Origin of the sequence: Gordonia aichiensis (assembly GCF_039946255.1) — a bacterium.
Taxonomy (GTDB): Bacteria; Actinomycetota; Actinomycetes; order Mycobacteriales; family Mycobacteriaceae; genus Gordonia; species Gordonia aichiensis_A.
In genome coordinates, this window is record NZ_JBCDWL010000002.1 from 227,379 (window position 1) to 314,060 (window position 86,682).

An 86,682-nucleotide genomic window follows, 5' to 3' on the forward strand; every position below is an offset into this window, starting at 1 on the left:
ACTGATAGTCGTCGCCGGACACGGGATCGTGCCCTTCGCCCTGACCTTCCCACACCCCGACCATCGGCAGGAGTGCGAGAAGCCCGGAATGAAGATCGGCGCCTTCCCGCAGGTTGGCGGTGTCGGCGGGCACAGGGATGTCACCGACCGGCGAGAGGTTCTTGCCGGCGGTCTGCTCCGCACGCTTCTCGGCGTCGGAGATCGCCTCGTTGCCGGAGCGGGTCACGACTCGTCGTTGACCAGACGGTAAACGGTGTAGAGCGCGAACCAGATGATCAGCAGCGAAGCCAATCCCAACAGGATTTCAAAGAAAAGGACCACGAGCAGATAGTACCGCGCGGGGGTGCGGTGACCGAACCGAGTCCATCGACTGCCGGGTAGATCACAGTTGCGTCGCGGAAGTCGTCGAATCGGCAGCCCGCGCGCCTCGTTGAGAGTCTGAACATATCAAATAGCGATAAATGAGTAATTGTCAGTACTAATCGCGCGACTTAGCGTGGAGACAGAGACATTCGGCCCGATCTCGGGCCGCTCGACGAAGTCGAACTCCGACCGAAAGGGGCGACCAGTGTCCTCGCCATCAGCACATCACCTCCGGCAGAGAGAGAAACGATGAGCGCCGCGGTCTTCTGCGCCGACACCGACGAGGCCGTCGCGGGCATCGCCGACGGTTCCACCGTCCTGATCGGCGGCTTCGGCCTCGCCGGCATGCCGTTCGACCTGATCGACGCCCTCATCCGCCAGGGCGCCACCGACCTCACCGTGGTCAGCAACAACGCGGGCAACGGCGACCACGGTCTGGCCGCGCTGCTCGCCGCGGGCCGCGTCCGCAAGATCCTGTGCTCCTTCCCGCGGCAGTCCGACTCGTGGGTCTTCGACGGCCTCTACCGCGAGGGCAAGATCGATCTCGAGGTGGTCCCGCAGGGCAACCTCGCCGAACGGATGCGGGCCGCGGGCGCGGGGATCGGTGCGTTCTACTGCCCGACGGCGGTCGGGACGCCGATCGCCGAGGGCCGGGAGACCCGCGTCATCGACGGCCGCACCCACCTGCTCGAGTATCCGATCAAGGGCGACGTCGCGCTGATCGGCGCGCATCGTGCCGACCGCGTCGGGAATCTGGTGTACCGCAAGACCGCCCGCAACTTCGGTCCGGTGATGGCGACCGCCGCCGACACCACGATCGTGCAGGTCGACGAGGTGGTCCCGGTCGGTGCCATCGACCCCGAGGTGGTGGTGACGCCGGGCATCTACGTCGACCGCGTGGTCGCCACCCCGACCCGCCGATTCGCCGTGGAGGGCGCACGATGAACATCGCACTGACTCTGTCCCCCGACGTCGCACGGACGTCCGACGAGCAGCTGACCAGCGATCAGTTGGCTGCACGCATCGCCTCCGACATCCCGGCCGGGTCGTTCGTCAACCTCGGCATCGGCCAGCCGACCCGCATCGCCGATCACCTGGATCCGGCGAGCGCGATCACCCTGCACACCGAGAACGGCATGCTCGGGATGGGTCGTGCTGCGGTGGGCGACGAGATCGACCTCGATCTCACCAATGCGGGCAAGGTGCCCGTCACCGAGGCGCCGGGCGCGTCGTACTTCCACCACGCCGACTCCTTCGCGATGATGCGCGGCGGCCACCTCGACGTCTGCGTGATGGGTGCCTTCCAGGTGTCCTTCGGCGGCGACCTCGCCAACTGGAGCACCGGGGCCCCGGATGCGATTCCCGCCGTCGGCGGCGCGATGGATCTGGCCACCGGCGCCAAGTCGGTCTTCGTGATGATGACCCTGTTCGCACGCAACGGTGCGGCCAAGCTGGTCCCGTCGTGCACCTACCCGCTCACCGGTCTGTCGTGCGTGGACCGCGTCTACACCCCGCAGGCGTTGATCTCCACCGGTCCCGACGGCGCGCAGATCGTCGAGACCTTCGGTGCCGAACCGGCGGAGCTGCTGGCGCTGCTGACGCCCTGACGGCCCACAGCCGCGCCGACGACCGCCGCCCGGCCGGGTGGCGGTCGTCGGCGTCTGCGGCCCTCGCGGCGGTCGCGCTGACTACAGTGCAGGCGTGGAGCTCAGGCACCTGCGGTATTACGTCGCCGTCGCGGAGGAATGTCACTTCGGACGGGCGGCGCAGCGTCTGCACATCGCGCAGCCCCCGCTGTCGCAGCAGATCAAGCAGCTCGAGGACGACCTGGGCGTCACCCTGCTGAATCGGTCGACTCGCAAGGTCGAGCTCACCGAGGCCGGCCGACGCTATCTGGACCGGGCGCGGGAGATCCTGTCGGCGGTCGACGCCGCCGCCGATGAGGCGACCCGAGTGGCCGGCGGCGAGGTCGGCCGGGTGGCGATCGGGTTCACCGGATCGGCGACCTATCACCTGCTGCCGGCCATCGCGCACCGGCTGCGCTCGGAGCTGCCGGACATCGAGTTGGAGTTGCACGGCGAGATGCTCACTCCCCGGCAGGCGACGGCGCTGACCGACGGCACCATCGATCTGGGCTTCCTGCGCCCGCCCGTGCACGATCGCCTGCTGCGGTACGAGGTGGTGAGCACCGAGCCGATGACGGCGGTGCTGCCGCGGTCGCATCCGCTCGCCGGACAGTCGTCGATCGAAGTCGCCGATCTGGCCGACGAGGTGTTCGTCACCTACTCGGGCTTCAGCCGGTCGGTGGTTTTCGAGGTGGTCGTCGATGCGTGCCAGCGCGCGGGCTTCACGCCGACCATCCGTCACGAGGTCGGCGAGACGGCGACGCTGGTCTCGTTCGTGGCCGCCGGAATGGGGGTCGCGCTGGTGCCGAGCTCGGTGCGTCACATGCAGATCACCGGCGCCGTCTACGTCCCGTTGCACGGCGAGGTGCCGACCGTCGAGTTGGCGATCGCGATGCGTGCGGAGCCGCCGTCGCCCCATCTGGCCCGGGTGGTCGAGTGTCTGCGGGCCGCGTTTCCGGAGACCAGCGCCACCGAACTCAGTTAAGACTTCCTGCATATGAATAAGGGTATTTCTAATACTTCTCAGTTGCTCAATGGTGTGTGAAGCTCATCTCAACGCATAGGTGGCTATGCGATAGGCCACAGACGTGGAGGAGATGGCATGACCCCATTCATGCATCAGGTCCAGGACCTGCTCGACGGTGGAGAGTCGTCTTCGCCGCGAACGCTGCCCAGTGAGGAGGTGACGGTGGCCGAGGCCGCCGACACCCAGGTGATCATCCGCTCGCTCGCCGAGCAGCTGGTCAGCGAAGCCAACGCGGTGCTCACCGACGCCCCGGACGCCCGAGTGATCTCCCTGGTCGACGAGACCGGACCGGGGGCGCTGGCCTTCACCCTCGGCTACGCCGACCGCAGTGCACGGGTGGAGACCGTCGTCTCCGGCCACACCGCTACCGCGCAGCTGGTGGTCGGCGGACAGCGGCAGTCCCGTCGGCTGGCCGGCGAGGACGAGATGGCCGCGCTGGTCCTCGACCTGATCGCCGGCTGACCGCCGACTCCGAACACCCCGAAGCAGGAGACCATCGATGCAATTCGAACTGCGCTACCAGACCATCGAGCCCAAGCGGCAGACCTACCAGAACATCATCGAGCGATTCGGCGACGAGCCGGCCACCCGCTACCAGGAGGCCACCCTCGACATCGAGCCGCGGGAGAACTTCCACTACCGACCGACCTGGACGGCCGACCACGAGCTGTACGACGCGAACTTCACCGCCCTGAAGCTGACCGACCCGTACGAGTTCGCCGATCCGCGCGGCTTCTACTACACGCCCTACGTGACCAACCGGGCCGCACTGCACGACGAGTTCGGCAAGACCCTCGCCTACCTCGAGAACCGCGGGCTGCTCGCCAAGCTGCCCGCCGGATGGGCGACGGTCCTGACCGACGTCGTCGTCCCGCTGCGGCACTACGAGGCCGGCGCTCAGCTGGTCAGCGTCGCCGGGTCGCGGTTCGCGTACGGCACCTCGCTGTCGCAGTGCGCCAGCTTCGCCGCGTTCGACCGCATCGGCAACGCCCAGATGCTCTCGCGGGCCGGCATCGCCGCGGGCGGCGGGACCGCCGACGTGCTCAAGAGCGCCAAGCAGGCCTGGATGAGCGCCGAGCACCTGCAGCCGCTGCGTCGCCTCGTGGAGGAGATCATGATCGTCGACGACTGGGCCGAGGGCCTGCTGGCCGTCGACCTCGTCGACCGGCTGCTCTACCCGGCGCTCTACAGCGGGCTCGACGACCGCGCGCTGCTCGGCGGCGCCGGCGCCTACAGCCTGTTCGCGCAGTACCTGACCACCTGGTTCGCCGATCAGCGCAAGTGGCTCGACGTGCTGATCAAGACTTGGCGCGCCGACCCCGAGCACGGACCGGACAACATCGCGGTCCTCGACCGCATCGAGGCGACGTGGTCCCCGCGTGCCCAGGAGGCGGTGGACGCACTCGTCGGCGTCGTCGACACCAACATCGGAGCGGAGGTTCCCGAATGACCGCAGCAGCAGCGCGACCCGTGGGCATCGACCTGCAGGAGTCGGAGGAGAACCGGGCGCTGGTCGCGGCGATCCGCAGCGACAACCCCGAGGTCAGCGTCCGTCGGCTGCCCGGGCTGGTGAAGCTGTCGGCGCCCGGACAGATCGTCATCAACCGCGAGTCGGTGGAGGCCCAGTTGGGCCGGGAGTGGGAGACCGGCGAGTTCCAGCTCGCGATCGTCACCTACACGGGCAACTTCGCCGAATGGGACGACGACCAGATCGTCGTCGCCTGGGAGCACTAGAACCGACCCGCGCCGACCATCGCAGACTTCCCGAGGAGAGCACTTCACATGACCACCGCCAAAGCCCCCAACCGTCCCAAGAAGCTGCCGCTCAAGCAGCGGTACTCGCTGCTCACCCGCGACCTGGACTGGGAGCCGTCGTACGTCGACCGTGACGATCTGTACCCGTACACCCGCTACGAGGGCATCAAGATCCACGACTGGGACGGCTGGGAGGACCCGTTCCGGCTGACCGTCGACGCCTACTACAAGTACCAGGCCGAGAAGGACAAGCGCCTGTACGCCGTGCTCGACGGCTTCGCGCAGAGCCAGGGGCACCTGACCGTCTCCGACGCGTCCTACCTCAACGCCATCAAGCTCTTCATCCAGGGCGTCACCCCGCTGGAGTACCAGGCGCACCGCCATTTCGCGTACCTCGCGCGGTATCTGGAGGGGCCGGCGCCGCGGTTCGCGGCACTGTGTCAGAGCGTCGACGAACTGCGGCACTGCCAGACGCAGATCCACACCATCAGCAACTACAACAAGTACTACTCGGGCTTCCACTCCTGGTCGCAGATGCACGACCGCGTCTGGTACCTGTCGGTCCCGAAGTCGCTGTTCGACGACGCCATGAGCGCCGGACCGTTCGAGTTCCTCATCTCGATCTCGTTCAGCTTCGAGTATCTGCTGACCAACCTGCTGTTCGTGCCCTTCATGTCGGGCGCCAGCTTCAACGGCGACATGCCGACCATGAGCTTCGGCTTCTCGGCCCAGTCGGACGAGAGCCGCCACATGACGTTGGGGCTCGAGGCCATCAAGTTCCTGCTGGAGCAGGACGAGGACAACGTGCCGATCATCCAGGAGTGGATCGACAAGTGGTTCTGGCGCGCGTACCGGATGTCGGCGCTGGTCGCCGGGATGATGGACTACATGCTTCCCAAGCCGGTGATGAGCTGGAAGGAGGCCTTCGAGCTGTACTTCGAGGAGCAGATGCTCGGCGGGCTGTTCCCGGATCTGGAGTTCTACGGCATCAAGCCGCCGCGGCACGTGCAGGACGCGATCGCCGAGAAGGACAAGCTCTCGCACGAGGTCTACAAGATCCTGCACAACTTCTCCTTCGCCGCGTCGTTCACCACGCAGGTCCCGACTCCCGAGCACATGAGCTGGTTGTCGGAGCAGTACGGCGAGACCTTCGACACCCACTACGGGCCGAACTGGGAGAAGCATCGCCGGGTCGAGGAGGCCGGTGGGCGGATCTTCTTCCAGGGGCTGCCGCAGCTGTGTCAGGTGTGTCAGGTGCCGATGGCGTTCACCGAGCCCGGCGATCCGACCGCGATCTCGTTCCGGCGCAGCGAGTACGAGGGCGAGACCTACCACACGTGCAGCAACGGCTGCCAGTGGATCTTCGAGCGCGAACCGGAGAAGTACGTGCAGGCGTGGCTGCCGGTGCACCAGATCTACCAGGGCAACTGCGGTGGACCGTCGGTCCCGGAGGTCCTGGACTGGTACGGGATCCAGGAGGGCGACAACGGCGAGTACAAGGGCTCGGTCGACCACCGATCGTGGCAGCAGTGGCATGGCCGGGAATCGGGGCACGACCAGGACCCGGGGCATGACGAGAACTCGGACCGACAGAACCAGGAGGCGTGAGCGATGGCTGTGAAGGCGCTCTACGACTACAAGTATCCCGCTGCGGACCGGGCCGAGGTGTTCGGCGCGGACCAGCTGCTGTACGTGCACTGGCTGGGGAACCCGCTGTTCTGCTCGGCCGGCTGTTTCCGGGCGCCGCAGGCGATGAGCTTCAACGACTTCGTCGCCGAGATGGTGCTGCCCTTCGCGGCCACCGATCCGGACTTCGACCCGGAGTCCATCTCGGGCTGGATGCTGTTCGACGACCCCTTCGACCCGGGCGACGGCTCGGCGTCGTTGCGCGAGCTCGGCATCGGGCACAAGGCGCTGCTGAAGTTCACCACCGACTGATCGGAGACTTTCGATGACCACGACGCACACGATCACCGTCGAGCCCCTCGGCACCGAGCTGACCTGCCGCGAGGATCAGTCGATCCTCGACGCCTGCCTGCGCAACGGCGTCTGGCTGCCGCACGCGTGCACCCACGGCACGTGCGGGACCTGCAAGGCCGAGGTGCTCGACGGCGCCGTCGACTACGGCGACGCGTCGCCGTACGCGCTGCTGGAGAGCGAACGCGACGAGGGCGCCGCGCTGATGTGCGTGGCCACCCCGCGGGCGGACGTGGTCATCGAAGGCGATGTGGAGATCGAGGAGGGGATCACCATGCATCCCGTCCGCGACTTCACCGGCACCGTCGCCGTGCTCGACGAGATCGCCCCGGACGTGCGACGTCTGGTGATCGACCTCGACGAGCCCCTGAACTTCAACGCCGGACAGTACGTGCAGCTCAACCTCCCCGGCGGGGACAATCGGCCGTACTCCATCGCGAGCGCGCCGCATGAGCCGGACCGGATCGAACTGCACATCAAACGCGCCGAGAACGGTGCCGCCACCGACGGCTGGGTGTTCGACGGGCTCGTCGCCGGCGAGTCGGTCACCCTGTCGGGGCCGTACGGCAAGTTCTACTTCCGGCCCGGTCGGGGCAAGCCGCTGCTGCTGTTGGGCAGCGGCACCGGGCTCGCCCCGCTGGTCTCGATCCTCAAGACGATCATGGCGATCGAGGACGAGGAGGGCGAATGGGAGCACGAGGTGGCGATGTATCACGGCGTCGCGATGTGCAGCGGCCTCTACGATCGCGAGTGGTTCCAGGAACTGGCCGACGAGCGCGACTGGTTCACCTACCGGCCGGCCGTCTCTCGGGAGGAGTTCGACGGTCGCCGCGGACGGGTCCCGGCCCTGCTGGCCGAGGACTTCCCCCGCGCCGGCGGCAACGTCGCCTACATCTGCGGCAATCCGGCGATGGTCGAGGACACGATGCGCGCGCTGATGAGGGCCCGACTCTTCCCGCGCGACATCTACCGCGAGGACTTCTTCGACGCCGCCGACCGCGCCAACGGCGCCCACGTCGTGCGCAGTCCGCTGATCAAGCGGTAGCCGATAACGGGCAGCGGTCGCATCCGCGTGGCTCATGGGTTTCCGCGGATGCGGTGCACCCGCGGAAGCCCACAAGCCACGCGGATCTCAGACGCTGACGCCGAAGCGGCGGAGATTCTGGGTCAGATGGGCGATGAACCGCCCCTTGCGCAGATGCTCCCAGTGCCAGCGGACCACGTGCAGTCCCAGATCCCACAGCGCATCCTGGCGGATCTTCTCCCGGATGACGACGTCGGCGACGTCCTCGCCGGGCCGGAGTCCGTCGCGCAGGTACTTGCCGAAGCCGTCGAACTCCCCGACGACGACGCCGTCCCAGTCGTAGTCGCAGATCGCCAGGCTTCCGTCGCCGAGACGATACTGCGACTGAAGGAGGGGGACGGGCAGGCCGGCCTCGAGGATCTGCGCGCGGCTCCACGACTCGCCCGGGTTCGCTGACAGACCGTTCGCGAACCCGAGGACGTGCCGTGCGCGGGCGACCCCTCGTCGAGGCGCCGTCAGACGTCGTTCCAGCTCCGATCGCCGAACCCCGCACCGGAGCGCGCTGTCGAAGGCGGCGAGGATTCGGGCGAAGTCGGTGAGCTCGAGAGCGACGTCGACGGCCGTCCGGCCCGGGCTGGTGACCGGCAGTCCGTCGATCATGACGACGTCGTCGTCGTGGAGGAGCCCCGGGTGCATCGATCGCGTCGCCGTCACATTGCCTCCGGAGCAGCGACCGTTGGTCACGTGGACCCTGGTCGTGTTCGGCAGGAGCAGCTCGAGGCCCAGGACCGCGGCTGCCGACTCGTGACTGATCGCACGACGATCGCCGTCGGTGGATCGTGTGATTGCCGCTGCCGCAGCGAGCGACCGAAGTCGATAGTGTTCGCGCCGGGCGTCGCCGGCGCCGGGCGGGTACAACGTGGCGGGGGCGAAGACCCCGCGACCGACCGGATGGATCAGCCCTTCGCGCTGCGCCTGCCTCAGCGCGTTCTCGGTGACCCCCGCCGCCAACGCGTCGGCGCGCCAGATCAGACCGTGTGCGTCCGTTCCCCACATACTGCTTTAGACGCAGGATGCCGAGGAACGGTTCCGCACGACATCCACACCCAGATCCGCGGGGCTCGACGGTGTCCGCGGTGGCAGCGCACCCGCGGACACCGTCGAGCCCCGCGGATGCGACTGGAAGATTTACGCGGCGTCGGCGCGGGCGCACTCCCAGCCGTCGGGGGTCCTGCCGCCGTCGAGGAACTCGCGCAGCACCGACTGTGAGTACTCGTCCATGTCGGCGTCCAGATGTGGGTAGATCACCGGCTCCTCCTTGGAGTTGTGATCGGCCAGCAGCTCCAGCATCGAGCGGCAGGCGGCGACGAGCGCGTCGGGGTCGGCGTCGCCTGACGCCAACCGCTCGTCGAGGGCGGCCATCTGCCGCCACATCTGACCGTGCTCGTTGAGCATCACCATGATCGGCATCATCAACGGGCCGTTGCGCAGCTGCGGGAAGACGAGCATCTCCTCGAGGTAGATGTGCCTGCGCAGGGCCTCCATCGCATCGACGAGCGGTGCGGCCCACTCGCGGACCGGACCGCCGGCCGACGCGGCGACGAACTTCTCGATGCCTTCGTCGATCGCATGATGCTCGACGGTGAGGACTTCGGCGAGAGTGGCCTGAGTGGTCATGTGTGACATCCCTTCCCGCGTCCGGTTCGGGCGCTGACTCCACGCTACTACCGCGCGTCGTTGACGTGCCGTGGGTCGAACAGACGACAAGGCCCCGGCCCGCCGAAGAGGCGGACCGGGGCCTTGCTCACGCTCAGATCACTTCGCGACGACTACATCTCGTCACTTCGCGACGGTGACATCGCGTCACTTCGCGACGGTGACATCGCGTCACTTCGCGACGGTGACATCCTGGTTGTGGATGCCGGGGCCCTCGGGCGCGATGACGACGTCGCCGTTGCCCTGCGAGCTCAGCGCACGCAGGGTCCAGGTGCCGGGAGCGGCGAAGAACCGGAAGTCGCCGGTGGCCGACGCGACGACCTCGGCGGTGAACTCGCCGGTGCCGTCGAGCAGACGCACGAAGGCGCCCGCCACGGGGTTGCCCGAACCGTCGACGACCTGACCGGTCAGGACGGTCTCCTTCTCGGTGTCAACGCCGGCCGGGATGGTCTGACCCTGCTTGGGTGCTGCGCACATGTGGTTAGTCCTCTCAGAGACTGTCAGTGTGGGGGACTGGACTCGGGAGCGCTCAGCGCTCGATCGGGGCGCCGACGAGCGAGCCGTACTCGACCCAGCTGCCGTCGTAGTTCTTCACGTTCTTCTTGCCGAGCAGTTCCTGCAGCACGAACCAGGTGTGGCTCGACCGCTCGCCGATGCGGCAGTACGCGATGGTCTCCTTGGCGTCGTCGAAGCCCTTGTCCGCGTACAGGGCGGTCAGCGCGTCGTCGGACTTGAAGGTGCCGTCCTCGTTCGCGGTGCTCGACCACGGGATGTTGATGGCGCCCGGGACGTGGCCGCGCTGCTGCGCCTGCTCCTGCGGCAGGTGCGCCGGCGCGGAGATCTTGCCCGAGAACTCGTCGGGGCTGCGGACGTCGACCAGGTTCTTGGTGCCGATCGAGTCGATGACCTCGTCGCGGAAGGCGCGGATCGAGGTGTCGGCGGCCTGCGCGATGTAGGTGGTCGCCGGGCGGGTGACGGCGTCGGTGCTCAGCGGACGGCCGTCGAGCTCCCACTTCTTGCGGCCGCCGTCGAGCAGGCGCACGTCCTTGTGTCCGTAGATCTTGAAGTACCAGTAGGCGTAGGCGGCGAACCAGTTGTTGTTGCCGCCGTACAGCACCACGGTGTCGTCATTGCCGACGCCGCGCTCGCTGAGCAGCGCGCCGAACTGCTCGGCGTTCAGGAAGTCGCGACGCAGGCCGTCCTGCAGGTCCTTGCGCCAGTCGAGGCGGATGGCGCCCGGGATGTGGTTGGTGTCGTAGATCGAGGTGTCCTCGTCGACCTCGACGAACACGACCTTGTCTGCATTGAGGTTCTCTTCAGCCCAGTCAGCGCTGACGAGCACATCGGTGCGTGCCATTTCGGTTCCTTTCAGAAGTCACTGCGCGAGCAGCGAAGTCACAATTGACGGCAGATCTCCTCGCGCAGCGGTTGCGACGGGGGACGTTCCGGGGTCGACGACGCCGATGTCGAGACATGGATTCGCCGGATGCTGCCGTAGTCGTCGACCGTGAATCAGCGGCGTCGCGTCACCGGCTAGCGACAGCAGCAGGCGGTGACGCGACAGAGGTCGATCGCCAATCGGCGGGTGAGCCGCAGGTCACGTCGGTGCTGCATGGAAGCGACACTACAACCAGAATTCGCGGCCGGGCTCAGAGTGCTTTCGCGTAGTCGATTCCCCGGACGGCCACCGGTCCGGTCTCGCCGACCGCGACCAGGTCGCTTCCCCTGCTCAGGGCATGTTTCGCGGTGGTTCCCCAGGCCATCTGGAACCGGGGGAGAAGGGTGGAGAACCTTTTTAATACCGCTGAGCGTAATTCCACGGGGACGTCCGCCGAGTAGTGCTCCTCGGGGCCGGTGTAGAAGTCGGTGGCCTCGATCCGGATGCGGCCGTCGACCACGGAGACCCGCGCCGAGACGCTGACCTTCACCTTGGGCGCGGTGTACTCGGCCGCCGACGGCGGGAAGCCGTTCTGCTGATCGGGGGAGCCGGGGAGCGGGACGGTGCCGCTGATCATGATGCCGTCGGTGCGTTCGAGCAGGCCGTCGCCGGGACCGCCGCCGCCGACCTTGTCGGTCGGCGCGGGCGTGTTGATGTAGAGGTCGACGATCCCCATCAGCCGACCGAGCGTCGGCGAGTCGATACGTGTCTCGGCCCGCATCGACTCGGCGTGCAGCACGGTCTCGGGCGTCAGGTCGCCGGTGTCGCCGAGCGTCGCGTTCTGCAGCCGCGCATCGACCGCCGACGTGCACCGCGGGGTGCCCGCACATCCGGAGATCGGAATCCCGGACGCGCTGATCAGCACCGAACGGAACTCGCCGGAACCGCGATGCGCCAGGAACGGGAACCCGCTCATGATGACTTCGGGCTCGAACGGCACGCCCGCCGAGGCCTGCACCGACCGCGCCAGGCGGTGTTCGGCGCGCGAGGCCGCGAAGTCGTCGACGATCAGCGCCGAGACCGCGGCGACGACCGCGATGACGAGGATCCAGGCGCCGACCCGCAGGTAGCGGCGCGGCATCGGCTTCGGGGGGGCGGTGGCGGTGCGTGGCATCGGCGCTATTGTGTCATTACATAACCGGGTGCTGCGACCAGCGTCGATCGACAGCCCAACACTTCAGCCACGACGAGATCGGAGTGGTGCGTGGACCTGTTGCTGTTGACCGACGAGCAATCCGCCGAAGCCGTCCTGGGGTCACTGTCCCTGCTGTCACATCGCGTGGCGCTGCTGCCCGCCCAGACCTCGTCGCTGGTGCAGCTCGGCGAGCCGCAGGCGATCCTGGTCGACGCGCGCACCGACCTCGCCGCCGCCCGCACCCTGTGCAGACTCGTCTCCGACACCGGTACGGCACCGGTCGTGGCGGTGGTCGTCGAAGGCGGCCTGGTGGCGGTGAACGCCGACTGGGGCATCGACGACTTCCTGCTCCCCGGCACCGGCCCGGCCGAACTCGATGCCCGGCTCAGGTTGGTGACCACGCGGGCGTCCGGCTCGATCGACGAACCCATGGACAAGGTGACCCTCGGGGAACTGGTGATCGACGAGGCCACCTACACCGCCCGGCTGCGCGGGCGGCCGATCGACCTGACGTACAAGGAGTTCGAGCTGCTGAAGTTCCTCGCGCAGAACGCCGGCCGCGTCTTCACGCGCGCTCAGCTGCTGCACGAGGTGTGGGGCTACGACTACTTCGGCGGCACTCGCACCGTCGACGTCCACGTGCGACGACTGCGCGCCAAACTCGGCTCCGACCACGAGTCGCTGATCGGGACCGTCCGCAACGTCGGATACAAGGCGGTGAAGCCGCCCCGCCGACCGGATCGCGACGGCGGCGCGAGCGGCGGCCCGGAATCGGATCGGGCCGATAGATTGGTCGGTGATGACTGAACAGAATCGGCCGCGGGTGGTTTCCGGCCCCTTGACCCAGGACCAGATCGACTTCGCGCAGCAGCTGTGCCGACGCGCCGAGCAGGCGGACCGCATCGCGCCGCTCGCCGAGCAGGCGCGCCGGGCGATCGTCGCCGGCGCCGATCTCCACGTGCTCACCGACCACGGCTACGCCAACGTGATCGCCGCTCGCGACGGCGGCGCGGCGATGGTCGAGGCCGTCGTCGACCCCGAGCACCGCGGCCGCGGGGAGGGGCGGGCGCTGGTCGACGCCGCGCTCACCGCCGCCGCGGGCGTGCCCGGATCTCAGGCCCCGCAGGCGTGGGCGCACGGCGACCTGCCGTCCGCCGCGGCCGTCGCCGCCGTCCTGGATCTGGAACGGGCGCGCGAACTGCTGCAGCTGCGTCGGCCGGTCGCCGAGCCGCTGCCCGAACTGCCGCAGCGCGACGACCTCGTCGTCCGGACCTATGCCGGGCCCGGCGACGACGCCGAGATCCTGCGTGTCAACAACGACGCCTTCTCCTGGCACCCCGAGCAGGGCGGCTGGACGCTCGCGGACATCGCCGAGCGCACCGGCTCGAACTGGTTCGATCCGGCCGGGGTCTTTCTGGCCTTCGACGCCGCCGATCCCACCCGGCTGCTGGGCTTCCACTGGACCAAGATCCACCCGGCCGACGGCGGCCGGCCGCCGCTGGGCGAGGTGTACATCGTCGGCGTCGACTCGACCGCGCAGGGCCGCGGCCTCGGGCGCCTGTTGACCTTGGCGGGTCTGCACCACATGGGGGCGCTGACTCCGGGCGGCCGCGCGCTCGACGAGGTGGAGCTGTACGTCGAGGGCGACAACACTGCGGCGCTCAACACCTACACGCGGCTGGGCTTCGACCGCTACACCGCCGACATCGCCTACCGCCGCAGGCACGCCGAATAGGTCGGCGACCGGTGGGTGCGGAAGGCTTTCGGTTTCCGGTCACCAATCGTTCATGTCTTCGTCCGCACTGTTACCCGGTGCGTAACTCGCTCGTCGCCGGCTCATAACCGGGCGTCGATAGTTTCGGCTCGTCACCTGAACAGATTTGAAAGGCGAGCCCCCTCCCATGAGCGTGTCCCCGAAGTTCGTCCGCACCGCGGGCGTCGCTGCAGCCGGCGTGGCTGCAGCCTCCCTCGTCCTCACCGCGTGTGGCGGCGGCAACTCGTCGTCGGCCGGTTCGATCACCGGCGAAGGGTCGACGGCACAGCAGAAGGCCATGGAGCACTTCGCGCAGGTCCTCACCGACAACGGCGGCGTCAGCCTCGACTACACCGGTTCGGGGTCGGGCGACGGCGTCAAGAAGTTCATCGCCGGTGACGCCGACTTCGCCGGCTCGGACTCGCCGCTGAAGGACGCGGAGGTGGCCTCGGCCAACGCGCGCTGCGGCGGTAACGAGGCCTGGCACCTGCCGCTGGTCGCCGGCCCCGTCGCGGTGGCGTTCAACGTCCCGGGCGTGGAGAAGCTGAACCTCAACGCGTCGGTGATGGCCAAGATCTTCGACTCCAAGATCACCAAGTGGGACGACGCCGCGATCAAGGCGCTCAACCCCGCGGCCAAGCTCCCGTCGACCGCCATCGTGCCGGTGCACCGCAGCGACAGCTCGGGCACCACCGACAACTTCACCCGCTACCTGAACACCGCGGCGCCGGCCGAATGGCCGTACGCGCACAGCAAGGAATGGACCGGGCACGGCGGCTCGGGCGCGGCCAAGTCGACCGGTGTCGGCGACACCGTGAAGAAGACCCCCGGTTCGATCACCTACGTCGAGTGGGGCTTCGCCACGGAGAACGGCCTCAGCGTCGCCGCGATCGATTTCGGTGCCGGTGCCACCGAGCTGACCAAGGAGTCGGCGGGCAAGGCGCTCGACGCGGCGAAGTTCGTCAAGCCCGAGAGCAAGGACCTCGTCGTCGACACGAAGGCGCTGTACGGCCTGAAGGAGGCCGGCGCCTACCCGCTGGTGCTGACCACCTACGAGATCGTCTGCTCGACCGGATACTCGGACTCGGCGGTCTCGAAGAATCTCAAGTCGGCGTTCAGCACCATCCTCGACAAGGGCCAGGACGGCCTCGACAAGCTCGGCTACGTGCCGCTGCCTGAGACCTTCAAGACCAAGCTGCGCGGAACGATCGACGCGCTGTGACCAGATCGGACACCCCCGTGAACCCGCTCGCTGAAAGCGACGGGGACCCGGCAGTGTCCGAATCGCTCGAGGAAGCCGCTTTTCCGGCGCCTCGAGCGGCCAGTGCGCGACGGAGAGCAGCCGAGTCCGGTATTCGTACCGGCTCGGCTGTCTCCCGTGTCGGGGACCGCGTCATGCGATCCCTCGCCACCGGTTCGGGTCTGCTGGTCTCGGTCGTCATCGGACTCATCGCGCTGTTCCTGTTGATTCAGGCGATTCCGGCGCTGGCCAAGAACTCCGCCAACTTCTTCACCTACACCGGCTCGTGGGTCGTCTCGGGATCGACGCTCGAGTTCGGCATCCCGCAGCAGTTCTATGCGACGGTCCTCGTCTCGGTGATCGCGCTGCTCATCGCGATGCCGATCGCCCTGGGCATCGCCCTGTTCGTGACCGAGTACTCGCCGAAGCGGCTCGCCGCGCCGATCGCCTACGTCGTCGATCTGCTGGCGGCGGTCCCCTCCATCGTCTACGGCCTGTGGGGCATCCTCGTGCTGGGGCCGGCGATGGTCGGCCCGAACCGGTGGCTGGTCGACAATCTCGGCTTCCTGCCCTTCTTCACCGAGCCGGAGAACGCCGCGAACATGTCGACCGGCGGCACCCTGCTGACGGCGGGCATCGTGCTCGCGGTGATGATCCTGCCCGTCATCACCGCCGTCACCCGCGAGGTCTTCGCACAGACCCCGCGCAGCCACCGGGAGGCCGCGCTCGCGCTCGGCGCCACCCAGTGGGAAGTGGTCCGGTACGCGGTGATGCCCTTCGGCTTCTCCGGATACATCAGCGGCGCGATGCTCGGTCTGGGCCGCGCACTCGGCGAGACGATGGCACTGCTGCTGATCATCTCCACCGCCGGCCCGATCAACTTCAACCTGTTGGAGAGCGGTCAGACCTTCGCCACGATCATCGCGAACAACGCCGCCGAATTCGACTCGCCGCTCAAGACCGGCGCCTACATCTCGGCCGGCCTGGTCCTGTTCGCGCTCACGTTCATCGTCAATGCCGCCGCGCGCGGCATCATCGCACGACGAGCCGCTCGGGCCTGAGCAGGAGGAAGAACATGGAACTGACCCAACTGTCCTCGCGCCGCCGCTACGCCGACGCCTCGGTGCGCGCAGCGGTCACCGCGGCCGTCGTGCTGGCGATCCTGCCCCTGGGCTGGCTGGTCTTCACGCTCGTCGCACGAGGCATCGGACCGATCCTCGACCCGGCGTGGTGGCTGCAGTCCGAACGCTACGGCGGTGCAGCGAATGCGATCGTCGGCACCCTGATCCAGACGGCGATCGCCGCGGTGGTCGCCGTCCCCCTGGGCGTGCTGGTGGCGATCTACCTGGTCGAATACGCCGACACCGGGCGCCGCCTCGTGCGTGTGGCGACCTTCATGGTCGACGTGCTGTCGGGGGTGCCGTCGATCGTCGCGGCGCTGTTCGTCTACGCCGTCTGGCGGACCACGCTCGACATGCCGCGGTCGGGCTTCGCCGTCGCGCTGGCGTTGGTGCTGCTGATGGTGCCGCTGGTGGTGCGGGCCACCGAGGAGATGCTGAAGATCGTTCCGCAGGATCTGCGCGAGGCGGCGTATGCGCTCGGCGTGCCGAAGTGGAAGACGATCCTGCGGGTCGTCCTGCCGACGGCGATGTCGGGCATCATCACCGGAATCATGCTGGCCATCGCTCGCGTGATGGGCGAGTCGGCGCCGGTGCTGATCCTGGTCGGCGCCACCCGCGCCATGAACGTGAACCCGTTCGTCGGCAATCAGCAGTCGCTGCCGCTGATGATGCTGCAGGAATACAACAAGGGCCCGAGTGGATACGAGACGGTCTGGGGTGCCGCGCTGACGCTGGTGATCGCGGTGGCGATCGTCTACGTCCTGGCGCGGGTGCTCTCGCGATTCACCGGACCCCGAATGGAGAGAAGCTAGCGATGGCCAAGAGCCTGACCATTGAAGATCTGAACGTCTATTACGGCGAGTTCCACGCGGTGAAGGACGTCTCGCTGAAGATCGCGCCCAAGTCGGTCACCGCCTTCATCGGCCCGTCCGGATGCGGCAAGTCGACGGTGCTGCGCACCCTCAACCGCATGCACGAGGTGACGCCCGGTGCGTACGCGACCGGCTCGGTCCGCCTCGACGGCCTGGATCTGTACGACAAGGGCGTCGACCCGGTCAGCGTCCGCACCACCGTCGGCATGGTCTTCCAGCGCGCCAACCCGTTTCCGACGATGTCGATCCGCGACAACGTGGTCGCCGGCCTCAAGCTCGCCGGGGTGCGGGACAAGGCCCGCCTCGACGAGGTCGCCGAGGCCAGCCTGCGCGGCGCCAACCTGTGGAACGAGGTCAAGGACCGGCTCGACAAGCCCGGCGGCGGACTCTCCGGCGGCCAGCAGCAGCGGCTGTGCATCGCCCGGGCCATCGCGGTCTCCCCGCAGGTCCTGCTGATGGATGAGCCGTGTTCGGCGCTCGATCCGATCTCGACGCTGGCGATCGAGGACTTGATCGCCGAGCTGAAGAGCGAATACACGATCGTGATCGTCACCCACAACATGCAGCAGGCCGCTCGGGTGAGCGATCAGACCGCCTTCTTCAACCTCGCCGGGGCCGGTCGGCCCGGTGAGCTCGTCGAGGTCGGCGCGACGCTCGACGTCTTCTCCAACCCGGAACGCAAGGAGACCGAGGACTACATCTCCGGCCGTTTCGGCTAGGCCGCGTCGCGCCTCGCCGAACGCCCCCCGACGCGGAGCGTCAACTGAACAGACGAAACAACCCGGACCATGCCCCCTGCATGGTCCGGGTTGCTTTTTCACATCCCCGGTGACTACCGTCACGTACTGTCATCATATCGATCGATCGATCAACTTTGAAGGTGAAATGGCGAGACTCACAGTTCAGCAGCGGCGCGAGTCTGCGATCGAGGCGACCATGCGGGTCATCGCGCGCGACGGTGTCGAGGCTGCGACCACGCGTCGGATCGCCGAAGAGGCGAACGTCGGGCAGTCGAGTCTGTTCTATGCCTTCGCCTCCCGTGACGAACTGCTCGCCGCGGTCGTCGAGCACGGCATCGCGCAGGAGCTGGCCGCCATGAGCGGCTGGCTCGGCGAGGCGTCGGCGTTCTTCGCCTCGGCGACGATGGACATCGTCGACATCCTGGCGGCGGCCTTCGCGGCCTTCAAGCACGATCTCATCGAGAACCGAGAGCGCGAATACGCACTGGTGGAGTTGGCGCTGTACGCGCAGCGCACCGAGGGTCTGGAGCATCTGGCCGACCGCCTCTACCGCGGGTACTACGAGCTGGTCTCGGGTCTGCTCGAGGTCGCCGCCGAATCGACCGGGATCACGTGGGCGCTGCCGCCTCGGGAGTTGGCGACGATCGTCGTGGCGATGACGGACGGAATGACGCTGAGCTACCTGGGCACCGGTGACCACGACGTCGTGCAGCGCATCGCTGACGGCGGCGCGGCACTGCTGCTCGGATACGTCCGGCGATAGCGAGACGGGGCCCCGACCGCCTCGGGGCGACAGCACAGGATCGGGGATCACGTTGTTCAAGAATCGATACGCGGTGCGCGCGGCGGTCGCCGTGGCCGCCGTCGTCGCCACGGCGGCCGGCGGGCTGGCCGCGCCACCCGCGGACGCCGCGCAGTCGGTGCACGTCGGTGGCGGCGTCACGCAGGCCTATCTGACCGATGCGCGGCCGGGCACCGGGCTCACCCTGGTCGACGCGGCCGGCGAGAAGGTCGGCTCGGGCGTCGCGGATCGATTGGGATCGTTGATCGTGCGCGACCTGGCGCCCGGCGCATACCGCTTCGTCGGAGCAGGCATCAAGAGCGCCCAAGTATCGGTGACCGGTCGCACCGCACCGCCGCCCGACCCTGCGCTGTATGGGCAGAAGCTGCACCAGGGGCTCAACTACGTGAAGGTCCGCGACGGCATCTCGCTGGCCGCGACGGTCCGGCTGCCCTACGGAAAGACCCTGGCCGACGGTCCGTTCCCGACCGTCATCGAGTACTCCGGATATCCCAACGCCGCGCCCGGCGACTTGATCGTCGGTGCGGTGGGCACGGCGGTCACCGGCCGGGACGGGGTTCCGCCGGACTCGCCGGAATCATCGGTCATCGTCGGCGCGACCCTGGCGACCCAGATGCTCGGGTTCGCCACCGTCAGCCTGCAGATGCGTGGAAGCGGATGCAGCGGCGGTGATTTCGGACTCTTCGACGACGCCGCCGCGTTCGACGCGTACGACGTCATCGAGACCGTCGGTCGGCAGAAGTGGGTGTCGGGCAACAAGGTGGGCATGGTCGGCATCTCGTTCTCGGGGATCTCGCAGATGTACGCCGCGGGAACGCGTCCGCCGCACCTGGCCGCGATCGCGCCGATGAGCACCACCGACGACCTGTACTCGACCGGATTGCCCGGCGGCATCTACAACAAGGGTTTCGCCAACTCGTGGCTCCGCGAACGCGTCCAGCAGGCGCGGCCGGCCCCGCGCGGCGGCCAGGAGTGGGCGCAGGCCCGGGTCCGCGGCGGCGACAGGATCTGCACGGACAATCAGAAGCTCCGACTGCAGACGCAGGACGTCTTCAAGCTCATCCGCGAGAATCCGACGCGCGCGTCGAAGGTCTACCGCGACCGGTCGATCCCGGACTGGACCGATCGGATCGACGTCCCGGTGTTCCTGGTGGGTGCCGCCCAGGACGAGCAGACCGGCCCGAACTGGGTGAATCTCATCAAGCATCTCGACCACAACCCCGACGTGTGGGTCAACATCATCAACGGTCACCACTTCGACTCGCTGGGCCCGCAGATCCTCTCGCGGTGGGCGGAGTTCCTGCAGATCTTCGTCGCCGACCAGGTCCCGCACACGCCGCCGACCATGCAGCCGCTGGGCACCGTCGTGTTCCCGGCCGCGACTTCGGCTCCGGGACAGACGATTCCGGCGGTCCGCTTCAGCGACGCCCCGTCGGTGACCGCGGCCAAGGCGCGGTTCAAGGCGAATACGCCCCGCGTCTGGGCGCTGTTCGACAACGGCGGCGGGGCCGCAGGCCCGGGCGGACTGTCGTCCCCGTGGCAACGATCGCTCACCGGCTGGCCCACGAGCACCGAGAGGCTCTACCTGAACGCCAAGGGGCGGCTGGGCACGTCCGCGGGGACGGGCACGGTCTCGTTCCGGCCGAACCCGGCCAACCGTCCGTCGAACACCGTGGCGACCGCCGCGACCGACACCGCGGCGGCCTGGGGCGTGCACCCGGACTACGACTGGCGCCCGGCGCCGGGCCGCAGCGGCCTCGGCTTCATCAGCGCACCGCTGCCCGCCGACAAGGTGATGCTCGGCAACGGCTCGGTGACACTGCGGCTGGCGAGCACGGCGAAGGTCACCGACCTGCAGGTCACCGTCACCGAGGTGAACGCGCGAGGTCAGGAGACCTCGGTGGGCACCGGCGTCCTGCGGTCCAGCTTCCGCGGCGACGGCACCGAGCCGGACTTCACCCGGCAGATCCCGCTCGCTGACGGCTACAACCAGATCACCGTCCCGATCAACCCGGTGATGCACGGATTCCGCAAGGGCAACCGGATCCGCATCGTGGTGTCCCCACCCGGCGGCGACCTTCCCGCCTGGCAGTTCACCACCCCCGCCACCGGCGGCCGGGTCGTCGACACCGTCGACCTGAGCGGCTCGTACGTGACGCTCCCGGTCATCGGCGGCACCGTCCCCGGCGCCGGCCCCGACTGCGGCTTCCTGCGCGGTTCGGCCTGCCGACCCTACCGGTCCGCGTTCAACGGGGGATAGCCCGCGGCGAACCGACGCGAAGCGCCGAGGCCCGGACGGGGCCTCGGCGCTTCGCGTCTGCCGGGGGTCGAGCCGACTCTGTCAGCTCGCTTCGATCAACTGCTCGGGGGTCTTGCCGGTGGCCTGGAAGACGACGCGGCGGGCGATGAGGACGGCGTGGTCGGCGAAGCGTTCGTAATAGCGACCCAGCAGGGTCACGTCGACGGCGGCCGCCACCCCGTACTCCCACTCGCGGTCCATCATCACGGTGAACAGGTGGCGGTGCAGATCGTCCATCGCGTCGTCGTCGTCCATCAGGCTGAGCGCGTCGTGGTAGTCCTGGTTCTCCAGCACCCGACGCGCGTTGTGCGCCAGTTCGACGGCCAGTCGGCCCATCTCCTCGAAGTAGCCCGCGACCTCCTCGGGCAGGACCTTCGCCGGATGCCTGCGCCGGGCCACCTTCGCCACGTGCAGGGCCAGGGCCCCCATCCGATCGATCTCGGAGACGAGCTGGAACCCGCTGACCACCGACCGCAGGTCGCCCGCAACCGGTGCCTGCAGTGCCAAGAGCTGAAAGGCCTGATCCTCGGCTTCGGCCGACTTCTCGGCGACGGAGTCGTGGTCGGAGATCACCTGCTCCGCCAACTCGAGGTCACCTTCGAGCAGGGCCTGGGTGGCCTGAGCCATCGCTGCACCGACCTCGTCGACCATCTCCCCGAGGATGGTGTTTAGGGCAGCCATCTGCTCCTGATAAGCGTCACGCATATCCACCAGTTTACGGAAGGCCGATTGAGCGCCCGGACCGCGACGGTGAAGTCGGCGTGAACATTCAGCGGCCGGGGGAGGCGACCGGCGAACGCCGGCGCTACGCGCAGGTCGTGTCGCCGGCGTTGGTCACCGACAGATCGTTGGGCAGATCGCTGTTGTCGACGTTGGCGGGAAGTTCGCCCACGGTGAGCGAGGTGCCCGGGGTCGGGAGTGCGCTGACGGTCTCGACGCCGCCGAAGTCGGAGCCGACGATCACCTCGACGCCTGCCTTGACGGTGCTGTCGGCCTGGATCTTGGCGCCGGGGAACATCTTGGCGATGGTGGCGGCGGTGTCCTTCTCGCCGGGGCCGTAGCGGACGACGGTGTCGGTGCGCTTCTCCGACGAGTCGGCGACACCGGCCACGTCGATGCCCTGCCGCACCAGTTCCTCCATCACCGAACCGGCGAGCCCCGGCGTCTCGGTGCCGTTGAGCACCCGAACGCTGATGTTCGACGGGTACTGCGCGGTCAGCTCGGTGCGCGGTGCGGGCGCCTTCGATGTGGGGGCGGCGGCCGTCGTGGTGCTCTTCGGCTTGTTCTTCTTCTCGCCGGGCAGCGGCTTGTCGTCGATGATGGCGTTGAAGATCGCGTCGATGTCGTCCATCCGGGGGATCTCATTGCTCTCGCCGTCGGTCGAGGTGCCCGAGGTCGGGATCGTCAGGAACGTGACCCGGCCGGCCTCCATGCCCTGCATCGACTCGGCGAGCTGGATCAGCGAATCGGTGTCGACGTTGTCGACGTAGCTGTAGTCGATGAACGTCTTGACGATCTTGTTGAGCTTCGACGGATTCGACAGCACGTCCCCGGACAGCGACGCGCGCAGCAGCGACGACATGAACAACTGCTGCCGTTTGATCCGGCCGTAGTCGCCGTTGCCCTCCACCGAGATGTGGCGGGCGCGAACATAGTTCAGGGCCTGGCGGCCGGTCAGCTTCTTGGTGCCCGCCTTCTTCAGGATGTTGCCGAGCTCGTAGTCGTAGAGCGGCACCGTCGAGCAGACCTCGACCCCGCCCAGGGTGCGGACCACATGCTCGAATCCGGAGAAGTCCATGGCGATGAAGTGATTGATGTTCAAGCCGCTGATCTGGGTGAGCGTCTTGACCAGGCAGTTGGGGCCGCCGTCGGCGTAGACGCCGTTGAGCTTGACCGAGGTGGCGGCCTCGAGGGTGCCCGAATACTCGTGGGTGTCGCTGTTCCAGGCCTGACACTCGGGGCGGTCGACGGCGAGGTCGCGCGGCCACGACACCGCGACGACCCGGCTGCGGTCGGCGGGGATGTTCACCAGCAGCACCGTGTCGGAGCGGGCGCCCTCCACCGCCGAGGCGTCACCGGCGCCGACCTTCGAGTTCTTGCCCGACCGGGTATCGGTGCCGACGATCAGATAGGTCTCGTCGCCGTGCTGGTCCTGCGGTTTGCGAATGTTCGCGTTGTCGGGGTCGAGTGCGTTGACCACGTTCCACCCGCCGTTGACGCTGCGCATCCAGTTCCAGACGGCTCCGGTGCCGACCAGCGACAAGGCGCACGCCAGCCCCAGCAGGATGCGGCCGGTCTTCGTCGCCACATCGCGCGTGCGGCGACGGTCGGCGGCGGCGGTTCGTTCGCGACCGATCTTCGTCAGTGCGGCGGTCAGATCCGGCGTCGGTTCCAGGGGACGACGTCGACGCCCCGCGTCCTCCCCGGAATCGACATCGGTGTCCGCCGCACTCGGCGCCTCCGGCTTCGGATCCTCCGACTTCGACGATGCCGGATCGGCGGTTGCCCGGCCGGCGGCCTCGGCGTCCATCGCGGCCGGGCTGCGGGTGATCTTCGTCTGCGCGGGCGGGCGGGGCGGCGCCTGCCGCTGCGCCCGCGACTCCTGCGAGAGGCGCGCGGTGGTCGCGGTGTCCGACAGGTCCACCGACGGTCCGTCGGTGACCGGCGGAATCATCTGGGTGACCTCGTTGGAGGCGGGATCGTCGGGTCCGGGAGCCGGCTGCGGCCGTGACGGCGGTCGGGGGACTGCTGTTCGGGCCCGCGGATTCGGGGCCGGGGCGCCGCTCTCGTCGACGCCCATCTGCTCCATCAGCTGACGGACGGTCAGTCGGCCCCGGGGTCGGACGTAGCCCTCGCGGGAGGAGGGTTCGCGCAGGCCCTCCGGCTGGGCCGACGAGGCGCCCGGGGCGTCGCCGAAGCGAGTGCGGAAGTCGTAGGTCCCCGCGTCCCGACCCGGCCGACGGATCCGCCGCGACTGGGTCGGCGAATCGTCGTCGGACTCGGGGGAGCCGGGACGGTCAGAACTCACAGTGCTTCACTTTCAATGCTTCGGAACTTAGCGACACGGGCCGGGCGCGGAGTGTCGTCGTGCTTGGCACATCTTAAAGGGAACGGCTGAGAACCTCGGGCTGTGCGCGATCGGCAGCGACCCTCAACCGCCCGAATGCATGATCTCGGCGCCTTCGGGAACGATGTCCTCCTCGGGGTCGTCGAGCCACCCCTCGGGCAGCGCCACCGACGCCGGCGACCCCTGTCGGCCGCGGGGGCCGTGCGCGTCGTCGGGGAAGGGGGTGTCCTTCGGCAGGGAATCGATCAGTTCATGCAGGTCGTCGAGGGTCTTCACCAGCGCCAGCGACGAGCGCAGGTCCGAGCCCGCCGGGAAGCCGCGCAGGTACCACGCCACGTGCTTGCGGATCTCCCGCATGCCCTTGGTCTCGCCGTGATGTGCCGTCAGCAGTTCGCCGTGGCGGATCATGATCTCGCCCACTTCGCCCAGATTCGGCGGAGTGGGGCATTCGACACCCCGCAGGCGGGCCGACAGTTCGGCGAACAGCCACGGTCGGCCGAGGCAGCCGCGACCCACGACGACACCGTCGCAGCCGGTCTGCCGCATCATCTCCACGGCGTCGTCGGCCTCGAAGATGTCGCCGTTGCCCAGGACCGGAACGGTGGTCACGTGCTCTTTGAGTCGGGCGATCTCATCCCACACAGCGGTGCCGGAGTAGCGCTGCGAGGCGGTTCGGGCGTGCAGCGCCACCGCCTGGGCGCCCTCTTCGGCGGCGATCCGGCCGGCGTCGAGATGAGTGTGGTGCTCGTCGTCGATGCCGATGCGGAACTTGACGGTCACCGGGATGTCGGTGCCCTCGGTGGCGCGCACCGCCGCGGCGACGATGTTGCGGAACAGCCGTCGCTTGTACGGGATCGCCGAGCCGCCGCCCTTGCGGGTGACCTTCGGGACCGGGCAGCCGAAGTTCATGTCGATGTGGTCGGCCAGATTCTCGTCGACGATCATCTTCGCGGCCTGGTACGTGTACTCCGGGTCGACCGTGTACAGCTGCATCGACCGCGGTGTCTCGCTGGGATCGAACGCGGTCATGTGCATCGTCACCGGGTGGCGTTCGACGAGGGCGCGGGCGGTCACCATCTCGCAGACGTACAGCCCGGACACGGTACCCGTGCGGGCCAGCTCCAGTTCGCGGCACAGGACGCGGAAGGCGACGTTGGTGACGCCGGCCATCGGAGCCAGCACCACGGGGCTGCCGAGTTCGATGGAGCCGATACGCAGGGGCGCGCGACCGGACTGAGGGGTGGAATGCGCACCGGCGCCTTCGGTGGAGTCTGAAGGCGCCGGTGCGGTCAGCGTCGAGGTACTCAGGATGCTTGCTTCTCTCGCTTGGCGGCCTCGCGGGCGAGCGCGCGGTCGCGCATCTCCTCGAAGCGGGCGGCATCCTTGTCGAGCTGCTCGAGGAAGGCGGCGAGCTCGTCGCGCGTCTTCTCGCCGGCTGCGCCGAAGTCGTTGCGCTCGAACACCTTCCACTTGCGCAGCACGGGCTGGATGACCTCTTCGAGGTGCTGGCGCAGGTCGTAGATGCCGTGCTTGGCCATCAGCACGCCGTGGCGACGGAAGTTGGGCATGCCCGCACCCGGCATCTGGAAGTTGGTGACGATGTCGGTGACGGCGCGCAGCGTCTGGTCGGGGGACAGATCCATGCCCGCACCGCAGATGTTGCGGTAGAAGATCATGTGCAGGTTCTCGTCGGCGGCGATCCGCTGGAGCATCCGGTCGGCGATCGGGTCGTTGCACGCTTTGCCGGTGTTGCGGTGGCTCACGCGCGTGGCGAGCTCCTGGAAGGTCACGTAGGCGACCGAGTGCAGCAGGCCGACCTCTTCGCCGTTGGCCGCCATCTCCTCGGCGCGGTCGGCGGCGGCGAGCATCGGGTCGTAGCCGTTGGTCATGTGGATCATGCGGGCTTCTTCGAGCGCGACCGGGTCGACGCCGCGGGTGACGACGAGGTAGTCGCGCATCGCGATGCCGTGACGATCCTCTTCCGCGGTCCACCGGCCCACCCAGTGGCCCCAGGCGGAGTCCATCGAGAAGTTCTCGGCGATCACCCGGTGGTAGGAGGGCAGGTTGTCCTCGGTCAGCAGGTTGGTGATCATCGCCGCCTTGGCGACCTCGTCGAGCTGCGAGTCCTCGGGGGAGTAGTCGGTGCCGCCCAGCGCCGCGTAGTTCTTGCCCTCGTCCCACGGCACGTAGTCATGCGGATTCCAGTCGCGGGCGGTCTTGAGGTGTCGGTTGACGTTCGCCTCTGCCGTCGGCTCCAACTCGCGAAGGAGTTCGAGTTGTGTGAGTTCGCGTGCCATCGGTGTTCCTCTGGTCGGGTTCGGGGTCGTCTCGGGCGGGTGGTTCCGGGCGCGGCCGGGGTGTTCCGCAACGGGCCCGACATGCGTATACCGATCCCAGGCTACGTCAGATGGAGGTGACGTCCCAAGTTCCGCCGTCGGGATCTCATCGCGGCGGCGGTGCAGATCGTTACCGAATGCCGAGCCGGTTTCGGGTGGTCGGGGAGCGCCTCGAGACGGTCGCGCCGGTGCGGGCGTCTCGATACGCTCGCTCACTTCGTTCGCGGGCTACTCGACGAGCCTGGAGGCTGGCGTGTGCGCTCGGGGTCGGGGGCGCCTCGGGGCGGTTGTGCGGGTGCGGGCGTCTCGATACGCTCGCTCACTTCGTTCGCGGGCTACTCGACGAGCCTGGAGGCTGGCGTGTGCGCTCGGGGTCGACGAGCCTGGGGTTTCGATGCGACGGGCCTCGGGGCTCGCGTGTGGGCTCGGGGCGGAGCTGTCTGCAGGACCGCCTTTCAGGGTGGTCGAGTAGCCCGAGGCGCTAGCCGAGGGCGTATCGAGACCCGGGGACCACCAGCGCTACCGGCGCCCGAACATCGGTGCCGTCTTCTCCATCCATTTGCGGGCCGGTTCGTCCAGGGTGCCGAGTTCGCTCGCGCGGTCGCACCAGCGCAGCGCCATCATGCCGAACTCCATCGGGTTGTAGACGTCCTCCTCGCAACTCCACAGACCGTCGCCCGCATAGGTGAGGATCGTGATGTTGGTGGCGGTGAACAGGGAGCCGTCGCCCGGGTCGCGCATCGGGTTGTCGACCTCGCAGATCACCCGGCCGGTGGAGGGATCGGTGACGTGCCACAGCGACGGGTACTCGGTCATGTGGCTGCCGGGGAAGGAGTGCATCGTCTTGTTGACCCACACTCGGATCTCTTCGCGGCCGCTGAACTCGCCGTAGGCGTGCTCGATGTAGGTCGCGTCGAGGGTGAACTGGTCGGCCCATCGATCCCAGTCCTTGCTGACCGCCACCTCGGCGACGGTCTGCTGGAACCCGGCGAAAGCCTCATCGAGTTCGGCGGCGGAGAACTGGGGCGCGGAAGCGGGGGAGGTCATGGGCGACGATGATAGGGCCGGGCACCTCGGGCCGCCGTCGAATCGGCGTGGGACGTCACGGATTCGGCTCGGCGCGATCAGCAGCCGGGTCGGCGGCGGCATAGGCGGGGAAGTGTCGGGGCACCAGGACCAGCAGGATCGCCGCGGTCAGCACCGCCGCTCCCAGCAGGCCGATGAAGGTGGCGTGCGCGGCGGCATTCGTGGCCACCGCGATCGAGGACTCGCGCCGGCCCGCCATCACACTGTTGGTGATGGCGCCGAAGACGGCCGCGCCCAGACTCTGGCCCAGGAAGCGCGCGAACATCGCACCGCCGGTGATGGTGCCGCGCTCGGACCAGCCGACGGTGTTCTGCAGACCGACCAGCAGCGGCGACACGATCAGTCCCATTCCGGCGCCCATCAGCGCCGCGCCCAGCACCGGCTGCCAGACCCCGGCGGTGATCGGCATCAGCGTGAACACCACCCCCGAGGCGATCGCGAAGGCCGAGCCGACCAGCGCGGTGTTGCGGAAACCGATCCGCATGTACAGCCGGGCCGACAGTCCGGACGCCGTCGGCCAGGTCACACTCATCGTCGCCAGCACGAAACCGGCGGCCACCGCATTGAGACCGAGGACGTGCTGTGCCCAGTTCGGCAGATACACTGACAGTCCGATCACCATCATCCCGGCGGTCAACGTGGCCGCATACGAGCCCGCGGGCAGCCGACGCGCCCACAGGTGCACGGGCATCAGCGGTTCGGCGGCCCGCTTCTCCACGATCACCACGCCGCCCGCCGCCACTGCGGCGCCGACGAACACCGCGATGCTCTGCGGCGAACTCCACGCCCACGCGGTGCCGCCCTGCAACAGCCCCAGGATCAGCAGCGACGACGCGGTCAGGACCAGCGCCGCCCCCGCGTAGTCGATGCGGTGGCTGCGCCGTTCGACGTCCTCGTGCAGCAGTTTGACGATCAACCCGAGAGCCAGGGCGCCCAGCGGCAGGTTCACCAGGAAGATGGCCCGCCACGTCACGTATTCGGCGAAGACGCCGCCGACGGCCGGGGCGATCACCGCTGAGATGCCCCACACGCTGGACAGGTATCCCTGGATCCGACCGCGCTCTGCGACGCTGTACATGTCGCCGGCGACGGTGTTCACCGTGGCGCCGATGGATCCGGCGCCCAGCCCCTGCAACGCACGGAAACCGATGAGCGCGAGCATGTTCCACGAGAGCGCCGAGAGCAGCGAGCCGAGCAGGAACAGGGCGATGCCGAACAGCAGGATCGGCTTGCGCCCGTACAGGTCGGCGAGCTTGCCGTAGATCGGGATGGTCACCGTCTGCGCCAGCAGATATGCCGAGAACACCCAGCCGATCTGAGAGAAGCCGCCCAGGTCGCCGACGACCTGCGGGATGGCCGTGGCGACGATGGTGGTGTCCATCGCCACCAGAGCCATCGACAGGATCAGGGCGAACAGGACCGGCGTCCGATTGTCCTGCCGCATCCCAGCCATGAGTCCAGCATTCCACGCGCCGCGGTCGCAGGAGGCCGAGCTCAGGGCCCTCGCGACCCGGGGCCCGCCTCGACGGGATCCCCGGGTCGCGAGGGCACCGGGACCGGACTATCGGTGGTGCGCGGCCCGGCGCCCGCCCTGGCCCGGCCACTCCACCCGCAGTGCGGGAACGACGTCGCGGGCGACCTCCGCGGCGGCGACGACGCCGTCGTCGATCGCCTTCTCGACGGCCGGGGCCGCCGAACCGAGCGCCTGGATCGGGGCCTGAGCCTGCTCGGCGGTCCAGCCGATCCGGGCGCCGCCTGCGGACAGGTCGACGTCGCCGCGACCGGTCACGACGTACTCGACGGGAGGCAGTCCCGCCTGGGCGGCGGCGTTCTCGTCCAGCCGGACTTCGAACTGATTCGGACCGGTCGCAGGGGCCGGACCCGGCGTCACGCGCGGGGCGGTCTGCGGAAGCGCGTCGGGGCGGGGCGCGTCGTGGCCCTTGTCGCCGGAGCCGAGCGCCCACCCCGCGACACCGCCGATGAGACCGGCGACGACGGCGGTGCCGAGGCCGGCGGCGGCGCCCGCGCCGACGGCCACACCGGCACCGATCGCGGCTCCGCCGAGGGCCCCGGTCGGACCGCCGGTCAGGCCGCCGGCGTACGCGCCGATCGACACGCTGAACAACCCGACGGTGACGGTGGTCGCGGTGAAGGCGACCGCTCCGCCGATCGCACCGGCGCCCGCGGCGCCCATGACGATCGCCGCAGCCTGCCGGGAGGCCTCGTCCTCCTCGGCCATGCCCATCGAGATCAGGGTGTTGGCGATCTGCTGTTCGGCGTAGGCGGCCCAGCCGTTGGCCCAATCGATGTACGCGGCCTTGTTCGGGAAGTCCGGGATGTCCTTGTTCGGCCTCTCGAAGTTGCCGATGCGCAGCGTCTGCGGTGCCGGCGCGATGCGTTTGACTCTCGGCGCGGCCGGATCGGGAGCGTGGATGACGCGCGGAGTCGGGTCGTAGCCGCCGTGGTACGACGGCGGGACGGCGGTCCACTCGGTCGGCGGCGCGGTCGGCGCCGCGGGGAGACCGCCGGGGCCCGGGGTCGGCGGCGGCACATGCGGAACGGCTTCCGGGACAGGCTCCGGAGTCGGCTCGGGCGCGGGGGTCGGCGTGATGCCGCCCTGCAACCTCTCGCCCGGGTCGTCCCCGCCGAACCCGCCCTGCCGGGGTGCCTCGCCGCCGCCGATGCCGCCTTGCCGGGGAGCGGCGAAGGCGTCGCCGGTGCCTGCGACGGCGCCGAACGCCATCGAGGCGGCGACGAGCGCGGCGAGGCCCACCTGCGCCAGTGGCCGACCGCTGGATCGGAGCGTGTCTGTCGTCGGATTCATGTACTCGGGTCCCCTCATTGTTCAGTGACTGGGTGTGTCGCGGCGTGTCCGCGCGCGAAGACGGGTGTTCGAAGTGCCGGCATCAGTCGACGGCGGTGTTCGACACGATCAGCCACCGGCCGTCCTCCCGGGTCGTCTGGATCAGTTGGTGGAAGGTGATCCGGTCGCCGCCGGGCGCAGGGTCGAACTGGGCGAGGTCGACGCGGTGCCAGCCGTCGTCGAGCTCGGTGATGGTCAGGCAGTGCGCGGTCGCCGGGGGAAGGGCGTCGATGGCCTGCTGCAAGTTCTCGATCGACGGAATCACGGCCTGACGTGCGGCCGGCAGCACGAACTCGCTGACGGCCGCCGCGCTGCGCAGGTTGTAGTAGGCCGCGTTGAACGCCTTGATGACGCCCGGCCCGCTGTCGGTGCCGCCGGCGTCGCGGCCGGTGGTCACCTTCCCGTCCACGCGGGTCGGACACGCCTCGTCGGCGGGCACGGATCCCGGGCCGGGCTCGTCGGCGACGGCAGCCGCGACCGTGTCCCGGCTCCCGGTGAGCTGCCAGGCCGCGCCGCCGACGACAACGCCCAGGGCGACGGCGCCGGCCGCCGCGACCATCACGAATCGCCCACGCCTGCGGGGTGCGGGCGCGAACGCATCCGACGGAAGGATCGGGTAGGCGGTCGGATCGTCGCCCGCGCGACGTCCCGTCTGCGCCGCGCCGCCGTCGACGTCGTCTTCGACGACCGGGATCTCCTGAGTGTCGGCGTCATCGGCGAAGACGGTGCCGTCCTCGGACGCGTGCGGACCGCTCATCGCCGACCGCCGATCCCGGCCGAAAAGGCCGCGCCGAAGGGGCCGTAGTACGCCGGCGGCGGTGCGACGGCGAACGGCTCGACCACCGTGGCGGCGAGCTCGAGGAACGCCGACCGGGTCGCGGGCTTCATTTCGTCGAGGTCGATGAACCCGCCGACCGCGAGGTGTTCGTCGTACGGGACGATCTGCACGGCACGGGTGCGGCCGAGGAAGTACTCGCGCAGCATTTCGACGTCGACGGGAGCGTTCTTGCTCTTCGAGGCGGCGATGACGACGACGGCCTCGCGCGCGAGCTGCTCGTAGCCGTGGGCGAGGAGCCAGTCGAGGGTGGCGACCGCGCTCTGCGCACCGTCGAGGGCGGGTGAGGTGACGAGGACGAGCGAGGTCGCCGACTTCATCACGCCCGCCATCGCGGAGTGCACCAGTCCGGTGCCGCAGTCGATGAGGATCATGTTGTAGTGGTTCTCGAGGATCTCGATGACGCGCAGGTAGTCGTCCTCGCCGAATGCCTCGGAGATGGCCGGGTCGCGTTCGGACGCGAGGACCTCGAGCCGAGAGGTCGCCTGGCTGGTGTGCCTTCGGACGTCCATGTACCGCTCGAGGTGCGGGTCCAGGAGCAGATCCCGCACCGTCGACGCCGTCTGCGCCGGGATGCGACGGGCCAGCGTGCCGAGGTCCGGGTTCGCGTCGACCGCGATCACCCGATCGCCGCGCAGGGACGCGAGCGCCGAACCGAGGCCGACGGTCACCGTGGTCTTCCCGACACCGCCCTTCAGAGACAGCACGGCGAGGCGGAAGTCGTTCCCGATCGGTTGTCGGACGCGGTTCGCGAGCTGCGCGATCTGATCCTTCTTCCGAGTGCCGCCGAAGGCGACGAAGCCGTTGGCACGACCGAGCAGGGATCGCTGCCTGCGGGGTGGCGCCGCGGCGGCCGGCGGCTGGGCGTGCCCTTGCTGCGGTGCCACGGCCCTCGGCGCGCCCGTGTGCTGCGGAGTCCGCCGGTGGGCGTCGCCGGAGGCGGGCGATGCGAGGTCCCGCGGTGGTTCGGGCAGGTATCCGTACGCGGTCTCGGCGGGCACCCGCTGATGCCACGGCGGTTCGACATGCGGTGGCGGGGGACCCTGCGACGGCGGCGGCGGTTCGGGTGCGCCGGTCGCGAAGTACGGGCCGACCGGCTCCACGGACGGGTGGTCGAGGGCGGCCGCGGCCTCCGACGGGTCCCGCGTCGTCCACGACGGGAAGTGGGTGGAGTGCTCCTGCATTGCTGTCGCCTTTCCATGGGCTCGGCACCGAACGGTGTCGATGCCGGACGGGGTGCGGGTCGGTCAGACTCGTCAGGCTCGTCGTGCGGTGTCGGCGAACCCGTCGGCGACGGTCGCGGCGAGCTCCAGGAACGCCGCGGCGGTCCTGGAGTGCAGGCGGTCGAGGTCCACCTCGGCGCCTTCGGCGAGATGGGCGTCGAAGGGGACCTGATGCACGGCCCGGGTCCGGGAGCGGAAGTACTCGGCAAGCCTGTCGACGTCGACGCATGCGGAACTGCGTGCGGCGCAGACGACGACCACCGCGGACGCCGCGAGTTCGCGGTGGCCGTGGGCCGAGAGCCAGTCGAGGGTCGCCGCGGCGCTGCGCGCCCCGTCGATGGCCGGCGAGGTCACCACGATCAACGCATCGGCGTGGTCGAGGACGCCGGTCATCACGGAATTGCTCATGCCGGTGCCGCAGTCGGTGAGCAGGATGTTGTAGTGGCGGCGGAGGATCTCCATCGCTCGGTGGTAGTCGCCGGCGCCGAAGGTCCCGACTCGCGCCGGATCGCGTTCGGAGGACAGCACTTCCAACCGGCTCGGTGCCTGTGAGGTGTGCGCTCGGACGTCGGAGTACCGCGCCGCCGGGCCGGTGGCGATCAGGTCGCGGACCGTCGACGAGGTCTGCTGGGGCACGCGCTGCGCCAGCGTGCCGAGGTCGGGGTTCGCGTCGACGGCGATGACACGGTCTCCCCGCGTCGATGCGAGCGTCGCGCCGAGGCCGATCGTCGTGGTCGTCTTCCCGACGCCGCCCTTGAGTGAGAGGACGGCGATCCGATAGTCGTCGCGGACCGGCCGGCGCACGGCGTGGACGAGGCGGGCCCGGCGGGCGTCGGCGGGGGAGTCGCCGAGGTTCAGCGTGCCGCCGGACGCCCGGAACAGCGCACGGCGCCATCCGCGGGCCGGGGCCTGCGCGGCTCGTCGACGCAGGGCGGCCGAGCCGACTGCGTCGGTGGCGAGTGCGTCGGGCTCCGGCGACGGAGGCGGCGTGTGCGGAGCGGCCGAACCCTGCTGCGGCGCCGTGCGTGGTGCCGCGGGAGGCGAGGGGTCCTCGCCCATGTCGAGCCACGACGGATACTCCGGTGGTCGATTCATCCCCGGTCTCCCCCTGACCTCATCGCGGTGCGCAGCCGCGCACACGGCAGGCTCCGACCTCGATGGAAGTCCCCCCGTGCGCGTCCGTCGGCGAGGCCGAACGGTGTGCCCCCCGGCACATGTCTGCGCATTCGGGCGAAACCTATCACGAGGTGCTCGCACCCGGACGGCGTTTCGTCGGTCACGGGATGTTTGCGGCGGCTTCGGCTCCGGCTCGGGGTCGCCGCCGCCGTGGCGCTACTGTTTACTCTGCATGTCGGGTAGCGCACGTTCACGAGTGTGCCGAGACGCGTCGCACCGAGGAGAGGGGTCCGGAGCATGCAGAGGTTGAGCGGTCTGGACGCGTCGTTCCTGTACTTGGAGACGCCGTCGCAGGTGATGAACGTGGCGGCGATCGTCAAGATCGATCCGACCACCATCTCCGGCGGGTACACGTTCGCTTCGCTGCGCCTGGAGATGGGCCGGCGCGTCCGCGGGCTGCCGATGCTGCGTCGGCGGCTGGCCGACTCGCTGACCAACGTCGACCATCCGGTGTGGGTGGAGGACGACGACTTCGACATCGAACGGCACGTGCACCGCATCGCGATCCCGACACCGGGCGGGCTCGCCGAGTTGGCGCAGGTCTGCGGCCATCTGGTGAGCCAGGTGCTCGACCGCAAGAAGCCGCTGTGGGACCTGTGGGTGATGGAGGGCATGGCCGACGGCCAGGTCGTCCTGATGCTGCGCATGCACCACGCGTGCGTCGACGGCGCGACCGTCGCCGAGATCCTCGGCGAACTGGCGACGACGACCCCCGAACCGCCCGCCATCGACCCGGATCGGGTCAAGGAGAACGCGGGCGACGCCTCGCGCTCGGACATGGCGCTCGGCGGCGCGATCAACTTCTTCCTGCAGCGACCGATCGCCGCGCTGAAACTGATCCCCAAGACCGTCCCGGTCCCGTTCGAGTGGATCAAGCGGGCGCGTTCGGGCGAGGGCATGCCCGCACCCTTCCTCGCGCCGCGCACCCGCTTCAACGCACCGCTCACCTCGCGGCGCAACCTGGCGTTCGCGCAGATGCCGCTCGACGACGTCAAGCGGGTCAAGAACCACTTCGGCGTCAAGATGAACGACGTGGTCCTGGCGATCGCCGCGGGCGCGCTCCGCGACTACCTGCAGGAGCGGGGCGAACTGCCCGAGGATCCGCTGGTCGGACTGGTGCCGGTGTCGGTGCGGGGCGTCGAGGAGAACGACCTGATCGAGGCCGGCACCAACAAGGTGACCGGAATGTTCACCCGGTTGGCCACCAACGTCGCCGACCCGGTGGAGCGGATCCGCGCCGCGGGCGCCTACGCCGATCAGGCGAAGGGCCATCACCAGGGCATCGACGCCAACATGCTGCGCGCATACGCCGAGTTCGCGCCCGGCAACGCCCTCGGCGCGCTGATGCGCGTGTACACCGACCGCCTGCTTTCGGGCCTGCATCCGCCCGTGTTCAACGCGGTCATCTCGAACGTCGCGGGTCCGGCCCGGACGATGTACATGTTGGGCGGCCGCGTCACCGCGGTCTACCCGATGGGGCCGATCTTCCACGGCCTGGGTCTGAACATCACCGTGATGTCCGTCGACGGCACCCTCAACGTCGGCCTGCTGTCGTGCCCGGACCTGGCCGCCGACCTGTGGGATCTGGTGTCCGGCTTCCAGACTCAGCTCGATGCGCTGCTCGCGGCGGTCGATGCCTCGGTGGCGGCCGAGCAGCGCGACGACGAGGATTCCGGCGAATAGCCGCATTCGGGCCGCCGCAAACGGCGATCACGGCGCCGGCGACCGCTGATCGGCGATTCACCGACGGTCGACGAATCGGTGCGGGTAGTTTCCGAGACAACGGAAGTGCCGGTGCGGTCGATCCGGACCGGCCCGAGAACGCGGAGGATCCGATGGAATTCGATGACGTGATCCGAACGACCTTCGCTGCGCGCCGTTTCACCGACGACCCGGTGCCCGACGAGGCGCTGTGGCAGATCCTCGACACCGCGCGGTTCGCGCCCAGCGGCGGCAACCGGCAGGGCGCGCACGTGATCGTCGTGCGCGACGGGCAGACCAAAGCCCGCATCGCCGACCTGAGCAAGCCGGCCGCCCGCCGCTACCTGGCACAGCGTCGGGCCGGCGAGGTGCCGTGGAACACCGTGCACGACTCGTCGATCACCGACGCCGACCTGGCGACCGCTCCCGGAGTCGACGACTTCGTCGCCCCGCTGATCCAGGCCCCGGTGCTGCTGGTCGTGACCATCGACCTGTCGCAGGTCGCCGCCACCGACGCCGAACTCGACCGAGTCGGCATCGTCGGCGGAGCCTCGGTGTACCCGCTGGTGTGGAACATCCTCACCGCCGCCCGCGCCTCCGGCTTCGGCGGCACCATCACCACGATGGCCGCCGCGCAGGAGCCGGGCATGCAGGAGCTGCTGGGGGTGCCCGCGCCGTACGCCGTGGCCGCCGTGCTGCCCATCGGCCGCCCGGTCCGACAACTGACGAAGCTGCGCCGCGAGACGGTGCCGGAGTTCGTCACGCTCGAACGCTTCGACGGCGAACCCTTCGGCGGCGTGCCCGGGGAGGAGTCGGGGGAGTGAGGCCGGTGCCCGCCGATGCGGCGCGGCGCTCAGTCCCGATGCAACTCCGCCAGCCACGCTGACGACGGGGCGTCGGACGGCGAACGCCAGTCGCCGCGCGGGGAGAGCGCGGCCGAACCGATCTTCGGGCCGTTGGGCATCGCGGTGCGCTTGAACTGCTGCGACATGAATCGTTTCAGGAACACCGTGAGCCACTTGTCGATGGTGGCGTCGTCGTACTCGTGACGCTCGTCGTCAGTCATCAGATCCGACCACTCGCCGCGCTCGCGGCTGCCCCACGCGTGCTGCGCCAGATAGGCGATCTTGCTGGGGCGATGCCCGAAGCGGGTCAGGTAGTAGAGGAAGAAGTCGTGCAGCTCGTAGGGGCCGACGTGGTCCTCGGTGCTCTGGATGTTCCCGTCGGCGTCGGCGGGGACCAGTTCGGGGGAGATGACGTCGTCGAGGATCTCGCGCAGGGTCGCGACGGTGTCCGGACCGTAGTGCGCGGTGGCGATCTTCCACCGGATCAGATGCTGGATCAGCGTCTTCGGGACGCTGCCGTTGACGTTGTAGTGCGACATCTGGTCGCCCACCCCGTAGGTGCACCAGCCCAGCGCCAGCTCCGACAGGTCGCCGGTGCCGAGCACGATCCCGCCGAGATGGTTGGCCAGTCGGAACAGGTGGGAGGTCCGTTCGCCGGCCTGCACGTTCTCGAAGGTGACGTCGTAGACGGGCTCGCCGTCGGCGAACGGATGCCCGAGGTCGAGGAGCATCTGACGGCACGACGGCCGGATGTCGAGTTCGTTGCCGGTGACCCCGAGGGAGTCCATCAGCACGTGGCTGCGAGCGAGCGTCGCCCCGCCGGTGGCGAAGCCCGGCATCGTGTACGCGTGAATGTTGGTGCGCGGCAGACCCATCGCGTCGAAGGCCTGCACCGCCACGAGCAGGGCGAGCGTGGAGTCGAGGCCGCCGGAGACGCCGATGACGATCTTGTCGATGCCGGCGGCGCGCAGTCGGGCCACCAGTCCCTGCACCTGGATGTCGAGGACCTCGCGGCAGCGGTCGTCGCGGTCGGCGGCACCGGTCGGCACGAACGGGAAGCGCGGGACCTCGCGGCGCAGCGCGCCTGCGGTCTCGGGCACCCCCAGGGTGAACGGGATGCGGCGCATCGCGCGGGCCCGGTCGGCGAAATCACCGACCTGATCGCGCAGGCTGATCATCCGCGCGCGTTCCTGCCGCAGTCGATCCAGGTCGACGTCAGCGGCGATCAACTGCGGATCCATCGAGAAGCCCTCGGTCCGAGCCAGGAGGGTGCCGTTCTCGGCGAGCAGGGCGTCGCCGTCCCACGCGAGATCGGTGGTCGACTCGCCGAACCCGGCCGAGACGTACAGGCACGCGGCGATGCACCGTGCCGACTGCCCCGTCACCAACGACCGGCGGTACGCCTGCTTGCCGACGGTCACCGGACTGCCCGACAGATTCAGCAGAACCGTCGCGCCCGCGAGGGAGGCCCAGGTGCTGGGCGGGACGGCGACCCAGCCGTCCTCGCAGACCTCGGCGTGAATCCGCAGGCCCGGCAGGTCCTGGCATTCGAAGATCAGATCGGCGCCGAACGGCACGTGCTGGTCGGCGACGGTCACGGTGTCGCGGACGGCGTCGCGTGCGGCGGCGAAGTACCGCTGCTCGTAGAACTCGCGGTAGTTGGGCAGGTATGACTTCGGCGCGACGCCGAGCACGCGCCCGCCGTGGATGAGGACCGCGCAGTTGAACAGCGTGTCGTCCACCCGCAGCGGGGCGCCGACGGCCACCACCGGAGTCAGATCGGCGGTCGCGGCGACGACCGCGGCCAGCGCGGCGTCCACCTCGTCGAGCAGGGCGTCCTGCTGGACCAGGTCGTCGACGCTGTATCCGCACATCCCGAGCTCCGGGAAGGCGACGACGGCCACCGCGTCCTGATGCGCGCGGTGGATCAGTTCGATGGTGCGGGAGGCGTTCTGCCGGGGATCGGCCAGGGCGACCTGCGGGACGGCGGCGGCGAGACGGACGAAGCCGTGTGAGTAGGGCGACACAGATTCAGGCTAGTGGGTCGGCGCATGCCACGATGGAGGCGAGGCGGCCCGGCCGTCTTGCGATCGGCGTGCAGGCACGCCGACGCCGATTCTCTGTCAAGGTCAGGTGTACTGCGCATGTCCAGGGTGTCCGCCCGTTCGTCGAAGCTCGCTCGTTCCTCCGCGTTCGCGGCCGTGGTGGCCGTCGTCGCACTGCTGACCGGACTGTTCGCGGGCCCGGCCGCGGCGCACTCGGCGCTGATCGCCTCGAATCCGGAGCAGGGCGCGAAGATCGCGACCGCGCCCGACAAGGTGACGCTGACCTTCAACGAAGAGCTCAAGTCGCAGTACGCGGTGCTGAAGGTGGTCGGTCCGGACAACCACTTCTGGCAGCAGGGTGAGCCGGTCGTGCAGGGTACCGAGATGTCGGTGGCGCTGAACGGACTCGGCCCGGCGGGCCAGTACAAGGTCAACTACCGGGTCACCTCGGCGGACGGACATCCGGTGGAGGGCCAGGTCAGCTTCGAGACCACCGCTGCGGGCAACGGCACGCCCGGTGAGCAGGCCGACGACTGGCAGCCCGCGAGCGATCACGGCGTCAAGGCGTGGCCGTTCATCATCGGCGGTGTGGTCCTGGTGCTGTTGATCGCGGGCGCGCTGACGCTGGTGCTCGCCAAGCGCCGCAGCTGACGCCGAGCCGCATGGCCGTCGACGCAGCTGCGCTCCGCGCGGGCCTCGGCGCCGCGGCGCTGCTGCTCGCGCTGGTCGGCGTGTGGCTCAGCGGCGTTCTGGCCCGACCCGAGGCGTCGTCGTGGGCCGGCGCCGTCTCGATGGTCGCGCTGTGCCTGCTGCTGGGTCTGGGCGCGCTGCCCGTGCTCGGCGGAACGCCGACCGTCCCGCTGATCGCGGCGGCCGCCGGGGTGTGGGGCGCGTCGAGCGTGATCGGCGGCTGGCTGCAGGTGGCGCAGCGTGCCGATGTGTCGCCGCTGCAGGTCGGACTCGCCGACCTGACGGCGGGCGTGCAGATGGGTCTGCCCGTCGCGGTCGGCGCGCTGGGCTCGACGGCGGTCCTGCTGTGGTGCGTGGCCGCGATGCGGTTCGATCCACCGGTGTCCGTCGTCGCGGTGGTCGCCGCGCTCGGGGTCCTGGTGGTGTCGGTGACCGGACACGGTGGGGAGTCGGCGTGGATCCCCGTGGTTCTCGGTGTTCATTCGCTGTGCGCGGCGTGGTGGGCGGGCACGCTCGCGGCGCTGGTGGCGACCACCCGGGGCAAGCGCGATTGGGCGCGACTGCTCCCGGAGTTCTCGCACCGCGCGGTGGTCGTCGTCGCGGCGCTGACCGTCTCCGGGGTCGTCGCGGCGGTCGCGCAGATGGGGATCGGCGCTCAACTGTGGGACACCGGCTACGGCCGAATCGTGATCGCCAAATCGGTGTTGCTGGTGGCGGCCGTCGGTCTGGCCTGGTGGTATCGCCGGTCGTGGGTGCCGCGTGCCCGCAGACACGCGGCCGGTGAACGCGAGTCGATCGGCCGGGCGGGCGCCGAACTGCTGGTGCTCACGGTGATCCTCGGATTGGCCGCGGGCCTGGCGACGACCGGGGCCGGATGATCGGATCAGACTTGCGTCGAATGGGCCCGCTTGTTCGACACAAGTCTGCGCGGCGGGCTCAGTCCCAGGCGGCCAGGAGCACGTCGAGCATCTCGACGCTGTGCCCGAGACCGCTGATGTGACTCTGCCCGGGCAGCGTGTGCAGTTCGGCGTGGGGCAGCAGCTTCACCATGTGCTCGCCGTGCGCGTACGGGATGATGTTGTCGGCGTCGCCGTGCCACCAGTGGACGTAGGCCTGCACGTCGCCGATGCGGAAACCCCAATCGCGGACGAAGAGTTGCAGATCGGCGAAGGGCGCCTCCATCCGGCGGCTGCCGCCGTGCAGGAGATCGTCGAGGAACATGGCCCGGAACTCCGGGCGGGAGAGCAGTTCGCGGTCGGCTTCGGGAGACAGTCGGCCATAGATGCTGATGGCCGGGTCGGCGATCGGGCGGGCGAATCCGAGGACGGTGCTCAGCACCGATCCGATCGGCCGGCCGGCCACCTGCAGCAGCGGCACCGCGTACTGCGCCAGTTGCACCGCGCCGCCGTGTACCGCGTCGGGCCCGTTGATCGGGGCCACTCCGCCGACGATGCCGGTGGAGACGATCCGGTCGGGCAGGAAGTGGGAGACGGCCAGGGAGTAGGGCCCGCCGCCGGACAGGGCGATCACCGAGAACCGATCGATCCCGAGCGTGTTGAGGACGGTCTGGAAGTCCATCGTGAACTCGGCGATCGACTCGTACCTGTGCGCCGTCGACGAGCCGACGCCGGGGCGGTCCAGACCGATGAGCCGGAAGCCGCGGGTCTCGGCGTAGGCCCGGGCCTCGGGCGGGATCTGGCGGCGAGCGCCGGGCGTGCCGTGCAGCCACAGCACTGCGGGGCCCTCGGGGGAGCCGAACTCGGAGAAGCCGATGCGGCGGCGGCGCTTGTCGCCGACGGCGATCGAACCTTCGAGCTTGGGGCGGTCAATCGGGATCACCTCGCGGAGTATGTCAGATGACGCGGCAACTAGTGTCCTGCACCGGAAATTCGCTTGCGGTTTCTGCGGCCCGGTGAACGCCTGGCTGCGTTGTCGTCGGTCGACATAGCTACCGCTATGCCTCCCTCCTCCGCCTTGCCAGCCGCCCACCGGATCCACAGAAACACGAAAGCAATTTCCGGCGCAGGACACTAGCGAGATGAAATCTCGGAATTGTCTTAAAGGAGCCTGTGAGCAGGATCTTTCGATCTCGATCCGGTGTACGTTGAAGGAGTGCCAGCACTGAGCAACAGCTTCGCTACCGTGCGCCGAGGGATCGGCCACGCCCTGCGCCCCTACCCCGTGACCGGGCTGCCCACCGGTCGACGACTCGAACTACCCGGTCGCGGAACCACTTTCATCACCGACTCCGGGCGACCGGACGGTCCCGTGGTGTTCCTGCTGCACTCGGTCAGCACCACCGGGCTGCTGTGCTGGTACCCGGTGATCCCGCTTCTGGAGCAGGACTACCGGGTCATCACCATGGACCATCGACTGCACGGGCGGGGCATCGACTCGGCGACGTTCTCGCTGGCCGACTGCGCCGACGACGTGGCGGCGGTGGCCGACGCCCTCGGCATCGACAGCTTCATCGCCGCCGGCTTCTCGATGGGCGGCGGCATCGCCCAGCTCGCGTGGCAGCGGCACCGAGACCGAGTCTCCGGCATGGTGCTGTGCTCCACCGGACCGTACTTCTCGAGCATCGAACCGGGCAGGCTCGCGCTCGAGCAGCGGATCGGAAGGGCACTGACGGTGGTCGACAAGATCCTGCCCAGCCCGTCCGATCGAGCCCTCGACGCCGTCGGCCACCCGCTCAAGTGGGGACTCGCGCAGGTCGCATCGACCCCGCTGGGCCTTCAGGGCGTGTTCGCCGAGGCGATGGCCCGATTCGACTCACGCGACTGGCTCGGCGAGATCGACGCGCCGACCGCCGTCGTGGTCTCCACACACGACAAGATCGTGCAGCCGGAGCGTCAGCAACTGCTTGTGGACGGCATTCCCGGCGCCCAACGGTTCGACGTGGCCGGCGGACACGCCTGCTGTGTGGTGGGCGCGGAGAAGTTCGTGCCCGAGTTCACCGCGGCCGTGGCCGCGGTGAACCGGCAGTCGGTCTCGGCCTGAGCCGGCGACGCGACGGGGAGGGACCCCGGTCGCGTCGCCGGGCTCAGACCGGCTTGGCCGGCCACCACATGCGGTCGCCGAGCACCGAGATCGTGGCCGGGACCAGCACCGACCGCACCACCAGGATGTCGAGCAGTAGGCCGACGCCGATGGTGAACCCGATCTGAACCAGGTTGAGCGTGGTGCCGGACATGAGCGCGAACATGGTCGTCGCGAAGACCAGCCCCGCCGTGGTGATGACGCTGCCGGTGCTGCCGAAGCCGCGGATCACCCCGGACACGAGCCCGCGGCCGACGGACTCCTCGCGGATGCGCGACGCGAACAGCATGCTGTAGTCGGCGCCGACGGCGATCAACGCCATCCCCGCGACCGGCGCCACCGACCAGTCCAGCGGAATGCCGATGAGGTGCTGCCACACCAGAGTGCTGATTCCCATCACGGCGGCGAACGAGAGCAGCACGGTCCCGACCAGGACGAGCGGTGCGACGACGCTGCGCAGCAGGACGATCAGCACGATCGTCACGGCGATGATCGCGGCGAGGCCGAAGACGAGCAGGTCGCGGCGGAGCTGGTCGTCCATGTCGGCTGACAGCGACGCCAGTCCGGTGTTCGAGACGGCGGCGTCGGCAAGCCCGGTACCCGCGAGCGCCGCGGTCGCGGCAGGTGCCAGGGTGCGGCTGGCGGCGAGGGCTTCGCCGCTGTACGGATCGATCCGCCAGGTCACCATCATGCGGGCGGTGTGCCCGTTCGGTGAGATCAGCAGTTTGCCGCCCTCCACCATCCGACGGTCGCGGAGCGCCTCGTCGGGCAGGTAGAAGCCGCGACCGGGACCGTCGGACGTCGCCCGGCTCATCGGCTCGAGGTAGCCGACGGCCTGGTTGAGGCCGGCGTGCAGTTCGTCGGTGAGCGCATTGAGCTGATCGGTGCCCGCCTGCACCTGGTGCAGGCCGTCGGCCAGCCGATCGATGCCGGTTGCGAGCTCGTTCACACCCGAGGTGAGGCGCCGCAGGTCGGCGCGGATCTGATCCGGGGTGCGGCCGTCGAGTCGTCCGAGCAGGCCGGTCAGCTGCTCGAGCAGGGTGCGCAGCGCGCCGGTGGAGTCGTCGACGCGGCGGATGGCGTCGGCCGGGGCCGCGGCGGCGGCGCGCAGGTCGGTCAACGTCTCGCGAATCCGGCCGCCGGTGGCGCGATCGAGTCGGTCGAGCGCGGTGCGCGCGGCGGTGCAGCGCGGGTCGGTGAGGCACGACGGGGCGGCGCGCGGTGCGAGCAGCGGGCCGAAGGTCCGGTCGAACTCGGTGAGCGCGGGGGCAGCCGTCGCCGCGGACGCTCGCAGCTGCTTCAGGAGCGGCGCCAGCGCGTCGAGTCCGGCGCGGGCCGAGTCTGCGGCGGTGCGCAGGTCGGCGCGGTGGTCGGTGGCGACGCCGACGAGGTTCTGCGCGGCGTCGAGCGCGTCGAGCACGCCGTCGGCCATCGAGACCACCTGGCCGGTGCCGTCGACGAGTTCGGGCATCCGCCGAGCGGCCTCGTCGGCACCGGCCGACAACTGGCCCACGCCCGAGGCGAGCCGCATCAGGTCGGGCCGGGCGTCGGCCATCTGCCGTGCGGCGCCGGCGAGTTCGCCGCCGACCCGCCCGGGTACGTATCCGGCTGCCGACTCGGCGATCGGTCGGCCGTCCGGGCGGGTGATCGATCGGACGGATGTGACCGGATCGAGGCGGGCCACGGCGTCGGCGGCCAGTTCGAGGGCGGCGAGGTCGGCCGTGTTGCGCAGGTCGTGGTCGGCTCGCACGATCAGGTACTCGGTGGCCACGGCGTTGACCCCGTAGTGCCGGTACACGGCGTCGTATCCGCGGGTCGACTCGTTGGCGTGAACGAACATCGACGACTCGTCCCAGTTGGTCTGGTGTCCGATCAAGAGTGCGGCGCAGCTCACGAGGAAGACCAGCGACGCGGTCGCGTACAGGCCGGCGCGGCGCATGATGACGGCACCGCGGTGGCGCCAACGGCGTTCGGTCGACGGTCCGGGCTCGGCCAGGCCGGCACGTCCGGCGATCGACAGCAGTGCGGGCGGGAGGGTCAGGGCGAGCAGAAGGACCACGAGCACGGCGACGGCCGTCGGCGGTCCGGCGGTTCGGAACATGCCGATCTCGGTGAAGATCATCGAGCCGGACGCCACCGCGATGGTCAGCGCCGAGGCCACCAGCACCGGCCCGGTGCGCCCGCTGGCGGCGGCGACGGCGTCGCCGACCGTCGATCCGCGTCGGCGTTCCTCGTGGTACGAGGAGAGGGTGAAGATCGCGTAGTCGGTGACCGCGCCGAGGATCAGCGCGGTCATGATGGCGATCGTGAAGTTGGAGATCGACAACCAGCCCTTCATCCCGAGCAGTGAGGCGATCGGACGCACCACGGCCAGCCCGAGCGCCAGGCTGATCAGCGGGATCGCAGCCGTCGACAGCTTCCGATAGACGACGAGCACGATCACCGAGATCAGCAGAATCGAGACTCCGGTGATGATGAGCAGGGAGAAGTCGATGGCGCTGAACAGGTCGGCGAGGGTGGCGGTCGGTCCGGTGTAGTAGGTCTGCAGGCCTGCGGGCGGGCCGGCTTCGTCGATCGCCGCCCGGATCCCCTTCGCGGCGTGATGGGCGCGGGTGGAGCCGACCGAGCCCTCGGCGGCGACGAGGATGTTCACGGCCTTGCCGTCCGGGCTGAGCGCGGCCTCCCGCGTCACCGGTTTCCCGTAGAAGTCGATGAGGTAGGCGACGTCGTCGCTGGCGCGGAGTCGGTCGATCAGCCGCGTGTAGTAGGCGTCGTCCCCGGCCCCGAAGCCCTTTTCGTCGACCAGCACGATGCTGCTGACGGCATTCGAGGCGGGCACGCCGAAGTCGCGGGCCATGTCCTCGAGGTGGCCGTTGGCCGGCAGCGAGCGCGGCAGGAAGTCGGCCGAGGTCTTCGACACGGTCACCTCGATCTGCGGGATCGCGATGTTGAGTCCGGCGGCGAGGACCACCCAGAACCCGAGGATCCACCAGGCGTGGCGGTGCGCGAAGCGTCCCACACCGGTGAAAGTGCGGCTGGGGCCGTGGGCCATGGCGTCCTCCTGGGGATGCGGTCGAGCCGAAGATCAGGTGTAACCGTACGTAACGGAGAATGATCGGTCTACTGTGACGATGGGCACTCGGCGGCGGGAGGCGGGCGTGTCGGGGTGTCGCGGCGATCCGTGTGCGGGGTTCGGTAGACTTGGCCTTCGTCGCGCGCGACGTGACGCCCCTATAGCTCAGTTGGTAGAGCTACGGACTTTTAATCCGCAGGTCGCAGGTTCGAGCCCTGCTGGGGGCACGCGGTATCGAAACCCCCGTCCGGCCCTTTCTGGGTCGGGCGGGGGTTTCGTCGTTCGGTCCCCGGTGTGAAGACGGCGGCGACGGTCGTGGTGGCGTCGATTGCGGCGGCGTCGGTCGGGCGTGCGGTGGTCGTGCAGGTCTGCCGGCGCTGTTTGCGGGGGAGGGGTGGGGTCGACGTCTCGGGGTCTCGGCGCGGCCGTGGCACTGGTGTGGAGGCGTCGAATGTTCGCCGAAGCCCGAAAAAACCCGCGTGACCTGGCGATTTGTGTTTCCATGAACGTATGCCATAAAGTTTGTCTCGCTCCCAACGAGGAACAAACACCGGCCCCCTTCGTCTAGCGGCCTAGGACGCCGCCCTTTCAAGGCGGTAGCGCGGGTTCGAATCCCGTAGGGGGTACGCAGATCGGCGTCAGTCGAGAAGCACCCGGAAAGCCCGATTGGGTGATTCGGAGCGGATCGGCTAGAGTCGAAACGCACACAGCGGAGCGGCTACGGCCGAATCGCACAATAGAATATGGCCCTGTGGCGCAGTTGGTTAGCGCGCCGCCCTGTCACGGCGGAGGTCGCGGGTTCGAGTCCCGTCAGGGTCGCTTTGGTTACGGTTTCGTACTGGTGCCATCCGGCCAGGTAGCTCAGTTGGTACGAGCGTCCGCCTGAAAAGCGGAAGGTCGCCGGTTCGATCCCGGCCCTGGCCACATTCGAAAGCAGAGTCCCACCGGAAACGGTGGGACTCTGCTTTTTTCGTCTCCTTCTCACTGCTGGCCTTTAACCCTGTTCTCCTCGGTGGCTCGTCGCAGCGGATTCCATTCACGCGCGTCGTCGTTCCACGCAAGGATTGAGTATTGCTGCCGGACGGGCACACCGGGCGCCCCGGCGAGAGAGGACCGTCGTGGACTGGCAGTACTTCGAACCCTTCCTGGTGGCGTTGGCGATCGGACTGCTCCTCGGATTCGAGCGTGAGCGCAGTCACCCTCGCGCGCAGCTGCCCGCCGGTTCCCGCTCCTTCGCACTCCTGGCGCTGAGCGGTGCGATTGCCGCGGCGGTCGGCGCGTGGGTGATCGCTGCGGGCGTCCTGGGCGTGGCCGCACTCATGACGGCCGCGTACCTGCGGACTCGCGACGACGACCCGGGCACGACGACGGTCATCGCCGCCCTCATCTCCTTTCTGCTCGGCGCGCTCGCCTTCACCCGGCCGGGGGAGGCGGCCGCGCTGGCAGTCGTGGTCGCGGTGCTGCTGGTGTCGAAGTCGCGGATCCACCGGTTCGCCCGCGAGACGGTCAGCGAGCTCGAACTCGAGGATGCGATCAAGTTCTTCGTCGTCGCCGTCGTGATCCTGCCCCTGCTGCCGGACCGGGCGCTCGGCCCGTACGGCGTCCTCAATCCGTCGAGGATCTGGCTGCTGGTGGTGCTGCTGACCGGCATCGGCTGGGTCGGCTACATCGGGGTGCGGGCGCTCGGCCCGCAGCGAGGGCTGCTCGTCACCGGTTTGGCGGGCGGCTTCGTCTCGGCCAGCGCGACGACCGCGTCGATGGGCCGACTGAGTCGATCGGACGTCGGGGTGCGCGCCCCGCTGGCCAGCGCGCTCGTCGCCAGCCTGGCCACCTTCGTGCAGCTGCTGATCGTGATCGGGATCGTCGACGCCGACGTCCTCCGCCGACTCTGGCCCTCGGTGGCGGCGGGGGCCGCGGTGCTTCTCGTGATCGCGGCCCTCGTCTACCGAGGCGCGCGCAAGGCCGAACCGGGCACCGGTGGGGGATCGGCGCCCGATCACACGCCCGATCGGCCCTTCGCCCTGCGTCCGGCCCTCCTGCTGGCCGTGGTGCTGACCCTCGCGCTGCTGGTGGGACGGTGGGCCGCAGATCTGCTGGGACCGAACGGACTGGTGCTGGCGTCGCTGGCCGCCGGACTCACCGACGCGCACGCGGGTGCGGTCGCGGCCGCGACCCTGTCGGCGCAGGGAGCGGCGACGGTCGCGACCGCGCTGGTCGCCATCGGTGCGGCGTTGGGATCGAATCTGCTGGTGAAGGTGATCTTGGCGTACATCGCCGGCGGCAGGCGATTCGGCACGGCGTTCCTGGCCGCAATGGCGGCGCCGGCCGTCGTCTTCGCCGTCGCGCTGACCTTGACCGTGGGGCTCGGCTGACGGGTCGCCGCCGGTGGGTCCGCGGGCGGCGACGCGCCGAGCGTTACCGGGCCCAGCGGAGTGCCCCGGGCCGGGTGAGTCCGCGTAATCTGAGAGTTCAGTCAGAGAGTCCGGCTAGGACAATTCCATCGGGCTGTGTAAGGGTTTCTGATGGGATCAGCGCATTATGAGGAGGGGCGATGGCCAACGACGAGACGCCGCAGCACGACGGTCCGCACCAGGACGTTCCGGCGCTGAACGTCGTCGACGAGGTCGTTGACCGGGAGTACACCGTCGAACGACTGGTGGAGAACCCCATAGAGAAGGTGATCGACAAGCCGGTCACCCTCGAACGCGTGGTGGAGCGGCTCGTCGTGAACACCGTCGACACCATCATCGACAAGCCGGCGACCGTCTCACGACTCGTCGAACGTCCCGTCGTCACAGTGGTCGACGAGGTCGTCGACAAACCCGTCACCGTCACCCGCCAGGTGGAGCGGCCGGTCGTGACCATCGAAGACGAGGTCGTCGACAAACCCGTCAACGTGCACCGCCGGGTGGAGCAGCCCGTCGTCACCATCGTCGACAACGTCGTCACCCCACCGGTCGACGTGCCCCGGCTGGTGGAGCAGCCCGTCATCACCTTCGTCGATGAACCGGTCGACAAGCCGGTGGAACTGCCGCGCATCGTCGAGAAGCCGGTCGTGACCGTCGTCGACGGCATTCTCGACAAGCCGGTGGAACTGCCGCGGATCGTGGAGAAGCCGGTGGTGACCGTCGTCGACGAGATCGTCGAGAAGCCGGTCGAGATCAGTCGCCTGGTCGAGAAGCCGGTGGTGACCGTCGTCGACGAAGTCGTCGAGAAGCCGGTGGAACTGCCGCAACTGGTCGAGAAGCCGGTCGTTACCGTCGTCGAGCAGATCGTCGAGACCCCCGTCGAGGTGCCTCGGGTCATCGAGAAGCCGATCGTCACCGTCGTCGATGAGATCGTCGACAAGGACATCTCGATCTCTCGGATGGTCGAGAAGCCGGTCGTGACGATTCTCGACGAGATCGTCGACAAGCCGGTCGAGATCACCCGTCTGGTGGAGAAGTTGCTGGTGACGGTCGTCGACGAGATCGTGGAGCGCCCGACCGAAGTCACCCGCCTGGTCGAGAAGCTGCTCGTGGAGATCGTCGACGACGTCGTCGACAAGCCGATCAGCGTCGAGCGGATGGTCGAGAAGCCGATCGTCACCATCGTCGACAAGGTGGTCGAGATCCCGGTCGAGTCGGTCGTGGAGAAGGTTGTGGAGAAGCCCGTCGAGAAGATCGTCGAGGTGATTCGCGAGGTTCCGGTCGAGAAGATCGTCGAGAAGACGGTCGAGGTTCCAGTCGAGAAGATCGTCTACAAGCCGGTCGAGAAGATCGTCGAGAAGGTCGTCGACGCGACCGAGGACTCGGCGGTCGAGACGACGGTGGAGAAGACCATCGAGGTTCCGGTCGAGAAGATCGTGTATAAGACGGTCGAGAAGGTCGTCGAGAAGACCGTCGAGCTCGTCGTCGAGAAGCCCGAGATCAAGGTCGTCGAGGTGCCGCGGGAGGTGGTGGTCGAACAGCTCGTCGATCAGCCGATCGAGAAGCCCGTCGACCACATCGTCGAGCGGATCGTGGAGACCCCGAACGTCGTCGAGAAGGTGATCGAGCGCGTCGTCGACCGCGAGGTGGAACGGGTCGTCGAGGTTCCGAACGTCACCGAGAAGCTGGTCGAGCAGCCGGTCGACCACGTGGTGGAGCGGATCGTCGAGAAGCCCGATGTCGTCGAGAAGATCGTCGAGAACCCGGTGGAGCACATCGTCGAGCGCATCGTCGAGAAGCCCGAGCTGGTCGAGCAGATCGTCGAGCAGCGTGTCGAGCACGTGGTCGAGCGGGTGGTCGAGGTGCCGACGGTGAGCGAGCAGGTGGTCGACAAGCCGGTCGAGCACGTCGTCGAGAAGATCCTCGAGCGGCCCATCGTGGTCGAGCAGGTGGTGGAACGGCCGGTCGAGCATGTGGTCGAACGGGTTCACGAACTCCCGAAGGTGATCGAGCAGGTGGTGGAGAAGCCCGTCGATCACGTGGTGGAGAGCGTCGTCGAAGTCCCGAACGTCGTCGAGAAGATCGTCGAGCGGCCGGTCGATCACGTGGTGGAGCGGATCGTCGAGGTCCCCAACGTGATCGAGCAGGTGGTCGACAAGCCCGTCGATCGCGTGGTCGAACGCGTGGTGGAAGTGCCCAACATCGTCGACCAGGTGACCGAACGTCCGGTCGACCGCGTGGTCGAGCGGGTCGTCGAGCGCCCGAACGTGGTAGAGAAGGTCATCGAGGAGCCGGTCGACCGGATCGTCGAGCGCGTGGTGGAACAGCCGAACGTGATCGAGAAGGTGGTCGACAAGCCGGTCGAACACGTGGTGGAGAAGATCGTCGAGCGGCCCGAGATCATCGAGCAGGTGGTCGAGGAGCATGTGCGCCGCGAGTTCGACAAGCATGTCGAGACTCCGGTCCTGGTGGAGAACGTGATCGAGAAGCGGTTCGACTTCCTGGTGGAGCGGATCGTCGAGATCCCGGTCGAGCACATCATCGAGAAGGTCGTCGAGAAGCCGGTCTACGTCGAGGTCGAGAAGATCGTCGAGAAGCCGATCGAACAGATCGTCGTCGTGGAGAAGCCGGTGATCGTCCGCAAGGTGGTCGAGAAGCCGGTGGAGACCTATGTCGAGGAACTCCCCGACACGGTCCGGACGGTGACGCACGATCAGGCCGACTCGCCCGTCGTCGGCGGTGAGGCGCAGTACCTGGTGCCGCAGTCGGATTCGGGTCGCCACCGGTGGGTGGAGAAGTCCACCGGCGAGCATCCCGACGACGGATTGGCCGGAGCGGACTCGGAGGAGGCGCAGCCCCGGCCGCGGATCGATCCGACCTACCGGGTGCGGACCGCCCGCCATCGCAGCGAGGACTGACCGCCCGCGATCGCAGCGAGGATTGACCGCCCGCCATCGCAGCGAGGACTGACCTGTCGCTACTGCTGGAATCAGTACGGTGGCGACCGACCTCCGGCAAATAGCCGGCGGAGGTCGGTGAGAGTACTGACTTCAGCGGCGTCGTCGTCGGCGGCTCTTACAGTGGACGCATGAAAGCAGTGGTGTGTCATGAGGGTTCGCTTCGAGTCGACGAGGTCGATCGTCCCGAACCGGGACCGGGACACGTCCTCCTGAAGGTGCGGCGGGCCGGGATCTGCGGGTCGGATCTGCATGCTCGGCTGCACGGGGACGAGGTCGCCGACATCGGTGCGAAGGTCGGGTACGACAACTTCATGCGGCCCTCGCAGCGGGTGGTGATGGGCCACGAGTTCGTCGGCGAGGTGGTCTCGTACGGACCGAAGTGCCGCAGGCGCTGGAAGCCGGGAACGCCGGTGGTGGCCCTGCCGATCATCCGCCACGACGGTGAAGTGGAGATAGTCGGACTGTCGGCGCGGGCGCCCGGCGCCTACGCCGAGTTCATGGTGGTGCAAGAGGATCTCGCCATGCCGGTGCCCGACGGCGTCGACCTGGATGCCGCCGCGCTGACCGAGCCGCTGGCCGTGGCCCATCACGCGGTGCGGCGCAGCGAGATCGGTCGGCGCGATGTGGCCGTGGTGATCGGGTGCGGGCCGATCGGCCTCGCGGTGATCCTGATGCTCAAGGCCGCCGGCGTCAAGACCGTGATCGCCGGCGATCTGTCCGAATCGCGTCGGGGACTGGCCCGCGAATGCGGCGCCGACGTCGTCGTCGATCCGGCCGTCGACAGTCCGTGGGACGCCGTCCCGGCTCAGGAGAAGTACTTCACGCGGGCAGGGGATCTGTTCGGTGTCGCCTTCGACGCCATGCACGCGCTGCGAATGGTGCCCGGGGTGCCGTGGTGGCGGTTGATGGGTCTGGCCGAGCGGCTGTCGCTGACCCCGCGCGGTCCGGTGGTCTTCGAATGCGTCGGAGTCCCGGGAATGATCGACGATCTCATCGGTCGCGCCCCGTTCCGGTCGCGAATCGTGGTGGTCGGAGTCTGCATGGAACCCGACACCTTCGCGCCGGCGATGGCGAGCAACAAGGAGATCGACCTGCGGTTCGTCTTCGGGTACGACCCGGCCGAGTTCCGCAACACCCTGCACATGGTGGCTGACGGAAAGGTGCGGCCGCTGATCATGCACACCGCGACCGTCGGGTTGGGCGGCGCGGCGGCGGCGTTCGATGCGCTCGCCGCCGCGCAGGGTCACGCGAAGGTGTTGATCGATCCGGCCAGCGACGTCGTCGAGGTGTGACCGCGGTCCGGTTGTGAACGTCGTCACACTCGGAATGATACGGACCGCGGTCCGGTTATGCTCTGTGTGTACGGCGAACGACGCCGAGAACGACACCCACAGCGATCCTCAACCGACTAAGGAGCACCCCATGACTGCAGCCACCCTGACCCCGACCGACCTGACCGCAGGCACCTGGACCATCGATCCGGTCCACTCGACCGTCGGGTTCTCCGTCCGTCACCTGATGGTCTCGAAGGTCCGCGGCAACTTCGACACCTTCGCCGGCGCCATCACCGTCGCCGAAGACGGCACCCCGTCGGTCCGGGCCGAGATCGACGTGACCTCGATCAACACCCGCAACGAGCAGCGTGACGGGCACATCCGCTCGGCCGACTTCTTCGACGCGGACAACTTCCCGAAGGCCACCTTCGTGTCGACCTCCGTCGAAGCCGACGGCAGCGACTACCTGCTGACCGGTGACTTCACCCTCAAGGGCGTCACCAAGCCGGTCGTGCTGAAGATGGAGTACAACGGCGTCCACGCCGGCATGGGCCAGGGACCGGTCGCCGGGTTCGAGGCCTCCACCGTCATCAACCGCAAGGACTTCGGCATCGACATCGAGATGCCGCTGGAGACCGGCGGAACCGTCGTGGGCGACAAGATCACCATCACCCTCGAGATCGAGGCCGGCCTCGCCGCCTGATCGCACCGCACCGCATCACCTCCCGGTCTTGGGTAATCTCAGTGAGATTCGACTCGGCCGGGAGGTGATTGGTTTTTGCGTGACCAGACGCGCGCTGAACTGCATCGCTTCGCCGACTGGGTGGACCGTCGGCTGAAGGTCGCATACTTCGGCGGAAGGCTCGTCGACGGCGGCAACGAACGGGTCGCCAGCGAGTGGCGCTCCATGGACGTGCCGACTCGTCGCAGCATCGCCGGCCGCGCGATGCTGCTGGGCGGCGCCATCATGGCCGGCGCCAAGATCCTCATCAGCGTCGAGACCTTCGTCGCGATTCTGCTCGCGTTCAGCGGCGGCGACCTGACGGTGCACCCGGCGGGTCGCGATCCCGGGATGCTGGCGATCCTGCTCTCGACCCTGGTCGGTCTGATCGTCAGTCTCATCTGCTCGCTGCTCTTCCTGCGCCCACAGTTCGCCTGGTTCGTCAGCGGGGCACCGGCCGACGCCGAGCGCCGCAAACAGGTGCGGGTGATCCCGATGCGGGCGGTGTACGCCGACCTGCTCGGTTGGCTCGCCGCCTACCTCAGCTACGTGATCACCGCCGGCGCGCGACCGGTGTTCCTGCTGGCGATGGCCGTCGCCTTCGTGCTGGCCGCCGTCACCTCGGGGGCGCTGACGTACATGTTCATCGAAGCCGCCGCGCGCCCGCTGGTGGTGCTGGCGCTCGGCGGTCGGTCGGCGGCCGAGGTGATGCACGGTGTCCGCGAACGGATGGTCGTCGTCTGGGTGGTGTCCTCGGGGGTGCCGATGGTCGGCATGCTCACCATCATCGCCGGGCGAGCCCTCGGCCAACTCCCCGAGGTGCAGGCCAGCTTCGATTGGGCCGTCGCCTTCCTCGCACTCGTGTCGCTGGCCGCGGGTGGCCGCGTCGTCGGGCTCGTCGGACGGGCGCTGCGCGACCCGCTCACCGAGATGAGCGGTGTCATCGAGGCCGCACGCGCAGGGGATCTCAGTCGACGCGTCGCGGTCTACGACGCGTCCGAGATCGGCGTCCTGCAGGACGGCATCAACGGCATGCTCGACGGTCTGCAGGAACGAGACCGGATGCGCGAGATCTTCTCCCGCCACGTCGGCGTCGGCGTCGCCGATCTGGCGCTGGAGCACGGCGGCGAACTCGTCGGTTCCAACACCGAGGCGGCCGTCATCTTCGTCGACATCACCGGGTCGACCTCGTTCGCCGCCCGGCGCGATCCGCGCGAGACCGCAGTGGTCCTCAACGCCTTCTTCTCCATCGTCGCCGAGGTGGTGGAGCAGCACGGTGGCTTCATCAACAAGTTCGAGGGCGACGCGGCCCTCGCGGTCTTCGGTGCGCCGGCCAAGATGGACAACCCGGCCGAATCCGCGCTGATCGCCGCTCGAGAACTCGGTGAGGCGCTCGGCGAGAAGCTGCCCCTGGAATGGGGGATGGCGGTGTCGTACGGATCGGTGTTCGCAGGCAACATCGGAGCCCGAACCCGCTACGAGTACACCGTCATCGGCGATCCGGTGAACGAGTGCGCGCGCCTGTCCGACCGCGCCAAGGAGGGCTACTCGCCGGTCTATGCCAGCGGGGTGGCCATCGAGGCGGCCGGCGACTCCGAGGCCGCGCACTGGCGTCGGGTCGACCGGGTGACCCTGCGGGGGCGGCCCGAGCCGACGGAGATCTTTGCGCCACGCGAGTTGTTGATCCGCGCTGAGCCGCCGTCACTGGGTAGTGTCCTTGCAGATCTGGTGAAGTTCGCCATCCCGCGCGAGCGCCCGACGAAATCGGTTCCGAAGGAGAAGTGACGATGAGCGCATGGTCGGCCCGCGACATGCCCGATCAGGGAGGGCGCCGATTCATCATCACCGGTGCCAACAGCGGACTCGGTGCCTCGATGGCACGAGCCCTGGCCGGCGCGGGGGCCACCGTGACCCTCGCGTGCCGCAACCTCGACAAGGCCGAAGCCGTCGCGACCGACATCGGCGCCGCCGCGACCGTGACACACCTCGATCTGGCCGACTTGTCGTCGGTGCGGGAGTTCGCCGACACCGTCGACGAGGTGGACGTGCTGATCAACAACGCCGGCGTGCTGGCGCTGCCCCTGCGCCGCACCATCGACGGCTTCGAGATGCAGATGGGCACCAACCATCTGGGGCACTTCGCGCTCACCGCGCTGCTGATGCCGCGGGTCGCCGAGCGCGTGGTCACGATGTCCTCGCTCGCGCAGAACTTCGGGCGGGTGCGACCCGACGACCTGAACTGGGAGCGACGCCGCTACAACCGCTGGGCGGCGTACGGCGACTCGAAGCTCGCCAACATGGTCTTCGGCCGCGAACTGTCGCGTCGGCTCACCGAATCCGGCTCCGGGGTCCGCAGCGTCGCGGCCCATCCCGGCTACGCCGACACCGGGCTGATGGGGCATTCGGAGTCGTTCATGGATTACGTGACACGTGCGGGCGCCCGGTTGAAGGTGGGGCAGAGCGCCGACGAGGGCGCGCTCCCGGCGCTCTACGCGGCGACGATGGACGTCCCGAACGGCAGCTACTGGGGGCCGCGCCTGGTGCTGTGGGGCGGGCCCTCGACGGCGCGGTACCGGCCGCTGGCCGACGAGCAGGCGGTCCGCGACCGGCTGTGGGCCGCGTCGGAGAAGCTGACGGGCATCCCGTTCGAGATCTGACCGGACGCACCCGGCGGCGGTGGGTGTTCGACGGCGTGCGTCGTCAGCGCACGCCGGGTGGGCGGAACTGCACGCTGATGCGCGGTCCGACGCCGGTCGTCTTCGGGACCGCGTGGTCCCAGGTGCGCTGGCAGGTTCCGCCCATCACCAGCAGGTCGCCGGACCCGAGCACGAATCGACGCGACGCTCCGCCGCCGCGTGGCCGCAGCATCAGGCAGCGGGGCGAGCCCAATGAGACGATCGCGATCAGCGTGTCCTCGGTGTCGCCGCGACCGATGCGGTCGCCGTGCCAGGCGACGCTGTCGGAGCCGTCGCGATAGAGCGCGAGTCCGGCGGTGGCGAAACCGTCGGGCTGCAGCCTGCGATAGTGATGGCTCAGCGCGTTGCGGGCACGGACGAGCACGTCGGCGGGAAGCGGCTGAGTCCGTTCGTAGAAGGCGAGCAGCCGCGGGACGTCGACCACCGCGTCGTACATCTGGCGGCGCTCGGCGCGCCACGGTACATCGGCCATGAGTGCGTTGAACAGGGGTATCGATCCGGTGATCCATCCCGGTCGGACATCGACCCAGGCGCCGTCGGAGAGGGAGTGGCGGACCAGATGCCCGGGCAGCGGCGCGAGGTCGGCGGCGCCGGTCGGCGCGTCGAACAGTGAGGGCTGGACTCCCGTGCTCATGTCCCGAGCATACGCTGCGATCGAACGTATGTGCTAGTCTATTGGCGGATCGGCCGACCTCGCGCCGGGACTACAGGCCGCGCAATCGTGCAGCGGCCTCGGCGATCACCTCGTCGCGCTTGCAGAAGGCGAACCGCACCAGATGCTGCCACGATGCGGTGTCGTCGACGAAGGCGCTGACCGGGACCGCCGCCACCCCGATCCGGGCGGGCAGTTCGCGGCAGAACCGGTCGCCGTCGGTGTAGCCGAGCGGCCTGGGGTCTGCACAGACGAAGTAGCCGGCCTCGCTGCGGTGTACGCCGAATCCGGCGTCGCGCAGAGCGTCGGACAAGACATTCCGCTTGCGCTCCAGGTCGGCGGCATTGGCCGCAGCCCAAGCCATCTCGGTGCGCAGCGCGTGCGCGACCGCCGGCTGGAAGGGGCCGCTGCCGACGTAGGTGAGGAACTGCTTGGCGGCGCGGGCCGCGGCGACGAGGTCGGCGGGGCCGGTGATCCAGCCGACCTTCCACCCGGTGCAGTTGAAGGTCTTGGCGGCGCTCGAGATGCGGAGCGTGCGCTCGGCCATGCCGGGCAGCGTCGACAGCGGCGTCTGGGTGCGGCCGTCGAACAGGAGGTGTTCGTACACCTCGTCGCAGATGGCGATCGCATCGTGGGCGATCGTGAGCCGGGCGATCTCGGCGAGATCGTCGTCGCCGAGCACGGTGCCGGTCGGGTTGTGCGGCGAATTCACCAGCACCGCAGCAGTATCGGGTCCGAACGCGGCGGCGAGGGCATCGCGGTCGAGGACGAAGCCGTCGCCGTCGGGCACCAGCGGAACCGTCTTTCGGGTGCCGCCGGCCAGCGCCACGCACGCCGCGTACGAGTCGTAGTACGGCTCGATCATCACCACTTCGCTGCCCGGTTCGACGAGTCCGAGCAGTGCGCCCGAGATGGCCTCGGTGGCTCCGACCGTCACCAGTACCTGCGTGTCCGCGTCGAGTTCGATGCCGTAGCAGGCGCGTTCGTGCTCGGCGACCGCATGTCGCAGCGCCGGGACACCGATGCCGGGAGGATACTGATTGTCGCCGCCGTTGATCGCCTCGACCGCCGCCGCCAGCATCGACGCGGGCCCGTCGGTGTCGGGGAAGCCCTGCCCGAGGTTGATGGCGTCGTGCGTGAGCGCCAGCGCCGACATCTCGGCGAAGATCGTGGAGGTGAACGGACGCATGCGGTCGACGAGGGGCATGCGTCCAGGGTGGCACACGCTGTGCGTCTCGCTACGCTCGCAGAGCCCGGGGCGTCTGTTCTTCAGGGTGGTCGAGTAACGGCCGGAGCGAAGCGGAGGGCGTGTATCGAGGACTGTGGGGTGAGGGGTCTCGATACGCTCGCTCACTTCGTTCGCGGGCTACTCGACCAGCCTGGGCGGGGCTGCTCGACCAGCTGAGGCGGGAGTGCTTGGTGAGTCCGGGTGTGTTTTCGGTTTGGCTTGCGGTATCTGGTTTCAGGGTGGTCGAGTAGCGGCCGGAGCGGAGCGGAGGGCGTGTATCGAGGCCGGGGGGTGAGGGGTCTCGATACGCTCGCTCACTTCGTTCGCGGGCTACTCGACCAGCCTGGGCGGGGCTGCTCGGTGCGCCGGATCGACTACTCGACCAGCCTGGGTGGGGCTACTCGACCAGCCTGAGGGGGCTGCTCGACAGGGCCGGGGCGACTACGGGAGGGGAGGGCCGACGATGTCGTCGGCGTCGACGATCCGGTAGGCGTAGCCCTGTTCGGCCAGGAAGCGCTGCCGGTGGGCGGCGTATTCGGCGTCGAGGCTGTCGCGCGAGACGACCGAGTAGAAGTGGGCCTGGCCGCCGTCGGACTTGGGGCGCAGCAGACGGCCGAGGCGCTGCGCCTCCTCCTGCCGCGAGCCGAACGTGCCCGAGACCTGCACCGCGACCGAGGCCTCCGGCAGGTCGATGGAGAAGTTAGCCACCTTCGACACGACGAGGGTCTGCAGTTCGCCGCGGCGGAAGGCGTCGAAGAGTTTCTCGCGCTCGGCATTTCGTGTGGAGCCCTGGATGACCGGGGCGTCGAGCTCGCGGCCCAGCTCCTCGAGCTGGTCGATGTACGCACCGATCACCAGTGTCTGCGAGTCGGCGTGGCGGGCGAGAATCGAACGCACCACCCGCACCTTCGAATGGGCGGTGGAGCAGAGCTTGTACTTCTCCTCCGGCTCGGCGACGGCGTACTGCAGCCGTTCCTCGTCGGTCATCGTCACACGCACCTCGATGCATTCGGCGGGCGCGATCCACCCCTGCGCCTCGATGTCCTTCCACGGGGCGTCGTAGCGCTTGGGCCCGATGAGGCTGAAGACATCGCCTTCGCGGCCGTCCTCGCGGACCAGGGTGGCGGTGAGCCCGAGGCGGCGCCGCGACTGCAGGTCGGCCGTCATCCGGAACACCGGGGCGGGCAGCAGATGCACCTCGTCGTAGATGATCAGACCCCAGTCGCGCGAGTCGAACAGATCGAGATTCTTGTAGACGCCCTTCGACTTGCGCGTCATCACCTGATACGTGGCGATGGTGACCGGGCGGATCTCCTTGCGCTCGCCGGAGTACTCGCCGATCTCGTCCTCGGTGAGCGAGGTCCGCGCGATCAGCTCGCGCTTCCACTGCCGACCGGCGACGGTATTGGTCACCAGGATCAACGTGGTCGCACGAGCCTTCGCCATCGCGGCGGCCCCGACCATCGTCTTGCCCGCCCCGCACGGCAGGACGACGACGCCCGAGCCGCCCGCCCAGAACGAGTCGGCGGCCAGCTCCTGGTAGTCGCGCAGGTGCCAGTCGGACTGCTCCAGGTCGATCGGATGCGCCTCGCCGTCGACGTAGCCCGCGAGATCCTCGGCAGGCCAGCCGACCTTCAGCAGGATCTGCTTCAGGCGCCCTCGCTCGGACGGATGGACGATGACCGTGTCGTCGTCGACGCGGGCGCCCAGCATCGGCGCCACCTTCTTGTTGCGCAGGATCTCCTCGAGGACCGCGCGGTCGAGGCTCACCAGGGTGAGCCCGTGAGCGGGATTCTTCACCAGCTGGAGCCGCCCGAACCGGCCCATCGTGTCGACGACGTCGACCAGCAGCGGCTGCGGGACCGGGAACCGCGAGTGCGTGACGAGGGCGTCGACGACCTGCTCGGCGTCGTGCCCGGCGGCGCGGGCGTTCCACAGCGCGAGCGGGGTGACGCGGTAGGTGTGAACGTGCTCGGGCGCCCGCTCGAGCTCAGCGAACGGGGCGATGGCCGCGCGCGCGGCGGCCGCACCCGGATGATCGACCTCCAGCAGGAGAGTCTTGTCCGATTGCACGATGAGCGGTCCGTCAGTCACCCGTCCATTGTCCAGGTTCGGGCGCGGCGGGGCCACCGGCCGACCGTCTCCTACAGCACCTCGACGCGGTTGATGCGGTGCAGCGGGAAGCGCAGGTCGGCCTCGCCGCCGTCCTCGTCGGCCACCAACTGCCCGGCCGCGAGGGAACGGGCGTGGACGACGTGGCGGCTCGCGGCGCCCTGCGCGTCGACATAGGCGATCCGCAGCCGCCGCCCGGTCCGCAGCGCCAACTGGATCAGCGCCGTGACGGTCTCGTCTCCGGTCGTCGCCGAGCCTGTGACCGACGCCGTCGCCGACACCGGGGTGGCCGCGCGGTCGGCGGTCCGCATGCGCGAGACGACCGCCTGCGCCTGCCCGCGGCCCAGAGCGCCGCGGCGGGCGGCCGGCGAACTCGCTGCCGCGCGGGCCGGGACGCGGACGCCGCGCCCCCGCAAGTCGATGAGCGCCCCCGACGAATCCTCGCCTGCGGGTGCGAAACCCGCCTGGCGCAACCGGTCGACGACCTCGCGCAGGGGCGCGGCGGACACGGCGACGGTCGGGGCCAGTGCACGCAACGCGAGGTCGGCGGCCGCGTCGCTGCGCAGGACCTCGGCGAGGGTCGCGGCGTCGTCGGAGCGGACGAACGAGGTCGCCAGGCCGGCCCGCAACGTGCCGTGCCTGCGTGCGACGTCGTCGATGAGGTAGGTCAGCGACTGCGGCACCGGGGTACGGGAATGAGCGGCCAGGAAGGCGCCGATCTCGGCGCCGCTGAGGCCCGAGTCGAGCGCCCGCCGCATGCTGTCCTCGGTGATCCGATACATCGACGCGGCGCCGCCGGACTCGAGGTCGGCCAGCACGCGCAGTCGGTCGCCGATGTCCGTCTCGAGCGGCCCCGGGACCATCACCGTGAGGTCGGCCTGCACCAGGAAGTAGTCGATCGGCGTGGGCAGCGCGTCGGCCATCGCCGACAAGACGTCGGCGGGCGTGTCGTCGTCGGCCGATGCGGTGAGCAGCGCGCGGCCCGCCGAGGTCAGCGAGCCGTGCGCGACGAGGCCGAGTTCGCGTGCCTCACGCATGGTCTCGGAGACCACGGCGAGGGGCAGTCGGCGCAGCTGGCGGGGGTGGCGCCGACCGATCACGACGACGAGCGCCTCGGACGTCACCGGATGGGCGGGTTCGGCGTCGGCCAACGGGTTCAGGATCAGGCGCCGTGCCGCCGGGGCGGTCGCGTCGAAGAGCTCGGACGACAGCGCGGCCAGGGTGTTGCCGTCGCGGTCGGTCTCCCCGATCTGCCAGGGGCGGCGCGGCAGGTCGAGCCACGCCCGAGCCATCGCCAGCCATCTGCGCTCGGTGTCCTGGTGCGCCCACGAGTCGACGGTGGTCGTCGGCGCGAAGACGTCGTCGCCGAGATGATCGGGAGCATCGAGGTCGGGCGAGCCGGCGTCCACGAGTCGCTGCCTGGCGAGCAGTTCCACCAGCAGGCCGATGCGGGCGACGCTGTGGCCGGTGGACTTGGCGAGTCGGCGCAGCTCCCGGATCCCGACCCCGCCCGAGCGCAGGACGGCCGCCGGCGCCTCGCCGAGGACGTCGATCAGGTCGCCGGCGTGCCGAAGCAGTTCGAGGGCCTCCCCGGCGCCCGCGGCGTCGATCGTGGCCGCATCGAAGCGGCCGGGGACATCCGGATCGGTGAGCGGCGGTTCGCGCAGACTCGCCGTGAGCATCGGCGGTTCACCCCGGAGGATCTGCCCGACCTGCGGCGGCAGTTCGACGGTCTGTTCGTCGACGCGGGCCAGCAGCCCCTTCGCCAGCAGACGCGGCACCGGGGCCTCCGGATCGGCGTCGGGGGCGGCGTCGCGGCTGCGGCCCAGGGCCGACCCCTGCGCGAGGGTGGCGAGCAGTTCGCGCGGGCGCTCGCCGACCGCGTCGATCCGCTCCCGGATCTCGTCGACCGAGAGCATGGCGACCGGGCCGAGCAGATGGTGGGTTCGCCACGGCAACGCCGAAGGCAGGTGTGCTCCGGCGAGCCAGCTTGAGTGCCTGCCGCGTCTGACCGGACCGACTCCCCACAGCAGACCGTTCGCGACCAGCCGTTCGAGCCGGTCGTCCATCTCGCTGCGCAGTGCGCGTCGGCCGAGGCGGCCGACGATGTCGTCGCGGCTCACCGGTCCCAGCAGTTCCTTGCGTTCGCCGATGTCGGCGGCGGCGTCGAGGAAGGCCTCCAGGACGGCGACGGACAGGAGGTCGAGGGCCTCGCCCGCCAGCGAGATCGACGCCGCCGACAGGGCACGCTGGGCAAGGACACCGGTGCCGCGCGGCGGGGGAGAGGCGAGGTCGGGACGGGCGATCAGCAGTTCGGCGAGCTCCTGGTCGGAGCGTGTCGACAGATCGTCGGCCAACCCGCGCAGCGGCAGGTCCGGGCTCATTGGGACAACGTTACCGCCGGAGTGTCGGGCATGGCACAATGAGGCCGTGGCTAAGAAGACTGGATACATTGACAACGGCTGGCCGACCGAGATCGGTGACGAGCACGCGGTGACCGAGTTGGTTGCGCATCTGGCCGGAGCACTCTCGCCGTTCGGCGACACGCAGCTGCCCAAGCCCGCCGAGGACCTCCCGTTCATTCAGTCGAAGACCGTCGTCAACCGCTGACGTAACCGACTCTTCTCATCACCGGCCGAACCGTGAGGTTCGGCCGGTTCTTGTTGTCGGGGGCTTGCGGCAGGCAGACGCATGGGCGTCGAGGCTCCGCCGGGAGATCGCCGGGCGCCGAGACCATCAGGCACCGAGATCATCAGGTGTCGAGCTCACTCGGCGCCGGGGCGGTTCGGCACCGATGCGAAACAGGACCGATGCGAACAGTGAGGCCCCCGTCGGTCGACGGGGGCCTCACTGGAAGTTCAGGCGATCACGGCAGGTTGATCAGGCCCTTGTTCTGGTTGTACAGCTTCAGCTGGTCGGGGGTCAGCTGGTAACCGGAGGCCTTGGCGGCCTTCCATGCGTTGCGGACCTCGGGGCTCAGGGTCGAGCCGGCGACAGCCGCGTCGACCTGCTTGATGGCCTCGTCGGTGGTCTTCGCCTCGCCGGTCTTGCCGAGCTGAGCCGACGGCGCGCTCTGCTGCTGCGGGGCGGGAGCGGCCGGAGCGGCCGGGGCCGCAGGCACCGAGCGCTGCGTGGGGCCGGACAGCGGGCCGCCGCAGGTGGGCCATGCGCCCTTGCCCTGGGTCGCCAGGACGCGCTCGCCGATGGCGATCTGCTGCTCGCGGGTGGCCTGGTCGGCCGAAGGAGCGTACTGGGTGCCGCCGTGGCCGGCCCAGGTGCTCGGGCTGAACTGCAGGCCGCCCTGGTAGCCGTTACCGGTGTTGATCTGCCAGTTGCCGCCCGACTCGCACTGCGCGACCTGATTCCACTCGGCATCGGTCGCGGCGGAGGCGTGGCCTGCGCCCATCAGTGCGGCGCCGCCGCCAATGACCGCGGAGGTCAGGGCGATCTTGGCGAAAGTCTTGGTGTTCGTCGACTGCTTAGCGTGACGTCCGGACATGAGTCTTCGTTTCCTCTCTCCACGCGCCTACGAGGTGAGCTGTCGGGTTCGGGCGAGAGGTGCCCGGTCCAGTACGACGTCGCTGGGTGCGATGCCCTCTGAGACTTAACCCCAAGGCTGTTCGCCGAGGCGATCAGCCGGTTCCCGGAGGATTTTGGGTCCCCCGTCCTCGCTCCTGAAAACTGCATTTGCGGAAGTTCTGCCGGCGGAAGCGAGGTTGGGCGCGACCGGCGGAACGGCGTTCGGGTGATCGCCGGGCTGGCGACCGACATGAACACTACGTCGTCGACGAATCCCGGTCACCCGTTGGCACAACTTCGTTCAGGCGACACGAATCGGTGGTTTCTGCGCCGCTGAGGCCGTCCCCGCTGCTCACGGCACTGATAGCCGTCTCGTGTCCAGTTCGTTATCGTTCTGTTACGTGATTAAGGTCACAGAATGATTGAGGCATCGGACACAGTGATTTGTCAGGATTGCGCGCGACGAGCCTCGAGTGCGCGGAAAGTGCTGGCGTGAAAGACCAGCGGCTCCACTTCGGGATCGCACCGCAAGGCCGCGATCTGCAGCAGGACCACATAGTGGTCGCCGGCCTCGATCTCGTTGAACACCGTGCACTCCAGGTGCGCGGCGGCGCCGGGGATGAAGACCGCGCCCGATTCGTCGGAGATGGGTCGGACGTCGTCGAACCGCTGCTCGGGCGGACCGGCGAGGCGACGGCAGACCTCGCCCTGATGGGCGGCGAAGACGCTCACACCGACGGTTCCCGTGCGCAGGACGGGCCAGGTGGTGGATCCGCGACGGACACAGACCGACACCAGGGGAGGGTCCAGCGAGACCGTGGTGAAGGCGCTCGCGGACATCCCGATCGGCGCCGACCCGTCGTCGGCGCGGCGGCAGACGGCGACCACGCCGGACGGGAAGCAGCTGAAGGCGCGCTTGAGCGCGGCCGAGTCGGTGACTGGGCGGAGCCGGTCGACGGTCCGCTGCGGGTGGTCGGTCACCGGCTGCGGCGTCCGGACAGCAGGGCGAAGACCAACCCGAGGAGGAAGCCCAGCGGAGCGCACATCGCCAGCACGTAGACGATCGTGACCGGAACGGTTCCGGCGTCGCGGACTGCTGGAAACAGCAGGGCGATGCTGGCGATCATGCCGATCCCGAACAGGACGACGGCGACCCCGAGCAGGCGGGAGGACTTCTGGGTCTGCATGGCATCCACGGTAGTCGTGACGGTAGAATCCGTGACAGCGCGCCTCTGCTCGGACTGCCATCGGGCTCGGGCGCTTTTGTCTGTGGCAGAACAGATCAATGGTGAAGGTGAGCACTGTGCCGACCGGCCGGGTGAAGTGGTATGACTCCGCAAAGGGATTCGGGTTCCTGTCGCAGACCGACGGCGAGGACGTGTACGTCCGCGCCAACGCGCTGCCTGCCGACGTCTCCGAGCTCAAGGTCGGGCAGAAGGTGGAGTTCGACATGGCGGCGGGCCGACGCGGCCCACAGGCGCTGCGGGTCACGGTCCTGGAGCCGGCGCCCAGCGTCACGCGCAACACCCGGGAGTCGGCCCGTCGCGAACGCGACGCCAAGAGGCTCTCGCCCGATGAACTGCACGGCCTGATCGCCGACCTGATCAGCTTGCTGGAAGGCAAGGTCCAGCCCGACCTGCGCAACGGTCGCTACCCCGACCGCAAGACCGCCCAGCGCATCTCCGAAGTGGTCCGCGGAGTCACCCGCGAACTCGACCGCTGACCTCGGCCGAGAAGGCCCACGACGAACAGACCCGCCCGGTGCATCACCGGGCGGGTCTGTTCGTCTCGGGGTCCCTCACTCGCGTTCGGAGTCCAACTCGGTGCGATTGACGATCTGGAAGTCGAGCGGCAGGGTGCGGATCGAGAAGGTGCCGCGGAACGGGAAGTCGCCGTCCAACGAGCCGGGCTGCTGCCCGGGCGTCTTCTCCCGGTAGCCGCTGATCGACGACACCTCGACGCCGATCAAGACGCGGTCGGGTTCACTGTGCAGGATCTGGGTGTACAGGGTGTTGGGCAGATGGACCGACAGCACGCGCAGGATTCCGCGCGGAGTCGCATACTCGGCGATCACCGTCCACGGCCCGGTGGCGATCTCACTGGGCACGCTCAAGCTCACGCGCTCGCCGATGGCGACCGGATGGTCGTAGGTCCGGATCGTGAATCGGCCCTGCGCGTCGACGAGTCGGCAGTCGTTCATCTTCACCGAGCACCAGAACGACGGCTCCACCCGGGTGAGACTGTCGCCGGACTGGAAGGAGATGGCGGGCAGCGGCTCCTCGTGGCCGCGGACCAACGCCGCGGTGGCGCCGACGATGATCACCAGCGCGGCGATGACGGCCGCGCCGATGATGGTGAGGGCCTTCTTGTCTTGCTGTTGCATCACGGGCGAACACCTGTCCTTATCGATGAGCTGAAGCGGTCGATGAGCTGAAGCGGTCGGGGGCTGAGGCGGTCGTGCCGACTCCCGTGCTCACGGGCGGGGTCGGTGCGGGGGCGTCGGCACCTGGATCGGCATGGTCGGCGCGGCGTGGTCGGGGCGTCGGCCGCCGAACCCGGGCACCAGGGTCGCTCCGCGGCTGGTGAGCACGGTCTGGACGAGCCCGATGCCGACGAAGACCGTCACCACGGTGAAGCCGATCCACAGTTCGGTCGGGAGCAGCACGCCCATCGTGGCGCCGAAGACCCAGCACAGCTGCAGCACGGTCTCCGACCTGCCGAACGCCGACGCCCGCGACTCCTCGGGGAGATCGTCTTGGATGCTGGAGTCCATGCAGACCTTTGCGATCGCACTGGTCGCGGACCCGATGAACGCGGCGACGATGACGAATATCAGGGAGTCGAAGATCGCCGCGAGCAGGCAGCCGGTGAAGGTCGCGGCCGTCGAGAAGACGACGATGTTCGTCGGATTGCGCAGTTCGACGCGGGTGCCCAGGCCGTTGCCCAGCGCATTGCCGACGCCGGCGGCCGCGCCGACCGCGCCCAGCATCATCAGCTGTGCCCACCCGGAACCGACGTGGTCCTGGGCTTTGGCGTAGAACGCGATGTAGAGGGTCAGGAATCCGGTGAGGATGCGGATCGTGCCGTTGCCCCACAGCCCGGTCACGACCGAACGGCCCAGGGGTTGACGCATCTTGGCCGTCAGCATCCGCGACAGGCTCGGCTTGCCGACGGCGACCGTCGGCGCCTCGGCGTCGGGGCTGCCCCGATAGGTGATGGTGGTGGGCACCTCGCCCTCGGTGACCTCCACCCACGAGGGGATCCGCATGCAGTAGTAGCCGCCCATCGCCGCGATGAGCACGAGGAAGATCATCGCGCCGGGTACGTGGAAGGGCAGGGCCTTGCCCAGCAGCAGTTCGAGCGCTCCGGCGATGCCGCCGCCGACGATCGTTCCGCCGATCAGCCCGAAGGTGGTGAGGCGGGAGTTGACTCGCGGCAGGTCGATCGACGGCGGCAGCACACGCGGGGCGACCGCCGATTTGAGGACGCCGAACGACTTCGACAGCACCATCAACCCCAGCGCGCAGGGATACAGCACCCACGGCTTGTACTGGAGCTGGCCCGACCCCGCATCCCACGACGAGTTCACGATGATGAGCAGCCCCAGCACCGCGCGCAGCGCGAAGGTGGACGCCATCGCGATCCGGCGCCCGTTCTGCAGACGGTCCAGCAGGGGCCCGATCAGCGGCGCGATCAGCGCGAACGGAGCGATGGTCAGTGCCAGGTACAGGCCGACGTTGACCTTCGACTCGGCGGTGGCCGCGGCGAAGAACAGGGTGTTGGCGAGCGCGACGGCCATCGCGGCGTCGACGGCGCTGTTGGCGATCACCGGCATCGTCAAGGCGGTGAGGCCGGAACGGTCGGCGCCGTCGGCGGTCGCGGCCCGGTGGACCATGTCGACCCCGCGGGCGGTGAAGTACCGCGAGCGTCGTGCCATCACCCGCACGACCGTCACCTTCTCGGGCGGGACGTAAGAGGTGTCGCGGCGCCCGTTCGACGGCGCGTCGGCGGTCGGCGCGTCGATGCGCGTGGTCGGTTCGTCGCCCCGGTCGGGCTGGTCGAGCGGCGGCAGATGCGGATTCCGCGTCCGCGGCGGCAGGTAGCCGTCGCTGGCGGGCCTGCGCCGCGAATCGAACGGTCGTGTGGGGACCCGCGGCGGCGGGTCGGCCGGATAGTTCGCCTGGCCGGGATGCGGCGCGGGCCGCCGCGGAGCCCGCGGCGCCTGGTCGCCGCGATGGGGGCGACCGTCACCGGATTGACGAGAGTTCACGCCTCAATTGTTCCCTATCGTGCCGACTGCTCCGGGAACAGGCGTCTCCGGGCTGCTCGATGTGCCTGGGACCGGCGCCGGTCGGTCATCTCGATACGCCCTGGGACGGGCGCAGCCTCAGGGTGGTCGAGTAGCCATCGAGCGCAGCGAGACGGCGTATCGAGGCCTCGTGCGGGCATCTCGATACGCTCGCTCACTTCGTTCGCGGGCTACTCGATGAGCCTGGGACGCTCGCTCACTTCGTTCGCGGGCTACTCGATGAGCCTGGGACGCTCGCTCACTTCGTTCGCGGGCTACTCGATGAGCCTGGGTTGCTCTACTCGATAGGCCCTGGGACGGGCGCCGTGTCAGGGTGGTCGAGTAGCCATCGAGCGCAGCGAGACGGCGTATCGAGGCCCGTCCGGTTGTCTCGACACGAGCCTCGGGACGTGATGCGCGGCGGCGTCGGGGCCCTGACGTGCATTTCACCGTGTCGCTATTGCACACTGGAAGGGTGAGTGTTGCATCGAAGAACGGCGCCTTGGTGGACGCCGTCGCTTTTGCACGAGACGCGCTGCTGGCCGAGGGCGAGGTCCCCGGCGAGCATCTGGGGGCACGCGAGGAAGGCGAGTACGCCGCGACCCATTACTTCGCCGCGCAGGTACCGGGATACCGCGGGTGGCAGTGGTGCGTCGTGGTGGCCGGCGCCCCCGCGGTCGACGAGTTGACGGTCAGCGAAACGGTGCTGCTCCCCGGCGACGGCGCCCTGCTGGCTCCCGAGTGGGTGCCGTGGGTCGACCGGGTGGCACCGGGAGATCTGGGGCCGGGCGACCTGCTGGCCGCACCCGCCGACGACCCGCGGTTGGTGCCCGGACAGATCGACACCCTCGACATCGATCCGATCGACCGCGACCAGGTCGGTCAGGTCGACGCCGCGATCGGCCTGGGCCGCAAGCGACTGCTGTCGTTCGACGGGCGCGCCGAGGCGGCCCAGCGCTGGCACGACGGCGACTTCGGTCCCGGCTCGGCGATGGCCCGCAACGCCCGCCACTCGTGCGGCACCTGCGGCTTCTACCTGCCGATCGCCGGCGCGCTCCACGGCGCCTTCGGCGTGTGCGCGAACGAACTGTCCGCCGACGGCCGCGTGGTCTCGGTGGAGTACGGGTGCGGTGCGCATTCGGACGTCAAGGTCGCCGGCGGTGAGGGCAGCCCGGCCTACGACGCCTATGACGACGGGGCCGTCGAAGTGGTGACGCTGCCGACCGCGCCGGTCGCAGATGCCGAGACCGGAGCCTGACCCGGCGGACCCCTTCGGGACCGCCGACCTGCGCCGGGCGACGCTCGCCGGCTGGCAGGGCTCACCGACTCGGCTCGCCGAGGACGCGGCAGCCGAGGCCGAACTCATCGAGATCGGTTACCGCGACCGACTTTTCACCGAGCTCGCCGCCAACGCGGCCGATGCCGCCGCGGCGGCCGGGATCGTCGGGCGGGTGTCCGTGCGGACCGATGGGACGCGTGTGCACGTCGCCAACACCGGCGCGCCGCTCACCGCGGACGGCGTCCGGTCGCTGACCGCGCTTCGCGTCTCCCCGAAGCACCGTGCGGACGGCGCCGACGGCCGCGCGACCGTCGGGCGGTTCGGCATGGGATTCCGGGCCACCTCGCTCGCCGAGTGCGTGGTGATCGCCTCGACGACCGGGACGATCGAGTTCGACGCCGCACGCACCGCCGAGACGGTCGCGGCGCTGGTCCCCGGCGCCGACCTCGATCGACTGCCGACCCAGCGGCTCGCCTGGCCGGTGGCGTCGGCGCCCGCCGCGGGCTTCGACACCGAGGTGACCCTGCACCTGGGCGAGGCGCAGTCGGCCGCCGATCTGGTGGCGTCGGCCGCCGCGCAGGCCGCCGACCTGCTGCTGGAGCTGGAGTCGATCGATCGGATCGACATCGACGGACACCGCTATGAGCGACGCGCCGACGGCGACGACGTCGTCATCGACCTCGACGGGGTCGAGCACCGGCGCTGGCTCACCGCGCGTGCGGCAGGCGCGCGCTGGCTGGTCCCGGTCAGCGGCGGGCGACTGCGACCGCTGTCCGCAGACGTGCTGCGCAGCCCCACCGCCACCGACATCGAACTGACCCTGCCCGCGCGGGTGATCACCGACCTGCCGGTGACTCCGGACCGCCGCGAACTCCACCCGGACGCGGAGGTCGCGGCCGCGGCCGAGGGCTATCCCGAACTGGTGGCCGCGGCGCCCGACGATCAGAAGCACCTCCTGATCCCGCCGCCCGCGCTCGCCGCCGGCCGCGTCGATGCGGCTCTGCGACAGGCCATTCGTGACCGGCTGGCTCATGCCCGCTGGGTGCCGTCGGCCACCGGGGAGGCGCTGGCGCCGGACCGGACGTGGGTCCTGCCGGGCCTGACGGCGGAGCTGGCGTCGCTGCTCGGCGAAGTCGTCGAACCGCTGGCGCACCCCGACGTCAGCGACCGGGTCACCGCATCGTTGCTGGTGGGGCTCGGTGCCAGACAGCTGGGCCTGGCGGAGGTCGCCGACCTGCTCGCCGGCGTCGACGTCGACGACCCGAAGTGGTGGGCCCGTTTGTACGCGGCGCTGTCCGCGTCGGTGGCCGACGCCCGCGACGCCGAGGAGCTGGCGACGCTGCCGGTGCCCCGCGCCGACGGTCGCATGCACGTCGGTTGTCGCGGGCTGTTCCTGATCGACGGGCTCGACGCCGTCGACGATCCGCCGGTGCTCTCGTGGGTGCCGACGGTCGCACTGGAGGCCTACGATCCACTGCTGGAACGGCTCGGACTGACTCGGATCACCGCAGCGCAGGCACTGGAGCATCCGGGCCTGCCCGCCGAACTCGACGGCGCCGACGACCATGACGATCTGGCCGACACCGTGCTGCGACTGCTGGCGATGCCCGATGCCGGGCGGGCGCCCGCGGAGCTCGGCGCACTGGAACTGCGCGGCGCCGACGGGGAGTACTGGCCCGCCGACGAACTGCTCCTGCCGGGCGGCCCGCTCGCCGGCGTGCTCGTGCCGGACTCGCCCTTCGGGACGGTCGACGAGGCGCTCGTCGACCACTACGGCGCGGAGGCGCTGCGCCGGCTCGGCGTGGGATGGGGCTTCAGCGTGATCGTCGATCCCGCGCCGGTCGCGCCCGATCACGATCTGCCCGACGAGGAGCAGTGGTGGGACACCCATGACGTGCCGCCCGAGGAGCTCGCGGCGGTCCGCGACCTCGACCTCGTCGATCCGGACCGATGGCCCGAGGCCCTCGCCCTGCTGGCCGCCGACGAACAGACGGCGCCGCTGCTGGCCGGCGGCTACACGCGGTGGTGGCTGCGCCGATACGCCGAGATCGGCGGCACCCCGCTGCGGCACCTGCGCGGCGTCGACGACCCGACCCTGAAGGGTCTGTTCGATCCGGTCGCCGTGCCCGAAGCCGCCGCCGGACTGCTCGCCGGCGCCGCACCCGACGACGCCGACGACGCGCAGGCGTGGCTCGACGCCCTGGCCGACCCCGCGCGGACCGTCGCGCCCGGGGTCGCGGTGCGGGCGCACGCCGCGCTCGTCGCCGGGGTGCGAGCGGGCGCTTACCGCGCCGCCGACATCGAACCGCCCGCCGGTGCGCGGACCGTCGACGGCGGCGTCGCCGACGATCCGATCGTCCTGGACGCACCGTGGTGGACCGCGGTGGTGCCCGCCGCTCGCGGCGTCCTCGCCGACGTGCCTCCCGATGCCGAATCGGCCGGTCTTCTCGCCGAACTGCTCGACTGCGCGACGGCCACGGAGACCTATCGGGCGCTGCCGGATCCGGACGGAGATCCGATCGACCCGGACTCGGCCGACGGCGTCGCGCTGCTCGCCGCAGCCGGGCTGCGCACACCCAGGCGACTGGTGGTGCACGACGACCTCCACGTCACGCTGACCGAGGACGGGACGAGCCGTCGGTGCCGTACCGCGATGTGGTGCGACGGACCTGTGGTTCACCTGAACCGCACCGACCCGTGTGTGCGCTGAGGACGGGAGTCGGGGCAGTACGGTTATCGGTGAAGCGAGGTGACAAGTGCAGCAGTTTCCGATCGACGACCGCATCACCGACTGGGTGGTGCACTCCCGGCATGAGCCGCTGACCTCGGCGATGCATCTGGTGACCGTGTTCGGCGACACCCTGACCCTCGCCCTGGTGGTGATCGGGGCACTGGTGCTGGCGTGGCTCGCCAACCGAATCGACCTGGCCGCCCTGATCGTCGTCGGCAGCCTCACCGGCTATCTGCTGATGCTGCTGCTCAAAGTCGTCTTCGCGCGCGCCCGACCGCCGATCGAGGACCGGCTCATCGACGTCGGCGGCGCGTCGTTCCCGTCGGGGCACGCGATGCTCAGCACCGTCGTGTACGGGCTCGCCGCGGTGATCCTGTTCCGCCTGTATCCGCGGGTTCGCGCGCGTGCGGCGGTCCTGCTGTGGGTGCCGGTGCTCGTGGTCCTGATCGGCCTGAGCCGGGTCTACCTCGGCGTCCACTGGGCGTCCGACGTCTTCTTCGGCTGGGTCTTCGGCGTGATCTGGCTGACTGTGTGCCTGTTCGGTCACGCACAGATCGTTCGACGCCCGGCACTGTTGCGCGTCGGCACCAAGCGAACCGTCAGCAAACCGGGGCCGCAGCGACCCGGCGGGCCGGGTCAGGGCGCGTCCAAACCTTCCTGAGCGCCGCGCGAGCCGCGTCGTACCGCCGCCTTCTGCACCAGCACCAGCGTGGTTCCCATGATGCCCACGACCAGTCCGACCAGGCAGACGACGAGCGCGCGGTCGGACCCGACACCGGTGAGCCAGACCACCAGCGTGGCGACGGCCCAGATCGCCATCCCGGCGACGATCACCGGTTCGGGAGCCCGGAGACGGGGCGGCAGCGGGGGGATCTGCTCGTCATGCGACATGCATCCAGGGTAGCTTTCGGGCCGTGTCGCACCGCGGCCGACGACCGTGGGTAAGAATTGTTCGAACGTCAAGCTCTTCGACAGTGAAGGACCCGCCGATGACCGACCCGGTCGACAACGATCCGCAGGCGACGACCGACCCCGCCGGATCGAAGGCCCCGCACTCGGTGCTGGACCGCTACTTCAAGATCAGCGAACGCGGATCGACCGTGGTCCGGGAGGTCCGCGGCGGTCTGGTCACGTTCTTCACGATGGCCTACATCGTGGTGCTGAATCCGATCATCATCGGCGGCATCCCCGGCGAGAAGATGAACGCCGACGCCTTCGGCAACGTCCTGCCGGTCCTGCAGGTGACCGCGGTGACGGCGCTGGTCGCGGGCGTCATGTCGATCATCTTCGGCATGGTCGCCAACTATCCGTTCGCGATCGCCGCCGGGCTCGGCATCAACAGCCTGCTGGCGGTCACCATCGCACCTCAGATGAGCTGGCCCGCCGCGATGGGCCTGGTCGTGATCGACGGCATCATCATCGTGCTGCTCGGTCTCACCGGCGTGCGAACGGCGGTCCTCAACGCGGTCCCGGACGAGCTGAAATCGGCGATCGCCGCGGGCATCGGCGCCTTCATCGCCTTCGTCGGCCTCATCAACGCGGGTTTCGTGACCCGGCCCGCCGATCCGCATGCACCGCCCGTGCAGTTGGGCAGCGACGGCTCCATCGCCACGGTCCCGACCCTGATCTTCGTCATCGGCGTGCTGCTGATGGCGATCCTGGTGGTTCGCAAGGTGCCCGGCGGTCTGCTGCTCGGCATCGTGGTGATGACGATCGTGTCGATCATCGTCGAAAGCGTGATGCACCTGGGCCGGTCGTCCGACGGCAACGGCGGCTGGGCGATGAACGTGCCGCAGATGCCCGACGGAGTCGGCGGCATGCCCGATCTCGGCCTCGTCGGTCAAGTGGACTTGTTCGGTGCCTTCACCGGGGCTTTCGAACACGTCAGCGTGCTGATCGCGTGCGTCTTCGTGTTCAGTCTCGTGCTCTCGAACTTCTTCGACGCGATGGGCACCATGACCGGTCTGGGCAAGGAGGCCCGCCTCACCGACGAGCACGGCAACCTGCCCGGCATCGGCAAGGCGCTGGTTGTGGAGGGCACCGGTGCCATCGTCGGCGGTGCGGCCTCGTCGTCGTCGAACACGGTGTTCGTCGAATCGTCGTCGGGCATCGCCGAAGGTGCGCGGACCGGTCTGGCGAACGTCGTCACCGGTGTGCTGTTCCTGGCGGCGATGTTCTTCACCCCGCTGTACAAGGTGGTCCCGATGGAGGCCGTCGCGCCGGCGCTGGTGATCGTCGGCGCGCTGATGATGGGGCAGATCCGCGACATCGACTTCGGCAAGTTCGAGCTGGCGCTGCCCGCCTTCCTGACGATCGTCGCGATGCCCTTCACCTACTCGATCGCGAACGGAATCGGCGTCGGATTCATCAGCTGGGTGGCGCTCGGCGTCGGCCGCGGGAAGTGGCGCCAGCTGCACCCGCTGCTGTACATCGTGGCGGCGCTGTTCATCGTCTACTTCGCCCGCGGCCCCATCTCGTCGCTGATCAGTTAGTCGCCGGGTCTCGATGCGCGGCCTTCGCTTCGCTCCGGTCGCTTACTCGACCAGCCTGGGGTGGCCTTTCAGGGTTGTCGAGTAGCCCGGGAACGGAGTGAGCGAGCGTATCGAGACGGGGTATGCGGGGGTCTCGATGCGCGGCCTTCGCTTCGCTCCGGTCGCTTATTCGACCGGCCTGAGCGGGCCTTTTAGGGGTTGTCGAGTAAGCGGAGGAGCGGAGCGGGGGAGCGCATCGAGACGGCTGGGGGGCGGCTTTCAGGGTTGTCGAGTAGCCCGGGAACGGAGTGAGCGAGCGTATCGAGACTGGGGTGCCGGGGTCTCGATGCGCGGCCTTCGCTTCGCTTCGGTCGCTTACTCGACCGGCCTGAAGGTGCCGGGGGTCTCGATGCGCGGCCTTCGCTTCGCTTCGGTCGCTTACTCGACCGGCCTGAAGGTGCCGGGGGTCTCGATGCGCGGCCTTCGCTTCGCTCCGGTCGCTTACTCGACCGGCCTGAGATGGCCTTTAGGGTTGTCGAGTAAGCGGGGGAGCGCATCGAGACCGCTGGACGGCGACTCTCAGAAGAAGGTGCCGGCGAAGGGGGCCTCGTCGACGGCGAAGAGTGCGGCGAAGGCGGCGGCGGTGTCGGCGTCGGCCGCGATCCGGCCAGCCGCGGTCATCTCGCGGACGCTGATCCCACCGAGGTAGACGCTCGAAAGGGTGGCGATGTCGATGGTGAGCTGCGCGGGATCGTCGGTGCGTTCGACGCTTCCGCGTCCGCCGACGACCCGCAAACGGTAATGGCCGGCCCGATCTCCGAAACCGTCGGTCACGGCGAGGACCAGATCGCCGTCGGCGGCATACGAGCGCAACTTCAGCGCGTCCTTCACATCGAGGATCGACGCCCACAGCTCATCGGGACGTCCGGAGATCTCGAGGGCACGCGCATCGACCAGCTTGTGCGGCAGCGGATCGTCCACCGGAATCGACGCGGTCACCGCCGAGACCAGGTCGAGGCTGGTCAGCACCCGCCACAGGTCGGTGTGCGCCTGGGGAGTGGCGGCGACGAAGTCACCGACGATCGCCGTCTTGTCGCGGGCATCGATCCGATAGGCGGCGTACCCGTCGGCGTGGAGCAGATAGTGCAGCCCGGAGGTCTGCGAGTTCCGGCGGAAACTGCGGTCGGCCAGAATCGACGGCCACCACGTCTCGGGCCGGGTGATGGCGCCGTTGCGGCCGGCCGCCCACCGGGCGTGAATGGTCGGCACGTGCCGGACCACCTGCTCTTGACTGCCGTACCGCACGCGCGAGTCCGCGGGCGCCGGGGTCCGGAACTCAGCGGCCGGCGGCGCGATCCGCACCCGATGCGAGAACGCGGCCGGACCGAACCCGAAGCGTTCGTAGATGCCGCCCTCGGATGCCGTGAGCGTGGCAAGAGGAAAGCCGCGCTCGCGCCACGTCCGGTACTGCTCGGTGAGCATCCGCCGCAGCAGTCCGCGACGGCGGTGCGTCGCCGACACCGAGACCCACGACAGGCCTGCGGTGGTCGCCACCCCGCCGCCGGGCACCGTCACCGGCACGGGGAAGTACAGCGACACCGCGACGATCGGCCTGCCGTCGGAGACGGTGTCACGGATGATCACCGTGTCGCCCTCGCCGGCGCGATTGCGGAACTCGATCATCTCGTCGGCGGGCAGCGGCTTCGGCAGGGCGAAGGCGCGCGCGTCGATCGCCAGAATCTCCGGCCAATCGGTTCCCCGCGGCCGTTCGAGCGACAGCGGATCGGTGGCCTCAGGCATCGGGGTACTCACCGTTCCAGTGTGCCAAAGCTCACCGACGGGGTTGTCGGCTGCCACTGAGCGGCGACGATGTGCCACCGTTGTCTGGTGAATGCGCAGGCACCTCGGAACATCCCGCCCGCTGTGGAGGTCATCGACATCGTCGACCCGGCCGACCCGCGCGTCGACGACTTCCGCGACCTCAAGTCGGTCGACCGCCGACCCGACGTCCTCACCCTGCCGGGTGGTCAGGGCGGTAGGGGACTGGTCATCGGCGAAGGCGTCCTGGTGGTGCAGCGAATGATCGCCTCACGCTTCGCGCCGCACGCCTTCTTCGGAGTCGACCGTCGGCTCCGCGAACTCGCCGCCGACCTCACCGCCCCGTCGGTCGCGGCGGTGCCCTTCTACCGGGCGAGCGCCGAGGTGATGGCGGAGGTCATCGGTTTCCACCTCAACCGCGGCGTGGTGGCCGCCGCCCACCGACCGGCCGAGCAGACGGTGCCCGAACTGCTGGACGGGGCGCGGACCGTCGTCGTCCTGGAAGGCGTCAACGACCACGAGAACATCGGCAGCATCTTCCGGAACGCCGCCGGGCTGGGCGTCGACGCGGTGATCTTCGGTGCCGGTTGCGCGGACCCGCTGTATCGGCGGTGCGTCCGGGTGTCGATGGGGCATGCGCTGCTGGTGCCGTTCGCCAAGGCGGAGAGCTGGCCGAGCGAGGTGGACCTGCTGCGGGCGCAGGGCTTCACCACGGTCGCGTTGTCACCGGGAGCGGGCAGCGTGCCGCTGGCGGGCGCCGTCACCGGCGGGAAGGTCGCGTTCCTGGTGGGTGCCGAGGGGCCGGGGCTGACGGCCGAGACGATGGCGCGGTGCGATGTGCGCGCCCGAATCCCGATGAGCCGCGGAACGGACTCGTTGAACGTCGCCACGGCCGCCGCCCTCGCCTTCTACGAGCGCGCCCGGGTGTAGATCGGAGTCACAGACGCCCGCGGAAGCCGAAGTAGCGCGAGATCGGGCCGGGGGTGCGTTGCCGGGCGGGCTCGCCCTCGGGTTCGGGCTCCGCCGCGGGGAGATGCTCGATCGGGATCGTCGGCTCCTCGGCGCCGTCTCGCCGGATGGGTGCGGTCGGTTCCTCGCTCGGGCCGGGAGCCTCCGTGCCGGACTCGGCGACCGGGGCGGCGGGTGCGGGAGCGGCCTCGGGTTCGGGCGCGATCGCGTCGCCACCGTCGGCCGCGGGACGCGCCGTCTGCAGGGACACCGAGGTCTCGATGACCTTGTCGAGGCCGTCATCGGGACCGACCCGGTACACGGTGACGGGAATGCGCGTCGGATCGACGTCGTCATCGGCCGACTCCCCGAAGGCGAAGCCGAACCATTCGCGGTGGGCGGCATCGGCCAGTCGCCCGGGATGGAAGGGAAGGGCCAACGGGTCGCCGACGGCGGTCTGCGGGTGCTCACCCGCCCAGAAGGGGCCCTCGAACGGATACGGCAGGCCGGTGTCGTCGCGGATCGCGGTGGCGGTGCCGGAGAAGGAGCGCTGGATCTCACCGTCCTGCCATCGCGCGAAGCACGCTGAATCACTGAGCGGATCGAGCGAGATCAGCACCCATGCGTGTCCGACGCCGAGATCGGTGAGATATGACGACAACTCGTTCGGATCACTGGTGCGCAGACTGGTCCCGGCGAGGACGGCGAGCCGGCCGAAGTGGGCGGCGAAGACGCGGTTGTCGGCGCCGTCGACGGCTGCGGCCAGATCGGAGGTGCCGATCGGCGTGAGGTCGGCGTCGGTGAAGGCGCGTTCCATGAAGTCGGTCGTCTTCTCCGGGTCCAGGTAGGCCCCGGCCCGCAGTTCGGCTGCCGGATCCGGGCAGTCGATGAACCAGAGTGCAGAAATGTTCGGCAGCACCGAGTCTCCCATTCGCATCATTCGTTCGGGTGGCTGCGAACGCCGAGCAGCACATCCTCCCAAGCCGGCACCGTCGGTGTGGCACGTTTTCCGCGGTGTCGCGGTCCGGTCGGCTCCCGTTCCTCGGGCGCCGACCGCCGGTCACCGTAGCCCAGATCGAGCACGTCCCCGAACGGCTCGCGCTGCCTGCGCTGTTGGTCTTCGGTCAGGTCGTCGGCATTCACGGTCACCAACTCGTGACCGTCGGCGGTGACCTCGCGAATCGGCGGGTCGGCTGCGCGCGGCGAGGCCTGCGCAGCGATCGTCGGCGGAGTCGGTCGGCGCCGGCTCCTGGCGAGTTCGGGTTCGCTGAGCTCGACGGCGAGGTCGTCCATCGGGTCGGTGGTGCCGCCGTGCGACCCGGGCACGAATCGCCAGTGCGCGAAGAGCCCGGAGCCGGGGTCGGGCGACACCTGAACCACCCATTGCCCGGACGCCGCACGCCAGGCGTCCCACTTCGCGTTCTGCGGCGATCCACCGCGCAGCACCAGACACTCGGCGACGACCTCGCCGAGCGTCCCCGCCGACGGGCCGTCGACGCCCAGGGGATGCGAGGCGCGGGCCAACTCGGCGGCGCGGCTGCGCTCGAGCATCACCGGATGGGCGAAACGCGAGATCTTGTCGAGGGCCACGCCCGTCGACTCGGCGAGCTCCTCCGGTGTCGCGCCGGCCCGGACGCGTGCCTGGATCTCACGCGGGGTCAGGGTGACCGCCTGCCGGTCGGGCACGGCCGCAAGAGCGGTGACGGGGGCCGATTCGGTGGCGGGGGCGGGCTCGGGTGCGCCTGGCGCCGGGGCATCGGCGGCGTCGGCCGACTGTGCGTCGTCGGTCGGCGCGGCATCGGTCGGGGCGTCGTCTGTCAGAGAATCGACGGTCGCGGTGTCGTCGGTCTGCGGGTCGGTGCTCTCCGCGGACCCCGATTCCGACTCGACAGCCCCTGATTCGACGGCCCCGGATTCGGCCGCCTCGGGTCCGTCGTCACCGTCTTCGGTAGGGGCGGGCGGTGCCTCGGCGGGTGGATGGACCAGCGCGCGCAGGGTGTCGTCGACGGCGACCAGGAACTCGTCGCCGGAGTCCAGATCGATCACGATGATGTGCGCACCGTCGGTCTCTGCGCGATCGGCATGTAGTTCGCGCATCGACTCCTCCTCCGGTCCCAGGTACGCGGATACTGCATTCACCCTAGTGAACTTCCGCGTCGAACGACGAGTGGACACGCGGTGAACGGCGCCGTCGGATGGCGGGGTCCGACGAAACTCTCGATCCAGACGCGCAGTGCCCGCCGAGTGGTCGACGGGCACTGCGCGAGGCCATCCGATGCCTCAGAGGCGCTCGACGATGTAGTCGATGCACTGGGCCAGCTTGGTGATGTCCTCGGGGTCGATGGCCGGGAACATGCCGATGCGGAGCTGGTTGCGGCCGAGCTTGCGGTACGGCTCGGTGTCGACGACTCCGTTGGCGCGCAAGGTCTTCGCGACGGCGGCGGCGTCGACGGTGTCGGCGAAGTCGATGGTGCCGACCACGTGGCTGCGGTGCGCCTCATCGGCGAAGGGCGTCGCGAACTCGCTGGCGTCGGCCCAGGAGTATAGACGCGAGGCGGAGTCGGCGGTGCGGCCGGTGCAGAAGTCGAGGCCGCCGTTCGAGTTCATCCACTCGATCTGGTTGTTCAGCAGCAGCAGCGACGCCAGCGCCGGCGTGTTGTACGTCTGGTTCTTGGCGCTGTTGTCGACGGCGGTCGGCAGCGACAGGAACTCGGGGCACCAGCGGCCCGACTCCTTGATCTCCGCGACCCGGGCCAGCGCCGCCGGGCTCATGACGGCGATCCAGAGGCCGCCGTCGGCGGCGAAGCTCTTCTGCGGGGCGAAGTAGTAGACGTCGGTCTGGGCGATGTCGACCGGCAGACCGCCGGCGGCCGAGGTCGCGTCGATCGCGATCAGGGCGTCACCGGCCGCGGCGGGCCGCACCACCGGAACGGCCACACCGGTCGAGGTCTCGTTGTGCGCCCAGCCGATCAGGTCGACGCCTTCGACGTCGGCGGCGGTCAGCGCGGCCGGATCGGGGGCGGTCCCGGGGTCGGTGGAGATGACCTTCGGGTCCTGCAGGAACGGGGCCTTCTTGGAGACGGTGGCGAACTTCTGCGAGAACTCGCCGTAGGTGAGGTTGAGGGCGCGCTCGCGGATCAGGCCGAACGACGCGGCGTCCCAGAAAGCGGTGGTGCCGCCGTTGGAGAGGACCACCTCGTAGCCGTCGGGCAGCGAGAAGAGCTGGGTGAGGCCTTCGCGGATCGCGCCGACGACGTTCTTGACCGGGGCCTGACGGTGGCTGGTGCCGAACACCGAGGCGCCGGTGTCGACCAGCGACTGCAACTGCTCGGGACGGACCTTGGACGGTCCGCAGCCGAAACGGCCGTCATGGGGAAGGAGTTCGGCGGGCAGTGTGATCGCGGTATCGGTCATGGTCACGATTCTAAAACAGGCCAGGTGGCGCCCGCGCGCCGCCGGTCGCGGGGGTGGGCCGACTCACGTCGCCCGCCGGCCGGGCGGGCTCGGCGAAGTCACTTCGCCGATGGGCGTCGCAGACGGCCGGAACAGCGCATGATGACAAGGGTCGGATCGCTTCGTACTCGTCGTCGAAGGAGCGCCATGAACGCCACGAAGGTGATCGATGTCCGCGGCCTGCGGAAGCAGTTCGGCAAGTTCACCGCGCTGGACGGTCTCGATCTGACCGTGGAGCGCGGCGAGGTCGCGGGCTTCCTCGGCCCCAACGGTGCGGGCAAGTCCACCACCATCCGCATCCTGCTCGGCATGCTCGGCCACGACGGCGGGCACGTCCGCGTCTTCGACGGCGACCCGCACACCGACGCCGTCGCGATCCACCGCAGGCTCGCGTACGTCCCGGGCGATGTGACCCTGTGGCCGCAGCTGACCGGCGGCGAGTGCATCGATCTGCTGCTGCAACTGCGCGGCGCGCAGGCGGCGACGTCGAGGCGCGCCGAGCTCATCGACCGATTCGAACTGGATCCGACGAAGAAGGCGCGGTCCTACTCCAAGGGCAATCGGCAGAAGGTGGCGCTCGTCGCGGCCTTCGCCGCCGACACCGACCTGCTCGTCCTCGACGAACCGACCACCGGCCTGGACCCGCTGATGACGCGCGAGTTCACCCGCTGCGTCGCTGCGCGCGCCGCTGCGGGGACCGCGGTCCTGATGTCGTCGCACCTGCTCGCCGAGGTGGACGAGCTGTGCAGCACCGTCACGATCATCCGCTCGGGGAAGACCGTTCAGTCCGGCCGGATCGACGACCTGCGCCATCTGCGTCGCTCGCGGGTCACGACGGCGACCGCCCATTCCGTCGACCTCGCGGGCATCCCCGGCGTGCACGACCTGCAACCGTTCGGTGACGGCGAGGTCACCTTCACCGTCGACAATGCGGCGCTCCCCGCGGTGACCGCGGCGTTGTCGGGGGCCGGCGTCGCGCGTCTGTCGATCGCGCCGCCGAGCCTGGAGGAGCTGTTCCTGCAGAACTACAGCGATCAGGACTACAGGGACCAGAACGGGGCCGAGGACCGCGACGACGAGGCGTCGCCCGCCGGACGGGGGCGGGCGTGAGCACCGCGGTCACCCGCTGGCCGCTGCTGGTGCGATTGAACCTGCGCCACGAGCGGCTGATCGTGCCGGTGACCGTGGTGCTGTTCGCCGCCATCAACCTCTCGACCGGCGCGGCGATCCAGGCGATGGCGGGCGACCCGACGCAGCAGCTGCACCTGCGGGTCGCGGCCGGCGGCAACGCCGCCTTCCGCTTCCTGCTCGGCCCGGTCCCCGAATCGAACTCCCTTGCCGCACTGGCCTCCTGGCGTGCGGGCCTGTTCATGATCGCGGCCTTGGCGGTGTGCGCGGCGATGGCGGTGGTACGCCTGACCCGCAAGGAGGAGGAGGAGGCCGGACGCACCGAGCTGATCCTCGCGGGGGCGGTGGGACCGGTGGCGCCGGCCGTCGCCGCGGTCGGGGTGGCGATCGGCTTCGTGATCGCGGTCGCGGCCGTCATGGCGCTCACGCTGATGCGGGTCGACGGCGCCGACGCGAGCTCGCTGCTCGCCGTCTTCGCGCAGTACGCCAGCATCGGTCTGGCCGCAGTCGGCCTGGCGGTGGTGGCCGCCGAGGCGTTCCCGTCCAGTCACGCGGCCAATCTCGCGGCGTCCGGCGTGGTGCTGCTGGGCTACGTGCTGCGCGGGGTCGCCGACACCGTCTCGGGAGCCGGGTGGCTGCGATGGACGTCGCCGATCGGCTGGGCGCAGGCCATCGAGCCGTTCGATCGCAACAACCTGCTGCCCGCGCTGGCGGCGGTGGGGGTGTTCGCGGCGGGACTGTCGATCGCGCCCGCGATCCGGCGTCGCCGCGATCTGGGCGCCGGACTGCTCGTCGCACGGCCGGGCCCGGCGACGGCGCCGCGGCTGCGTTCGCCGCTGGCGCTGGCGTGGCGGTTGAACCGCACGACGATCGCCTCCTGGGCCTACGGGGTCGCCGCCTACGGCGTCATCATCGGGATCGTCGCCGACCAGGTGGATCAGTTGGCGGGCACCAACAAGACGATGACCGACTTCCTGAAGTCGACCGGCACGCACGGCACGCTCTCGCAGATCTTCCTGTCGACGATGACCGCGTTCCTGTCGGTGGCCGGCGTCGGCGCCGGCGTCGCCCTGCTGACGAGATGGCGGGCCGAGGAGACCAGCGGCCGCATGGAGACGGTGCTGGCGGGGCCGGTGTCGCGGACCCGCTACTTCGCCGCGCAGGTCGGCTTGATCGCCGTCGCCCTCGTCAGTGTGCCGATCGCGGCGGCGACGGCGATCCTGGTGGGGGCCGGCCTGTCGGGAGCGGGCTGGGCGTCGACCGCCGAGACCGCCTTCGGCGTCGCCGCCGCGTCGCTGCCCGCCGCAGCAGCCACGACGGGGCTGGCGCTACTGCTGTTCGCGGCCCGCGGGGCGCTGGCACCGATCGGCTGGCCGCTGCTGATCCTGTCGTGGCTGCTGGGGCCCTTCGGCGGGATGCTCGGCCTGCCGCAGTGGGTGCGCGACATCTCGCCGTTCACGCACGTCCCGATGATTCCGTCAGCGACCGTTCACGTGCTGCCCCTGCTGATCCCGGCCGTCGTCGCCGTCGTCTTCAGCGTGGCGGCGTGGCGGCTGTGGGATCGACGGGACCTGGGCTGACGGGACCTGGGCTGACGGGACCTGGGCTGACGGGACCTGGGCTGACGGGACCTGCGTTGGGGTCGGCCGCGCGACGGGGACCGGTGTCGCCGGCGACGGCGCGGTCGACGCCCATCACGCGCGCGAACCACTGGATCAGCGGGCCGACGCCCACGGCGTACAGCACGGTCCCGATGCCGAGGGTGCCGCCCATCAGGAAGCCGACCGCGACCACGATCACCTCGAGCCCGGTGCGGACGACCCGGACCGGCCATCCGGTGCGGGCGACGATCCCGGTCATCAGCCCATCACGCGGTCCCGGTCCCAACCGGGCGCCGATGTACAGCGCGGTGGCGAACGCGTTGACGACGATGCCGCCGAGCATCATCGGGATCGCGATCAGCAGCGGCGGGTGATCGGGCAGCAGGGGGCTGGCGGCGTCGAAGGCCAGTCCGATCACCACCACGTTCGCGACCGTCCCGAATCCCGGTAGCTGGCGCAGCGGCAGCCAGGTCACCAGGACCGCGGCGCCGACGATGATCGTGACCGTTCCGACCGACAGTCCGAGCTGGCCCGCCAACCCCTGGTGCAGCACGTCCCACGGGATGTTGCCGAGCCCGGCGTGCAGGATCATCGACATCGAGACGCCGTACAGCACCAGGCCGACGGCGAGGGCGAGGAGTCGTTTCAGCATGATTCCATCGTTCATCGAACTGGATACTGAATCCATAGCCAGTTGTGGAACACTGGACTCATGATGTCACCGACCGGAACCATCGGCGCCGCGGCCCTGGCCCGGCGTCTGGGCGCCTGGCGTCCGGCGGGGCCGCGTCCGGGATACCAGGCGCTGGCCGATGCCCTGCGGGTCCTGGTCCTCGACGGCCGCGTGCCGGTCGGGACCGCCGTGCCGAGCGAACGCACCCTCGCCGAGGCCCTCGACGTGTCCCGGACCACCGTCGCCGGCGCCTATGCGGCGCTGCGCGAGAGCGGGCACCTGCAGTCGCGGCAGGGAGCGCGCAGCGTGCTTCGGCTGCCGGTCCAGATCCCCCGCGAACCGATCGACCTGGGCGCCGAAGCCGACATGATCAAACTGAACATCGCCGCGCCGCCGGCCCCGGAGAAGGTGATGCACGATGCATACCGGTACGCGCTCGAATGCGCGCCCGGCTACCTACCCGGCACGGGCCTGTATCCGCACGGTCTGCGGGCTCTCGCCGAGACGATCGCCGAGCGGTACCGGTACCGCGGCCTGCCCACCGACGCCGATCAGATCCTGATCACCTCCGGTGCCCAGCATGCGCTGCGGCTGATCCTCGACACGCATGTGGCGCCCGGCGATCGGGTGCTGGTGGAGCAGCCGACCCACCACGGGACCATCCTCGCGCTGGCCCGACATCGGGCGCGCCCGGTCGCCGTCGGCCTCGACCCGGTGCACGGCTGGGACCTCGATCAACTGGAGTCGACGGTGCGGCTGCAGCGCCCGCGGCTGATCTTCCTGATCCCCGACTTCCACAATCCGACCGGACTGCTGCTCGACGAGGCCGGGCGCATCCGGCTCGCGGAGATCTCCGCGCGGCACCGGGTGCCGATCGTCATCGACGAGACGATGGTCGAGATCGGGCTCGACGTCGCCGCGCCGCCGCCGGTCGCGGCCTTCGACGCGACGAGCGGTCGCGCGCAGATCATCACGCTCGGGTCGGCGAGCAAGACGGTCTGGCCGGGCCTGCGGGTGGGCTGGATCCGCGTCGACGCGCGCCCGGACGCCTACGCGCTGGCACGGTACGAGTCCGACCTCGGCGGTGCGGTCGTCGAGCAGTTCGCCGCCCAGTACGCGCTCGACCATCTCGCCGACTTCCTGCCGCAGCGCCTGGCGGATCTGCGCGGCCGGCGCGGCAGCGCGCTGGCGGCGATCGCCGAACACCTTCCCGGGGCCGTCCCGGTGCGCGGGGTGGGCGGACTGTGCCTCTGGGTGGGACTGCCGCAGCCGGTCGCCTCGGCCACCGCGTCGGCCGCGGCGGACCTGGGGGTCCGGTTGATCCCGGGCGGCTCCTTCGGTCCGCACGGGGGCTTCGCCGGGCACGTCCGAATCCCATACACGCTCGATGTGACGACTCTGACCAGGGGTGTCGAACTCGTCGGGCAGGCGTACCGGCAGGTGACCGGCCAGGTGCCCTCGGCGAGCGCGGCGTCGGCCGTCGACGCCGCGGTGCCCGGCCTGCCCGATCGGCTGGTGGTGTGAACGGAAAGTACGATGCAGCACGTGAAGAAGCTGGTAGACCTGCCCAGTATGCGAGTGTCATACGGGGCAGGCGGACGTGACGGCGACGATGCGGCGGGCGCCGACGGGATGACGGCGAACCTCGACCCGTCGTGGCTCACCGGCGAGCCGCCGTGGCGGGACCTGTTCGGCTCCTGGCTGGCCGAGGCGGTCGCCGCGCGGATTCCCGAACCGAATGCGATGGTCCTGGGCACCGTCGACGCCGACGGTCGGCCCGCCACCCGCACGGTGCTGTGCAAGGGCGTCAGTGATGCGGGCATCGTGTTCTTCACCGGCTACGACTCGCAGAAGGGGCGCGCGCTGACCGCGAACCCGTACGCGTCGGCGACCTTCCCGTGGATCGCCTTGGAGCGGCAGGTGCACTTCCGCGGCCCGGTGGTGCGCGTCGACCCGGCCGAGACCCGGCGGTACTGGGATTCGCGTCCGCGCGGCTCGCAGCTGTCGGCGTACGCGTCGGCGCAGTCGCGCCCGATCGGCTCGCGCGCCGACCTCGAAGCAGCCGCCGCGGCCACCGCGGAGCGTTTCGGCGGCGCCGAGGCCGGCGACCCGGTCCCGGTGCCCGAGAACTGGGGCGGCTACCGCATCGAACCGGAGGTCGTGGAGTTCTGGCAGGGGCGGGCCAACCGCCTGCACAACCGGGCCCGCGCCGTCCGCACCGCCGACGGCTGGCAGTTGGAGCGGCTGCAGCCCTGATGTCGCGCCGCATCCTGGCCGACACCCGGCCGCTGCAGAATCTGTACTTCCGGCGCCTGTGGAGCGCCAACATCATCACGGTGATCGGCGCACAGCTGACCATCGTCGCGGTGCCCGCGCAGATCTACGCCGACACCGGCAGTTCGGCCTACGTCGGGCTCAGCGGCGTCTTCGGGCTGGTGCCGCTGGTGGTCTTCGGACTGTGGGGCGGGGCGCTCGCCGACACCTTCGACCGCCGCCGGATCCTGATGGTGACCACCGTCGGCCTCATCGTCACCTCGGCGGCGTTCTGGGCGCAGGCCGCGGCCGGGCTCGGCAACGTCTGGCTGCTGCTGGGGATCTTCGCGGTGCAGCAGGCGTTCTTCGCCGTCAACCAGCCCACCCGGACCGCGGTGCTGCCGCGCATCCTGCCGCTGGAGCAGCTGCCCGCCGCGAACTCGCTGAACATGACGGTGATGCAGGCCGGTGCCATCGCCGGCCCGCTGGTCGGCGGCGCGCTGATCCCGTTCCTGGGATTCTCCACCCTGTACGCGGTCGACGCGGTCTTCCTGCTGGCGACGCTGTGGGCGGTGATCTCGCTGCCGCCGCTGCCTCCCGAGCACGCCGAGGGGGAGCGGCCCACCGCGGGCTTCCGATCGGTGGTCGACGGCCTGGTCTACCTCAAGGGACACCCGGTACTGCTGATGTCGTTCGTCGTCGACCTGATCGCGATGATCTTCGGCATGCCGCGCGCCCTGTTCCCACAGATCGCGCACGAGAGCTTCGGCGGTCCCACCGACGGCGGCATCGCGTTCGCGCTGCTGTTCATCGCGATCCCGCTGGGTGCGGTGGTCGGCGGCGTGCTGTCCGGGTGGGTCTCGCACGTGCAGCGGCAGGGCCGGGCCGTCGTCCTGTGCATCCTCGTGTGGGGCGCCTCGGTGGCCGTCGCCGGCGGCGTGCTGATCTTCGCCGACGGCGCCATGCTGCCGGTGCTGCCGATCGTCGTGTTCGCGCTGATGGTCGGCGGCGCCGCCGACATGGCCTCGGCAGCCTTCCGGCAGACGATGCTGCAGTCGGCCGCCAACGACGACGTCCGCGGCCGCCTGCAGGGCGTGTTCATCGTCGTCGTCGCCGGCGGTCCGCGCATCGCGGACGTGACGCACGGCGCCACCGCGGCCGTCGCGGGCACCGCCGCCACCGTGGCCGGCGGCGGCGTGCTGGTCGTCGTGCTCACCGTCGTCGCCGCCCTGGCGGTCCCGGTGTTCTGGCGCTACCGGGTGTCGCTGAAGGAGACCGACGACGTCAAGGTCGTCGAATAGCCCGGCGTTTCAGGGTTGTCGAGTAGCCCGGGAACGAAGTGAGCGAGCGTATCGAGACGACGGGGGTCTCGATACGTCCTCGGCTAGCGCCTCGGTCTACTCGACCAGCCTGAAAGGGGGTCGAGCGGCCTTGGGGTGGGCGCTTTTCAGGGGTTGTCGACCAGCCTGAAGAGGTGGCGTTTCAGGGTTGTCGAGTAGCCCGGGAACGAAGTGAGCGAGCGTATCGAGACGACGGGGGTCTCGATACGTCCTCGGCTAGCGCCTCGGTCTACTCGACCAGCCTGAAAGGGGGTCGAGCGGCC

74 protein-coding genes, 4 tRNA genes and 1 riboswitch (1 of these 79 cut by a window edge) are annotated in these 86,682 nt (G+C 69.5%); of the genes, 44 read left to right on the top strand and 34 right to left on the bottom strand.

Annotated elements, in window-relative coordinates; genetic code table 11:
• Nucleotides 1-226, bottom strand: the start of a protein-coding gene (locus AAFO60_RS03945) for an FABP family protein (protein WP_347954862.1). It extends 392 nt beyond the left edge of the window; the window shows 226 of its 618 coding nt (coding positions 1-226); the start codon lies at nt 224-226; its stop codon lies off the left edge, out of view.
• Nucleotides 227-612: 386 nt separating this feature from the next.
• Between AAFO60_RS03945 and AAFO60_RS03950 the strand changes: the two genes are divergently transcribed.
• From AAFO60_RS03950 to AAFO60_RS03990, 9 genes are all read left to right on the top strand, one after another.
• On the top strand, nt 613-1,308 hold the full coding sequence (locus AAFO60_RS03950) for a 3-oxoacid CoA-transferase subunit A (RefSeq protein WP_347954863.1): 696 nt from the start codon (nt 613-615) through the stop codon (nt 1,306-1,308).
• Nucleotides 1,305-1,970 carry a CoA-transferase gene (locus AAFO60_RS03955; RefSeq protein WP_347954864.1) on the top strand — a complete coding sequence of 222 codons (666 nt, stop codon included), beginning with the start codon at nt 1,305-1,307 and terminating at the stop codon, nt 1,968-1,970. The genes AAFO60_RS03950 and AAFO60_RS03955 overlap by 4 nt, the downstream gene beginning before the upstream one ends.
• 94 nt (nt 1,971-2,064) lie before the next feature.
• Nucleotides 2,065-2,973, top strand: a complete 909-nt coding sequence (locus AAFO60_RS03960; protein ID WP_347954865.1) for a LysR family transcriptional regulator — start codon at nt 2,065-2,067, stop codon at nt 2,971-2,973.
• 117 nt (nt 2,974-3,090) lie between these two features.
• Nucleotides 3,091-3,477 (top strand): hypothetical protein, encoded by a 387-nt coding sequence (locus tag AAFO60_RS03965; RefSeq protein ID WP_347954866.1) that lies wholly within the window; start codon nt 3,091-3,093, stop codon nt 3,475-3,477.
• A 37-nt stretch (nt 3,478-3,514) separates the two neighbouring features.
• Complete coding sequence (locus tag AAFO60_RS03970) at nt 3,515-4,465, top strand: phenol 2-monooxygenase (RefSeq protein ID WP_347954867.1); 951 nt, start codon at nt 3,515-3,517, stop codon at nt 4,463-4,465.
• Complete coding sequence (locus AAFO60_RS03975; protein WP_347954868.1) at nt 4,462-4,749, top strand: MmoB/DmpM family protein; 288 nt, start codon at nt 4,462-4,464, stop codon at nt 4,747-4,749. The genes AAFO60_RS03970 and AAFO60_RS03975 overlap by 4 nt, the downstream gene beginning before the upstream one ends.
• Nucleotides 4,750-4,797: 48 nt before the next feature.
• Nucleotides 4,798-6,378, top strand: a complete 1,581-nt coding sequence (locus AAFO60_RS03980) for a YHS domain-containing protein (protein WP_347954869.1) — start codon at nt 4,798-4,800, stop codon at nt 6,376-6,378.
• Nucleotides 6,379-6,381: 3 nt separating this feature from the next.
• Complete coding sequence (locus tag AAFO60_RS03985) at nt 6,382-6,708, top strand: phenol hydroxylase subunit P4 (protein ID WP_347954870.1); 327 nt, start codon at nt 6,382-6,384, stop codon at nt 6,706-6,708.
• Between the two features lie 13 nt (nt 6,709-6,721).
• Nucleotides 6,722-7,792 (top strand): 2Fe-2S iron-sulfur cluster-binding protein, encoded by a 1,071-nt coding sequence (locus AAFO60_RS03990; RefSeq protein WP_347954871.1) that lies wholly within the window; start codon nt 6,722-6,724, stop codon nt 7,790-7,792.
• Between the two features lie 87 nt (nt 7,793-7,879).
• Here the strand turns inward: AAFO60_RS03990 and AAFO60_RS03995 are convergent, their stop codons facing one another.
• The 5 genes from AAFO60_RS03995 to AAFO60_RS04015 all read right to left on the bottom strand — a co-directional run bounded on the left by AAFO60_RS03995 (nt 7,880) and on the right by AAFO60_RS04015 (nt 12,039).
• The gene (locus AAFO60_RS03995) at nt 7,880-8,827 is read right to left on the bottom strand and encodes a type IV toxin-antitoxin system AbiEi family antitoxin domain-containing protein (protein ID WP_347954872.1); all 948 of its coding nucleotides are present in this window, start codon (nt 8,825-8,827) and stop codon (nt 7,880-7,882) included.
• A 132-nt stretch (nt 8,828-8,959) separates the two neighbouring features.
• On the bottom strand, nt 8,960-9,448 hold the full coding sequence (locus AAFO60_RS04000) for a hemerythrin domain-containing protein (protein WP_347954873.1): 489 nt from the start codon (nt 9,446-9,448) through the stop codon (nt 8,960-8,962).
• Nucleotides 9,449-9,658: 210 nt separating this feature from the next.
• Nucleotides 9,659-9,964 carry a DUF1416 domain-containing protein gene (locus tag AAFO60_RS04005; RefSeq protein ID WP_347954874.1) on the bottom strand — a complete coding sequence of 102 codons (306 nt, stop codon included), beginning with the start codon at nt 9,962-9,964 and terminating at the stop codon, nt 9,659-9,661.
• 52 nt (nt 9,965-10,016) lie between these two features.
• Nucleotides 10,017-10,844 (bottom strand): sulfurtransferase, encoded by an 828-nt coding sequence (locus AAFO60_RS04010; protein ID WP_347954875.1) that lies wholly within the window; start codon nt 10,842-10,844, stop codon nt 10,017-10,019.
• Nucleotides 10,845-11,136: 292 nt separating this feature from the next.
• A complete protein-coding gene (locus AAFO60_RS04015; protein WP_347954876.1) occupies nt 11,137-12,039 on the bottom strand; it encodes an LmeA family phospholipid-binding protein in 903 nt (300 codons plus the stop codon).
• Between the two features lie 90 nt (nt 12,040-12,129).
• Here AAFO60_RS04015 and AAFO60_RS04020 point away from each other — a divergent pair, with 90 nt between their 5' ends.
• The 8 genes from AAFO60_RS04020 to AAFO60_RS04055 all read left to right on the top strand — a co-directional run bounded on the left by AAFO60_RS04020 (nt 12,130) and on the right by AAFO60_RS04055 (nt 20,848).
• Entirely contained in the window at nt 12,130-12,867 is a 738-nt protein-coding gene (locus AAFO60_RS04020) for a response regulator transcription factor (RefSeq protein WP_347954877.1), read from the top strand.
• Entirely contained in the window at nt 12,860-13,795 is a 936-nt protein-coding gene (mshD, locus tag AAFO60_RS04025) for a mycothiol synthase (RefSeq protein WP_347954878.1), read from the top strand. Before AAFO60_RS04020 ends, mshD begins: the two co-directional genes overlap by 8 nt.
• A 166-nt stretch (nt 13,796-13,961) precedes the next feature.
• Nucleotides 13,962-15,035, top strand: coding sequence for a phosphate ABC transporter substrate-binding protein PstS (pstS, locus tag AAFO60_RS04030; RefSeq protein ID WP_347954879.1), 1,074 nt, complete (start codon nt 13,962-13,964; stop codon nt 15,033-15,035).
• Nucleotides 15,032-16,114 (top strand): phosphate ABC transporter permease subunit PstC, encoded by a 1,083-nt coding sequence (gene pstC, locus AAFO60_RS04035; RefSeq protein ID WP_347954880.1) that lies wholly within the window; start codon nt 15,032-15,034, stop codon nt 16,112-16,114. Before pstS ends, pstC begins: the two co-directional genes overlap by 4 nt.
• A 14-nt stretch (nt 16,115-16,128) precedes the next feature.
• Nucleotides 16,129-16,986, top strand: a complete 858-nt coding sequence (gene pstA, locus AAFO60_RS04040) for a phosphate ABC transporter permease PstA (RefSeq protein ID WP_347954881.1) — start codon at nt 16,129-16,131, stop codon at nt 16,984-16,986.
• Between the two features lie 2 nt (nt 16,987-16,988).
• Entirely contained in the window at nt 16,989-17,765 is a 777-nt protein-coding gene (gene pstB / locus AAFO60_RS04045) for a phosphate ABC transporter ATP-binding protein PstB (protein WP_347954882.1), read from the top strand.
• 166 nt (nt 17,766-17,931) lie between these two features.
• The gene (locus tag AAFO60_RS04050) at nt 17,932-18,549 is read left to right on the top strand and encodes a TetR/AcrR family transcriptional regulator (protein ID WP_347954883.1); all 618 of its coding nucleotides are present in this window, start codon (nt 17,932-17,934) and stop codon (nt 18,547-18,549) included.
• Nucleotides 18,550-18,601: 52 nt separating this feature from the next.
• Entirely contained in the window at nt 18,602-20,848 is a 2,247-nt protein-coding gene (locus tag AAFO60_RS04055; protein WP_347954884.1) for a CocE/NonD family hydrolase, read from the top strand.
• 81 nt (nt 20,849-20,929) lie between these two features.
• On the opposite strand, the gene phoU is transcribed toward AAFO60_RS04055, so the two are convergent.
• The 10 genes from phoU to AAFO60_RS04105 form a co-directional block, all read right to left on the bottom strand.
• Nucleotides 20,930-21,592, bottom strand: coding sequence for a phosphate signaling complex protein PhoU (gene phoU / locus AAFO60_RS04060; RefSeq protein WP_347954885.1), 663 nt, complete (start codon nt 21,590-21,592; stop codon nt 20,930-20,932).
• Nucleotides 21,593-21,692: 100 nt separating this feature from the next.
• Complete coding sequence (locus tag AAFO60_RS04065; RefSeq protein WP_347954886.1) at nt 21,693-23,915, bottom strand: LCP family protein; 2,223 nt, start codon at nt 23,913-23,915, stop codon at nt 21,693-21,695.
• Nucleotides 23,916-24,038: 123 nt separating this feature from the next.
• On the bottom strand, nt 24,039-25,172 hold the full coding sequence (gene dusB / locus AAFO60_RS04070) for a tRNA dihydrouridine synthase DusB (protein ID WP_347955076.1): 1,134 nt from the start codon (nt 25,170-25,172) through the stop codon (nt 24,039-24,041).
• An 86-nt stretch (nt 25,173-25,258) separates the two neighbouring features.
• Nucleotides 25,259-26,251, bottom strand: a complete 993-nt coding sequence (locus tag AAFO60_RS04075; RefSeq protein WP_347954887.1) for an acyl-ACP desaturase — start codon at nt 26,249-26,251, stop codon at nt 25,259-25,261.
• Between the two features lie 558 nt (nt 26,252-26,809).
• Nucleotides 26,810-27,337 carry a nuclear transport factor 2 family protein gene (locus AAFO60_RS04080; RefSeq protein ID WP_347954888.1) on the bottom strand — a complete coding sequence of 176 codons (528 nt, stop codon included), beginning with the start codon at nt 27,335-27,337 and terminating at the stop codon, nt 26,810-26,812.
• Between the two features lie 55 nt (nt 27,338-27,392).
• Nucleotides 27,393-28,829, bottom strand: coding sequence for an MFS transporter (locus tag AAFO60_RS04085; protein WP_347954889.1), 1,437 nt, complete (start codon nt 28,827-28,829; stop codon nt 27,393-27,395).
• A gap of 108 nt (nt 28,830-28,937) precedes the next feature.
• Nucleotides 28,938-30,200, bottom strand: a complete 1,263-nt coding sequence (locus AAFO60_RS04090) for a hypothetical protein (RefSeq protein ID WP_347954890.1) — start codon at nt 30,198-30,200, stop codon at nt 28,938-28,940.
• An 82-nt stretch (nt 30,201-30,282) separates the two neighbouring features.
• A complete protein-coding gene (locus AAFO60_RS04095) occupies nt 30,283-30,996 on the bottom strand; it encodes a hypothetical protein (RefSeq protein WP_347954891.1) in 714 nt (237 codons plus the stop codon).
• Complete coding sequence (locus tag AAFO60_RS04100; RefSeq protein ID WP_347954892.1) at nt 30,993-32,258, bottom strand: MinD/ParA family ATP-binding protein; 1,266 nt, start codon at nt 32,256-32,258, stop codon at nt 30,993-30,995. The genes AAFO60_RS04095 and AAFO60_RS04100 overlap by 4 nt, the downstream gene beginning before the upstream one ends.
• Nucleotides 32,259-32,330: 72 nt before the next feature.
• On the bottom strand, nt 32,331-33,392 hold the full coding sequence (locus tag AAFO60_RS04105; RefSeq protein WP_347954893.1) for a MinD/ParA family ATP-binding protein: 1,062 nt from the start codon (nt 33,390-33,392) through the stop codon (nt 32,331-32,333).
• A 318-nt stretch (nt 33,393-33,710) separates the two neighbouring features.
• On the opposite strand from AAFO60_RS04105, the gene AAFO60_RS04110 reads away from it, so the two are divergent.
• Nucleotides 33,711-35,156, top strand: a complete 1,446-nt coding sequence (locus tag AAFO60_RS04110) for a WS/DGAT/MGAT family O-acyltransferase (RefSeq protein WP_347954894.1) — start codon at nt 33,711-33,713, stop codon at nt 35,154-35,156.
• A gap of 152 nt (nt 35,157-35,308) precedes the next feature.
• Nucleotides 35,309-35,998 (top strand): nitroreductase family protein, encoded by a 690-nt coding sequence (locus AAFO60_RS04115; protein ID WP_347954895.1) that lies wholly within the window; start codon nt 35,309-35,311, stop codon nt 35,996-35,998.
• Between the two features lie 29 nt (nt 35,999-36,027).
• Here the strand turns inward: AAFO60_RS04115 and AAFO60_RS04120 are convergent, their stop codons facing one another.
• The gene (locus AAFO60_RS04120) at nt 36,028-38,046 is read right to left on the bottom strand and encodes an NAD(+) synthase (RefSeq protein ID WP_347954896.1); all 2,019 of its coding nucleotides are present in this window, start codon (nt 38,044-38,046) and stop codon (nt 36,028-36,030) included.
• A gap of 117 nt (nt 38,047-38,163) precedes the next feature.
• On the opposite strand from AAFO60_RS04120, the gene AAFO60_RS04125 reads away from it, so the two are divergent.
• Both AAFO60_RS04125 and AAFO60_RS04130 read left to right on the top strand, forming a co-directional pair.
• A complete protein-coding gene (locus AAFO60_RS04125; protein WP_347954897.1) occupies nt 38,164-38,715 on the top strand; it encodes a copper resistance CopC family protein in 552 nt (183 codons plus the stop codon).
• An 11-nt stretch (nt 38,716-38,726) separates the two neighbouring features.
• Entirely contained in the window at nt 38,727-39,632 is a 906-nt protein-coding gene (locus AAFO60_RS04130) for a CopD family protein (RefSeq protein ID WP_347954898.1), read from the top strand.
• 58 nt (nt 39,633-39,690) lie between these two features.
• Here the strand turns inward: AAFO60_RS04130 and AAFO60_RS04135 are convergent, their stop codons facing one another.
• Nucleotides 39,691-40,593 (bottom strand): alpha/beta fold hydrolase, encoded by a 903-nt coding sequence (locus AAFO60_RS04135; RefSeq protein ID WP_347954899.1) that lies wholly within the window; start codon nt 40,591-40,593, stop codon nt 39,691-39,693.
• A gap of 273 nt (nt 40,594-40,866) precedes the next feature.
• Here AAFO60_RS04135 and AAFO60_RS04140 point away from each other — a divergent pair, with 273 nt between their 5' ends.
• Nucleotides 40,867-41,754, top strand: coding sequence for an alpha/beta fold hydrolase (locus tag AAFO60_RS04140; protein ID WP_347954900.1), 888 nt, complete (start codon nt 40,867-40,869; stop codon nt 41,752-41,754).
• Nucleotides 41,755-41,797: 43 nt separating this feature from the next.
• Here AAFO60_RS04140 and AAFO60_RS04145 read toward each other — a convergent pair whose 3' ends face one another.
• On the bottom strand, nt 41,798-44,845 hold the full coding sequence (locus AAFO60_RS04145; protein WP_347954901.1) for an MMPL family transporter: 3,048 nt from the start codon (nt 44,843-44,845) through the stop codon (nt 41,798-41,800).
• Nucleotides 44,846-45,020: 175 nt separating this feature from the next.
• On the opposite strand from AAFO60_RS04145, the gene AAFO60_RS04150 reads away from it, so the two are divergent.
• From AAFO60_RS04150 to AAFO60_RS04195, 10 genes are all read left to right on the top strand, one after another.
• Nucleotides 45,021-45,093: transfer RNA gene (locus AAFO60_RS04150), tRNA-Lys, on the top strand.
• Nucleotides 45,094-45,419: 326 nt separating this feature from the next.
• Nucleotides 45,420-45,492 (top strand) — tRNA-Glu (locus AAFO60_RS04155).
• A gap of 119 nt (nt 45,493-45,611) precedes the next feature.
• Nucleotides 45,612-45,685: transfer RNA gene (locus tag AAFO60_RS04160), tRNA-Asp, on the top strand.
• A 31-nt stretch (nt 45,686-45,716) separates the two neighbouring features.
• Nucleotides 45,717-45,790 (top strand) — tRNA-Phe (locus tag AAFO60_RS04165).
• Between the two features lie 194 nt (nt 45,791-45,984).
• On the top strand, nt 45,985-47,238 hold the full coding sequence (locus tag AAFO60_RS04170; protein WP_347954902.1) for an MgtC/SapB family protein: 1,254 nt from the start codon (nt 45,985-45,987) through the stop codon (nt 47,236-47,238).
• A 179-nt stretch (nt 47,239-47,417) separates the two neighbouring features.
• The gene (locus AAFO60_RS04175; protein ID WP_347954903.1) at nt 47,418-50,192 is read left to right on the top strand and encodes a hypothetical protein; all 2,775 of its coding nucleotides are present in this window, start codon (nt 47,418-47,420) and stop codon (nt 50,190-50,192) included.
• 170 nt (nt 50,193-50,362) lie between these two features.
• Nucleotides 50,363-51,526, top strand: a complete 1,164-nt coding sequence (locus AAFO60_RS04180; RefSeq protein WP_347954904.1) for a zinc-binding dehydrogenase — start codon at nt 50,363-50,365, stop codon at nt 51,524-51,526.
• 130 nt (nt 51,527-51,656) lie between these two features.
• The gene (locus AAFO60_RS04185; RefSeq protein WP_347954905.1) at nt 51,657-52,211 is read left to right on the top strand and encodes a YceI family protein; all 555 of its coding nucleotides are present in this window, start codon (nt 51,657-51,659) and stop codon (nt 52,209-52,211) included.
• Nucleotides 52,212-52,286: 75 nt separating this feature from the next.
• Complete coding sequence (locus tag AAFO60_RS04190; protein ID WP_347954906.1) at nt 52,287-54,014, top strand: adenylate/guanylate cyclase domain-containing protein; 1,728 nt, start codon at nt 52,287-52,289, stop codon at nt 54,012-54,014.
• A 2-nt stretch (nt 54,015-54,016) separates the two neighbouring features.
• Nucleotides 54,017-54,886, top strand: coding sequence for an oxidoreductase (locus AAFO60_RS04195; protein WP_347954907.1), 870 nt, complete (start codon nt 54,017-54,019; stop codon nt 54,884-54,886).
• Nucleotides 54,887-54,929: 43 nt separating this feature from the next.
• Here the strand turns inward: AAFO60_RS04195 and AAFO60_RS04200 are convergent, their stop codons facing one another.
• From AAFO60_RS04200 to AAFO60_RS04215, 4 genes are all read right to left on the bottom strand, one after another.
• The gene (locus tag AAFO60_RS04200) at nt 54,930-55,559 is read right to left on the bottom strand and encodes an alpha-ketoglutarate-dependent dioxygenase AlkB (RefSeq protein WP_347954908.1); all 630 of its coding nucleotides are present in this window, start codon (nt 55,557-55,559) and stop codon (nt 54,930-54,932) included.
• A gap of 70 nt (nt 55,560-55,629) precedes the next feature.
• Nucleotides 55,630-56,784 carry a pyridoxal phosphate-dependent aminotransferase gene (locus AAFO60_RS04205; RefSeq protein WP_347954909.1) on the bottom strand — a complete coding sequence of 385 codons (1,155 nt, stop codon included), beginning with the start codon at nt 56,782-56,784 and terminating at the stop codon, nt 55,630-55,632.
• 462 nt (nt 56,785-57,246) lie between these two features.
• A complete protein-coding gene (locus AAFO60_RS04210) occupies nt 57,247-58,899 on the bottom strand; it encodes a DNA repair helicase XPB (protein ID WP_347954910.1) in 1,653 nt (550 codons plus the stop codon).
• A 50-nt stretch (nt 58,900-58,949) separates the two neighbouring features.
• Nucleotides 58,950-61,301, bottom strand: coding sequence for a helicase-associated domain-containing protein (locus AAFO60_RS04215; RefSeq protein WP_347954911.1), 2,352 nt, complete (start codon nt 61,299-61,301; stop codon nt 58,950-58,952).
• 46 nt (nt 61,302-61,347) lie between these two features.
• On the opposite strand from AAFO60_RS04215, the gene AAFO60_RS04220 reads away from it, so the two are divergent.
• On the top strand, nt 61,348-61,527 hold the full coding sequence (locus AAFO60_RS04220) for a hypothetical protein (RefSeq protein WP_347954912.1): 180 nt from the start codon (nt 61,348-61,350) through the stop codon (nt 61,525-61,527).
• Between the two features lie 256 nt (nt 61,528-61,783).
• Here AAFO60_RS04220 and AAFO60_RS04225 read toward each other — a convergent pair whose 3' ends face one another.
• From AAFO60_RS04225 to AAFO60_RS04235, 3 genes are all read right to left on the bottom strand, one after another.
• Nucleotides 61,784-62,416 (bottom strand): transglycosylase family protein, encoded by a 633-nt coding sequence (locus AAFO60_RS04225; RefSeq protein ID WP_347954913.1) that lies wholly within the window; start codon nt 62,414-62,416, stop codon nt 61,784-61,786.
• Nucleotides 62,417-62,424: 8 nt separating this feature from the next.
• Nucleotides 62,425-62,613, bottom strand: a riboswitch (cyclic di-AMP (ydaO/yuaA leader).
• A 270-nt stretch (nt 62,614-62,883) separates the two neighbouring features.
• Nucleotides 62,884-63,417: a flavin reductase family protein gene (locus tag AAFO60_RS04230; RefSeq protein WP_347954914.1), complete on the bottom strand. Its 534-nt coding sequence runs from the start codon at nt 63,415-63,417 to the stop codon at nt 62,884-62,886.
• Nucleotides 63,414-63,623, bottom strand: a complete 210-nt coding sequence (locus AAFO60_RS04235) for a hypothetical protein (RefSeq protein WP_347954915.1) — start codon at nt 63,621-63,623, stop codon at nt 63,414-63,416. The genes AAFO60_RS04230 and AAFO60_RS04235 overlap by 4 nt, the downstream gene beginning before the upstream one ends.
• Before the next feature lie 116 nt (nt 63,624-63,739).
• On the opposite strand from AAFO60_RS04235, the gene AAFO60_RS04240 reads away from it, so the two are divergent.
• The gene (locus AAFO60_RS04240; protein ID WP_347955077.1) at nt 63,740-64,159 is read left to right on the top strand and encodes a cold-shock protein; all 420 of its coding nucleotides are present in this window, start codon (nt 63,740-63,742) and stop codon (nt 64,157-64,159) included.
• A gap of 75 nt (nt 64,160-64,234) precedes the next feature.
• Here AAFO60_RS04240 and AAFO60_RS04245 read toward each other — a convergent pair whose 3' ends face one another.
• Complete coding sequence (locus tag AAFO60_RS04245) at nt 64,235-64,819, bottom strand: DUF2771 family protein (protein WP_347955078.1); 585 nt, start codon at nt 64,817-64,819, stop codon at nt 64,235-64,237.
• A gap of 90 nt (nt 64,820-64,909) precedes the next feature.
• Entirely contained in the window at nt 64,910-66,706 is a 1,797-nt protein-coding gene (locus AAFO60_RS04250) for an MFS transporter (protein ID WP_347954916.1), read from the bottom strand.
• A 493-nt stretch (nt 66,707-67,199) separates the two neighbouring features.
• On the opposite strand from AAFO60_RS04250, the gene AAFO60_RS04255 reads away from it, so the two are divergent.
• The 3 genes from AAFO60_RS04255 to AAFO60_RS04265 are packed head-to-tail and all read left to right on the top strand — an operon-like array spanning nt 67,200 to nt 71,395.
• Nucleotides 67,200-67,982, top strand: a complete 783-nt coding sequence (locus AAFO60_RS04255; protein WP_347954917.1) for a DUF3027 domain-containing protein — start codon at nt 67,200-67,202, stop codon at nt 67,980-67,982.
• A complete protein-coding gene (locus tag AAFO60_RS04260; protein WP_347954918.1) occupies nt 67,963-70,713 on the top strand; it encodes a sacsin N-terminal ATP-binding-like domain-containing protein in 2,751 nt (916 codons plus the stop codon). The genes AAFO60_RS04255 and AAFO60_RS04260 overlap by 20 nt, the downstream gene beginning before the upstream one ends.
• Nucleotides 70,714-70,759: 46 nt before the next feature.
• A complete protein-coding gene (locus AAFO60_RS04265; RefSeq protein ID WP_347954919.1) occupies nt 70,760-71,395 on the top strand; it encodes a phosphatase PAP2 family protein in 636 nt (211 codons plus the stop codon).
• Here AAFO60_RS04265 and AAFO60_RS04270 read toward each other — a convergent pair.
• Entirely contained in the window at nt 71,371-71,625 is a 255-nt protein-coding gene (locus AAFO60_RS04270; protein ID WP_347954920.1) for a DUF2530 domain-containing protein, read from the bottom strand. The two genes, AAFO60_RS04265 and AAFO60_RS04270, sit on opposite strands and share 25 nt — an antisense overlap.
• A gap of 98 nt (nt 71,626-71,723) precedes the next feature.
• On the opposite strand from AAFO60_RS04270, the gene AAFO60_RS04275 reads away from it, so the two are divergent.
• On the top strand, nt 71,724-73,226 hold the full coding sequence (locus AAFO60_RS04275) for an NCS2 family permease (RefSeq protein ID WP_347954921.1): 1,503 nt from the start codon (nt 71,724-71,726) through the stop codon (nt 73,224-73,226).
• A 558-nt stretch (nt 73,227-73,784) separates the two neighbouring features.
• On the opposite strand, the gene AAFO60_RS04280 is transcribed toward AAFO60_RS04275, so the two are convergent.
• Nucleotides 73,785-75,017 carry a GNAT family N-acetyltransferase gene (locus AAFO60_RS04280; protein WP_347954922.1) on the bottom strand — a complete coding sequence of 411 codons (1,233 nt, stop codon included), beginning with the start codon at nt 75,015-75,017 and terminating at the stop codon, nt 73,785-73,787.
• Nucleotides 75,018-75,074: 57 nt separating this feature from the next.
• Here AAFO60_RS04280 and AAFO60_RS04285 point away from each other — a divergent pair, with 57 nt between their 5' ends.
• On the top strand, nt 75,075-75,953 hold the full coding sequence (locus AAFO60_RS04285) for a TrmH family RNA methyltransferase (protein WP_347954923.1): 879 nt from the start codon (nt 75,075-75,077) through the stop codon (nt 75,951-75,953).
• 7 nt (nt 75,954-75,960) lie between these two features.
• Here AAFO60_RS04285 and AAFO60_RS04290 read toward each other — a convergent pair whose 3' ends face one another.
• From AAFO60_RS04290 to serC, 3 genes are all read right to left on the bottom strand, one after another.
• Complete coding sequence (locus AAFO60_RS04290) at nt 75,961-76,902, bottom strand: DUF6928 family protein (protein ID WP_347954924.1); 942 nt, start codon at nt 76,900-76,902, stop codon at nt 75,961-75,963.
• Between the two features lie 5 nt (nt 76,903-76,907).
• Nucleotides 76,908-78,110, bottom strand: coding sequence for a septation protein SepH (gene sepH / locus AAFO60_RS04295; RefSeq protein ID WP_347954925.1), 1,203 nt, complete (start codon nt 78,108-78,110; stop codon nt 76,908-76,910).
• 141 nt (nt 78,111-78,251) lie between these two features.
• Nucleotides 78,252-79,385 (bottom strand): phosphoserine transaminase, encoded by a 1,134-nt coding sequence (gene serC / locus AAFO60_RS04300; protein WP_347954926.1) that lies wholly within the window; start codon nt 79,383-79,385, stop codon nt 78,252-78,254.
• A 186-nt stretch (nt 79,386-79,571) separates the two neighbouring features.
• Between serC and AAFO60_RS04305 the strand changes: the two genes are divergently transcribed.
• Both AAFO60_RS04305 and AAFO60_RS04310 read left to right on the top strand, forming a co-directional pair.
• On the top strand, nt 79,572-80,534 hold the full coding sequence (locus tag AAFO60_RS04305) for an ABC transporter ATP-binding protein (RefSeq protein ID WP_347954927.1): 963 nt from the start codon (nt 79,572-79,574) through the stop codon (nt 80,532-80,534).
• Nucleotides 80,531-82,132: an ABC transporter permease gene (locus AAFO60_RS04310; protein ID WP_347954928.1), complete on the top strand. Its 1,602-nt coding sequence runs from the start codon at nt 80,531-80,533 to the stop codon at nt 82,130-82,132. Before AAFO60_RS04305 ends, AAFO60_RS04310 begins: the two co-directional genes overlap by 4 nt.
• On the opposite strand, the gene AAFO60_RS04315 is transcribed toward AAFO60_RS04310, so the two are convergent.
• Entirely contained in the window at nt 82,086-82,820 is a 735-nt protein-coding gene (locus tag AAFO60_RS04315) for a YczE/YyaS/YitT family protein (protein ID WP_347954929.1), read from the bottom strand. The two genes, AAFO60_RS04310 and AAFO60_RS04315, sit on opposite strands and share 47 nt — an antisense overlap.
• A 45-nt stretch (nt 82,821-82,865) precedes the next feature.
• Here AAFO60_RS04315 and AAFO60_RS04320 point away from each other — a divergent pair, with 45 nt between their 5' ends.
• From AAFO60_RS04320 to AAFO60_RS04330, 3 genes are read left to right on the top strand one after another with little or no spacing between them, the layout of a single operon-like run.
• A complete protein-coding gene (locus AAFO60_RS04320; protein WP_347954930.1) occupies nt 82,866-84,350 on the top strand; it encodes a PLP-dependent aminotransferase family protein in 1,485 nt (494 codons plus the stop codon).
• 12 nt (nt 84,351-84,362) lie between these two features.
• Nucleotides 84,363-85,082, top strand: a complete 720-nt coding sequence (pdxH, locus tag AAFO60_RS04325; RefSeq protein WP_347954931.1) for a pyridoxamine 5'-phosphate oxidase — start codon at nt 84,363-84,365, stop codon at nt 85,080-85,082.
• Nucleotides 85,082-86,380 (top strand): MFS transporter, encoded by a 1,299-nt coding sequence (locus AAFO60_RS04330; RefSeq protein ID WP_347954932.1) that lies wholly within the window; start codon nt 85,082-85,084, stop codon nt 86,378-86,380. The genes pdxH and AAFO60_RS04330 overlap by 1 nt, the downstream gene beginning before the upstream one ends.
• The last annotated feature ends 302 nt before the right edge of the window (nt 86,381-86,682 follow it).

Bases quoted from the DNA above. Each gene is read 5' to 3' on its own strand.
- AAFO60_RS03950 (WP_347954863.1), top strand. From the start codon at position 613: ATGAGCGCCGCGGTCTTCTGCGCCGACACCGACGAGGCCGTCGCGGGC.
- AAFO60_RS03955 (WP_347954864.1), top strand. From the start codon at position 1,305: ATGAACATCGCACTGACTCTGTCCCCCGACGTCGCACGGACGTCCGAC.
- AAFO60_RS03965 (WP_347954866.1), top strand. From the start codon at position 3,091: ATGACCCCATTCATGCATCAGGTCCAGGACCTGCTCGACGGTGGAGAG.
- AAFO60_RS03970 (WP_347954867.1), top strand. From the start codon at position 3,515: ATGCAATTCGAACTGCGCTACCAGACCATCGAGCCCAAGCGGCAGACC.
- AAFO60_RS03975 (WP_347954868.1), top strand. From the start codon at position 4,462: ATGACCGCAGCAGCAGCGCGACCCGTGGGCATCGACCTGCAGGAGTCG.
- AAFO60_RS03980 (WP_347954869.1), top strand. From the start codon at position 4,798: ATGACCACCGCCAAAGCCCCCAACCGTCCCAAGAAGCTGCCGCTCAAG.
- AAFO60_RS03985 (WP_347954870.1), top strand. From the start codon at position 6,382: ATGGCTGTGAAGGCGCTCTACGACTACAAGTATCCCGCTGCGGACCGG.
- AAFO60_RS03990 (WP_347954871.1), top strand. From the start codon at position 6,722: ATGACCACGACGCACACGATCACCGTCGAGCCCCTCGGCACCGAGCTG.
- AAFO60_RS03995 (WP_347954872.1), bottom strand. From the start codon at position 8,827: ATGTGGGGAACGGACGCACACGGTCTGATCTGGCGCGCCGACGCGTTG.
- AAFO60_RS04000 (WP_347954873.1), bottom strand. From the start codon at position 9,448: ATGACCACTCAGGCCACTCTCGCCGAAGTCCTCACCGTCGAGCATCAT.
- AAFO60_RS04005 (WP_347954874.1), bottom strand. From the start codon at position 9,964: ATGTGCGCAGCACCCAAGCAGGGTCAGACCATCCCGGCCGGCGTTGAC.
- AAFO60_RS04010 (WP_347954875.1), bottom strand. From the start codon at position 10,844: ATGGCACGCACCGATGTGCTCGTCAGCGCTGACTGGGCTGAAGAGAAC.
- AAFO60_RS04015 (WP_347954876.1), bottom strand. From the start codon at position 12,039: ATGCCACGCACCGCCACCGCCCCCCCGAAGCCGATGCCGCGCCGCTAC.
- mshD (WP_347954878.1), top strand. From the start codon at position 12,860: ATGACTGAACAGAATCGGCCGCGGGTGGTTTCCGGCCCCTTGACCCAG.
- pstS (WP_347954879.1), top strand. From the start codon at position 13,962: ATGAGCGTGTCCCCGAAGTTCGTCCGCACCGCGGGCGTCGCTGCAGCC.
- pstA (WP_347954881.1), top strand. From the start codon at position 16,129: ATGGAACTGACCCAACTGTCCTCGCGCCGCCGCTACGCCGACGCCTCG.
- pstB (WP_347954882.1), top strand. From the start codon at position 16,989: ATGGCCAAGAGCCTGACCATTGAAGATCTGAACGTCTATTACGGCGAG.
- AAFO60_RS04050 (WP_347954883.1), top strand. From the start codon at position 17,932: ATGGCGAGACTCACAGTTCAGCAGCGGCGCGAGTCTGCGATCGAGGCG.
- phoU (WP_347954885.1), bottom strand. From the start codon at position 21,592: ATGCGTGACGCTTATCAGGAGCAGATGGCTGCCCTAAACACCATCCTC.
- AAFO60_RS04075 (WP_347954887.1), bottom strand. From the start codon at position 26,251: ATGGCACGCGAACTCACACAACTCGAACTCCTTCGCGAGTTGGAGCCG.
- AAFO60_RS04080 (WP_347954888.1), bottom strand. From the start codon at position 27,337: ATGACCTCCCCCGCTTCCGCGCCCCAGTTCTCCGCCGCCGAACTCGAT.
- AAFO60_RS04085 (WP_347954889.1), bottom strand. From the start codon at position 28,829: ATGGCTGGGATGCGGCAGGACAATCGGACGCCGGTCCTGTTCGCCCTG.
- AAFO60_RS04090 (WP_347954890.1), bottom strand. From the start codon at position 30,200: ATGAATCCGACGACAGACACGCTCCGATCCAGCGGTCGGCCACTGGCG.
- AAFO60_RS04095 (WP_347954891.1), bottom strand. From the start codon at position 30,996: ATGAGCGGTCCGCACGCGTCCGAGGACGGCACCGTCTTCGCCGATGAC.
- AAFO60_RS04100 (WP_347954892.1), bottom strand. From the start codon at position 32,258: ATGCAGGAGCACTCCACCCACTTCCCGTCGTGGACGACGCGGGACCCG.
- AAFO60_RS04105 (WP_347954893.1), bottom strand. From the start codon at position 33,392: ATGAATCGACCACCGGAGTATCCGTCGTGGCTCGACATGGGCGAGGAC.
- AAFO60_RS04110 (WP_347954894.1), top strand. From the start codon at position 33,711: ATGCAGAGGTTGAGCGGTCTGGACGCGTCGTTCCTGTACTTGGAGACG.
- AAFO60_RS04115 (WP_347954895.1), top strand. From the start codon at position 35,309: ATGGAATTCGATGACGTGATCCGAACGACCTTCGCTGCGCGCCGTTTC.
- AAFO60_RS04125 (WP_347954897.1), top strand. From the start codon at position 38,164: ATGTCCAGGGTGTCCGCCCGTTCGTCGAAGCTCGCTCGTTCCTCCGCG.
- AAFO60_RS04130 (WP_347954898.1), top strand. From the start codon at position 38,727: ATGGCCGTCGACGCAGCTGCGCTCCGCGCGGGCCTCGGCGCCGCGGCG.
- AAFO60_RS04145 (WP_347954901.1), bottom strand. From the start codon at position 44,845: ATGGCCCACGGCCCCAGCCGCACTTTCACCGGTGTGGGACGCTTCGCG.
- AAFO60_RS04175 (WP_347954903.1), top strand. From the start codon at position 47,418: ATGGCCAACGACGAGACGCCGCAGCACGACGGTCCGCACCAGGACGTT.
- AAFO60_RS04180 (WP_347954904.1), top strand. From the start codon at position 50,363: ATGAAAGCAGTGGTGTGTCATGAGGGTTCGCTTCGAGTCGACGAGGTC.
- AAFO60_RS04185 (WP_347954905.1), top strand. From the start codon at position 51,657: ATGACTGCAGCCACCCTGACCCCGACCGACCTGACCGCAGGCACCTGG.
- AAFO60_RS04195 (WP_347954907.1), top strand. From the start codon at position 54,017: ATGAGCGCATGGTCGGCCCGCGACATGCCCGATCAGGGAGGGCGCCGA.
- AAFO60_RS04200 (WP_347954908.1), bottom strand. From the start codon at position 55,559: ATGAGCACGGGAGTCCAGCCCTCACTGTTCGACGCGCCGACCGGCGCC.
- AAFO60_RS04205 (WP_347954909.1), bottom strand. From the start codon at position 56,784: ATGCCCCTCGTCGACCGCATGCGTCCGTTCACCTCCACGATCTTCGCC.
- AAFO60_RS04215 (WP_347954911.1), bottom strand. From the start codon at position 61,301: ATGAGCCCGGACCTGCCGCTGCGCGGGTTGGCCGACGATCTGTCGACA.
- AAFO60_RS04225 (WP_347954913.1), bottom strand. From the start codon at position 62,416: ATGTCCGGACGTCACGCTAAGCAGTCGACGAACACCAAGACTTTCGCC.
- AAFO60_RS04235 (WP_347954915.1), bottom strand. From the start codon at position 63,623: ATGCAGACCCAGAAGTCCTCCCGCCTGCTCGGGGTCGCCGTCGTCCTG.
- AAFO60_RS04245 (WP_347955078.1), bottom strand. From the start codon at position 64,819: ATGCAACAGCAAGACAAGAAGGCCCTCACCATCATCGGCGCGGCCGTC.
- AAFO60_RS04260 (WP_347954918.1), top strand. From the start codon at position 67,963: ATGCCGAGACCGGAGCCTGACCCGGCGGACCCCTTCGGGACCGCCGAC.
- AAFO60_RS04270 (WP_347954920.1), bottom strand. From the start codon at position 71,625: ATGTCGCATGACGAGCAGATCCCCCCGCTGCCGCCCCGTCTCCGGGCT.
- AAFO60_RS04275 (WP_347954921.1), top strand. From the start codon at position 71,724: ATGACCGACCCGGTCGACAACGATCCGCAGGCGACGACCGACCCCGCC.
- AAFO60_RS04285 (WP_347954923.1), top strand. From the start codon at position 75,075: ATGTGCCACCGTTGTCTGGTGAATGCGCAGGCACCTCGGAACATCCCG.
- AAFO60_RS04290 (WP_347954924.1), bottom strand. From the start codon at position 76,902: ATGGGAGACTCGGTGCTGCCGAACATTTCTGCACTCTGGTTCATCGAC.
- serC (WP_347954926.1), bottom strand. From the start codon at position 79,385: ATGACCGATACCGCGATCACACTGCCCGCCGAACTCCTTCCCCATGAC.
- AAFO60_RS04305 (WP_347954927.1), top strand. From the start codon at position 79,572: ATGAACGCCACGAAGGTGATCGATGTCCGCGGCCTGCGGAAGCAGTTC.
- AAFO60_RS04315 (WP_347954929.1), bottom strand. From the start codon at position 82,820: ATGAACGATGGAATCATGCTGAAACGACTCCTCGCCCTCGCCGTCGGC.
- AAFO60_RS04320 (WP_347954930.1), top strand. From the start codon at position 82,866: ATGATGTCACCGACCGGAACCATCGGCGCCGCGGCCCTGGCCCGGCGT.
- pdxH (WP_347954931.1), top strand. From the start codon at position 84,363: ATGCAGCACGTGAAGAAGCTGGTAGACCTGCCCAGTATGCGAGTGTCA.
- AAFO60_RS04330 (WP_347954932.1), top strand. From the start codon at position 85,082: ATGTCGCGCCGCATCCTGGCCGACACCCGGCCGCTGCAGAATCTGTAC.